This window comes from Serratia sp. BFP-2025 (genome assembly GCF_050880365.1).
GTDB classification, from domain to species: domain Bacteria; phylum Pseudomonadota; class Gammaproteobacteria; order Enterobacterales; family Enterobacteriaceae; genus Serratia; species Serratia surfactantfaciens.
In genome coordinates this window covers 680,044-795,386 of sequence record NZ_JBPAFV010000001.1, presented here as the reverse complement: position 1 = coordinate 795,386, position 115,343 = coordinate 680,044, and the positions used below count along the sequence as shown (strand labels likewise).

The window sequence follows — 115,343 nt, the reverse complement described above, 5'->3', positions numbered from 1 at the left end:
ATCAGCATTACGCCGCCGGCGCCGACCGAGCCGAAAGAGAGCGCCAGCGGCGGCTTCACGCCGAAGAAACTGGGCATCGGCCTGGTGTCGCTGAAGGTCGAAGCGGCCGACCCCGCTTCCTGATCCCCCTGCGCCGCGGGCGCGGTATTTTCTTTGCCGCGCCCGTCATTTCGACCAAGCTTTTACGCCTTTCTTCGGCTAACCTGTGACGGTGAAACGCCGCAGCCCCGCCACAGAGCCGGGACATCCAAGGAGAAAGTATGAGCTATGCCCCACCTCGCAGCGGCCTCAGCGCCGATCAGGCACTCGATCAACTGGAAGCCCTGTATGACGCCGCGGTAGACGCGCTGCGTCAGGCGGTCAGCGACTTTATCAGCCACGGCACGCTGCCGGATCCGCAGGCGCGCGCCGCCGGGCTGTTCGTGTACCCCGAGCTGCGCGTCAGCTGGGACGGGCAGCAATCCGGCCCGAGCAAAACCCGCGCCTTCGGCCGCTTTACCCATCCCGGCAGCTACAGCACAACCGTGACCCGGCCGCAGCTGTTCCGCCACTATCTGGCCGAGCAGCTGGCGATGCTGGAACACGATTACGCCGCCCATATCGAAGTGGCGCCGTCACAGCAGGAGATCCCGTTCCCTTATGTCATCGACGGCTCCAGCCTGGCACTCGACCGCTCAATGAGCGCCGGCATCGCCCAGCATTTCCCGACCACCGAGCTGGCGCAGATCGGTGACGAAACCGCCGACGGCCTGTACCACGCCACCGACAATCATTTCCCACTGTCGCATTTCGATGCGCTGCGCGCGGACTTCTCGCTGGCGCGCCTGCGGCACTACACCGGCACGCCGGTGGAGCATTTCCAGCCGTTCGTGCTGTTCACCAACTACACCCGCTATGTGGACGAGTTCGTGCGCTGGGCCTGCGCGCAGATCGCCGATCCGGCCAGCCCATATATCGCGCTCTCCAGCGCCGGCGGCGCCTACATCACGCCAGAAACCAGCGCGCCCGAGCAGACGGTGTCCGACCTGGCCTGGAAAAACAACCAGATGCCGGCCTATCACCTGATCTCACGCACCGGTCAGGGCATCACGCTGATCAACATCGGCGTCGGCCCGTCCAACGCCAAGACCATCTGCGATCACCTGGCGGTGCTGCGCCCGAGCGCCTGGCTAATGATCGGCCACTGCGGCGGCCTGCGCGAAAGCCAGGCGATCGGCGACTATGTGCTGGCCCACGCCTATCTGCGCGACGATCACGTGCTGGACGCGGTGCTACCGCCGGATATCCCGATCCCGAGCATCGCCGAAGTGCAGCGCGCCCTGTATGACGCCACCAAAATGGTCAGCGGCATGCCCGGCGAAGAGGTCAAACAGCGCCTGCGCACCGGTACCGTGGTCACCACCGACGACCGCAACTGGGAGTTGCGCTACTCCGCTTCGGCGCGCCGCTTCAACCTCAGCCGCGCGGTGGCGGTCGACATGGAGAGCGCCACTATCGCCGCCCAGGGCTACCGCTTCCGGGTGCCGTACGGCACGCTGCTGTGCGTCTCCGACAAACCGCTGCACGGCGAGATCAAACTGCCGGGCCAGGCCAACCGCTTCTACGAAGGGGCGATCTCCGAGCACCTGCAGATTGGCATCTGCGCCATCGATCTGCTGCGCGCCGAGGGCGATCGCCTGCATTCGCGCAAGCTGCGCACCTTCAACGAACCACCGTTCCGCTAACGGTGCACAGGCCCGCTGCGGCGGGCCGTTTTTTCCTCAACGCACCAGCGCCAGCGCGCGCTTCTCCTGGCTGCGGCCGCCGGCGATCGACAACAGCAGGTCTTTCACCAGCAATGCCGGGGCGGACAGCGCCTGTTGGCCCGACATGCACAGCGACAGCGGCACCGACATCGTCGGCGCATTGATGCGCGCCATCCAGGCCTTGGCCGGGCCGATCATCGCGCGCGCCACCGATTCCGGCAGCACGGTCGCCCCCAACCCGCTGGCGATCGCGGCGCTCAGCGCGCCCGAGGATTCAATCTCTCCCACCACGTTGATCGCCAGTTTGCGCAGCGCCATCGCCTCTTCCAGCTGGTTGCGCACCGCATCCCCCTCGCGCGGCAGAAACAGGTTCAGCCGCGCCACGTCCAGCAGCTCGACGCTGTTGCCGGGATGCGGCACCGCGCGCGTCGCCACCAGATAGAGATCTTCCCGCATCAGCGCGATAGCGTGCTGACCGGCGGGCATTTTGGCGCCGTAGATCATCGCCATATCCAGCGTCTGATTGGCTACCTGCCCGGCCAACGCCGCGCCGCTGTTTTCATGCAGGCTGAGCAGAATGCCCGGCTGTTGATCGCGCAGGGTCTGCAGCAGCGGTAGCGCCAGCTGCGCCGCAGTGCTGCCCGACGCCAGCCCGAGAGACACCTGGCCGCTCATCGCCTGCCCGGCGCTGTTGACCGCACTCTGCGCCTGTTCGCACTGGCGCAGAATGGTCTGCGCGTGGGCATAGAGAATATTGCCGGCCTCGGTCGGCTGCACACCGCGCTTGGTGCGGATCAGCAGCTGCTGCTTCAACTCCCCTTCCAACGTTGCCAATTGCTGGCTGAGCGCCGGCTGGGCGATGTGCAACACCTCCGCCGCCTGGGTCAGGCTGCCAATATCGACGATTTTCACGAAGTACTTCAGACGTCTGAAATTCATAGTGCCTCCAGCGAGCCGCTAAATTGAGAATGCCGAAATCCGGTTATTCAATCGCAGCAAGATCCGGGCCAGAGTCGGTAAATGCCCCGAGAAGCGGGATACGCGGCGGCAAACGGCCGTTCGCCGGGCAGCGCGCGCCACAACGCAGGGCATGCGTTGCACCATCGGTAGGCAACGGCCTTAAACAATGGGCAATCCGCCGGCACTGCGCACGGGATAAGCGACAAAAGCGAGAAAAAGCAGCAGGTTGGGCAATCTTGCAGCAAACGAACGCATCGGGCGTTTTCAGGCTTTACAAGCCGCAACCGCCCCGCTATTATTCGCCCCGTTCACACGATTCCTCTGTAGTTCAGTCGGTAGAACGGCGGACTGTTAATCCGTATGTCACTGGTTCGAGTCCAGTCAGAGGAGCCATATTTAGAGAAGCCCGCTCAGGGAAACCCGAGCGGGCTTTTTGCTGCCTTTCGATCCACATCCAGCGTAACTGGTGTTGTGAGTTGAGGTCATTTCAGTTCGATAATGGAATGGCCAGCCTACCTCTTTATCCAACGCGAAATTTTTCCGCGGCAGCATAAGACGGCCAGAATCAACAGCGGTGGGATGATTAATGCGGAAAAAACCGAACCCGATAGCCGGGTTCGGTCCATTCAAATATAAGGCTTGACCATCTATCACATAAGGTGCGCTCTAAGCATGACGCATCTTTTGGCCGTTGAAGATAGCCGGGGCCCATCAAAGTCCCCAACCTAATCATATAGCCAATTGTTTTTTCAGCTTATTTATTCTTCCGGTGGCATTTTTATAGGGTGATGCAGTATTAAATTGAATCATTCGTCCTCGCGTCCATTGATTATACCAAGGCTTACCGTAAAGTTCGTCGTTACTGAACTGCTCGATCAAAGTCACGAGTTGCTGTTTATTTTCCTTTAACCGTAACAATAAGGCGCCATATTCCGTGATGTCCCCATAGTCGCGGTAGAATTTCTGTGCCAAACGCCCTAACTCATTCCATTTATACCCCTCTTCAGGAAAAACGATGGTTTCCCCCTTTGCCTCCTGCTCATGCCAGTGCAGCACCAGATCTCCCCAACCAATCAGATAAGAAACCAGATTCGCCACGCTGATCGTAGTTCCCTTGACGTGCCCCTCCAACAGAGATTCAAAGGCAAGCTTGGGCGCAATAGACTCCAGCTTCTTATTTAATAACGAATAGTTACTATTAATAGCTTTAATTAACTCATCTTTTGATTCCGGCACAGCCATATACCATACTCCCTATATAGTTAAAAATCGGTTACACAGCTATTTCTAGTGATTCAAGGTCTGATTAACATAATCCACTACCTGTTCAAACTGTTTATCGACAAAAAAATGATCGGCACCAGGAAATATAATAGTCCGCGTCTCTTGCGTGGTGAATTTTTTCCACGCGGGTAATTCATCCTGCATGATCAGGCTGTCACCATCGCCGTGAAATAGCACGATCGGGCAGGTTAACGTACGTGCTTTGGTCTGAAAGGCATACTGTTCATAGAGCCGATAATCATTTTTGATAATGGGTGTGAAAATCGCCATCAACTCTTTATTGCGAAAGACATCAACCGGCGTTCCTCCGAGCTTGGCGATCTCTTCCATAAATGCCTGATCGGGCAAGGTATGCAGTATTGTCTCGTGAGAGACCCTATCGGGCGGGCGGCAGCCGGAAAAAAACAGCGCGCGTGGCATATCATGCCCATGTTCGAGAATATAATGCACCAATTCGAAAGCCATAATACTGCCCAGGCTATGTCCGAAAATAGCGTACTCCACACCCGTATCGTGCTTCGCAAATTGCTGATAGAGGTCAGCGACAGCGTCCGCCATCGTAGGGCATAGCGGCTGGCGTATTCTCGTACCCCGCCCCGCAGGCTCTAAAGGCCGCAAGGTGATATTGTCCGACAACACGCTACGCCATTTATAGTACATGGCGGCAGATCCGCCTGAATATGGCAAACAATACAAACTGATATTACTCATCACCCCGCTCCTTGCTGTGTAATAAAATTCGTTTAATTTGATGATTTAATGTCAAGACGAAAGCCAACAGAACAATACCGATTGGCAGCGCCAACACGCTCAATGGCCCCCATAGCAGGATAAAACGCCAGTCGAGTCCTGGAGAAAATACGCCCGGTGCGGCACAGAGCACGGCGGCCACGAACACGGGCACCGCCAAGGTGATGGCGTAGTCGCGCACGCGTAGGCGTAGGCGCCGCTGTTTTCCAGCGCTGCGGGCAGTTGCGCGATAAAGACGGTAAGCCACGCGCACCACCGCCGCCGCCACCAAGAAACACAGCAACAACGCGAGGTAGGTAAAGAGGGTGTCGCCGGCGGCAATCGCATCACCGGCACCGTCAGCGTACTTGTTAATGCGCAGATAATTATCGATATCCGCACAGAGTTGCAATATCAGGTTCGAATTCATATTTGCCAGCGCAACAATGCCAATCTGCTGCTCCGGCCGCAATGCAATACAGGAAGAAAAATTCGGATTCTGCCCTCCGTGGCTGATGTAAGGGCCTTGATTCTGGTCGATAAACCAGCCGCTGGCATATAATATCCGGTTATCTGCGGTGAAAGGGACATCGCTATTACCCCGCCAGCTGTTATCCATCGCGTCACGCAGCGTGGCTGGCACGGCATTTCTCCGCAACCATGCATCTATCCATATCTCCATATCCGGTAGCGTGCTATGAATATAGGCGGCAGGAACATGATTACGGGCAAGGGGGGCAGAGAACAGAACGGGTTTGCCGAATCCCAGTTTATAGCCGTTCGCCTTGTTGACGATGGTCACGTCGCCACTCGCCGCCACAGTGGAGGACATTCCCAGCGGCAGCGTGATGCGTTCTGCAATGGTCTCTGCAAACGTTTTTCCCGTCACTTTTTCAATGACCGCCCCCAACACGTCATAGTTAGCAGAGGCATAGTAAAACTGCGTACCTGGCGCAAACAGCAAATTCTCGTCGCGCAGTTGCTGCGCCACAGCGATCCCCTGCATAGGCGTTTCCAACCTGGCCAGTGTAGAAAAGGGCAAGCCCGACGTATGATAAAGGAAATCAGCCACGGTCAGGGTGATAGGTTTTCCCTGATAATTCAACCGCATATCAGGAAGATAAGTAGCGATGTCATCCTCCTGCCGGAGTTTGCCCTCCCGTATCAGCGATTGCAAAACCAGCCCGGTGAACGCCTTACTCATCGATCCCAGCTCATACACCTCGTCGAGCGCATTCGCTTTTTTGCCGGCCACGTCGGCAAAACCGTAGACAAATCGCTCACGCGCCCCCGCAATGGTCACACTCACGGAAAGCGCCGGAACCTTGGCCTCCAGCATCCGCTGGTGAATTAATGCCGCCAGGCGCTCATCTTGCGCACCGACGGGATCATGTTCTTGCGCCAGCGCGCCCATGGCAGAAATAAACAGCAGCACGCAGCACACGAGGCGATATAACGCTTTACGTTTAATGTGTCCCATCGTTGTCATCCTGTGAACGCCCTATAAAACATCATCAACACATTTGGAGATATATTCACTGTGCTCGCGGATACCGGGTCTGGCATAGATATCGGCGACTGACAGTCCGATTTTATAAATGTGGTTGCAGCTATTGACGAAAGAAATAATGTGCATTGAGGTAGCACCGTATTCGAAAATGACCGTTTGTTCGTCATAACGATCGATGCATAACAACGAACGCCAGGTTTTTTCCACAAAATCGCTGACTGATAAATAACTCACCGGCAACGTAGCGCTTTCTTCCGCTTCGCTGGCCTGAATTTCGTACCGGATGCGATCAAACGAATAACCGGGTAAACCGATAGTCTGCGCGGTATGCATTTCCGGTAAGCGAACCGTTGCACCTCGCTGCCACAGCGCCGCAAACAACGGCAAAACATCCTCAGGCGTATCCGTATCCAGCACGGGGAAAAACACCGTTTGCCCCACCCACTGCGCATGCTGGTGATACAACGCGGAAAACGTCCCCGCACGACCGATTTCCAGCATCAGCGTTCCCGCTGTCAGCGCCAGATTGGCCAATGTTTCGCGCAGGTCGCTGTTGTCGGCCAACATCTGTCCCGGTGTCGTCTCAGCCGCGATCACCTGCTGAACGACGTTATCCAGTGATAGGGTGCGCGCAACATACTGCGCCGCCGCTGCGCCCGTCTGGTAGCCGATGTGCTGCACCGGCGAGATCCCCTGTCCGATCAGCCATTCGCTAAGGCTCACCTGCTGGATAAACTGGCGCAACGCGGGTGTCCAATCTGCCGGCACGTAGATTTGCGCAACGTCGTGGGATAAGCGCTGGTGCCGTCGGCGCAAGTCAGGTTGACGTGCAAGCAGGTATGCCATGGTACTCTCCAGCGCATCGTCCCGGTCTGGATAGAGGAACACCACGGTGTTTTCCGCACTGATGGGCGTAAAAGGCATGTCGGCATGCCGACGCTCCGCCAGACTTGCGCACAACGCCGCCAGGCTGTGCGCTGCCAACGCGCAGCGATACGGAAAATGCGCCCGACGCTGCGAGAGCGTGTAGGCGACGCGATCCTTATCTTCCTCGGCATAGGTCGCCAGCGCATGGTGATGAACATCCAGCTGTTGTCTAAGTGCCGATGCCGTTTTGGCGCTAAAGAAAAACAGGCGGCGCTCATTACATTGCGCCACTTGTGCAGGCGTCTCACACCAGTTTTGCAAAATCAACTGTGCGTTGGTTCCCCCCAGCCCGAATGAACTGACGGCAGCATGAATCCATTTCGTTTGCGGTACAGATGTCACTAAATCACTGAGATAAAATGGCGAGCTCGGCTGCAACAACCTTTTATGCTTATGTACCAGGTTGATCTGCGAGGGAACTACGCCGGTATGCAGCGTCAGTGCGGTTTTCATTAAGCTGACGATACCGGAGGCGACCCCCAAATGCCCCAGGTTGGCTTTTACCGCACCCAGTTGAATGCTGTGCGGCGCGCATGCCGGTGCGAAAACCCGATACAGCGCTTCCAACTCAATCTCATCGCCCAACGGGGTGCCGGTACCGTGCGTTTCGATCAGTGCGATATCGGTCGGCGCGACTTCGGCGGCGGCAAGCGCCGTGTTGATCACCTCCACCTGCCCCTCAACGCTGGGGGCGACAAACCCCAATCGGCGCGCGCCGTCGTTATTCACCGCGCCCCCCTTGATCACCGCATACACCCTGTCCCGATCGCGCAGCGCATCCTCGAGACGTTTCAGCACCACCACGCCCGCACCACTGCTGTATACGGTGCCGGTCGCGTCGGCGCTAAAAGGGGCGCAGTGTCCGTCTTGCGACACCAGCTTATCGCCTTGCGGGCTGTAGCCATCCGCCTGTAAAAAGCCCAGGGTGACACCACCTGCCAACGCGACATCGGCTTGAAAAGCCAATAGTCCTTCACACGCCAGATGCGCCGCCACCAACGAGCTGGAACAAGCGGTCTGTACGCTCACCGCCGGTCCGGTAAACCCCAGCTTGTACGCAACCTGGGCGCACAGGTAATCCTTTTCGTTGCCAATCTGCGCCTGTAGATAGCGGCGATCTCCGCTCTTCTTCAGGTACGGATAGACGCGGTCGATAAAATAGTTATTGGCATAGGCCGCTCCATAGACGCCAACCCGCTTAAGCTGCGTGGGAATATAGCCCGCATGCTCGAGCGCGTTGTAACAGCACTCCAGAAACACCCGTTGCTGCGGATCCATCAACAGGGCTTCGCCGGGCGGAATATTGAAGAATGCCGCATCGAAGTCATAGGGATCGGCAATCATATTGCGCAACCTAATCCAAGGGTTCCCGTTGTCATCTGCAGTGTATGTCGGCTGGGTAAGCGCCTCGCCTGCCAACAGTTTGTCCCACCACTCCGGCACTGATTCCGCACCGGAAAAACGGCCGCTCATGCCAATAATGGCAACGTCCAACGGGCCGCAGGTAAATTCATCCTTTGCCATTGTTTGTTCCTTAAGGGTTGGCATCGCGTTCATAGCGCCCACAGCGTCGGTGTGCCCGTCGGCGTGGCGCAGTGTTGGCGTAACCAGGCATCCAGCGCAGTGAGGCTGTTCTTGTAACGCGTCAGCAGCAGTTGCACGTCATTTAACGCAATGCGCGCAGGATCGTAACGGCAGTGGAAGGAGAGGCCATCCGCCGCCGAGCGCGCAATATTCCATTCCAGCGCGCAGCCAAGTGCGTTCTCCGGCGCGGTATAGATGTCGCTATGCAAATGATCAATATGAAAATGGCGGAGCGGAGGTTGCGCCTGTACGCCGATGTAGTTCACTCGGACGCCTTGTGCATGAAGGCCCTCCGGCGCATGGCGCATTTGCAGCAGGCCATAATCTCCCCCGCCGTGCGTGCGTGTTGCCAAATCGGCAGCGATCGCAGGCAACAGTGTCGCCACATCGCTCTGCAGTGGGATCACCCAAGGATAAAACATGGTGAACCACCCAACCGTGTCCGCAACATCAGGCTCATCGGGCCAGCAACCGCGTCCCATCCCTTCCATCTCGATGCGGCAACACGCCTCATCGCTGTAGTGACGCAGCGCCAGCGCCAGCGCCGTCAGCACATAGGTTTCAGCGCTGTACGCGGTATCTCCACGGGATTCAAACAGCCTGCCGACGCAGGGGTGGCGAAAGTCTTCACGCCAGGCGCGCGTACGGGGCAATGCGTCATCCGCCGGTGACACGGACGGGAAATGCGGCGGCGGCGTTTGGCATACCGCGCGCCAGTTGTCGTGCGTGCCGACGTCTACCGTTTTGCTCGCCAGATAGTCGTTCCAGTGCAGGAGGCCGCTGTTGCTGGCGCCGTTGACGGTGTTGGCGGCATCCAGCGCGCTGAGGATCAGATACCAAGAGTGCATATCCACGCACAGGTGATGGGCACATAGCACCAATCGGCTGGACGCCGGCTGCGGGGCCCGCAACAGGGCAGCCGTGAAGACGCGGCCGCTTGTCACATCGAGCGCACTATTGCACTGAGCGATCACCGCCGCCAACGTCCACTGCCCCGCCGGGTATTCCGTTAGCGCCCCGTTGGGATAGCACGCATCAGGATCGCATACCCGCAACCGTCCATCAGCGTCGAGCGCACTGCGCAAGGCGGGCTGCTGCTGGATTAACGCATGCAGCCTGTCGTGTAACTGTTCAATCGGGCAGCCCGGCAACGCTTGCAGCACAATGACATGGTTATAAACATCAGGCACAGGCAACGCCAACTGCTCAAACCAACGCAACGCGGGCAGATCGATGCGGGTGTTGAGGTCATGCTGCGCGGATTGAGGTGCCGTTGCATGATTGGCGAGAAAGACGCAGATGGCGTTCACCGTGCCACACTCCATCACCTGTACCGCCGGCATCGTCCTGCCGTGGCGTCTGAGCTGCGCCGCAATCTGGATACTCTTGATGGAGTCCAATCCCAGGACATAGAGGTTTTCGTCATCCGCGAACGCGGTTTGTTCCAGCGCCCCCTCCACGCAGGCCCGCACCGCACGCCTTATCGCCGTGTCCCCTTGCGGCTCGCCACCCGGCGCAGGCGCGGCGCTTCGGGCCACGGCGGCTATCTGGCGTACGTCCACCTTGCCATTGAGTGACAGCGGCAGTTGGGCGATGGCGCAACACTGCCGGGGCTGCATGTAGGTAGGCAATTGTTGCCGCAGGTGTTGCATCACGGTCGCCACATCAACGGATGACGGCGTCACGCAGGCCAGCAACCCGCTGTGCAGCCCCTGCGCATCATCAATCACCGCCACCGCCACACTTTCCACCTGAGGCGCGCTCAACAGCGCTTGTTCGATTTCGCGCAGCTCAATGCGGTAACCGTTGATTTTGATCTGATCGTCATCACGCCCCTGATAAGCCAGCATATCGGGGGCCATGACGTAGCCGATATCGCCGCTGCGATAACCGATCGTCACCCCATTGGCATCATTAAGGTAGGCTGCGGCCGTTTGTTGCGGCGCGTCGATATATCCCTGCGTCACTGACGCGCCGTAAATCACCAATTCGCCAGCCTCGCCTTCCGGCACCGGGCAACCCCAGGGGGAGCAAATCGCCACCTGACAGCCGTCGATCGCCACACCGATGGGCAACGCAGACTCAGCTTCCTGCCCGGTGTAGCGATAGATCATGCAGCCGACCGTGGCTTCTGTCGGCCCATATTCGTTATAGATCGCGGCCTGAGGAAAGAGATCGGCCGCCTTACGCGCCAGATCCCGTTTGAAATCCTCCCCGCCTACCACCAGGGTACGAATCCGATCGCTGCCGATGCCAGCCACACACAACAGCTGCAGGTGCGCAGGTGTAAGCTTGATAGCCGAGTTGGGCTGTTCAGCCACGGCCATACGCAGCAGTGCTTCACTCTCAGCGTGACGACAAACGCTGATGCTCGCGCCCACACACAAGGGGGCGAACAGCGTGGTGATGGTCAAATCGAAGGACAACGAAGAGTAGAGCGCAGCCCGGTCCTGCGCTGTAAAGTAACGTTCGGCGGCGAAATGGAGATAGTTAGCCAGATTGCCATGAGAAACCTGCACTCCCTTAGGCTCGCCGGTCGATCCGGAGGTAAACAGCACATAGGCCAGATCCTGCGGCTCAATGACGGACCAAGGCTCGCTAGCAAGCACCGGGGTCGTTGAGGCCACGCTCAAACTGGTCGCGGGAAACGCCAATGCCTGCGCCAGTTCCTGCATCGCCGGATCGTAAAGGATATGCGCCACCTGCGCTTTACAGCACATGGCGTGCAGGCGCGCCGTTGGCAACCTGGGATTGAGTGGCAGAAACGCCGCGCCACAGCGCAAGACACCGTAAATGGCCATCACCGTTTGTGCGCTGTGTTCGGCTGCAATCCCCACCACCTGACCGCGCCCGATCCCGAGCTGGCGTAGATAATGCGCCACCTGCTCAACGCCTTCGTCCAGTTGCCGGTAGGTCAAAGACTGTTCATTATCGAACAACGCCGTGCGATCGCCGTTTTCCGCAACCTGTGCCGCAAACAGGGACGAAAACAAGGGCCGGGTTGCGCCGCCCGCCAACGCGATGCGCGGTGCAGGATAGACGCCGAGCTCGCCTAAACGGGCGTCGGGCTGTGCATCCAGTGCCGTGACCAAATCCAGCAGGCCATTTTTTATCGCGGTCAGTTGGCGCGGTGCGAAAGCGCTGCGCAGTGCCTCCAGACTTAACCTAAGGCTTTCTTTATGATTATTAACAGTTTGCAAAACAATCTGTAGTTTGTAGGACTGCGCGCCGCTGTAGTAACTCTCCACGTACTGCGCGGCTCCCGCAATGTGGCGTTCATAGGTAAAGTTATAATAGTTAACGCAATAATCAAATGCCCGCAGCTGTCCGCCACCGCGTTCCGCCAAATCCTGATTGAATAAGGTAATGGGGTATTTACTGTGTTTAAAACCGCGTTCCAGTTCGCGTTGGAAAAAGGCGACCAGTTCACTGAAGCGAACCGTACGCGTCAGTCGATAAGCCAGCGGCAGATGATTGGTAAACATGCCAAAGCAACGTCGCGCCTCGCGAGAATGCCGGTTGGCTAACGGCACGCCTAACACGCCTTTTTCTTCCCCCCATACTCTGGCGCGATAGAGGGCGAACAGCGCGATAAACAGTGTGTTAAGCGTACACCGATAACGATCGCACAGCCCGTAGAGGCGGTTAATCATGGCCGGTTCGAGCCAGGTGGAACAACTGATGCCCTCAGTAGCGACGATGGGGGAATTGTCCGGAAAGCAGTCGCGATATTCGTCGATATAACAACGCCACCAGTCGCGATCGACGGCGAAGCGCGACGACCTTTGATAAAACTGCTGCTGCGCCAAAAATGCACTATAGGCTGGCGGCGCATCATCCGCTGTGTCCGGCTGTTCATACGCTCTTTTGACGTGGTTTGACAACAGCGCCATTGACCAACCATCGGCAATGCCATGGTGGGCTTTAAAGAAATAGCCGCTGTGCTGCTCGCCGCACGTAAAGGTGACGAACTCAAACAGATCGTTCTCCAGCGGCGTAAACGGCTGGCTGAGCCATTTATCGACGAATGCCTCGCTCGCCGCCGAGCGTGAGCGCTGCTCAGCACTGTCCGGGGCAAAGGTCAAATGGCGGATATCACGCCAGCGATAAGGCTGCACCTGACTGACCACCTCACCGCCCTCACCCATGACAAACCACATGCGCAACGCATCAAATTGCCGAATGGCGGACTGGATGGCCGCGTGCAGCCGGGGCAGATCGACAATCCCCTCAATGGCGACCACACCGCCAATGGTGTTTACGCCGCTATGAGGATACAGTTGGTCAATGATGTGGCACTGTTGCTGTGGCCACAACAACGGGTTGCACAGCGTCATGGCGCCACCTCCATATCAGGGTGCTGGGCGCGTACTGTCTCCTGATTCCATCGCAGCAGGCGCGGTGAAATCCGCAGCAGACGCCATGCCAACAACGCAGCCACGAAAGTGCCGCTCATCGCCCCAAAATAGACGCCGGTAATACGCATATCCAACACAAACGCCAGCAGGTATACGGCGGGGACAGAAATAAACACGTGACGCATCAGCGTCAGCAACACCGAATACCATGGCTTGGCGATAGCCTGATAATACTCGCTGGCCAACATGCTGACAGCGATAAAGGGCAGCGCCAGCGCCATGATGCGAGTTTGCAGCACCGCGTAGTCACTGACGGCGCCAACGTGGGTAAACAGGGGATAGATCCAGGGTGCCAGCACAATATGCGCGACGGCCAGTACCAGTACGATCGAGAAGGCCAGCGCGACGGCGGCCCAATAGGCATCCAGCGTGCGGGTAACATTGCCGCGCCCCCAGTTCTGCCCCACCACGGTCAGCAGCGCGGCGGCGATCGCCAGCATCGGCGTCATGATGAAATAGTCGATACGACCAGTCAGCGTAAATGCCGCCATCGCGTTGACGTCCAACCTGACAATGAAAAAATTATAAATCACGATGCCGATCGAAATGATCAGTTGCATCAGCATCTGCGCCAAGCCGACGGAGAGAAACTCCCGGTAGGTTTGCCAGGAGAATGGCCGTAATGCAATGCGTACGCTCAGCCCGAGGCGCAGCCCCATCAATGCGTAGAGGAAATAGACGACCACACTCAGTTGCGCCAGCAACGACGCCAACGCCACCCCTTTCACGCCAAAATCGAACACAAAGATCATGATGGGATCGAGCACGATATTCACCAGCGCCCCCAGCAACGAGGCCTTCATGATGACCATGATCTTGCCCGCGCCCTGAAACAACCCCATCATGACGCCAATCAACATGATGCTGAACACGGTCGGCAGCGAGTAGTAATAGAAGTCCGCCGCGTAGCCGATGATGCTCTCCGTGGCCCCCAGCGCGCGCAGTAGCGGTTGCGCATAAACATAGCCGAGCACGGCGATCACGACCGCGAAAAATAGCGCGATGGTGATACCGACCGACAAAATCTGCTGCGCCCGATCCAACCGCTGCATGCCGATGGTGCGGGACAGCAACGATCCCATACCGATTTGAATGCCGTTGGCGATGGCAAATAACCCCATCCCCACGGGAAAAATCAGCCCCACGCCAGCAATGATGCCGCTGTTGGCGACATCAATGTGGCTCAGCCAAAAAATATCGGCAATGGCATAGGTCACCTGCGTCAACATACCGACAAACATCGGCAACGCCATGCGCAGGAGTAATCTGTACAGCGAGCCGTCAAACATCCCCGCCACCGCGAACCGCTCATCGTTCGGCGTGTCGCTGTCTGGCTCAAGCTTATTCACCGTCATACCTGCTCCTTATTCATTAAAAGCGCCGCACCTTTAGCGACGCAGTCACCGATATCTGCCTTTAATACCCATCCGGCGCCGTGAATCCGCCACTGATGCTTTCGCAGAACTCCGCAAAGTTAATCGTCACATCATCGTGAAAATGCCCGGAGATGATTTGTATGCCGCACGGCAGTTCATCCGTCGTTTTCGCCAATGGGTAGACGGTGGCAGGCAAACCAAAAACCGTTGCCAACATGTTCCAGAACAGATGTTCGTTGTAATCCTGCGGTTCGCCGTTGACGATAAGCTTGCGCTTACGCACCGGCTGCTGCATGTGCGCAAAGGCCAGCACCGGGCTGACGGGTGTCAACAACACGTCATAACGGGCGAAAAGGGTTTCTATCACCCGGCTGTATTCGCGGCGGAGTTTGTCTGTGTGCAGCTGTTCGTCACTGTCGTTCAGCATGCCCTGGTAATAGCTCGCCATCCCCTCAGGCACATCCGCCAGCTTGCCCACCAGCTTGAAGCCCAGCGCCGCCAGTCCGGCGGTCAGGCGCTGGCGTCCATTGAGCGCCGTGCCTACCAGTCGGCCGCTGAGTTTGACAGCCATATCAAACAGCGCGTCGGGATCGATGTCGGCGGGCATAGCGTCATCAACCTCCACGCCTGGCTGTGCGCGTAACCTGTCGATAAATGATTGAAAACGCTGTGCGACCTGTTGGTCTATCTCATGGTGGGGTGCGCCAAACCACGTGCACACACGGTAGTTTGCTTTGGCCTGATAACGGCTAAAATCGGGAATACGCGGCGGTTCCACCCAGAATGCGCTCAGCGCGCGCATCATCAGACGCAGATCCGCCGCGCTGCGCGCCATGGGCCCCGCCGTCGAGAGATCCGGCTCATTCGTTGCTTGCGGGCCACCGCCGGGCACATGTCCTCTGACCGACATCAACCCCAGGCTACAGCGATGGGCATAAACGCCGGTGTAGTGTGCGGGAATGCGCATTGAGCCAAACAAATCGCTGCCAAATTCCACGGGGGTGAAATCCGCCGCCAGCGCCACCGCTGCCCCTCCGGACGATCCGCCGGGTGAACGTTGCCTATCCCACAGGTTATGGGTGGTGCCGTACAGATCGTTATAGGTTTGCCAATCTGCGGTCATCATCGGCACATTGGTTTTTCCCATCAGGATCGCCCCGGCGGCGCGCAGGCGCGCGACAGAAGGAGCATCCTGCGTCGCCCGGTTATCTTTCAGATGGCGGGCACCGGATGTGGTTAACCACCCCTGTACATCAAACGATTCCTTAACGGTGCAGGGCAATCCGTGCAGCACGCCCGTCGCGCGCCCCTCCAGCCGCTCGCGATCGGCGCGCGCGGCGGCCTCCAGCGCCAACGCATGGTGCTGCTGCACCACCGCGTTCAACGGTTCGTTAAATTGCGCCATGCGAGCAAAATAGTGATTCACCAACGCCACGGAGGTTGTTTCCCCGGACGCCAACTGCGCCAACAGCGTCCCTGCACTACGGTAGCTCTGCTCACTCATCGCCCTTTCCTCCCTGTTGAGCGCGCTTACGCCGCCGCGCCAGATTCTCGCGCGCGGCACCGACCTGCGACGCCTCGGCCTGTGCCAGCACGACATCGCTGGCTTCGGGCAGGTTGTGCCGTTGGTCATTGAGATAACGCGCTACATCCGCAATGGTTGGCAGACGGAACAGGTCGACAATGGGGATCTCCTGCCCGATAAGTACCTCCAGCGCCTGCTGAATACGCACTAACTCGATAGAACTGCCCCCCAGCGAGAAGAAATCGTCCTCGACCGACACGTCGCTCACCCCGAGCACCTCCTGCCAGAGCGCCACCAGCCGCTGTTGCAGCGCGCCGTCCGCCTGAATAGGGGCCACGCCGTCGCGCTGGTGGGCGATTTGTTCGCCCTGAAGCTGCAACTTTTGCCGATCCAACTTGCCGTTGGCGGTCAAGGGAAAATCGGTCGCCAGCACCACGTTGCTCGGCAGCATATAGTCAGGCAGTTGCTGACGCAGGCTGTGAAGCATGGCGTCTTTGTAGCCCTGCATGTCCACCGGCGCGGCAGTTTCGCTCGGTTTCTCATAGGTGGAGAAATCGCGCATCAAGGCGGCGGCACTGCCCGCATCTTGCCCTAGCGCGCCGCCCACGGTGCAATGGACATAGCGATGGTGAGGCGATAGTTGGAAGTGCGATGCCACCGAGGAAAAGTCCGCCATCCCCAGTTGACACAGCCCCAATCCGTAAAGCGGCGCATCGTCCTCCAGTAAATGGCAAAGGGTGCCGGCTTCCATCACTGAGAAGTGCCAACCGGCCTCTTGTCCATAGAGCGGCGCGATCGCCGCCATATCGGCCACCATAAACAGCGTGAATGCCGCCCGATCGGCAATAGACTGATTGGGACCGGCGTGGAAAGCGCTGTTCAACACCACCTCTGGCGCCACCGGCATCAGACTGCCCTCACGCGGGTTGAAGTAGTAAATACCGGAAACCCCTTCTTCGATTTTTTCAGGATGCAGGTACACGTAGGTTTGCACCGGGTATAACCCCCCGGCGGACGCATAGGTATACTTGGCAAAAGGCAGGCCAGGCAGACGCATCTGCCCCAAGCCCGACAGCAGTTGCCCCAACTGTGCCAGCGTGGTTTTTTGTCCGCTGAAATGGCGATAACTGCGGCGTTTGATGTAACGTGCGCTATCCGCCGGTACCGTCAACGCAATGCCCGGACCATTCAGCACGCGAATATGCGATTCCTTGAGCTTAAACGCCAGGCGCTGCGCCGGATTCACAATAATGCCCTGCTCCAGCGCTGCGGCCTCGGCCTCCCTGGCGTGCAATGCCTGCGCTTTGTGGCGATCGTGCAGTTTGGCAAAAGCGACCAGCCGACGATGTTGCGCATTGCCCACCGCCACCACCACCGACTGCTCTACATCAGGATGGCGAGCAATGCAGCGCTCGATCTCACCTAATTCGACGCGGAAACCGTTCACCTTCACTTGGGTATCGTTGCGCCCCAAAAAGGCAATTTGCCCATCGGCAAAATAGCGCCCGCGATCCCCGGTGCGGTAAACCCGTTCGCCGCTCGCCGCTCGCCACACAAAGCTCGCCGCGGTTTTCTCCGCGTCGTTCAGGTAGCCTTGCGCCAGCCCCATCCCACCGATGCAGATCTCCCCTTCCACGCCGACCGGGCACTCTTCCAACTGCGCGTTCAACACGTACATTGGCTGGTTGCGCAGTCCACGGCCGTAGGGAATGCCGCTCCACGCCGGCTTCACCTCAGCTATCGGGTAGTACACCGACCAGATGGCGCATTCGGTCGCACCGCCCAGACTGATGATCGCCATCTTTTCATTGAGCCGCTCGCGCATCTGCCCCGGCAACGTCAGCGGGATCCAGTCGCCGCTCAGCAGCGCCAAACGCAACGTCGGATAGCACGCCCGATCGCCACTGTGGTATTCACACAGCATCTGCATCAGCGCAGGCACCGCGTTCCAGACGCTCACGCGGCCATGCGCCATCACCGCCTGCCAATGACGCGGATCTTTCTCTCGCCCCGCCTCCGGCAGCACCAGCGCCGCGCCCACCATAAAAGGTGCGAAGGCGTCGTACACCGACAGGTCAAAACTCAACGACGACAGCCCGAACAGCCGATCCTGCGCGTTGAGGCCAAAGCGTTCGTTGATGTCCTCCAGCGTGTTCATGGCGGCGCGGTGGTCGAGCATCACCCCTTTCGGCGTGCCGGTGGAGCCGGAAGTGAAAATGATATAGGCCAGATCCGTGGCCTCCGCCGCCACTGACGGCAGCGGCGCGGCGGGCGCGTCCAGCATCCCGTCGTCGATGGCCAGCGCGGGCAGCGACGGCGCCAGCGCGGCAAGGCCCGGCTGCGTCACCTGCACCCGCACCTCGCCCGCCGTCAGCAACAGCTGGCGACGCTGTGTCGGCAGCGCCGGGTCCACCGGCAGGTAGACGGCACCCAGTCGCAAGATGCCGTGCACGGCGGCGATCTGCTGCCAGCCTTTTTCCATCACCACCGCCACGCGATCGCCGTGCCGTACGCCCAGCGCGAACAGGGCGCCGGCCACATTATCCGCCGCCGTCGACAGTTGGCAGTAGGTCAGTTCGCGGGCAGGGCTGATGAGCGCAGTCGCCTGTGGCGTCAGTGCCGCCTGACGCAAAAGCCCGTGATGTAACAGCGCCGTCGGCGCGGGAGCCTGCGTGACCGGTGCGCAAACGGCGGGCAGCGCCAGCACGTCTTGCGTCTCTTGCCAGCATTGTGGTCGCTGCGCCAGTGTGTGCAGCAGTTGGCGATAACACTGGAACATCTGATCCATCAGCGCCGGTTCAAACAACTGCTCCACGACGTCCCAGTTGAAATGCAATTCTCCGTTGCGCTCCATCACCTGATGATCGAGCCACACCTGCGGCGTCTGCGAGACGCTGTACTGATTATCCTGCGACTGGCTGAACAGCGTATCGTCCGTTTCCCAGCGCGCCTCGTCCTGATTGAGCAGGCTGGTGAATACGATAGGAATCACCGATTTCGCCGGATCGCGATGGGTTTGCACCAGCAGGCGGGAGACCTGGATACCGCCAAACAAACGGTTATCCAAATCGCGCCACAGCTGAGCGTGGATCGCGTTGGCCCGTGCCTGCAAGGTTTCTCCCTGCGACAGGTCAATCTCCAGCTGCGTCAGTGCCGTAAAGTCACCCATCAGGTGATTGATATCCACATGCAGCGGCAAACGATTGAACAGCGTCAGGTTAAGGCTAAAGTGCGGCGAGGCGCTAAAGCGCGCCAGCACTTGAGCAAACCCCGTGAGCAGCAACGTAGTAGGCGTGATACCCATTTGGCCCGCCTGCGTTTTCAAGCGTTGCCAGATGGCTCGCGGCAGGCGATGGCTGCGGCGCACGAACGTGGGGTTATCCAGCTTCGCGGGATCGATGCGCAGCGGTAAGCGTGGCCCCGACGGCAGGGTCTCGACGCGGGCGCGCCAGTAGTCACGCGCCCGTTCAAACTGCGGCGTTTTCTCGTAGGATTTCAAGGTCAGCACATAGTCGCGGAAACTGTACGTCAGCGCAGGCAACGCCGCCTGCGGATGGCGATAGTGATACGCCAGTTCCCGGATAAACAGCTCCAGACTCCACGCATCGGCCACCAGCAGATCGATAGAGACATGCAACCGGGCTTTTTGCTGCGGATCGACCACGACTTCCATTTGAAACAGGGGCCAGCAACTGCAATCAATGATCTGATGCGAGAGGGTGTCACGCAGTGCGCGGCAACGCTGTTGAAACTCGTCCTCGCACGGAGTGGTATGGAAGGCAACGTGGTATTCCGGCACGTCTGGCAAGACCTGCTGCATACCGTCATCGCTGACAATAGCGCGTAACATACCGTGCCGCGCAATCACGGCATTGAGCGCACGGTTGAACGCCGTTTCATCCAGCCCTTGTAGTTCATATTCGACATAGATATGGGTCGAAATATTGCCCAGCCCCAGGGATTTGCGCCGCCCAACCCAATAAGCTTGCTGCACGTCCGTCAGCGGAAAAGGCAGATGCTGCTGGTCAGGAGCAAATACCGGGTCAGGCAACGCGGAAACCTCTACCTCACTGCCGTCTTGTTCGAGCAGATAACGGCTTAATCCCTCGATGGTGGGATCGGCAAAGAATGCGCTTAGCGTGCAGGTGGTGCCGTAATGTTGCTGAATATCATACAAAATGGTTGAAGCTAACAGCGAGTGCCCACCCAGTTCGAAGAAGCTGGCATGGGGATCGTCAATGCTGACGCCGAGCGTGCGTTCCCACATCGCCGTCACCGCAGCAAGAATCTCGGATTTTGTGGTGCGGGATACGGCGTTCGACGATGCCTGAAGAGACGTGGCAGGCCGCACGGCCTCGACCCAATAGCGCTGCGGCGCAAAGACCGTCCCCGGCAGGACGATTCGTTGACTGCCCCGCATACGCTCCGCCGCATCCACCCAGCGCCAATCCAGGCTAACGCCCGCCAACCATAGCTGCCCCAGCGCCTGTAACACTGCACGGTTGGCACCACCCGCCGCGTCGCCCAGCGTCAGAGACAAAACGCCGGGTTGCGCAGAGGGAACCGTCGGCCCATCGTCAGGCGGTTGGCCCGCATTCAACCCGCGCCATGCCTGCGCCAGCGTACAGTCACCACGCAGTACGGCAGCCGCATAGCAACCGTCGCCGACGCCGTGCGGCGCCGCATTCAACGTTTCCCGTTCTGCAATCAGCGCGATCAGCGCATATTGACTGATAAACGTCCGTTGCGCGGGCGTGAGATCGCGCAGGCGGGCCGCTTCGAGCGGAAAATGGTCCAACAGTTGTCCCACGATCCGGGACAACGCCTCAGAACACGCCAGCCAGTCACTGAGCGTATCGGGTTCGACAGAAAAACGGTGCCCCAACCGCCAGCTAATCGTGCTGCCGGAGGTTGCCGTCACCGCCGGTGCGTCGTGGAACTGTCGGGCTAACTGGGCGCAATCCTCCGCGATGACCCACTTGCGTACCGGGGCGGAGAGGCGCCCGTGACGCAAGGTGTAAGCCACGTCTTGTAAGCGCGTCTCCGGATGCGCGGCCAACTCCGCCAGCAAAGCGTTCTGCAGCTGTTCCAACGCGTCGGGGGTTTTTGCCGAGAGCGAGACGGCAACAGGCCCGGCCTGCTGCGCCAAAGTCTGCGGCATCGGCAATGGGGCTTGCACCACCAAATGCGCGTTGGTGCCGCCCAATCCGAACGCGCTCACGCCTGCTGTGCGTGGCGTGGCGCTTTCCGGCCAAGGCGTCAAACGGGAAACCACCTCAAACGGGCTGCGCTCCAGCTCCAGTTGCGGGTTGGCCCGTTGAAAATTCAGCGTGGGATAAAACACCCGGTTAGTGAGGCTCAGCACCGTTTTGATGAGTCCGGTGACGCCGGATGCCATTTCCACGTGGCCCACGTTGGGTTTCACCGCCCCCAGACGCCACGGCGTCGCGCTCGGCGCTGCCGCTCCAAATGCGCGTTTGATGGCCGCAAATTCGATAGCGTCGCCTAACGGGGTGCCACTGCCGTGAAGTTCCAGATACTGAATTTGCTGCGGCGTCACCCCTGCCAGGCTTTGCGCCTCAATCATCACCGCTTCCTGACCCTCAACGCCCGGCACGGTATAGCCGCTGCGCGCGCCGCCGTCGTTGTTGATGGCACTGCCCTTGATGACGGCAAGGATGTTATCCCCTTGCGCCTGCGCGTCCGTCGCCCGCTTGAGCAGCACCATGCCCAAACCGCTGCTGTACACTGTACCGCTAGCCTGCGCGTCGAAGGTGTGGATCAGGCCATCTTCCGCTTGCAGTCCATCGCCACGCGAGTCATAGCCGCGCTGATCCTCCATGCGGAACGTGACGCCCCCCGCCAGCGCCATATCGCACTGTCCGCTCAGCAGGCCCTCGCAGGCCAGATGAACGGCCACCAGCGAGGTGGCACAGCTGGCCTGAACCGTCACGCAAGGACCGGTGGTGTTCAGGCGGTAAGCCAGTTGGGACGTCAAATGGTCTTTGTCATTGCCGACCATGATCTGCAGACCGCCGAGTTGCGCGAGCTTGTCCGGGTTGCTCATCAGGTGGGTAAGCAAATAGAAGCTGGTGCTCACGCCCGCATAGAGGCCGACGCGCACGTCATGCTCCTGCGGGTGGTAACCGCTTTGTTCAAACATCTCCCAAGCGCAGGTCAGAAACACACGCTGCTGCGGATCCATGATTTCCGCTTCCGCGCGGCTGTAGCCGAAAAAGCCGGCATCGAACTCTGCCATACGCTCATACACATTGTTCAGCGTGATCTGATTGTAGCCGTCACACGGGGTCACTTTCGGCGCCAAAATGTTGCGTCCGGTACGCAGCACCGTTTCGAACTCAGCAACGCTGTGTACGCCGGGGTAGCGGCAGTTCATGCCGACGATGGCGATATCGCTTTCACTGTAAGTCATCAGTTTTTCCTTAACGTTGACGCTGGTGACGGCGTACAAGCCGCTGTTGGGCGCGGGATTGGGAGACGTCACGCTGCTGCGTCTGATTCACCATCTGTGCACCGTCCAGCGTAGCCTGCAAATAACCGGCGATTTTTTTCACGGTGGTTAAGCGAAACAGCTCGGCAATGGGTACCGTGACGTTGAAAATTTCCTCGATGCGGCGGTGCAACAGCACGATCTGAATCGAGCCGCCCCCCGCTTCAAAAAAGTTGTCGTTCAGTCCGATCCGCTCTCGTTGCAGTACCTCGCACCAGAGTGCGGCCACCTGCTGTTCACAGGACGAGGCGTGCGCGAGAGTTGCCGTCTCCTGTGGTGTAGATTGCGACATACGTTGGGTAACCTCGTGGGCCAGTGCCGCCTGGTCAATTTTGCCGTTGCCGGTCATCGGCAGCACGTTGAGAAGAAAGAGATGTTGGGGCAACAGGTAGTACGGCAGTTGCGCGGCTAACTGCACGCGGACGTGCGCCAACAGGTCGTCGACATCTTCATTTCCCGCGGCGGTGATAAAGGCGTGCAGTTGCCCTTGATGGCACACCACGGCTGCGCTCCCCACGCGGTCAAGCCGTTCAAGATGGCTTTTGACTTCACCCAGTTCGACGCGGAAACCGTTCACCTTCACTTGGGTATCGTTGCGCCCCAAAAAGGCAATTTGCCCATCGGCAAAATAGCGCCCGCGATCCCCGGTGCGGTAAACCCGTTCGCCGCTCGCCGCTCGCCACACAAAGCTCGCCGCGGTTTTCTCCGCGTCGTTCAGGTAGCCTTGCGCCAGCCCCATCCCACCGATGCAGATCTCCCCTTCCACGCCGACCGGGCACTCTTCCAACTGCGCGTTCAACACGTACATTGGCTGGTTGCGCAGTCCACGGCCGTAGGGAATGCCGCTCCACGCCGGCTTCACCTCAGCTATCGGGTAGTACACCGACCAGATGGCGCATTCGGTCGCACCGCCCAGACTGATGATCGCCATCTTTTCATTGAGCCGCTCGCGCATCTGCCCCGGCAACGTCAGCGGGATCCAGTCGCCGCTCAGCAGCGCCAAACGCAACGTCGGATAGCACGCCCGATCGCCACTGTGGTATTCACACAGCATCTGCATCAGCGCAGGCACCGCGTTCCAGACGCTCACGCGGCCATGCGCCATCACCGCCTGCCAATGACGCGGATCTTTCTCTCGCCCCGCCTCCGGCAGCACCAGCGCCGCGCCCACCATAAAAGGTGCGAAGGCGTCGTACACCGACAGGTCAAAACTCAACGACGACAGCCCGAACAGCCGATCCTGCGCGTTGAGGCCAAAGCGTTCGTTGATGTCCTCCAGCGTGTTCATGGCGGCGCGGTGGTCGAGCATCACCCCTTTCGGCGTGCCGGTGGAGCCGGAAGTGAAAATGATATAGGCCAGATCCGTGGCCTCCGCCGCCACTGACGGCAGCGGCGCGGCGGGCGCGTCCAGCATCCCGTCGTCGATGGCCAGCGCGGGCAGCGACGGCGCCAGCGCGGCAAGGCCCGGCTGCGTCACCTGCACCCGCACCTCGCCCGCCGTCAGCAACAGCTGGCGACGCTGTGTCGGCAGCGCCGGGTCCACCGGCAGGTAGACGGCACCCAGTCGCAAGATGCCGTGCACGGCGGCGATCTGCTGCCAGCCTTTTTCCATCACCACCGCCACGCGATCGCCGTGCCGTACGCCCAGCGCGAACAGGGCGCCGGCCACATTATCCGCCGCCGTCGACAGTTGGCAGTAGGTCAGTTCGCGGGCAGGGCTGATGAGCGCAGTCGCCTGTGGCGTCAGTGCCGCCTGACGCAAAAGCCCATGATGTAACAGCGCCGTCGGCGCAGGGGCCTGCGTGACCGGTGCGCAAACGGCGGGCAGCGCCAGCGAACTGTTCGGCACCCGCCAACCTTGCGGCGCAGTAACCAGCGCCTGTAGCGCATGGCAATAGGCGCCAAACATCTGATCCAGCAGCGAGGCATCAAACAGTTGTGCGACCGCATCCCAGTTGAAATGCAACTCCCCGGCCTGCTCCATCACCTGATGATCGAGCCACACCTGCGGCGTTTGGGTAATATTGGCATCCGGACACAGGGTAAAGCGGGTTGTGTCCTGCGCGGCCTGTGCAGGCGTCTCCTCGTGGGTATCCACCATACTGGTGAACACTACCGGCATCGGCGCGGGGAAACGGCCGCTGCGGATCAGCGCCTCGCTGGCGCGGATCCCACTGAAACGACGGTGTTCGAGATCTTCCCACAGTTGCGCCTGAATACGCTGGGCGTTGTGGGCATAAGCCTGCTGACTGTCGTAACAGACATTCAGTAGGCTGACAGCGGTAAAATCACCAATGACCGCCTCAGCGTTGGGGTAGCCCAGTGGGCGATTGAACAACGTCAGATTGAGCGTAAATGTCGGGCTAAGGCTCCAACGCGCCAATACCTGGCTAAAGACCGTCAGCAACAGCGCCGTCTTGGTGATGCGCGCGCGCTGGGCCAGCGCGCTCAACGCGCCCCAATCGTGGGCCGACAACCGATGATGACGGCGCACGAACCTGATTGCCGGCAACTGTGCCAGATCGCCCTGTACGGGCAGTGCTGGAGGGCCATACAGCTGCGGCAGCACCTGTTGCCAATAGGCCCGATCGCGCGCATAGGCTTCACCCGCCTGCTCTGCCAACAGCGCCTGCACGTAATCACGGAAAGAGAACGGCAGCAGCGGCAGCGACGCATGGGGATCGCGGTACAGCGTCATCAACTCCTGCTGTAGCGTACGCATACTCAGGGCATCGGCGATCAGCAGATCGAGACTGAAATGCAAGCGGCCCTGCCGCGCCGTGCAAGCCGAGTAGCTGAAATCAAACAGCGGCCAATGCTCCGCGGGATGCACGTGGTGCGATAGTCGATCGCGGATCGCCATCAAGGCATCATGATGCGCGCAGGGGGGCAAGGCACGCAGATCGCGCTGTTCGAGCTGATACGTCGGCACCTGCGCCAGAATCTGCTGAGTACCGTCGGGGAGTACCCGCGCACGCAGCATTTCATGGCGGGCGATCAGCGCATTCACCGCCTGGGTAAAACGCGCAACATCAAAGTGCTCGACGTCAAACTCATGGTAGACGTGGGTCGCGACCGAGGTGGCACCCGCCTGTCGTCCAAGCCAGTAAGCGCGCTGAACATCCGTCAACGGGAAAGGTTGATGACGATGCTCGGGATCGTGCGCCATCACCCAGCCATCCTGAGGCGCAGCTGCGTCTGTCGTAGATTGCTGTACGATACGCGCACTCAATGCCCGCAGCGTGGAGTAATGGAAAATGTCCTTAAGGGTCAAGGCACAGTGAAAGGTACGGTTGACCTCGGCCACCAGCGCCACCGCCAGCAAGGAGTGCCCCCCTAAACGGAAGAAATCGCACTCAGGTCCTGCGTTTGTTATCGGTAAATAGCGCCTCCACAGCGCCAACAACGCCTGTTCCGCGTCGCTCAGCGCTGGCGGCGGCGCGAGGGGCTCCTCGGCCACGAAATCTGCCGCCAACCGCTTACGATCGATTTTGCCATTGGCGGTGTTCGGGAAAGCGGTCACCCTCTGCCACAGCGTCGGCACCATGTAATCTGGCAGTTGCTGCCGGAGATCGTTTTTCAGTTGTTCGAACAGCGAGAGGGGCGCGTTGGTGACGATAAACGCCGCCAGTGCTTTGTGTAACGGCGCGCTTTCAATGCAGGCCACCACCGCACCGTCCACGTGCGGGTGTCGCGCCAGCGTCCGTTCGATCTCGCCTAACTCAATACGATAACCGCGCAGTTTGATCTGGCTATCTTTGCGCCCCACAAAACACAGCTGCCCCCGCACATCGCACCTGACCAGATCGCCGGTGCGGAACATCCTGCCGCCGGGATACCCCGGTTCTGACAAGAAGCGCTGTGCGCTCAGCTCAGGCTGTCCATCATAGCCGTGCGCCACCCCATCCCCGGCGATATAAAGCTCGCCGTCAACGCCTCGCGGCACCGGATGGCCCTCCTCGTCCAGAATGTACACACGGGTATTGGCGATGGGCGCGCCGAGGGTGATGTATTCGGCTTGGGTGATCTGCGCTTTCAGCGACCAAATGGTGGTTTCGGTGGGACCGTAGAGGTTCCACAGCGCGCCACAACCGCGCAGCAGTTCTTCCGCCACCTTCGTCGGCAGCGCTTCACCGCCCGCCAGCACACACAGTTGCGGGTCGCCACGCCACCCCGCCGTCAGCAGCCCGTGCCAGAATGAGGGCGTCGCCTGCATCAACGTTGGTTGATAGTCGGCAATCAACGAAATCATACGGAAGCTGTCCGCCGCGCGTTCAGCCTCCGTCAGATAGAGGCTCGCGCCGGAGATCAGCGGCAACAGATACTCCAGGAACGAAATATCAAACGTGGGCGTCGTCACAGAGAGCAGCCGATCGTTCGGGCCTACAGCAAAGGTACGTTGCATATCCAACAGCAGATTCAGCAATCCGCGGTGAACAACACGCACGCCTTTAGGTTCGCCGGTGCTACCGGAGGTAAACAACAGATAGGCCTGCATATCCGGCAACAGAGCGCAAGGTGCGGGAAGTAGGGCCACGTTCGGCGTGTCCTGCATCGATTCCGGCAACGACAGCTGTGCCGTTTCCCCCCATTCTCCCGATTGACGCACCACCAGACAGACCAGACGAGCGCGTTGCATGAGGCGTTGCAAACGCGCCGGGGGCTGACGGAGATCGAACGGCACGTAGCACGCCCCCACGTACCACGTCGCCAACAGGGTTGCAATGACATCGCTGTGGCGCGGCAACAGTACGCCGACCCGATCGCCCGGTTGTATGCCCTGCGCCTGAAAACGCGCCGCGATGGCCTGCACGCGCGCCCAGAGTGCGGCGTACGTCAGTGTGCCATTGTGCTGCTGTATAGCCAGTTGCGTTGGGTGTTGCACGCAGCGCTGTTCGATGATGCGCAGCACATCCTGCGGCGCGGGCCACAGGACGTCAGTGGCATTGAGCGGGTCGCGTTGGGGCGTTGCGGCCTCCGGTGCCTGCAGAGGGATCGCCGCGATCGGCACCTCCAGTGAGGAGGTCAGCGCCAAACAATGCTGGCGCAGCGCCTCGGCAATCTGCTGAACCACGTCGGCATCGTAGAGCCCCAGATTGAACTCAAAGGCGACGTCGAACGTGGCATCGTTTTGGAACACCTCGACCGTCATGTCGTACTTGACGGCCTGATTGTGATACGTCACCTGCTCCCAGTGCGCGCCGGCCAAGGGAAAAGCGCGTGGGGTCACGTGGTTATGATAGATATACAGGATCTGGAACAACGGCGAATGGGAAAGACTGCGCGGGAGATCCAGCGCATTCACCAAGCTTTCAAACGGCAGTTGCTGGCGTCCCAGCGTTTCTTTCACGCTGGCCTTCACGCGCTGGAGCGCGTCGCGCCCCACCTCAACCCCGCTAAAATCGGTGCAGATAACCGCGGTGCTGGCATAGTAGCCGATGCTGTTCTGCAACTCCGGGCGAATGCGTCCCGATACCGGCGTGCCCATCACCAGCCGTTGTTGCTGGGCGTAACGCATCAGCACCAGTTGGAAGGCGGTCAGCATCAGTACGAACGGCGTCGTTTCTTGCGCGCTGGCGACCCGTTTCAACGCGCGGCTTAATGCTGCATCCAGGGTGATGCTGAACCGGGCGCCATGCGCAGAGGGTTGCGCCGGGCGCGGATGCAGCGACGGGAAGGTCGACAGGAGAGGCGCATCCTGCAAACGCGCGCGCCAGTGGGCAAGTTCGGTCGCCAGCAGGGTGTCCTGGAACCATTCGCGCTGCCAGCAGGCATAATCGGCATATTGCAGCGGCAACGGCGGCAACGACGTCTCATCACCGGCGAGCAATCGTGCATACTGCTGCTGTAACTCATCAAACAATAGCCGCAGCGAGATACCGTCGATGACGATATGGTGCACGCAAAACACCAGATGACTATCCTGTCCGGGCTGAACGATCTGTGTTACCCCCCACAGCGGGCCATGCGCCAGATCGAACCGAGTGTTTGTCACCCGCTGGATCGCCGCGTCTCGCGCTGAATCCGGAGCCTGCGCTGCTAACGTGACCGTATCGAAGATCAGCGCAGGCGCATCATCGATCACCTGGCAAGGCCGATCGTTGCGCACCACTATACGGGTGCGCAGGATGGCGTGGCGCGCCTGCACACGGCGCAATGCCTGCGTGAGCCTCGGTATATCCACCACACCGTGCAAACGATACACCACATACAGGTTGTAGTTGATGGCGGCGTTGTCGTATTGCTGCAAAAACCATAACCGTTCCTGATTAAACGACAGCGGGATCGCCTGCGCCGGGTCCGCCTTGATGATGGGAATACGGCTAGGCGACACGCCGGATTGCGCCAACTGTCGTAGTAACTTCTCCTTTTTATCCGCCGGGAGCGTTCGCGCTAACGCGGCATGGTGTATCGTCATGACCGTCCTTTCCTTATCGCTGCGTTGAACATCATTGTCGACATCACTCGTTAACCATGTCGTTAACCAGCGCGGCAAGCGTGGACTCCCCATCGTCCAGCTGCTCTCGCTCGACCAACTGCGCTAAAGCGCGCACGCTGGCATCCTCCATCAGGTCGATAAAGGAAAGCGTGACGGCGAACCGTTCCTGCACCTGCGCCAGCAACATGCCCAGCATCAGCGAGTGCCCGCCGGCTTCGAAAAAGTTGTCGTCAATGCCCAAGCCGTCAATCCCCAGCAATGCTTCACAGATCGCCACCAAGCCGCGCTGCGTCTCGCTCTCTGGCGCCGCGTAAGGCACCGCAAACGCTGGACGCGGCTGACGGTGCGCCGGCTGTTCAGCAGAGGCGATATCCCCCGCGTCCGCCACCGGCGTTACGGTGAGCCCCTGCTCTTCCGGGCTGTCGACCCAGTAACGGGTTTTGTCGAAGGCGTAGGTCGGTAACGAGACACGGCGCGGTTGGTCGCCTGCAAACGCAGACCAGTCTATGTTGTGGCCTCGCACCCAGAGCGAAGCCACGGTATCTAAGATATGTTTGTGCTCCTCGCTGTTGTGGGCGCCTGCCGGCAGCGCGCTGACCGCGAGGCGATCGCCCAATTCATGACCGTTGGCCAGCCGGGTCAAGGTAGCCCCCGGCCCAATCTCCAGAAAGTCGACATCAAACGTCGCCTGGGCCAGCCGCAGTGCCGCGGAAAACTGCACCGGCATCAACATCTGTTCCGTCCAGTAGTCCGGCGTAGTGAGGGTATCAGCGCTGACGAGTTCGCCGGTTGCGGTAGAGATGATGGCGAGCGTCGGCGGGTTCAGACGCACGTTCTTAAATGCCTGACGTAGCGCCTGCGCCGCATCTTGCATCATGCTGGAATGGAAGGCGTGGGAGGTGTGCAACCGTTTGTTGATGATGTTCTGCTGCGTCAGTCGCTGGCTAACGGCGAGGATCGCCGCCTCAGGCCCGGCGATAACCGAATAGTTAGGGGCGTTAACCGCGGCGAGCGCCAGCGGGGCAGAAATCAGGGCGCTCATCTGCGCTTCCGGGAGCGCCACCATCAACATGGCACCGGTTGGCGCTTGATGCATCAGTTCAGCCCGACGCGCCACCAAGCGCAGCGCATCCTCCAAAGAGAACACGCCAGCCAACGTCGCCGCCACCCATTCACCCAGCGAATGGCCGATCATCACCGTCGGCGTGATGCCCCAACTGAGCCACAATTGCGCCAAGGCATACTCGACGCTGAACAGCAGCGGTTGCGTGAGGCGGGTTTGCGCCAGGCGTTCGCCCTGGGCTAACGAGATTTCTGCGCTGAACAGTTCATGGCGGATATCCAGTCGGTATTCACGCTCAAGTAACCCCGCGCAACGGTCAAAGGCCTCTGCGTAAACCGGCCAAGCCTGATAGAGCTGATGGCCCATGCGCTGATATTGGCTGCCCTGCCCGGAAAACAGCATCCCCAGCCCAGACTGCGTCTGTGCCACGCCACGGGCGAACGGTGCTGTCGCGGTCTGCTGCAACAGCGTCCCGGCAGCGTGCAGATCGTCCGTTACGAGCGCGGCGCGGTGTGTGAAGGTTTTGCGCCCCTGGGTGAGCGTCCAGGCCATGTCCCGCCGATCCGGCAGCGATTCACGTTGCAGAAAATCGGCAAAACGCGCCAGTCCCGAGGATAAGGCACTGTCGGTTTTGGCGGAGAACGGCAATATACTGTAGGCAGGTACAGGCGCTCGCGCTTGCAGCTCAACGGCGGGCGCTTGCTCCAGCACAACGTGGGCATTGGTGCCCCCCATGCCGAGCGAGGTGACGCCCGCGCGACGCATGCCGTTTTCCGGCTGCCACGGTTGACAGGTGGTATTGATGTAAAACGGGCTATTGGTCAGATCGATCTGTGCATTGGGCCGCTCAAAGTGCAACGTGGCGGGAATTTTGCCCTGCTGCACCGCCAGCGCAGTTTTTATCAAACCCGTGACGCCCGCCGCCGTATCCAGATGGCCGATATTGGTTTTTACCGACCCCAACGCACAGTACTGCTTTTGCGGCGCGCCCGCAAAGGCACGGCTCAGCGCGGAAAACTCAACCGGATCGCCCAGACGTGTCCCGGTACCGTGAGCTTCCACGTAAGTGATATCCTGCGGCGCCAACCCCGCCAACCGCTGTGCCTGAGCAATGGCGCGCGCCTGAGCGTCCACGCTCGGCGCGGTATAGCTGATCTTCTCCGAGCCGTCGTTGTTAACGGCAAACCCTTTGATGACCGCATAGATGTTATCGCCATCACGCAACGCTTCGTCGACGCGCTTCAACACCACCAGCCCTGCGCCGGTGCCGGGCACAAACCCGCTGCTGTTATCGGAAAACGCCCGACAGTGGCCATCGGCGGCGGTGATCCCGCCCTCCTGCGACAAGTAGCCGGTTTTTGCCGGCGGCCCCAGCGTCACACCGCCGGCAATCGCCATGTCGCACTGCCAAGTCAACAGGCTTTGACAGGCCACACACACCGCCACCAGGGATGTCGACGAGGAGGTCTGTACCGTGATCGCCGGGCCACGTAGATTGAGGTGATAGGCGATGGTGGTGGTAATACTGTCTTTGTCGTTGCCAATGGCCGCCTGCAAACTGCCGGAAGAAAAAACGCGTTTGAAGTGCGGCATCAAGTTCAGCATCAAGTAGGAATCCATACTTTTGCCGGCGAAAATGCCCACATCCCCCGGATAATCGGCGGCCACATAGCCCGCATCCTCGAAGGCTGCCCACGCGGTTTCCAACAGGACGCGGTGCTGAGGATCCATCAGCTCCGCCTCTCGGGGCGCGATACCGAAGAAGGCGGCATCAAATTTATCGATGTCCGCCACCTCCCCCTTGGCCTTGACGTAGTCAGGATGCTGAACAAATTCGGGGCTGATCCCCATCTTCAGCAGCTCCTCATCGCTGTAGAAGGAGATACACTCTCGGCTCGCCAGCAGATTTTCCCAAAACGCCTGTACGGTATCGGCTTGAGGGAAACGCCCCGCCATCCCAATGATGGCCACCCCAAAATTATTCTCTGCCATGTTGCTTTCCCCTGTATTCAGGTTTGTCACGCGTTCCATTCAGCGGGATCAGTGATGACTGTCGGTTGTGGCAGCCCAGCGCGCCCGACCAAAGGCCGAACGCTGTTGTGCCGCACGTTGCTGCGTCTGATCTCCCGTGGTCCCTTGCGCTGCGTCCGGGGCCAGCAGAAATTCCGCCAAGCGTTTGATGGTGGTAAAGCGCAACAGATCGACCAACGCCACGCGCTGGCCGCACTGCTGCCCAATGTGCTGCTGCATCTGTACCAGCAGAAGCGAGTGTCCGCCGAGATCGAAGAAATTGGTGGTGGTGCCGACACGCTCGATGCCAAGCAATTGCTGCCAGATCGCCGCCAGACGCTGTTCCAGTTCGGTCGCCGGAGGGACATACTCGCCCGGCCCTGCCACCTGTCGCAGGTCTACCTGCGGCAAACGGTGGGGATCGATTTTGCCGTTCACGCCAAGCGGCATGGCGCTCAGCGGCACGTAGAGCAACGGCAGCATATGCAACGGTAGCCGCAGGCTAAGCCACACGCGCAGTTGCTGCGCATCCAGCGCCACACCGTTGATACTGCAATAGAAGGCCACCAACAGCTGAGTCGCTGCCGCATTGCTGCGCACATCGACCCACGCATCGGCAATATCCGGATGCTGTTTCAGCAGGCTTTCGATGTCGCCCAGCTCCACCCGGTGCCCACGGATCTGCACTTGGCGATCCTGTCTGCCGAGATAGAACAACATCCCGTCTGTTGCCCAACGGGCACGATCGCCGGTTTTCAACACCCGCACGCCGGCATGTTCCGGCAACTCAACAAAACGCGCGGGATCCTGTTGTGCATTAAGGTAGCCGGGGGAGATACCCAGACCGGAGAAACAGAGTTCACCGCAGGCGCCCGGCGGTACCAGGCGGTTATCCGCATCCACCACATACGCTTGGGTATTCTGGATCGGGCGGCCAATAGGCAGTGGCCCCGTTTCTTGCGCCGTACGCTGTGCGACGGAATAGTAGGTCGAGCAGATACCGCTTTCGGTCAGGCCATAACCGTTAACTACCGTCATGTTCGGCAGCAACGGCGCAATCTGCGCATACTCCAGCGCCTCACCGCCGCACAGAAACAGACGCAGCGATCCCATCGCCTGAGCCAGAACGGAAAGGCTGGCGGAGAGCGACGGGGTCGTACTCAGGATCGTCACCCGCTGCGATGCCAGCAGCGCAATGAGCGCATCGCTGTCCAGACTCTGCGCTTTTGGCGCCAATATCAGGGTACCGCCGGCGGCGAGCAGCGGCAGCACCTCCCCGACAAAGCTGGCGGACGCGACAGAAGTAATGGGTAGCAGAACATCCTGGTGCATCACCTGATAGCTAGAGATAAAGGAAGCCACCAGGTTGACCAGATTACGTTGGCTGAGCCGGACACCTTTGGGTTGCCCAGTGGTGCCGGAGGTGAAGATCACCACCGCGTCACTCTCCAGCGTCGCTGGCGCAACGGTAACCGGCAAGCTCTGCATTTCTGCCAACAGGCTGCGCCAACCGGGCATCGTCGCCCAAGGTATCGTCAGTCCATGAGGTGCCTCTTGCGGTTGCGTCACCAGCAGCATGCGCGGTGTTGCCTGAGCCAAAATCAGGGCGTTGCGAGCTTCTGGCGCATCGCCATCCAGCGGCACATAACTCGCCCCCAGAGAGAGGATCGCCAATTGCGCGATTATCAATTCGAAGCAGAACGGTAACAGCAGCGCGACAGATTCTCCGCGTTGTATGCCCTGCGCGCTCAGCCAGGCACGCATCTGCATTGTGGCCTGTTGCAGTTCGCCATAGGTCATAGCGTTGTCACCGTGGCGCAACGCCACGTGAGTGGGGCGCTGCCGGCAGTGCGGCAGCACCAGCGCCAGCAGGTTATCCACGGGCGGCAGCGCAACTTCAGTGGCGTTGTGCCGCGCCAGCCAAGCGTGCTCCCGGGGGGTGACGCGGATCAGATCGCGGATTGACAGCGTGGGCTGGCGGTTTACTTCATCCAACAGTTCCTCCCACTGCGCCACCAAATGCCGAATACGCTCCGCGCTGTACAACCCGGCGTCGTATTCGAAGGTACCGGTGATGCGCCCATCGATATGCTGCATACTCAGCGAAATATCCACCTGAGATGCACCGGTATCCAACAGTAGCGGAGTGACGTTGACGCCGTTTAGCGTCGGGATCGCCAGCGGCATATTGTCGAGTTGGAACATGCATTGATACACCGGGAAATGTCCGGCGCTACGCTCCACATTCAATGCACGCGCGATGTCGGTGAATTCGAGGCGCTGGTGCCTGAAAGCGGCGAACAGAATACCTCTGACCGTCTGCACCCACGCGGAAAACGGTGCCGCCTCGTCAAGAGGCAAACGCAGCGGCAGCACGTTGACCAGCGGCGCGATCATCTGCTCCTGTTCTTGCGCCAGCCGCGCGGCAATCGGCATACCGACGATATATTCCTGCTGACGCGCATTACGATGCAACAGGAGCACAAAGGCGGCCAGCAGATAGTTATACAACGACACGCGCTGCGCACGCGCTGCCACCACCACCTGCTCGCAGGCGCTGTCAGGCAATGCAAAGGTGACAAATGCCCCTCGGTAGCGCGCCACCGTCTGACGCGGCTGATCGGTGGGGATATCGAGAATCGGCAGCGTGCCCGTCAGGGTGTCTTGCCAGTAGCGCATCGCGTCCTGATACGCGTCACTCTGGCGCCATTCCTCTTGTTGCGCCAGGTAATCGCTATACTCCAGCGGCGGTTCTTGCGCCGTGGACTCGCCGTTATACGCTGCCTGCAACTCGCGTAGTAGAACGCCTTTCGACCAGCCATCGCTGATGATGTGGTGCAAATGAATCAACAGCACGCTACGCGCGTTATCGATCGTCAACAGTTCAAACCGGCATAGCGGTGTGCCCGGCGTCAAGAGCATGGGTTGTGCCGCGCGCTGGTTAATCAACGCCTGTAACGCGTTATTATCGTCCACCGAAGGCAGCGGCACTATCGTCAGCAGCGCCGGCGACGAAACGGCCTGAGGCACCGCTAATACCGGTTGCCCATTGTGGGTTTCCGCCATGGCGCGCAACAGCGAATGCCGGCTCATCAGCTGACGGATCGCGCCGTCCATCCGCGTGCGATCCAATTCCCCTTCAAGCAGCAAGGCGGCGGGGTTATTGTACAGCGCGGTGTGCGGCGCCAACTGTTGCATAAACCACATAGACGCTTGCGCCGATGACAGCGGCAGGTAGCGTACTGCGGGTGTCTCACGCAGATCGACGCAACTGGCTGAGTGCGCGCGCGCCAAGCCGAGCAGCGTTTTACGACAGCACTTGCCATTGGCGGAGAGCGGTAACGCTGACAACGCCAACAGACGGTTCGGCAGCATGTAAGCCGGCAGGTTTTTGGCCAATGCATCCAGCAAGGCCTCCAAATTGAGCCGCGCGCTACTGACGACAAAGGCGTAAATCAGCTGATTGTCGGGATCGTCCTGGTCCGCCACCACTGCCGCCTGCCGCACCTCCGGCAAACGCATCGCATGGGCCTCGATTTCGCCCAACTCAACACGTAACCCTCTTATTTTAATCTGAAAATCATTGCGCCCGATGTAATAAACCTGTTGGCTTTGTCCGTCGCGCCACACCAGGTCGCCGGTTTTATACAGCCGCTCCGGCTGCCCTAAATGGCACAGGGTCGGATGCACGGTAAAATAGCGTTCGGTCAGCGCTGCATTGTTGAGATAACCCCGCGCCAGCCCGATACCGGCGAGATAAAGCTCTCCCTCTTCGCCGTCCGCCACCGGGTTGCCTTGCTCATCCAGCACGTAGAGTCGGCAACCGTCAATCGCCTGACCGATAGGGATGTCTTCGTAGTCGTACTCGCGCTGGCAGCGGTGATGGCTGACATCGATAGCCGCTTCAGTCGGGCCATAGAGATTAATCAGGTCGCCCTGTGCCACCGATTGATAAAAGCGCGCCACGCTGTGGACAGTGAGTTTCTCACCACTGGCGAACACCGATCGCAACGAGGCGATCAAGCGCGAATCCCGTTTTATCTCCAGATACTCGACAAACAGGTTCAACATCGAAGGGACAAAGTGTACAACCGACACGCGGTGACGCTGAATCAGCCGCACCAAAGTACGCGGATCGCTCTCCAATCCGGACGGTAACAGCACCACAGATGCGCCATACATCGCCCACCAGAACATTTCCCAGACGGAGACGTCAAAGGTGTACACCGTTTTCTGGAACAGCACGTCCCGCGACGTGATGGGATAGGCGCTCTGCATCCAGACAATGCGGTTAAGCAGCGCGGCATGTTCCGTCGCCACCCCTTTGGGGACGCCGGTGGAGCCGGAGGTGTAGATGATATACGCCAGTTGCCGCGCGTGCGGCCGGTAACGCAGATCCCTCGTCGGCATAGCACTGACCGCCGCGCTGTCGACCTCGACGCGAGGAATCGACCAGCGATCGCCATCGTCCGTACCAATCAGGCAAGCGGCTGCGCTGTTGCTCAGGATGTTTTCAATGCGGCTACGCGGCGCATTATGCGCCAGCGGTAAATAGGCGCCGCCGGCCTTTACAATGGCGAAAATGGCAATCAGCATTGCCATGCCGCGCGGCAGGTGGATCGCCACCACACTGTCTTCGCCGATCCCCTGCCCGCGCAAATAATGCGCCAGTTGGTTAGAGCGTGCATTGAGTTCGCGATAGGTCAGCGCCGCGTCGTCCATCAACACGGCGGACTTTTCCCCATATTCACCGGCGATACGATACAGATAGTCGACTATCGTTTGGTCGTCGGTGGTCGACTGCCCCGTTGTCCCTTGCTGTTCCATAACTCTGGCCTTCAAAGCGAGATAAGTGCGTAGGATGGCGTGACGGGTTATGCCAGTCCGCCGTTGTCGGCAGCCAACCGCGCTTGGCAGGCGTCGATTTCCGCCTGACTGCTGCCTTTGAGTTGAAATCCCTGTTCAAGAAGTTCATGCAGAAAAGCGATGTCCTCCTCGCTGGAGGTGCCGCGCTGTTCAATCTGCTGGATGCGCTCAAAAAAACGGCTGAGCAACGCCTTCAATTGCGCACTGGCGGCCGCATCGGCGGCGCGGTGGTGGCGTGTGGCCGTCAAGGCGTTGGTTAACAGCCTGATGCGCTGGCGGCGCACGGCTTGCGGATCGGTCTGCGCTGCCGTGCCGTCCCCCAGTTCCTGTGCCAGCCGCGCGCGATCCTGACGGTCGTCAAAAGCGTAAACCTGCGCTGGATAGCGATTCTCCAACAGCAGATTTTTCAGCACGCTTTGCGGACCGATCTCTATCGCGATCGGTACCGGTTGCCCTGTCAGGTAGGTGAGAGAACGCTGCCACTGCACGGGTTGGGACAGTTGTTGTTCCAGCCATTGCGTTGGCGTGGCCGTATCGGGATAGGGTTGAGCACTGACATTGGCGATCACTGGGCAGCACGGACGCCGCCAGTCGCAGCGTTCCAGCGCCTGGCGCAGCTGCTGCCCGTAAGGTTGCAATAGCGGGCTGTGGTAAGGAACACCGCCAATCAGCGGCACCACTTCGACCTGGCGATCATGATCCAGCAGGTATTGCTCGGCGGCGATAATGGCCGCGTTTTGCCCAGACAACATAAACTGTTGCGCCGAATTGAAACAGGCGATGCCTACCTGCTGTCGGGTTTCGCGCTCCGCCGCCTCGCACGCCGCCTCCACCAACGCCTGATTCCCCTGCTTGATGATGGTGGTACCCGCGTCCATCTCGCGGGCGATCTCACCGGCTAAACGGCTGCGCATCGCCACCAGGGCCAGCGCCTGGGAAAAGCTCAGCGCGCCGCTACAGGTCAGCGCAGCATATTCGCCCAAACTGTGACCCAACATATAACGAAGGTTGACATCAGTACCGGTTTGCGCCAAAAACTGCTGCCACGCGACGAAGTGGGCCACACTGGTGGTATAGATAGCGAGCGCCATCGCCGTCGGCTCGGCAAGTTGCACCAAGGTACCCGACAGGCACAGCGCCGCCATGTCCCGTTCCGCAATCTGGCTGGCTTCGTCAAACAACGTGCGCACCTGCGGATAGCGCTCATACAACCGCCGTGCCATGCCCACATATTGCGAACCGGAACCGGGGAACAGCAGCGCGACATCCTGCGTCATGCTTTACTCTCCATCATGTAATTCGTCGCAATTTGGATTTCATGGATTTGCGATGTCCCTTCGATAATCTCCATGATTTTGGCGTCGCGGTAGTAACGCTCGACGGCATAGTCGGCATGGCAGCCGTTCGCGCCCAGCAGTTGCACCGCATTCCCTGTCACGTCCACCGCCGCTTTAGAGGCGACATACTTAGCCATCAGCGTTTGGTTCATCATGGCCGTGTGCAGCGTTTCGCGGTATTCCGCCGCACTGAAACACATCAGTTGCGCGCTGCGTGTCTGGGTCAGCATGGAGGTAAACAGGTGCTGGACAATACCGTGGGAAAACAACCGCCGCTTGAACTGTTTACGTTGGCGGATGTAGCGCGCCGCCACGTCCACCGCGGCCTGACATAATCCCAGGCTGCCGCAAGCGGTAGTGAATCGCCCTTCATTGAGTGCAAAATTCACCGCCAGCGGCACCCCTGAGGTGAACGAGCCGAGCAACGCGTCGGCTTTCAGACGACAATCATTAAAATGCAGCTCCGCCAACATATTGCCGCGTAACCCCAACATATCGCTGAGCGGTGTGATGGTGAAACCGTCGGTGTCGCGATCGACAAGCACCGTCGCTAACTGATTGCCGCAACGGGTCAAAACGATAAAGAAATCCGCAATCTGCCCTAGCGTGATCCATTTCTTTTTGCCGCTCAGCCGCCAACCATCGCCGTCCTGCTGCAATTCCGTCTCCACGTTCATCAGGTCACTGCCGATATTTGGTTCAGTGAGGGCAATGGCGCCGATCAGTTCCCCCGTTGCAAGCTTTGGCAAGTAATAGGCCTTTTGCGCTGCGCTGCCCGCGCGTTGCAGCGGCGTGCTGACCATGCCGGTCACGGTAATGAGATTTTCTAACGAACCGTGTACCCCAGCCATCACTTCATGCAAGGCGCACAGTTGGTAAGAATCGTAATCTCGGCCGCCATATTTTTGGGAGATTGAGGCGCCTAAATACCCGGCCTGCGCCACGCACGAAATAATGTCGGGCACAATAAACTGCTGACGTTCAATATCCTGAGCAACCGTGGCAAGATGTTTTTCTGCGAACAGTGCGGCCTCGTGCCGGACAATCTCATAATTTTCAGTGGTCATAGATTACTCCAGGCAGGTTTGCCGCTGGATGAGTTCCACCATTTTATTTATGGTAGCAATCTGCTCTATTTTCAACTCACTCACTTCCAGCTCAACCTGAAAGGTTTTTTCGATAAAAAGAATGATTTGCACGGTAAATAACGAGTGCACGAGCCCAAGAGAAAAAATATCGTCATCGTCATTCAACGTATACCCACGCAATGAGCGGGAGAGAAATTGCCGAATGGCGGCCTTCATGTCTTGCGTTTCCATATTCATATCCTTATCAGATTAATTTGGAATAACTGCTAGTCGTGCGCCTGTTGGTAACGATAAAACCCCTGCCCCGATTTCGCGCCCAGACACCCGGCATCAACCATTTTCTTTAACAAGAAGCAGGGGCGATATTTGTCATCATTAAAACTTTCATACAGCACCTGCAACGATTGGAGAATCGTGTCCAGGCCAATCAAATCGGCGGTTTGCAGCGGTCCCATCTTGTGCCCGAAGCAGGTTTTAAACAGCGTGTCGATATCCTCGGCGCGAGCGACCTGCTCCTGTACCATAAATATGGCTTCGTTAACAAAAATCATCATGGCGCGATTAGTGACAAAACCCGGTGAATCATTGACCACAATGCCGGTTTTCCCCATCTGAGAAAATAAATGATGAAATATTTCCAGCGTGCGCTCAGAAGTATGCACGCCGCGGATTAATTCGACGGTATGCATCAGCGGAACAGGATTCATAAAGTGGACGCCGACCACACTCTCCGGATGCTGAATTAATTTTGACAACGCCGTGATAGAGATGGCGGAAGTATTAACACCGAACACTGTCGATTCGCCGCAGATGGTGTTCATCCTGGCGTACAGCGCGTTTTTTCTCTCAATATCCTCGGTGATATTCTCAATCACCAAGTCACATTCTGCAATATCATCCAACTCGGTGGTAAAACGGATATTCCCCATTATCTCCGCCGTACTGCGGGTGCTTTTTTTATGCTGCGGATGAAAATGATATAAGCGTAAATTTGCTTCAATCATCTGTCGGCATTTATCCAGTTGAGCCTGGGAAATATCCACAACGGTGGTTGATATGCCGTATTGCGCCATATTATGGGCGACGCCAGTTCCCATTATGCCTGCACCTATTACCGCCACATTCATCATTTCGCTCCTTTACTGACAGGCTGTTTCCAGGTTGTCTTCGCCCCCCAGTTGTGCCGCGATATGCGCGTAGATACTGCGCGGATTGGGGGTTTCCATCAGGGCCAAAAGATCGATATGTACATTGAAATCGCGTTCTAAGCGGGAGGTCAGCTGCGTCACCAGCAGCGAATGCCCGCCCAGTTCGAAAAAGTCGTCGTCCAACCCGACCGGCGCAATTTCCAGCAACTGCTCCATCAGCCCGATGATATGTTGCATGGCCGGCGACTGCGCAGCCACGAAAGGCACGCTTAACACGGGACGTGCCTGATAAGGGCGGCGCGTTTCGGGTCCCGCCACGGGCTGTGTCTCCTCGCTGGCCGTTGCCCGCGCGGGCAATGGGTAGTGGTTGCGTGCGAAGGGATACGCTGATGCGCTGCCGCGTTGCGGCAGCGACGCGCCGTACCACGTGGCCCAATCAACATCGATGCCCGCACACCACAGCTGCGCCACGTAGCGCAGTACTCCCCCGCGTTCGCCCGTTTCCGGCTGCAGCCTGACCCAGTTGGTACCGCGACAGCCCACACCCTGCTCTCGGGTATCCGCCAACAGCGCTTCGCTCCAAAACCCTCTGTCGTCACGCTGTGCATCGTTGATGGGATATCCCTGCCAGGCAAGCTTGTAGCCGGGGGTGGGCACATGGCGTTCAGGAAGCGTGAGATGAAGCGCCTTTTGCTCCATTTCCCACAGCAGACGCAACACCTCTTGCCTCGCCATCACGCCGCTGGCTGCGGCGGCAGGCAAGAGGCCTGCTCCGGCACCCGACAACAGCGTCAAGGCCGGCAGCAGAGCCATCCAGGTTTTCAGCGCGGCTATCGTCTGGCAACCTCTGATCAGCAGGCTATCCGCCTGCGCCGCCCACGCTTCAGGGTGGCGATAGGCGGGCGGAATGCTCATGTCGTTGAGTAACACCGTCAGGGCCGCCACTTCGCGTTGATAATGCGCCGAGTGCGCCAGCAAATGTGCATAGGCACCATCGCAGGTTGTACGCAGATCCGGGCAGTGCAGACCCCAGGGCGCGTCAGGCATCAGGGTATCCAGCGATTCCAGCACCGTCTGCGTGCCGTCGCTTTCCACTTGTATCACTCGGCGGCAGTCAAACGCAGGTCTCGCCACTTGTTGCATGTAGGCCAACGTTGCTGCATCGAGGGTAGCCGGCAACGGGGCAAGCTGTTGCGTCAGCGCATCCAACTGCTCGTGAGAAGGCGCGGAGAGCGGAACAAACACCCGCGCACGCACCTGGTCATCACGCACCGTGGGATTCAGCCCTTCCAAAATCACATGCACATTGGTGCCGCCAATGCCAAAAGAGCTGACGCCAGCGCGGGGCGGCGTCTCCGATACGGGCCAGTCCTGCGGCTGCGTCGGGATATAAAACGGTGAATGTGCCAGGTCCAGCTTCGGGTTAGGCGTTCGGTAGTTGGCGAGCGGCGGGATAGTCCGGTGATAAAGCGCCAGCGCCGTCTTTATTAGCCCAGCCACGCCCGCCGCCGCGTGGGTGTGGCCGATGTTCGCTTTCACCGCCCCCAGCGCGCAGTAGTGGCGGCGCGAGGTGTCGAACGCCTCCGTCAACGCGGCGAACTCGATAGGATCGCCAATACGGGTGCCGGTACCATGGGTTTCAACGTAGCCGATGCTTTCCGGGCTCACTTCTGCCAGATGACAGGCCGCGCGAATGACCGCCTTCTGCCCGTCATGGCCGGGCGCAGCAAAGCCGATTTTTTGTTTACCGTCGTTGTTGACCGCGCTGCCTCGGATCACGGCGTAGATGCGATCGCCCGCCGCCAGTGCATCCTCCAGGCGCCGAAGCACAACCACGCCCGCGCCGTCGCCAAACAAGGTGCCGGAAGCCTGACTGTCAAAAGGACAGCAGTGGCCGTCGGTGGCATGGATCATGCCCTGCTGACAGAAATAACCTGATTTCTGCGGTAAATCGATGGTAATTCCTCCCGCCAGCGCCAGATCGCATTCGCCGAACAGCAAGCTGCGGCAGGCGATGTGCGTTGCACTCAGGGAAGTGGAACAGCTGGTGTAGAGGCTATACACCGGGCCGTTGAGATTAAGGCTGTAGGCAATGAAATGGGCGATAAGATCTTTGTGGCCATAGATGCCGGACTCAAAGCGGTTCAGTGCATCGCCGTCAATCTGCGACAGCGAACGCCGAAGCCAATCCACATCCTCCGACGCCCCAAGGAAAACCCCGGTCAGCTGTTCGCCGGTGCGTTGGGCGTAGCCCGCATCTTCGAGCGCATGATAGGCAACTTCATGCAGCACGCGGGATTTCGGATCCAGCGCCTGCGCCTCTTTGTGACTGTATCCGAAAAATGCAGCATCGAAGTCGCATACGCCCTCAATATAGGGTTTGGCTCGCACATAGGCAGGGTTGTCCAGCGTCGACTGATCGACGCCCTCGGCCAGCAGCTCCTCCTGACTAAAGAAGGTGACGCACTCTTTACCCTGCACGATGTTTTGCCAGAATTCGTGCAACGTCCGGGACTGCGGAAAACGAACCGCCATGCCAATGATGGCGATTTCCATGCCGTTCATGTCGCTTGCGTATTCCATAAGCCTCATTACCTTTTTGCAGGGCGATGGCGCGCCCGGATTAATGCGAAGACGTGCGGTTGCTCGCAGTATTTTTCGCGATTTGCAAAGCGCGTTTAGCCGCCTGATTCGCGCGCGCTGTCGTCTGTGCAGCAGGCGGCGACGGGGGCGCACCCGGCTCGTCCTCCGGCGGCTGGCAAAACGCCGCCAGTTGGCGCACGGTGGCGTGGTTGTACAGCGACATCACGCTCACTTGCGGATAGTGACGCGCCATCTGCCCACTCAGTTGCACCATATCAAGTGACGTTGCCCCTAATTCGGCGTAGTTGTCGTCGAGGCCCACGCTGGCCAGTCCCAGATACTCTTCCAGGATCTGGCAGAGCACGCGTTCCACCTCGCGCGTCGCGGGGCTGTATGCCACGCCCATTTCTGGACGGGGCCGCTTTTTCACCGTCTGCAGAGCGATCGCATCGTCAGTGGCGGAAGATACGCCGCGGTCCACCCGGTTACCTCGCGCCAAGCGATCGATCGCCCGTGGCGAAAGCAGCACTTGCGCCCACGGGCTACGGGTGTGCAGCAACGGCCACAACTGGCGCATCGCCTCGGCGTTGCTCATGCTGAGCGCATAGCCACCGAGACGCCGTTCCGCCATCATGGCGTTCAGCCGGTCCATGCCCGCCGCAGTGCGGTGCATTACCACCACCTTGCCGATATGTTGCGGCGTAGTCAGGGTGGCGAAGGCGCGTGCAACCTCGGGCAGCGGTACGGATTTGCACGGCAGGAGCGGCAACGTGTTGTCGTCGATCCAGGCGACAATCTGTTGCAGGTAGCGGCTAAAAGCGCCCTGCGCCGCGTGGAAATTAATCGGAATAAAGGTGCCGCCTTGGGCGAAGAAACGCATCGGCAGAGCTCTGTCTTCCACGATGTCTTTGCTGCCCAGTTCAAGAAAACGGCCCAGTGGCGCCAGTAGAGCGAGGCTGGCGTCGAGCAGATGGCCAGTGAGGGAATTGAGGATCACATCCATCCCCTGCCCGTCCGATGCGGCCAGCAGACTGGCGGCGAACTGTTCGCTGTGCGAATCCGCCACGGCATGCACGCCCAACGAAAGCAGGTAATCGCGCTTCTGCGAGCTGCCTGCCGTGGCATAGATCTGTGCGCCACACTGTTTGGCAATATGGATCGCGGCCAAGCCAACGCCCCCCGCCGCGCTGTGGATCAACACCCGTTCTCCGGGTTGAAGGTTAGCGCGCACCACCAGCGCGTAATAGGCCGTGAGGTATGCGATGGGCAGCGCAGCCGCCTGTTCGATGCGGCAATGGGCCGGTTTTCTCACCACACAATCGCTTTCTACCCGCGCGTATTGCACAAAACCGCCGTTCAGCACCGCCATGACATCCTCACCCGGGGCGAATTCGGTGACATCTTTACCCACTCGGGTAATGCGTCCGGCGCATTCCAGTCCCAATTGCAGCGGCGCGTCCCCCGGCTGTTGCCGGAGCAGCCCCGTGTTGTACAGCACATCCTTAAAGTTCAGCCCGGTAGCCAGTACCTCAATCTCCACCTGTGAATCCCCCGGCGCCAGGCGCGGCGTCGGATACAGAGCCAGCTTACCTGCTCCCGACTCCTCAGAGGCCAGCCGCAATTGATAATTGTCGGCACTGGGCACGCGCAGTCGCGTGCCATCGTCGGCATCTTGCATGTGGATCTGTATCTTGCGCTTCACCAACGCCGCACAGCGGGCAATCAGCTTGCCTGCCGTGTCGTAGAGCGTGAAAGCGTAGCTGTCACCCTCCTCATCGTGCCGATTGACGGTCAGCGCCACGTGTAAGGTGGTCGGCAACGGGCGGTACAGGCGTAAATCTTGATAGAGGAAGGGCACCGAATCGGTGTGAAAATCGGGCAGTTGTTCGACAACGCTGCTGGCGATGTCCAACAATGCCGGGTGCAGCGCGAGCGCATCATCGGCGGCAACAGTGGGCAGGGACAACGTGGCGAAAACGTGAGTCTGTGCAGTGTTGCAGTACAGCTGTTGCACGCTGTGCCAGCGCGGCCCGTAGTGGAAGTGCGTGCTCGATAATCCCTGTGCCGGAGGCGTGATGGCGTGCATCTCGCGCATCAGACTCGTGAGATCGTACGCGCCGTTCTCATCCGCAGTCAGGCGCGTCGCCCTGCCTTTGGCATGGGTGGTCAGCGTACCGCTAAAGCGCTCTGTCATTGACTTCACCTCGACGCTCACCCCCTGCCCGTCAGGTAAAATGTCAACGAACACGTCAGCGCATCCGTCATCCATCACACTCAACGGGGCCAAAAAGACCAGTTCATCAATGCAGATTTGGTCTTGCGCAAGGTAGTGGCGCAGGGCTTCATACGCCAGCGCCAGATAGCCGGTCCCCGGCAGCGTGGCAACACCGGATATCCGGTGCTCTTCCAGCAGCCAATCGGATGCGGGGGACAAGCGCGTATAGTAGCTGGCGCCAGCACCTTGTCGTTTATAAGCCTGTAGCAGCGTTCCCGTCGTCAATGGACGCAGGCCTCGCAGGACGTCGTATTCACTGCCGTTTATGGCATCCAGCAACATGCCCTGTTCACGCAATGCATCCCACCCGATGCTGAGCGCATTCACTCCGTAGCGGGTACGCAGTTGCTGTGCCAGCGCATCCAGATAGGCGCTGGCGGCGGCATAGCCTGTCTGGCCAATCTCCGCATTCACGGCAGCCAGCGAGTTACAAAACAACAACAGCAGGCGCTCATCCAGCAAATTCCGTTGCGCTAACGCATGCAGCACGTTATCGGTGCCTTGTCCTTTTACCGCCAGCGTGTCGCGTAGCGCAGATTCGCTCAGTTGATGCAGTGTCAATGCGGTGGTGGCGTCGGCGGCAAAAATCACGCCATCCAAACGGCCATAACGTTCGAGTAGTGTCGCCAGACAAGCGTTAACCTCCTCCGCCTGCGTTACGTCACAGTGGATGACGTCTAATTCGGCCTGCCGTACCAGTTCGTGGCAATACCCGGCGCGACTGCTCAGCACCACGCGACTCCCCTCACGCCGTGCAAACGCTTCACCGATCACGCGACCAATGCCCTTTTCACCACCGATGATCCACAACACGCTGCCCGGCAGACATCCTGCCTGAGGAGGTAAATTCGCCAACAGCCGTGTCGGAGTAAAGCTCCGCAGGTAGGGCATGCCCTGCCTGAGCGCCATTACCGTCTCTTGCGGGGCCAAACGCCGACTGAGCCAGCTTAGGTTCTCGTCACTGCCCTGCGCATCAATGTCGATCAACCGCACTTCGGTTGGACGCAACTCTTGGGCCAGCACGTTTACGGCACCGGACAATGCCGCCAGCGCCGGGTCGGCGTTATCCTGTTCCAGTACGCGGAACGCACCCTGGGTCAGTACCGTCAGGGACGCCAGCAGCGGGGAGCCGTGCGCGCACCAGCGAGCAACGCGGTAGAGCCCCGCGAGCGACTGCGCCAGTGACGAATCTACCGCCGCACCGGGTGCATAGAGGCAATGCAATTGATGGTAAGTCTTGTTCGCCAAAAGCGCGCTGACGCCCTGGAAATGCGCAAGAATACGGTCTTTATCCCACACCTCATCCTCTGGTGACGTCGGCAGCGGCACGGTGATGCTGTCGATTCCATTGTTCGTCAGTTGCTGCTGTAGCTTGCCACCATCGGCGCTAATGATGAGCGTCAACGCGCCTGGCGCATAGAACGCATCGTGCGAGGGGGCGTCGTGTATCCGCCACAGCACGCGTTGGAGCCACTCATCTTTTGGTCGGCGCAGAGGATGGGGGTGCTGACGATAACCGGAGAGCGCAGCGCCATAACGATAGTAATACGCCTGTTCGAAGGGGTAATCCGGCAACGGAATGTGCTTGCCGAGCGCCGACTGGTTGAAGCGCCGCCAGTCGATATTCACGCCCTTGACCCATAGCGCGGCCAGCGCACGGTGCAGAACGTGTTCGTCATCGATCGCCGCATTGGCTTTACGTAGCGTTGGCAGGGTCGGCTGATCGCGATATTGGCCGTGTCCTTGAATAAAGGTAGAAAGCGATTTCCCCGGCCCACATTCGACAAACAGCGTGGGTTCCACCAGTAGCTGTGCCGCGCCTTCATTGAACAACACGGCGTTGCGCACCTGCTGCACCCAGTAGTCAGGCGAGGTGGCCTGCTCTACGGTGATCCAGGTGCCGCTTACGTTAGAGATAAAGCGTTTGTGCGGCGCGTGCAGCGGGATTTGGCGCAGCAGTTGAGCGAAATCGTGCAACATCGGCGTCATCATGGCCGAGTGAAATGCGTGAGAAGTTTTCAGGCGCGTGTGCTGTATCTCACCCTCGGCTAAGCGCGCGCTCAAGCTGGAAATGGCTACCTGCTCGCCCGCAACCACGCAAAAGTGCGCGCTGTTATTCGCCGCCAGCTCAATACCCGATTCCGTCCCCAGCCACGGGGTCAGTTGCTCGCGACTGAGATAGACCGCCAACATGCTGCCAGGACGCATGGACTGCATCAAGCTTCCGCGCACCTCAATGACGCGCAGCGCATCCTCGAGGGTAAACACACCGGCGATGCAGGCGGCGACATATTCGCCCAGGCTGTGGCCGATCATGCTGTCCGGCGTAATCCCCAGGTCAATCAACGTGTTCGCCAAGCTGTATTCAACACAGAACAGCGCCGGTTGCGTGAACTGCGTCTGATCAATATCCCGTGTGTCCGCATCGTCAAACAGCAGCGCCTTGAAATCGACCATTGAATAGCGCTGTAAAGCAGCAAAACAGCGATCCATGTGCCGGCGAAACAAAGGCTGATGGGCATAGAGACCTTTAGCCATGCCGCGATATTGGCTGCCTTGACCGGGAAACATGAAGCAGATCTCCGCCGCCGCGCGCCGGCCGCTGAACGTGTCCGCCTGCAATACCGTAGTGCAAGAGAGATCGATTTTTGATCCTCGACTCACCAAATAGGCCCGCCGATAGTCAAAGGCCGTGCGTCCAGTTTGCAATGTATAAGCGACATCCGGCAGACGCACGCCCACCCCGTGCTTGACATATTCCAGCGTTGAGACCGCGCGCGCGTCCAGCGCGGCAGGCGTTTTAGCGGAAAATAGCAACAGGTAGTCGTCGCGCACCCGCGCCGCTGAAGGGTCGCCCTCATGCTGATGCGCTTCCAGCGCGATGTTGGCATTAGTGCCGCCGATACCGAAGGCGCTCACCAATGCACGGCGCGGTCGCGTCGGCGGCCACGGTTGCGCTTGCGGGTTAACGTACAGTGCGGAACGCGACAGATCGATAGCGGGATTGAGTTGACGAAAGTGCGCCGTTGGCGGCAGCACCTGATGATGCAGGGCGAGCGTCGTTTTGATGACGCCCGCCACCCCCGCAGCCGAGTTGAGGTGACCGATGTTGCTTTTTAGCGCCGATACCGCACAAACCGGGGCCGATGCGGGGCCAAACACCTCATTGAGCGCCCGCAACTCAATAGGATCGCCCAGCATCGTGCCGGTGCCGTGCGCTTCCACCAATCCGATGCTGTCGCTATCAAAATCGGCACGGCGCAAGCTGGCGCGGATCACCGCCGTCTGCCCGGTCACGCTCGGCGCGGTATAGCCGATCTTGTTATTGCCATCATTGTTGACCGCCGAGCCTTTTATCACCCCATAGATACAGTCCCGATCCGCCAGCGCGTCATCCAGACGTTTCAGCAGCAGCATCCCCACGCCATCGCCGGTGACGGTGCCAGACGCTTGGCTATCGAAGGGACGACAGACGCCATCTCGCGCATTGATCATGCCTTCATGGTATTCATAGCCCCGGTAAGCCGGCATTTCGATGGAGACACCGCCCGCCAACGCCGCATCGCAATCCCGGTTACGCAGCGCGTTGCAGGCCTGATGGATTGCCACCGCCGAGGTGGAGCAGGCCGTGTCCAGCGTCACGGCGGGCCCCGTGAGGTTGAGCGCATGGGCAATCAACGCCGTGACGGCGTGGATATTCAGGATACTGGCCTTATACAGGGCGGTGGCGTCGGGGGTGTCTTGCATCACCGCATTGAGCCAGTGGGGCGATGTCAGCAACCCGGCATAAAGGCCAATCGCGCCAGCAAAAGTCACAGGATCGCACCCGGCGTGTTCCAGCGTTTGCCAGCAGCACTGATGCAATAGCCGAATTTGCGGATCCATACGCTCCGCGTCGTTGGGGGTATAGCCAAAGAAATCCGCGTCAAACCATTCGTGGTCGTCAATAACCCCTTTGGCCTTTATGTAATTCGCTTGCTTGAGCTTATCTGCCGCCAGGCCATGCGCACGCAATTCCTCATCGCTGAACAGGGTTAACCCTGATTCTCCGCCAGCGACCAGCGACCACAACGCCGCAATATTCGCCGCGCCGGGGAAGCGCCCCGCCATCCCGACAATCGCCACCGGCATATCGCTGTAGGCAACAACGTGCGTTGGCGCCGCGTCCTCCGGCGGCGGCACCGCAGTACTGAGAAAACGCGTGAGCGCCGCCAGAGTGGGATATTTAAAGAGATCGGTAATATCAATCTCTAGACCAAGTTGCCGCTTAACCTCCCCTTTCACCCTAATGGTATCCAGTGAGGTGCCGCCGAGCGCGAAAAAGGAGGCGTTGCCATCAATGTCTTGTCTATCGAGCACGCGTTGCCAGATGGCATGCAGCGCCCGTCCCACTTCGCCATGCGCCACTGAAGCCGTGGCAGGCGCTGCATGGCGCTGTGCGACGGGCAAGAGATGCCGCAACTGCGCCAGGTTGGCCTTACCGCTGTGACTTTTGGCAATCTCCGTCACCACCACCAATGATTCCGGGATGGCGAATGGCGGCAGTGTGTCAGCCAATTGTCCGCGTACTTCAGCCTCGTCATAGCCATCATTGACGCAGACCACCGCCGCAATATGCAGCGTATCGCGCACTCGGTGAGGAACCACCACCGCCTCGAGAATGTCGGCGCACTCCAGCAAGCGTTGCTCGATCTCTCCGGTTTCGATTCGTTGTCCGTTGATCTTGATTTGACCATCTTTGCGGCCAAAACAGTCAACACAGCCATCATCCAGCAACCGGGCATAATCGCCGGTTTTGTACATCATGCCGCCGGGAATGAAAGGATCGGGGATAAAGACCGCTGCGCTCAGTGCCGGATTGTTCTGATAGCCGAGAGCGACCCCCTCTCCCCCCGCCACCAGTTCGCCGAGGGCACCGATGGGCAACAAATGCCCGTGGAGATCGGTAATGTAGAGCGAGGTGCCCGGCACAGCATGGCCAATCGGCACTCGGGCGGGTTGCGGTCCGTTGAAGCGGTACGCAGTGGTAAAGATGGTGTTTTCCGTCGGCCCGTAGCCGTTCGTCACCGTCAGATGCGGGTATTTCTGCATCACGTCGTTGATGTGCCGCGCGGATACTGCCTCGCCGCCCACCGTTATACGTTGTAGCAGGCCGAAGAAATCGCCGCCTTCCGCCACATAGGTGTTAAACAAGGATGAGGTAAACCAGGCGCGCGTCACCTGTTCATGAGCGATCGTGCGGCGAATGCGATCAACATCGAGTAACGCCAATTTGCTGAGCAATACCAGCTTGCCGTGGTTGAGCAAGGTAGACCACATCTCAAACACCGAAACATCAAACTCGAACGGGCAGGTCAGCAGCGTTGTCTCGCCGGTCATCACCTTCAGCGGGCTGTCGCCTTGCATCAAGCGCAGCAAACTGCGGTGCGCCACCGCAATGCCCTTGGGTTTGCCCGTCGACCCCGATGAGTAAATCACATAAGCGCGAGAATCCGGCGTGATAGCCGGGAATTCCACTGGCGGCGCGGCGGGGAATGCATACAGATCACCCTGTGCAACCCGCAATGCGTCCAGTGATTTGCCATGCACCAGCAGCAGTGTCAAACCGCTGTCGTCAATAATTTCCTGCATCCGGCCCACAGGGTAGTCGGGACTCATGGGCACATAAGCGGCGCCGATCGTCATGATGGCGATGATGGCAACCACGGTGTTTACCCGGCGTTCGCTAATAACACCTACCGCATCGCCAGCCGTAATGCCCTGCTGTACCAAATAGGCCGCGAGCCGTTCGGCCCTTGCTGCCAACTCACGATAGGTCAACGCGCACTGCTCATCCACCACGGCGATCTGCTCTGGAGAGTCCGCAACAACCCGATGAAATTGTTCGATGACATGAGATTGGTTATCCCAATCCCGGCACGCCATGCGGTCCACATAGGGTTGAAGTGCCTGCGTCTGCTGGCGCGGGGTCAGGTTTACCAACGCGGCGATGGGCCGCAGCGGATCCTCCACCAGTTGTTCAAGCAGGTAACTCAGGTGCGCCAGCAACGCACGCGCCATGCCGTCGGTCAGGTAGCGGGTGGCGTAGGCGAGACTGAAACGGAATCCCTCCTGCTGGGTAACGGTCAAGGTCAGCGGATAGTGCGTTTGTTCCTGTACGCCAAGATGGCGAATCGCCACGGACGACGTACCTGACAGCAAGGCCGCATCGACCGGGTAATTCTCCAGTACCACCAAGGTATTAAAGAGGTCGCCGACCTGGCTCTCTTCCTGCGCCAGTCGCTGTATGTTGGCTAAGGCATCATGCTCACAGTCGTAGTGCGTCATTAATGTCTGATGCATACGCTGTACATGTTGCAACAGCGTTGCGCCATCATCGCGCAAGCGTAGCGGCAACGTGTTAATAAATAGCCCCAGCGTTTCTTCTATGCCATCAATCGGCACGTTTCGCCCCGATACCGTCGCGCCGAACACCACATCGTCAGCATAACACCAGCGTTGGAGCATTATGCCCCACGCCACATAGAAGAACGGTGCGGGGGTGATACGGTGCTCGCTGCACAGGGCCTGTATTTTCTGACACACATCCGCCGAGAGGGTGATCTCTGCTTGATGTTTTTGATTCAAATAAGGATTATTCTCGGCCTCAGTGTCGGTATGAGGTTGCGCCAGTCGCGCGATGCTGGTTGGCGTTCCCCCTTGAAGATATTTCGCCCAATAGTCCCGTTGAAAGGTGTGTCGTCGGGCTGCCAAAGCGTCTACAAGGGGCTTCAGGGATGAGGGGAAAATGACACTGTCATCCCTCACACCACTAGCCACGGCAACGCCATAGAGTTGGAGCAACTGTGTCATAAAAAGGGATAAGCTCCAGCCGTCCATCACTATGTGGTGGTAAGAGAGAATAAAGGCACTCTCTTTCGCTGACTGAATAAGATAGGCGCGGACCGGTATAGAATTTAAGGCGAAAGGATAACGTAAATCAGTCTGTAACAGTTGGGGGATTATGGCATCAATACCTTCATCCGGTGGGATCGAGATGATGCCTTCATTGAGTGGGCAACGTAATTCACCCTCCTCACCGTTTAACACATATATTTCCGGCAACACATCCGTGTTCACCACCTGACAGGGATGATCGTCCATATCCCAATGATATTCCGTGCGGAAACACTCATGCTTGCGAAATAACACTTCTAACGCCCACTGAAAGTGGGCACTTTCTACACACTGGGAAAAAATGCACGTAAATTGCTCATGATAGTTATGCTTCACCTCTTCGTTTAACGAATGGAATAAGAACCCTTGTTGACTAGGTGTTAACGGAAAGTGATTACGTATGACCTTGTCAGTACACAGAGAATATCCAGAGGTGTTATCCATAACTCACTACCTTATTTATAATTCAAATATTTCAAGTGAATAATAACTACTGGGATTTGTTACAACTAAACTTAACATAGCCTTTCCAATCGCATACCTACCCACAAGGATAGTTTTTTATCGTACAATAATATAATTTACCCACATTTAATCACTAATTAGAATAAGCATTAGCACGGCAATCCATCTCTCTAATATTAAAGGAATTTTCCATTTTAAGCGGTGTGGTTCATTGCCAGAGCCCCACACGAGTTCACGTGGGTAACCACATTTTCCCTTTCATGTTGCAGACAATATGAAACGCTAATAATAAGTGAGTAATTAACTCATAGACCGAACTATTCAGTCTGTATATAAGCCGCTAAACCAGGCGTCTTCCAGAGCACAACCACATGATTGGTGTGAAGGAATACAGACACTCCTTTACGACCTGGAAACATGATGTATATAACATTAATTATGTATGACACTTCCTTACATTAAGAAATGTTGTATCCTGCGTTTTTCTTTTTTTGAAAACCGCAAAACCTAACCATATTCATGACATGTTTTCAAACAACGGAATGTAGTATGAAAAAAGACCTGGAAAACAACACGTTGTCTCTGCGTGAAAGGCAAGTGTTGCGCATGCTAGCACAAGGCGATGAGTACACTGAAATATCACAAAATCTTAACATATCTGTAAACACGATAAAATTTCATGTGAAGAACATCAAGCATAAAATACAAGCCAAGAATATCAACCATGCAATACACATTGCTGATAAGGGTGAGATTATCTAAATTAGCGTAGCCCTGCTCGTTGGCCATACTGTTTTTTCCTTCGAAAGAATATGGATGGCCCTCTTGACTCTTTCCATGAAGAAAGATAAGTCGGGCTCAACAGCATTGCCTTGTTACAGGTACAGAAATATGTATTTTAAATCGCGCGCCAATCAATAAAACAACCAGCAGGATGATAACCTGATCGCTATTGCAATCATGGACATTTAGCACGGACGGATACAGTAGCAATAGCCATCAGTTCACACTATAAACTTGATGTCAACATCGAAAAAAGAGATGTTTGCCGATATATTACTGGGATATAGCGCTAGATATACTACAAACCACTATCGCGGCTGTCATTTGGGGTGTATTGATTGCAATTTGCATAGCGAACGCTATCACATCGTTCATTTTCTGCCGTCAGTACCAAGTCAAATAGCATACATTTGCTAACTCAAACCCAATGCTCGAAGCAAGCTGGCGTTATCGGGCTTGGTTCAATGAGTAAGCTCTATAATCTCTTGAAAAAATCAGTGCTGACACACTGCGCTCCGAGCGGGCTTTTTGCCTTTCAGCCGCCCTCAAAAGCTGCGTTTCGCCACCAGGTAGGCGCCCGCCACCAGTAACAAGGCGCCGAACAACGCCGGCAGATTCTCGCGCAGCGCCGCCGGACCGGCGCGATAGGCATCGGCCAACAGCCCCATGCACAGCTGGCTGGCGACCAGGATCGAGATGGTGGCCGCCGCCCCCAGCTTTTGGTAACCCAAAATGCCGGCGAACACGAACAGCGACCCCAACAGCCCCGGCAACAGCATCCACCACCTGGCGGCGCCGGTCACTTCAGCTACCGCGCCGAGACCGTTTTTGGCCAGCAGCAGCCCCATCAGCAGCAGCAAACCGACGCTGGAGTTGATCACCAGCGTGATAAGGATGGTCGAGACGCTTTCGGTAATGCGCACCATCAGCAGATTCTGCACCACCAGCCCCATTCCCGCCGCCACCAGTAGCAACAGCATATTCATCGCTCTGTCTCCCGGGATCAGCGCGCGGGCGGCGTGGCCCGCTCGTCCAGCTTCAGCTGCAGGAAGGTCAGATCCAGCCATTGGCCGAATTTGGCGCCCACCTGCTCCATACGCCCCACCTCATGGAATCCCTGCGCCAGATGCAGTTTGATGGAGGCCTGGTTGCCGGATTCAATGCCGGCCACCATCACGTGCTTGCCGATCTCCCGCGCCCGTGCGATCAGGGCGATCAACAGCGCTTTGCCAATCCCCTCTCCGCGATGCGCCTGATGGACATACACCGAATGTTCCACGGTATGCCGATAGCCGTCCCAGGCGCGCCAATCACCGAACGACGCATAGCCGAACGCCTCGTCCGCACCGTTCACCGCCACCAGCACCGGGTAGCCCGCCGCCTGGCGTTCGCCGATCCAGGTTGCGCGGTTGGCCGCATCCACGGTTTGTTCATTCCAGATGGCGGTGCTGTTCAACACCGCGTCGTTATAGATAGCGGCAATCGCCGCGCTGTCGTTGAGCGTCGCATTTCGTATAATCATGGTTTACCCCGGCCAATTGTCCACTATAATACTACGATATGAATATTAAATTAGACAATCTAAATCAGCTGATCGGCGCGCGCATTCGCATTGAACGCGAGGCGCGCCACTGGTCGCTGTCCGATCTGGCCGAACGGGCGGGCGTATCGCGGGCGATGGTTCATAAGATCGAACGCGGCGAGAGCAGCCCGACGGCGATGCTGCTGGGCAGACTGGCGGGCGCGTTCGGTCTCAGCATGTCCAAGCTGATCGCCCGGGCGGAAACGCAGGAAGGCCGACTGCTGCGCCGGGAAGAACAACCGGTGTGGGTCGATCCGGAGAGTGGCTACGTGCGGCGCCACGTTTCGCCGCGCACCGATCTGCCGCTCGATCTGGTGCGCATCGAACTGCCGGCCGGCGCGGCGATCCCGATGCCGGCTTCGGTGTATGCGTTCAAGCGTCAGCTAATTTGGGTGTTATCCGGTGAGCTGCTGTTTGTTGAGGGTGAGGCGCGCCACGAAATGGCCGAGGGAGACTGCCTGGAGCTCGGCCCACCGGCGGACTGCCGCTTTGAAAACCGTAGCGACCAACCGTGCGTGTATATGGTGGCGGTACTGAGCGCCGCCTGACGGCTTGCATGCGTTAACTTTGCATCGGTCGGTTATAGCCGGCGCGGAAAAACTTCTCCGCCAGCCGGTTATCGCCGCCAGAGAAGAACTCGCTCATCGGCTCGCTGCCGAGGCCATAGGCGCGGCTGAGCTGCCCGGCCTCAAACGCCGCCCGGTTCTCGTCGCCGCAGCGCTGCGCCAAATGGTGCGCATAGCCGAGCACGAAACCGCGCTTGTAGTCGGAGCAAAAGCGCGACAGCTCCGCCTCCGGCTGCAGATTCTCCGCCTTTAACCCCGCCAACAGCCCTTTGCCAAAATGATCCCCCACGGTTTCCTCCTCATCATGCAATCGCTATATAACGAAATATACAGCGAATAGGCGAGCGAGAATATACTCCCAAAGTTTTACTCGCCGCATAAAAAAGGCCCGCCAGGCGGGCCTCGGCGAGCGCAAGCGATCACAGCGTGAAGTTCAGCCCTTCGCTGACGGTCTTGCCGAGCGGCAGACGACCCGACGGCGTTTCTTTTTCCTGCAGAAAATCCGGCAGGCGAGCTTTGTCGCCCGGTTTGCCGATCGCCACCATGGCGTGCACCGCATAGTCGTCCGGCAGCTGCAGCGCCGCTTTGATCTTATCGTGGTGGATGCCGCTCATGCAGTGGGTCAGCCAGCCTTTCAGGTGCGCCTGATGCGCCAGGTTGGCCCAGGCGGCGCCGGTATCAAACGCATGAGTCGGATTGTCCACCAGCCGCTCGCCGTTCAGGCTGGTGGTTTTGGAGACGATCACCACCAGCGCCGAGGCGTGCTGCGCCCAGCCGCGGTTGAAGTCGATCAGAAACTCCAGATAGCTCTCCCAGCTGTCGGAACCGTGCTTGCTGTAGGCGAAGCGCCACGGCTGAATGTTGTAGGCCGAAGGCGACCAGCGCGCCGCTTCAAAGAAGCTGAGCAGCGTCTGATCGTCGATGGCGTCGTTGGCCATGGCACGCGGCGACCAGCGTTCAATAAATTGTGCATCAATCGGGTAATCGGAAGTTCTTGGCTGGCTCATGGTAGGTTCTCGCAGTGAAGTAAAAACAAAAGTTCGCTGATATTCCCACAGCTTAGGACGATAAAACTTTTATTTCGTGCCATTGCCCTGCGGCAGTTCCTGCTGCAGCCAGGCGAGGAATGCCCTGACCGGCGGATGCCGTTCGCGCCCCGGTGCGCACAACACGCTGTACGCGGCGCCCGGTACGCTCACCTCCGGCCGGTACGCCACCAACAGACCGTTGTCCACCATATCGGACACCATCACCGAACTGGCGAGCACCAGCCCCTGTCCGGCCACCGCCGCCTGCAGGGCGTAATGCTCCTCGTGATAGCTGCGCATCGCCGCATGGCGCTGCCACCAGTCTACGCCCGCGGCTCGGCACCAGTCATGCCAGCCGCTGTCGTACAGAGCAGAATCCCCCCACTTGACGGTGATCAGCACCGGATTTTCCGGCGGAGCGGCGGCCAGCCCCGGCGCGGCATAGACGCCAAAGTTTTCCTCCAGGCGCGCCGTCTGATGCAGCGCGGGATAATGCGCGCGGCTGTAGCGCACCGCCACGTCCACGCTGGCGTCCTGCTGCAGATCGATCACCTCGGCGCAGGCCTCCAGGCGCACCAGATAGTGCGGATGCGCCTGGTAGAAACGGCCCAGGCGCGGCACCAGCCACAGCGCCGCGAAAGAGTGCGTCACCGAGACGCACAGCGATCCGCTGCTGGGCTGCGGCCGCAGGCCCTCGAGCGTGGCGGCGACATCCAGCAGCGCGCCGTGCACTCCGGCAAACAGCGTTTCCCCTTTCGCCGTCAGCTGCACGCCGCGCGGCAGCCGCTGAAACAGCGCAAATCCCAGCTGCTGTTCCAGCGCTTTTATCTGGTGTGAAATCGCCGTTGGCGTTACCGCCAGCTCGGCCGCCGCCAGCTTGAAGCTGTGCAGACGAGCGGCGGATTCAAAAGTGCGCAGTGCGTTGACGGGCAGCGTGGCGAACATGGTGAAACCCCTACAGGTGAATTTAATTCATCCTGGCAGAAAAGCCGTCATTTGTCGTCTGCCAACGTTAGTTTCTAAAGTAAGGCTGAAATCGCTTAACAAAAAGGAATATGACATGAATACAACTCATCAACCCAAGCGTTTGGTGGTATTGGTCGGCAGCCCGCGCCGCGATGGCAACAGCGCCACGCTGGCGCAGGCGATCGTGGCGGGCGCCGCCGAAGCCGGCACGTCCGCCAGCCTGCATTTTCTCGATGATTACCTGAGCGGTTTTCTGAGCGACGAGCGGCATACGCCGGCGCCGGCCGATCGCTACGCCGAGCTGTTTCTGGAACACTTCCTGCCGGCCGACGGCGCGGTGTTTTGCACGCCGATTTACTGGTACGGCATGTCGGCACAAACCAAGGCCTTTTTCGATCGCTCGTTCAGTTTCTATTCCAACGCCTACCCTCAGGCGGCGGAGGTGCATCAACGCATGAGCGGCAAGCGCATCGGGCTGGCGGTGGCGTCGGAAGAGACCTACCCCGGCGCGGCGCTGGGTATCGTGCATCAACTCCAGGAGTTCAGCCGCTACACCCACTCTGAATTCGTCGGGCTGGTGCACGGCGCCGGCAACCAACGCGGCGAAATCGCCCGCGATCCGCGCAACCCGCTGCAGGCCGCCCGCGCGCTGGGGCGCGAGATCTTCACCCGCCCCTACTCGGATTATCAGATGGACAGCCCACGCAGCACGCAGGTCTGGGAGGAGTAGGCGCGGTGCAGCAATTGCAAGCATAACGTTAGCATCTGTCGCAATCTGTTGCGGGCCATTGGCCCGCCGTTGCCGCGCTTGTATGATACGACGCGGCGCCAGACGGTGGCCGCCTTTCTCAAACGGAAGCGAACTGCAATGTCGAAACAGTGGAAAATAGCGGCGGCCAACGCCGGTTTACGTCTCTATACCCGCATCGCGGGCAATTTCCGGCCAGCAGCGAGCTTCGATCCGCAGCACTCCTTTGAGCGCATCGTGATTTTCTCCACCAGCGCCCTCGGCGATCTGATGTTCAACACGCCCGCCATCCGAGCGCTGCATGAACGCTATCCCGGTGCGCAAATCACCTTAATCTCCAGCTACAAAAACCGGCAACTGGTCGAAGGCAGCCCCTGCTTTCATGACGTGATTTATTGGGATCACAAGGCCAAAGACATGCTGAGCGTGATCCGCCGGCTGCGAAAAAACCAGCCGCAGCTGGCGATCATCCTGCACTCGAAGGCGCCTTACGACGTGCTGGTCGCCATCGCCGCCGGCTGCCGCTATCTGTTTAAAGACCTTTACGGCAATAAGCCGAGCGGGATGGAGCGCTGGTTGACCGGCGTCAGCCGCAGCACCGGCGGCCATCTGATCCAACGCAAGCTGGATATGGTGGGGCAACTGGGCTGCCGCACCGATAACCCGGAGATGTTCATTCCCGTCGCTTTCCCGCCGCGCGCAAAACCGGCAGGCAAGATCCTGATCGGCTTTCAGATGGGCGCCTCCGAAACGCTGCGCCGCTGGCCGGTCGAACGTTTTGTTCAGCTGGCGCAACGGCTGCTGGCGCACTCCGCCGACTATCAGATCGAGCTGATTGGCAGCGCTGCGGAGCGCCACATCGAGCGGGAATTTATGGCGGGCCTGAGCGAGGAACAGCAACAGCGAGTGGTAAGCCATATCGGCACGACCACGCTGCCGCAACTGCTGGCGGTGATCGCCAATCTGCAGGTGCTGGTGACCGGCGATACCGGCCCGCTGCACCTCGCCGTGGCGTTGAAAACCGCCACCGTCAGCCTGTTCGTCACCGCCAATCCGCAGCATACCGGCCCCTATCAGGACCCGGAGCGGCACCAGGTGATGCATGTGCCGGTTGACAGCGCCGCGCTGGATGCCGCCCAGCGCCGCCAACCGCTCAGTATCATCGAGGCGGAACGGGTGCTGGAGAAGACGCTGGCGGCGCTGCCGCCCGCACCAGTCTGATCGGCGACCGCTTTGGCTGCGACAACAGCATCGCCAACGGCAGCCAGAACAGGTACCAAAACTCCGCCGGATTGGCGATCACAAACATCCCCTGTGAACTGTAGAATACCAGCATAAACAGAAACATGGCCGCCTCCCAACGCCGTCCTGCACGCCAGTGCGCAAAGGCAAGCCGCGCACCGTATGCCAGCAACGCAAACAGCAGCAGAAAACCCACGCCGCCGCCCTTCAGCAAGGCGCCGAGGTACAGGCTGTGCGTGGTATGGTTCAGCTCGCCGGTATAATTGAGAAAGTTAAGCTGCTTATCAAAGCCGTAGCCGAAGAACGGCGCCTGTTCGATCAGCCTCAGGCTATGGCGCCAAATGCTGATGCGCACGAAGCTCTGTTGGTACAGCTCGCCAAAGCGGGTGAGCAGCATCTCGCCGATCGCGCTGTAAACGACGGCGAAAACCACCGCCAGCACGCCGGGCAGCAGGATCCACAGCCACTTTCCCGGCCGTTGTCGATAAGGCATCGTCGCCACCAGCGCAAACACCAGCGCCATCAACGGACCGCGGCTTTGCGTCAGCACCATGAACGCCAGCAGCGGCGGGATAAAGCACAGCGCCGCCTTCTGCCCGGTGTCGCGGAAAATCATCAGGCTCAGCAAAATGGCTATGGCGGCGTAACCGGCCAGATCGATCACGTTGCTCGGCCCCGGATTGCGGGGGGTGGTTTCTCGCAGATGATAAATCGACGGGGCGTCGACCAGCGTCAAATACAGGCACAGCGCCGCAATGCCGGCCAACATCACCCACTGCAACTGATGGCGTCGCTCACCGTCAAGCAGTGTCACCAGCCAGGCGAGATACAGCAGGATATAGGCGCTGTGGGTCAGGGCCGACGGTAAGTCGCCCGGCGTCTCGCTCCACAGGGCGCTGAGGGAATAATAAAGCAGAAACATCAGCGCCAATCCGCCGCCCCACAGTGCCCTGCGGTTGCTCAGCAACTGCCGCCGCAGCGGCGGCCAGGTAAACACCGCGGCCAGCCACAGCAGCGCCGCCAGGTGAAACAGATTGTTGACGCGGGTTTGGCCGCAAAATATCGCGCTGAAAAACGCAAAGGCTAAAAACAACGCGCTGCCGAGGCGATAAAATTGCTCAGGCTTGCTGAAAGTAAACATTGCCGTCCACCTTCTCGAAGATATCGCTGTCGATAGCGCTGTGCAGAGAAAGGTTTTTTATCGCGATCTGCTGCTTTTTCATGATCGCGCCGGCGTGCCGGAAAGCGGGGATCACCAGCGACTCCACCTTGTCTGCCAGGAATGTCGGCAACCGATCTTGCTCGGTCTCGTAAAAACGCGGCTGGTGGAAGTTGTTCATGTCCAGCCCGGCGATAAACAGCTGCTTGAAACCGAGATAGGCGATGATTTGCAGCGCCCAGTAGGCCACGGTGCCGGCATCGAAAACGCCGCAGCGAATATCCTGACTGAAGCCGAGCGTGCGGCACGCGGCGGCAAAAACCACGCCGCTTTCCCGGCAGTAGTGATCCCACAGCGCACCGCTGTCGATCCGGGGATGGTAAATCTTGCAGGACGCATCTTCGACAATCGCCAAACGGCAACCGATCGCCGCCTGGCCAAATCGATCGAGAATGCGGGCTACGCCGTGCACGGTGGTGAATAACGTCAGCTCCCGCCGTTGAATGACGTCGCGCACGATCTCCGGGCGGCTATCGATAAAGCCCATGTCCACAATGACGTAGAAGCGAAAATCCACCTGCCGATGCAGAAAATAGGCGCCGTTGACCCCGATGGCGGGCATGGCGGGAATATTTTCGAAGCGCAGCTGCTTCACCGACGGGCCGGTGGCCGTCAACAACGCCTCTCCCCGGCAGCTGTTGCGCAGTTCGCTCAACGGGACGATCGGCACCGACCGGTGCTTATACCACAAGGCGGTGATTTCCCCTCCTTCGCCGCGCGCGATCTTCACATAGGGCCAAAGATTTTCGTTATGCCGATAAGGGCGCGCGTGGGAATAGCGATAGACCTGCTTAAAAAAAGAGCCCATGGTGGCGATGTCCTATCCAGAGTGCGTGACGATACCTACAGGGGCATCTTTCTGTATGCTCAGAATTTAATAACGTGTCAGCGCTGGCCAGGCCGTACAGCGAGTATCTAAATATTCGTTTAATGAGGCAATTTTTGTAATTTGAATTATTCGTCAACGCATCGCCAAGAGATATGTCCAGATGTTAACTAGATAAATAAATGTTTCAGTGCGTAAATATAAAATCAAAGCTCACCGTTATCCTGTCGCTTAGGCGGCAGTTTACGCCATTATCCTGCGGCTGTTTCGGCAGATTCACAGAGGACGGATAGCATATCGATTAATAACTTATCTGAACAAGAGCGCCAGACCAGGAGGCGCGATAAACACATTTTTAGGTAAAATAGGCAGCCACCGACAGTGCTAGGATTAACTCGCTATCATTTTATGTGCACTTTCAACCAACGTTACCCTGTTATTTCGCATTCGCCGATCGTAAAGATCGGCTTTTTTATTTCTCCCGCCTGATCCGCCACCATAAATACCGTTTTTTGGTAAGAAAATGCCGAAGCGATAAGGTTAGATACGCAGTGCATGCCCTTATTTTCCGTGTGTAGGTCATGCATCCCAGAGAGATTATCGATGTTTCATTCGCCGGCGTTATCGCCGGCTTTTTTTATTCCAACATCACCTTGCCAGACCTCAGCACTATCTCCAGCGGAGCCGAATTAGCACGTTTTACCTATTTATTGATAACAGAGAACACTTTTCGGTAAAGAGAAAATGGCAACGCGCGCTACTATTTCACCCGTAGTTTGTCATACCTATTGAATACCCCATGCTTACCGACCCTCGCGGTCGGTTTTTTTTCGCTCTCCCCACCGCAGCCTGAGCACCAGGCTACGCGCATGCCATCCCAATAGGGCATTGGGAGGCCTGAAAAAAATTGTCAATGATATCAAGGCAAAAATCAGACAGCGCGCTTCGGCCCGAGCAACAAGCCCGGATCATTTAATCGGTATGAAATACCACATGCTGATGTCATCCTTTTCACCCGGGCAATGATCGTGGATTTTAAACATGACGCTCTCGGTAATGGAGATATCCAATGAAGCCAGAACACCTTCATAGGCCGACAGGATGAACTCGCTTTCACTCATCTTGTGCTCATTACGCCGGATTGCAAGGTACCTTGCCGATGAGTTGTACAGATCACAGGTTATTGGGTCCTTGTAGCTTATCTTCATCTGTCCCCGGATCATGACCGGAGACAACAGTTGCACCTGCCTTTTTTTCTCGTAATACTCGTGCAAATTCAAGTGCACGATACTGCTGGGAAAGGGCTCTTTGTCGAAAGCAATAATCGGTTGATAATTGATAAAAGGCCAGTGGCTCATGGTTCTAAATGTTCGCGGCGGACAACCGAATTGATTTGAAAAGGCGCGGCTAAATGATTGTTGAGAACTAAATCCAGACAGTAAGGCAATTTCATAGATCTTCATATCCGTACGTTTCAACAGCAACGTCGAGCGGCTCAGCCTGCGTTTTCTGATGTAAGTTCCTATCTTCATCCCTTGATACAAATAGAACATCCGCTGCAAATGCCCAATGGAATATCCTGACTTGATGGATAACGCTCTAATTGAAACATGGCTCTGAGTATCTATCGCCTTTTCAATGATGCAGATTATTTCGTCTAAAATATTGCGCCTGAACTCGTTAGAACAATCCATAGTAAAGCCTGTCATCTTGCTATATTTATTATTGAATGCATTTCTCTTTTTTTAGCATCAGAAAACCGTTAAGTTTGCTTCCTATTGAAAAATGACATCCCCATACTTGTTCAAATATATCCATGCGTCAGACGGCGCGAACAACCTGTCCATGACCATAGGATGGCCATTCACCTTTCGCGCAAGTTGAAGTTCTCAGGCAAGTCGCATCTAATAACGCCAATAATGGCATCAAGACAGAAACACGTTATGGAATTACCCCCGTGATACCCAATTTGGATTAGACATTATTTTGCAGCACAGCCTTAGGCCTATTTACCCCTTAACCACTCACCCTTAAACATAGCATAGTTAATTATTTCGATTCTAAAAGATGTTACTGTCAATAAATTGGCAGACATATAGAGTTTTTATCTATCAATGAATAAAAAGTGCGCTTCCGCTCCCCGTGCCCTATCCTGTCCCGATCGGATAGTACGACAAAAAAACAAATAAAAATCAATCTATTACAAAATTACGCTGTCTAAGTCACGCCTTCTTGCCGCCTCTCGTCCTACCCAGTTAGTTGCCAAATGACACTTTTGAGTACATTTTCCTCAATTTGCCGCGTTAATATTGCGTGCGCTCTATACTCAGGATATTGCCTAAAACAGCGAATGAATCAGGCCGCTGTCGCTGATTACCGATAAAGCGTTATTTTACCTGACGCAACCATTAGGCAGATAACTAAAAGGAAGCTCCCGTATGTTTATAACCAAAGTCATTGAGGAGCTGCTCGCCTGGGTCGAGGAAAGTGGGTTCAATGAGAAACTCACTGTTGAGATGCTTTCAGAAAAAAGCGGATATTCACGTGGGCATATCCAGAAAGCCTTTAAAGATGAAACGGGAATGACTTTCGGCAACTATGTGAGGGGTAGAAAACTCATTCGCGCCGCATTTATGCTGAAAGCGACAAACCTCTCCATTTCCCATATCGTTAATGAGTTGAAATTTCAGTCATATCAATCATTTGGCCGAGCGTTTCGCAAGCAGTTCAGAACGTCGCCGATGCAGTACCGCAAGAGTAAATCCTGGGACGTTTCCTCCGCCATCCCCTTGCTGTTTCTCGATGGCATACCCGAACATCGCTATGTCCACCTGCCAAAAATTTTCGATGAATCAGGGGATTGTATCGATGCTGAGATCTATCACTTCCACCCCGCGGTTTCGGCGCTGCGATTGGCGGCAATCGATAAAATGCAAGCAACAGACGGCGGCATGATTAATTTTTTTAACTTCGGCGCAAGCGCCAACAAAGAGAACCACGTTAGCATCTATTTGAAGACGACCTATGTTCCTGAAGGCGCTGATATCAGTAGCGTTCTTGCCTCGCTGGCCGAGGTTCAGGGAAAAAAGGATATGCAACTGTTTGCCGAATTCACTTTTAAAGGCGCGAGCGATGAAGCGCAACAGTTCACGCAAAGCATTTACACCAAATCATTCCCGATAAATAAAGTGGGCATGGTCGATCGCTTCCTCATCGAAATCCTTAGCCCAATAGGCAATGGCGAAATAGCGATGAAGACCTATATCCCTATTTTATTCCCTGCCAGGAAAAGAGAAATAAATGGAACGAAAATGCCAGAATAGCCGGCACGTCAATGTCGACCTCAGGCTTTACTAATGCAATCTATATCAATCAGTAAAAATCATATTGAGCTTGCGAGCGGCATCACGCGCGCACGTTAAAATAGAGCAAATTTTAAGACTTATCCAATTGGAAAGTCCATCAACATCATTTCGCAAAGCGAGTCCGGTCTCTATCTTGTGGCCATGGTAATGGTTGAACGTTTATCTGCGGATAAATCACTGCAATGTGACTAACATACCAATACCTTATATATCAATGAGTTATGTTAATTTACCTTTCGTGCGGGCTGAGTTATAACTTATTGTTTTAATTTGGTTTATTGAAAAACCCCGATCGCGTCATACCGCCTGACGTTCGCTTTACCCCGCTCCCCCCTCTTGTAGACATCCCTAAACAGGGAAGATATTTTATTTCCACGATGCCTGTATTCACCGGTGCTATTAACATGCCTTAAACAAGAGTAAACCCCGTCAGGAAAATAGAATTATGAGCACTCACGCATGGTCCAAAAATTTAAAAAAACACTACCCCGATGTTAATGTGGAAAAAGTGACTATCGGCGACCGCGGGAAAGGTTATATTGTCTATGTCGATGGCGAGAGAATGGCGTTGAATCATTTTTTTCGCCGTTTTTATCGACACCGGCTTGATAAAGAATGAAGCTTTACACTGAATTTATCGGGTTGTGAAAATCGGTAAAAGCCTGTTATTTAAAATAGCACTGTATTACGCATCACTCTAAATAATTAGCCCAAAGAGGCCCTTTCATCAGGCGCACATATCGTCTAACAGAGTATTAAATTCGCCGTAATACTGAAAGCCGCGCCGTTCAGCAACGGTTTTCAACCCGGTATTAAATGATGCGATAAGCCATACGTTAATCACGTACGCGCCCTCATTGCTCAATAAAACCTTTATCTCGCTCGGGCGGCGGTTCCAGGCCGCCATTCTGCGCCATGAAATGGAAAGCGAAACAAGACCTTAGCAGCCATAAAGCGTTAGTGAACCGTCTCAAGGCGATGAAAGTGCCTTTCATGCCGGCGTTTTCGCGTATTGAGAGCGATGGAATGATGATCCCAATGGGATTGACAGGTCAAAGGAAAACATATGATTAGAACATCGGTTGTAAAGAGAGCTTTAATAATCACGTTCTTTTGCTTGCTGGTTTTTTCGGGCGTTGCGTTAACCGTGGGCGGCGTTTGGCTCATTGCCCTCGGCGGCTCGTTTTACTATGCCATCGCAGGGATAGGTTATGCCGCAGCCGCGATACTGGTGTTTAAACGCAACAAACAGGGTTATCACTTAACCATTGCGCTGTTCTTCATCACGACGCTGTGGGCGCTTTGGGAATCCGGGCTCAACTACTGGGCACTGTTCCCTCGTCTGCTGGTTCCCGCGGGCCTTTCTATCATCGCCGCGTTTTTACTTCCCTCGCATCTGTACAGCGCTAAGGGGAAAAAACAGGCTTACATTGCCGGTACGGTTTTGTCCGTTGCATTCGTTGCTTTCTTTAGCGGCGCCTTTTTTCCCCATGGAGCGATAACGCCTGCTGATAACGCAACCTTTATCGAGAGCAAAAGCGATAATGCCCCTGCGGATTGGAGCGCCTATGGCCGCACGACGGAAGGAACGCGCTATGCGCCGTTTAATCAAGTTAACCGTTCCACAGTCAAAGATCTCAAGCTCGCCTGGGTTTACCGGACCGGCGATTTCAGGCCGGGCGTCGATCAGAACACCCCGCTGGCCATTGATGATTTGGTCTATAACTGCACGCCCAACGGGCTGATTACCGCCATAGATGCCGATACGGGCAAAGCGCGTTGGAAGTTTGACTCGCATTCAACATCCCCGGTCTGGCAGCGCTGTCGCGGGCTGGGTTACTACCAGAATGAGGATGCGGCGCCAGGCTCTGTGTGCGAAAAAACGATCATTCATACCACAATCGACGCCCGCATCATTGCGCTGGATGCCAAAACGGGCCAGAAATGCCCCTCATTCGGTCAAAACGGCGAGGTTAACCTCGGCCAGCATATGGGGAAAATCGAACCTGGATTTTACTTCCAGACGTCAGCGCCAACTATCGCCCGGGGGAAAATTATCGTCGGCGGTTGGGTCATCGATAATGTGATGAAAGGGGAGCCTTCCGGCGTCATCAGAGCGTTTGACGCCAAAACCGGCGAGTTGGACTGGGCGTGGGACTTAGGCAATCCGGCGATCGCCAAAACGCCGCCGCCCGGAAGCACCTATACCCGCGGCACCCCGAATATGTGGACCACCGCCGCCTATGATGACAAATTGGGTTTGTTGTACGCACCGCTCGGCAACGCGACACCCGACTATTACGGCATGAACCGCCCTAAAAACTCGGACGACTACAACTCATCCATTGTCGCCATCGATATTGAAACGGGCCGCGAGCGCTGGAAATTCCAAACGACCCACCACGATATCTGGGATTACGATCTCGCCTCCCAGCCCGCCCTGGTGGACGGCTTCGACGATCGGCATAATCCGGTGCCCGCCCTCCTGTTGGGCACTAAACGCGGGCAGATTTTCTACCTGAACCGTGAGACAGGCCAGCCGCTGGCACGGGTTGAAGAGCAAGCCGTACCGACCCGGGGCGCCGCTCCGGAAGAAAAACTCTCACCAACCCAGCCGTTTTCTGTCGGCATGCCGACCATCGGCGCGGAACACCTTACCGAAGAGAAAATGTGGGGCACCACCCTGTTTGATCAAATGGCATGCCGCATCTTGTTCAAACGGATGAATTATCAGGGGGCCATGACCCCAATCAGCACGCGGCCCACGCTCGAGCAGCCCGGCAATATAGGCGGTCTCAACTGGGGCAGCATGTCGATTGATCCGGTGAACCACATGGCTTACATGAACGATGTGCGGATCCCGAATGTGTTCTGGTTAGTGGCGCGCGATAACTATGAGCGCGTCGCGAAACAGTATCCGCAAAAAGTGATCGACGGCCATGGGCCATCGCCCATGATCGGCACGCCATACGGCATGATCACGCTGATGTGGATGTCGCCGCTCGAGGTGCCTTGTAACCAGCCCCCTTACGGCACCATCACCGCCGTCGATTACAAAAACAAGAAGATTGCCTGGCAGATCCCTGCCGGCACCGCCGAAAAAATGGGGCCGTTGGGCATCAGGTCACACCTGCCAATGCCCGTCGGCATGCCCACCTATGCGGGTACCATGACGACAGCCGGCGGCCTGGTCTTCTTCGCCGGCTTCCAGGACTACTATCTGCGGGCCTACAACAGCAGCACCGGTAAGGAGGTCTGGAAGTACGCGCTGCCGGTCGGCGCGAGCGCCACGCCGATGAGCTATGTTTCGCCGAAAACCGGCCGGCAATACATCGTGATTGTGGTCGGCGGCGCGGCGCACTCGCAAGAAACCGGCGATTACGTCATGGCGTTTGCGCTTCCTGAATCCTGACCTCGTTACCCCGGCCGATCGAATCTGCCGGGGGGACACTACACGATACTCTGACGGCCGCTATGTATGGCCGCCCTGGAGCCATACATAGCTTATCCGCCTGCAGAAGGACGAGCCTGCCGGGGCGGCAGACATCAAGCAGGCAGCGCCTGAAAACGGCGAGAAAAATTAACCAACCAAAGGTTCACGATGGAAACATTCTTCACCATATTAATCTTATTACTCACCGTCTCGTTGTCCGGCATCGTGACGAGAATATTTCCATTCCAAATCCCCTTGCCGCTGGTGCAAATCATCGTCGGCGCCGTTTTGGCCTGGCCGCAATTTGGCCTGCACATCGACTTCAACCCCGAACTTTTCTTGATGCTGTTTATCCCTCCTCTGCTGTTTGCCGACGGATGGAAAACGCCAGCGCAAGAGTTTATTCATTACGGCAGAGAAATACTGAGCCTGGCTTTGATGCTGGTGATCATCACGGTGGTGGGGGTGGGCTATCTGATTCACTTGCTGCTTCCGTCTATCCCTCTCGCGGCCGCGTTTGCCCTGGCTGCCGTCCTGTCGCCTACCGATGCCGTCGCGCTTTCCGGCATCGTCGGCAAAGGGCGCATGCCCAAGCCGGTCATGCGCGTGATCGAAGGCGAGGCGCTCATGAACGACGCTTCCGGTTTGGTTTCCCTTAACTTTTCCATCGCCGTTGCGCTCGGCGCATTAGCCTTCACCTGGGAAAGCGCCTTTCTGACCTTTTTGCAGGTCTCTATTGGCGGGGTGCTCTGCGGCATTGTTATCGTCGTTTTATATAATCAAATGGTTAAATTCATCCACAGATGGATGTACAACGACTCGGCCACGCAGATTGTCTTCTCTTTGCTGCTCCCCTTTTCTTGTTACCTGATAGCGGAAAAGATCGGCGTCTCCGGCATTCTGGCTGCCGTCAGCGCCGGCATGATGATTGGCCAATCCAAAGTGAATCACAATATGCCGCTGGTGCGTTTGCGCACCAATAACATATGGGAAATGCTCGAGTTTATCTTTAACGGCATGGTGTTTATTTTGCTCGGGCTGCAGCTGCCGGGCATCCTGAACTTCACCCTGGCGCAAACCGATATGGATCATTCCGTCAGTCTGGAGAAACTGCTGGGTTACGTGGCCATCATCTATTTCAGTTTGATCGCGGTACGTTTTATCTGGCTGTGGTTGATGAAATTAGGCAGCGCGAAGCTGATGCGCAAAGATCCGCTGTTATTTTCGAAATTCAGCACGCGCGATCTGTTCGTGGCGTCCTTCGCCGGGGTTCGTGGGGCCGTCACGTTGGCGGGCGTGTTGTCGATCCCGTTGTTCTTGCTCGACGGTTCGCCATTCCCGGGGCGCTATCAGCTGGTGTTTATCGCTTCTGGCGTCATCTTGCTGTCGATCGTCGTCGGCATACTCACCTTGCCTTTGCTATTGCGCGGCAACCCGCCGCCTGAAGAGGATCAGGAAGAAGCGTTTTCAGTCTCAGAGGCGCTGGCGAGTGCCGCCATCAAAGCGGTTAATGAAACGAAGGAAAAGCTGATCGATACTCCACCGGACGACGCAACGCCAGAGTTGATTGAAGAAACGACGCGCCGGATGTTGGACGTGCTGCAGCGAAAAATCCTGACCAAGGACGATATTAAAAACATCGTGGCGCTGAAACGGCTCGAAAGGCAGCTGTACCTGGCTTCTTTGCACGCAGAAAGGGAAGAACTGTATCGATTGCGCCGCATGAAAAAAATCAGCCATGAAAAGCTGAGAAAGCTGCTGCATCGAATTGATATTACCGAAGTGCTGATCTCTGAAGACAGTGTCTGAACCGATGAGCCTCGGTCTGGCGGCAATCACGACCCTGCGGGGTACGATTGCCGCCGAAAAACCGCCGTTGTGCAACAAAAAAGCCGGCGATATGACGCCGTTTTCCTCTCCCGGCGCAGGCGACGGCGCCCTGTCCTCTCTTCGTTACCTTGTTTCCGGGTGCCGCTTGGCAGGGCATTTATTCTGTTATAATGTATCAGAAATTAACGAAGGGAAGACGACGATGAAAATCCAGCTGTCGCTGCTGTTTCTCAGCCTGTTGGCCGGCAAGGCCGCGGCGTTTCAGTCGAAGGTGCCCGAGCCGCGTCCCGAGCAGGCCCGCGCGGCGGAGCAAAACATCGAAAATCTGTTTTACGGCTTTCACGCCATGGACGCCCAGGCGGTGAACATCGGCAGCTGCGCGGCAGTGCCGGTGGCGGGATGCCAATGCGCGTTCTGCACCCAGCTGCGGCAGGCCGGGCGCTGAAGCCCCCTTATTCAACCCAGCTCATACTGCACGATCAGCTGCCCTTTCTTCATTTTGACGCCGGTGACGATCACCGCCCCTATCTCGGCCAGCGTGGCGACATGGGTGCCACCGCAGCCGTAAGCGGGCAGCTCGCCGAAACCCACCTGGCGCATGCCGTCCACCGCCTGTTGGCGACGCGGCAGATCGGCGGCGATCAGATGCGCCAGCTCCGCTTGTAAAACATCCGCCTCGATCGTCTGCGCGTCTGCCCCCGGAGTAAACGTGATGCGGCCTTCCCCCGGCCAATGATGCGCCTTGACTGGCCGCCACCCCCGGCCTTCGCCCAGCCAGCCGATCAGATGTCCGCCGGAGTGCCAGCGGGCATGCAGCCGGCGTTGCGCTTCATCGATGCGCATCGTAACCGGCCCGATCGGCAGCGGCGCGGCGGTAAAGTGCACCACCTTATCCCCCTGCTGCTGCACCCGCACGACGGCGACGTTGTCCAACGTTCCCACGTCGGAGGGCTGGCCGCCGCCCTGCGGGTGAAATAGCGTGGCGTCGAGCTCTACGGCGTAAGCGCCCGCCTCGGCCGGCGCGCAGCTCAACACCTGTGCCTGGCCCTGTAACTCGTCGCTGTAGTAATAACGTCGTTCGGTCATCATTTTTCTCCTCGATTCAGGGAGCCATTATATTCATGTCATAATCAGAGGATAATCCGTCGTCATCACAATGGACCTTTGCGTCATGAGCACAAATCTTTCTTACGCCCTGTTGGCCGAAATGGCCGTTTTCGTCCAGGTGGTGGAGAGCGGCAGCTTTTCCGCCGCCGCCCGCAAGCTGGGTGCTTCGCCTTCCGCCGTCAGCCGCAGCGTGGCGAAACTCGAGCAGGCGCTGGCGCTGCAGCTGTTGCACCGCACCACCCGCAAGCTGCGGCTTAGCGAAAGCGGCGAAGAGGTGTTTCAACACTGCCGCGCCATGCTGGCGGCGGCCGAGGCGGCGATGGCGATCGGCGGGCGCGGCGCCGCGGAGCCCGAAGGGTTGGTCAGCATCAGCGTCCCCAAGGCGGTGGGTCGTTTCGTGCTACATCCGCACATGCCGGCGTTTCTGCGGCGCTACCCGAAGGTAGACGTCAGGCTGCGGCTGGAAGATCGCTATATGGATCTGATCGACGATCGGGTCGATCTGGCGCTGCGCATTACCGATCGCCCGTCGCCCGGTTTGATCGGCCGCCAGTTGATGAGAGTAGACCATCTGATATGCGCCACACCGGATTATCTGGCGCAGTACGGCACGCCGCAGCACCCGCACGATCTGGCGGCGCACAGCTGCATCTATCTGGGAGAGACGCCGAGCGATGCGCAATGGAAATTCCGCCGCAGCGGCAAAACGGTGACGGTCAACGTGCGCGGCCGCTACGCCGCCAACCACACCGGCGTGCGGCTGGACGCAGTGAAACAGCATATCGGCATCGGCAGCCTGCCGTACTTTACCGCCCGCCAGGCGCTCGAAGACGGCGAGATCGTGCAAGTGTTGCCGGAATGGGATTTTCTCAGCAGCTATCACGGCGGCCTGTGGTTGCTCTACGTGCCCAACCAGCATTTGCCGCCCAAACTGCGGGTATTCATCGACTATCTCGTCGCCTGCCTGGCGCAGGAACCGCAGCTACAGCGCCTTGCGTAGCGTAATGTTGATGCGGTGCGGCCCCACCAGCGAGTGGTAGCCTTCTTTGACCGGCAGGATGCCGTGGAAGCAGAGCCGCGCCGGGCCGCCCCATACCACCACGTCGCCGTGCGCCAACGGGATGCGCCGCGCCCGGTCGCTGCGCTGCAGGCCGCCGAACTGAAATACCGCCGGCAGCCCGAGCGAAACCGAGACGATCGGCGCCCCGAAGTCGTGTTCGTCCTTATCCTGATGCAGCGACAGCTTGCTGCCCGGATCGTAACGGTTCATCAGGCAAGAGTCCGGCACGAAGGGGCCAAAGCCCGCCTGCTGTGCGGCCTCATCCGCCAACGCCATCAAGATTGGGGGAATGGCCGGCCAGCGTTTGCCGCTGCGTGCGTCGCGTTCCGAATAGCGATAGCCGCGGCTGTCGCTGGTCCAGCCGTTGCCGCACCAGCTCATCGCCACCGACATCACATGCCCGCCGGGGGTGGTCAAATGCCGCCATGGCACCTGAGCCACCACGCCCTGCACCGCCGCCAGCAGTTCCGGCCCGTGATCGCGCACGAAGCCGTGCATCACCACCGCGCCGGGAGCGATCTCTTCCCGCCACGGCGGCGGCAGTGCGTCTTCAAAAAGATCGATTGTCATCGTCAAAGCCTGTATGAATACACAGTATTAATTGTAACCCGCTGCTGTCGATTGTCCAGCGCCCGGCAACGCCATTGTCGTTGGCGGCAAATTTCTCTACAGTAGCCGCCATAAAATCAATCACTCACCAGGAATGCGTGTGATTAAGGGCATCACTCTTTCGGTCGTCGCCTCCATCTTGTTCGGCGCGATGTATTACTTCACCTCTACCCTCACCCCGCTGAACGGCGAACAGGTTTACGGCTGGCGCACGCTGCTGACGCTGCCGTTCCTGACGCTGTTCATGGCGTTGTCCGGCGATTGGCGCAAGGTGGCCGACACGCTGGGCTGGATCGGCCAACGGCCGCTGCGGCTGCTGGGCCTGCTGCTCACCTCGGCGCTGCTGGGGGTGCAGCTGTGGCTGTTCCTGTGGGCGCCGCTGCACGGCAAGGCGCTAGACGTGTCGCTCGGCTATTTTCTGCTGCCGCTGACCATGGTGCTGGCGGGGCGCCTGATCTATCGCGATCGGCTGTCGCTGCTGCAAAAACTGGCGGTGGCGTGCGCTATGGTGGGGGTAGGCAATGAGCTGTATCAGGCGGGCGGCGTCTCATGGCCGACGCTGGTGGTGGCGCTGGGCTATCCGCTCTACTTTATTTTGCGGCGCCGCTTCGCCACCGACAACCTCGGCGGACTGTGGTGCGAGCTGGCGCTGATGCTGCCGGCGGCGGCCTGGTTCGCTTTCGGCGACCACGGCGCGGCGGCACTGCAGGTCAATGCCGAGCTGTATTGGCGCATTCCGTTGCTCGGCGTCATCAGCGCCGTGGCGCTGGTGTGTTACATCCTCGCCAGCCGCCTGCTGCCGTTCAGTCTGTTCGGCCTGCTGAGCTATGTGGAACCGGTGCTGCTGGTGATCGTCGCGCTGCTGCTCGGCGAGAGCATCAGCCAAAGCGAATGGCCGACCTATCTGGCGATCTGGCTGGCGGTGCTGCTGCTGGCGGCGGAAGGCGCGCAGCACCTGCTGCGCCGCCAGCGGGTCTGACTCAGGCGGCCAGCGTGGCGCCGCCGTCGATCACGATATCCTGCATGGTGATGTGGCTGGCCAAGTCGGAGGCCAGGAACAACACCGCGTTGGCGATCTCGTCCGGGCGGGCGATTTTACCCAGCGGGATCCCCAGTTTGAACATCTCGGGGAAGCCGGCAATGGTGCGCTGCTGCGCATCGTCGGTCTGCCACATGCCGCGCTGCATCGGCGTGTCGGTCGAGCCCGGCGACACCAGATTGCAGCGCACGCCGAACGGCGCCATCTCCAGCCCCACGCAGTGGTTCAGGCTGGTCAGCGCCGCCTTGGAGGCGCAGTAGGCCGCCATCTGCGCGCGCGGCACGTGCGCGGCGTTGGAGCCGACGCTGACGATCGCCCCGCTGCGCTGCACCTTGAAGTGCGGCAGCAGCGCGCGGAACAGGTAAAACGCCCCCGAGGCGTTGACGTTGATGCACTGATGCCAGTCATCCACGCTCAGATCTTCGGTATTGCCCATGCGCAAAATGCCGGCGGCGTTGACCAACACGTCCAGTCGCGGGTTCTCCCCCAGCTGTTGGCGGCACACCGCCTCCACCTGTTCCGGCCGGCTGATGTCCAGCGTCACGCAAGGGTAAGGCAGATCCGGGTTGGCGAATTCGCGGTCAAATCCCACCACCTCAGCACCCTGAGCCAAAAAGTGCCGGGCGATCTGCTCGCCAATGCCGCGCGCCGCGCCGGTCACCCACACCCGTTTGCCGGTGAAATCCATCTGAATGCTCATGCGCACACCGCCATCCGGGCGCACAGCCGGGTCATGTTGTTGTTCATCGTTGTCTCCTGCGAAAGCGTATGGCGCGGCGCACACTGCGCCGCAAAGAGGCCCTACAGCGCGCCGCTGTTCAGGCCGAAAGCGTTGAGCATGGTGCCCAGTTTGGCGGCGGTTTCCATCCACTCGGACTGCGGCGTCGAAGCGGCGACGATGCCCGCGCCGGCGAACAGCCGCACCCGGTTACCGTGCAGCAGACCGCTGCGGATGACGATCGCCCACTCGCCGTCGCCGTTGGCGTCACACCAGCCGACGATGCCGCTGAACAGGCCACGATCGTGCGGCTCCAAATCGGCGATCAGCTGGCGGGCGCTCTCGGTCGGGAAGCCGCACAGCGCCGGTGTCGGATGCAGCAGGCAAGCCAGCTGCATCACGTTGAGCGTCGGGTTCAGCAACTCCCCGCGAATGCGGGTGGACAGGTGCCACATGGTGCCGGTGCTGAGCAGCGACGGGCCGCTGGGCACGCTCAGGCTGGCGCACAGCGGCGCCAGATGCCGGCGAATATCCTCTATCACCAGCTTGTGTTCATATTTGTCTTTGGTCGAGCGCATCAGGCGCTCGCTACCGAGGCGATCCTGCTGCGCATCGTCCTGACGGCGCGCCGAGCCCGCCAGCGGATTGGTGTGGATCTCGCCGCCCTGCTTGCGGATCAGCAGTTCCGGGCTGGCGCCGATCAGCACGCCGCCATCGGCCAACGGCAGGGAAAAGTGGTAACCAGTCGGGTTCTGCACCATCAGGTTATTGAAGATCTGGTGGCCCGCCACCGGCTGTTCCAGCTCGATGTCGAGGATGCGCGACAGCACCGCCTTGTCCAGTTTGCCTTGTTTAAAGCGGCTGACCGCTTCCGCCACCGCATGCTTGAAGCGCGGTTCGTCGGGAATGCTGGTGCAGGCGGCAAGACGATGCGGCTGTTGCAGCATCGGGCGCGCGGCGCGGGTAAAGCTGTCGTTGGCGACAAACTGGCAATTTTCAGGCACGTACAGGCTGGAAGGCCGGCGCGTATCGAACGGAATGGCGCCCACCACCACCGGCGCCGCCTGACCGGCGGCTTTGGCGCGCGCCAGCGCCTGGCGGATGTGCTGAGTCAGCGCGCCGCCTTCCTGTTCGCCTTCGCCGCCGAACGCCGGCGTCTCAATGCGCTCGAACACGCCGTCGGCGGAAAGTGAACGGAATTCGGACCGGTACAAAAAGGTCGATTGCTCGGCGTACACAAACCCGGGGAAGGTTTGGTTATCTGTCGTCAGTGTCGCCACAAGACCACTCCTTTGTTGCGCCTCACCAATGATAATGTTTATGCGAATAATTATCATTAGCCATAAAAAGGATGGTAAATTACACCGGATCCCCACCGTGGGTCAATCACCGGTGAATGAATCTTTCGGCGCGCCGCGGCAAATCCGCGTTACGGCACAGAAATAAATAACACACTGTTATTATTGTGTTTTAGCAAAAAATAAAGGTCGTGACGTCGTCACCTTCACGCCAAAAACGCCCGCTGAACCGGCGCCCGGCGGGGCAATGCGGCGTCAATGTCTTAAGCAGCTCTAATACGAACGTCTGCCGCTGCACATCCACGGCCGTCATGCGCGCATCAAGAAAGTCAAAGTAACAGCGCACCTGCGGATAAAGCGTCTTGAACAGGCTCTCTTTGGCGGAAAACGTCAGCGTCAGCAGCGCGTTGAACGGCAGCGCCTCGCGCAGCAACGCCTCGCGCTCCGTCGGCGAAACGATCGCCCCCCACAGCTCCTCCGCCCGCTCGTCAGACAGCAGCGTCTCCACATCCAGCCCAACGCCGCCCAGCCCGCTCTCGCGGTGCACGGCGCACAGCGCGGTATTCGAATTATGGCTCAGCGCACCGGCGATGCCAGCCGGCCACTGCGGCGCGCGATCTTCGCCGCGCGCCAGAGTGAAATCGGCGAAACCGAGCGGCGCCAACAGCTGCCGCGCCAGAACGCGTCCGGCCAGATACTCCGCACGGCGCTTCGGCACCGCGCGCGCCAGATGATCCGGCAGCGTAAAGCCCAATGCAGAAAAACTGTCGTCGTGATACTCCGCCAACGCAAACTGGCAGCGCGCCACCTGGCCCGGATAACCGTCCGGCGTGAAAAAGTCGATATTGCGGATAAAAGTGGGCAACGGCAGTATCCATGATAAGCAGGCAGGCTGATGATGTTAGCCCCCGAAACGGCCTGCAACAATGACTCTGGGCAAAATAAATGGCGTTAAGGCCGGCACGGCGGCGCGTTAGCCGGGATGAGAAGAGACCTCTCCCCCGCGGTCGGGAGAGAGGCTGGGCATTACAGGATACCCTTCATGGTCTTTTCGAAATCGCTCCAGGCGCAGAAACCGTCCTTGTCGATCGGGCAACCTTTCAGCGCCAGCGTTACGCGCTGCGGCGGGGTTTGCAGCGTCAGCGGCGTCGCCTTGCGCAGCTGTTCGGTGGACTGATAGACGTACTCGATCTTCAGCAATTCACGGTCGTTCTGCGCGTCGCGCCAGCGTTGGAACACCAGCTTGCCGCCGATCGGCGTTTTCTCATACTGCTGCGGCAGCTGATACGGCTGGAACTGCATGGCCGACAGCAGCGAAGCGATATTGGAGTCGTGGCCGACCAGCACCGTCAGCTTCGGCGCGTCCGGTTTGCGCTCGCCGAGCAGCGCGTTGTTGATATAGGTCAGCAGCGGTTTGGCGACGTTTTGCGCCACCACCGGCGAGGTGAACAGCGAATCCTGATAGCCGTCTTTCAGCTGCGCCAGCTGTTTCCACTGATGCGGGGTGGCGATTTTGCCCCAGGCCACCTCTTTCATCGGGAAACCTTCGTAGTACTGCAGCATAAAGGCGTCTACCAGCGAGTTGCCCACCCGCAGCGGGCCGGAGACGCCCGGCTCTTTGCCCGGCACCGCGCTCATCACGCTGGCTTCTTTGGTCAGATCGCAGTGTTTGTCGGTCTTGCAGGCGGCGGAATCCTTGTAATCGATGATCTTCGCCAGCTGTTGGTAAGAGGCGTCCAGCTTCAGCGATCCCAGCGCGGCGTTCATCGCCGCCAGCGCCTGCTGATTGAAGGCTTCGCTAGTGTCGGTGATGATCGGGTTGAAGGTCGGATCCATCTCACCCATCTTGTCCTGATGGTGCACGCTGACGTCGCAGCCCGGGAACGCGCCGTTGCTGAAGAACTGCGCGGTGGCCACCGTGCGCTGCAGGCTGTTGGCGTAGACATACACGCTGCCGGCGGTCGGGCAGCCCTCTTGCGGCAACAGGCCGGTCTGCTTCAGCCAGGCATTGAAGTAGTGCCCCATGTACACTTCCAGCACCCCGCCCTTGGTGGTCAGCTGGCCGCCCGGCGTTTCCCAGGCCGGCCAGGCCTTCGGCGTAGACTGCGCCAGCACGCTGCCGTTATTGGCCAGCGGCGCACGCAGGTTATGGCGGCTCATCACCAGCACCTGTTCCAGTTGATAACCGCCGGCTTCCGCCAGCGCGTTCCCGGTGAATAACAAAGGCAGGCACAGCAATAACGTTTTTTTTCTCATCCGCAGAGGCTCCCGGAAAATGATTATTTTTAAGGTGTTAGCGTTTGCCTGAGTATGATGGCGGGGTTAGTGTGACAAGTGTGTGACAGGGTTCACGGGAAAAGATCGTACCAGCGGCCACCGGGCGGCGGCCGCTGTAGTCCAACTCAGTACCACAGGCTCATGATCGGCCAGCCGATCAGCAGCAGCGCGGCGATGTACACCACGCCGAGAATGCCGCCCAGGCGCCAGTAGTCTTTCGATTTCACGTAGCCGCAGCCGTAGATGATAACCCCCGGCCCGGTGGCGTACGGCGTCAGCACGCCCATGATGCCGATCGACAGCACCAGCAGCATCGACAGCTGCTCCATCGGCACGCCCGGCAGCCCTTTCCCGACCGCCAGGATCACCGGCAGCATGGTGGCGGTGTGCGCCGACAGGCTGGCGAACAGATAGTGGGCGAAGTAGAACACCAGCACCAGCGCCACCACCGTCATGTTCGGCGAGAAGCCGTCCAGATGGGTGCTCATGGTCTGGGCGAACCAGTCGATAAAGCCGGAGCGCGTCAGGCCGTTGGCCATCACCACCAGCGTCGCCAGGTTAACCAGCGTGTTCCAGGCGCTGGAATATTTGGTGATCTCTTTCCACGACACCACGTGCAGCGCCAGCATCAGCGACACCGCCAGCAGACACACCGCGGTGGCGTCCAGCATTTTGCCGCCAAACACCCACAGGCACAGGCTGAGCAGCACCAGGCCGATCAGGGTGTATTCCTTGCGCGTCAGCTTGCCCATTTCCCCCAGCGCGGTATCCGCCCAGGCGGCCACTTCGCTGCTGTGGGTCACGCCCGGTTTGTACAGGTAATAGGAAATCAGCGGCGCGATGATCAGCAACAGCAGACCGACCGGCAGGAACGCCAGGAACCACTGCATCCAGCTGATGTGCACCCCGGCGATCTTGCCGACGAACTCGATGCCCAGCACGTTCGGCGCAGCGCCAGTGACGAACATCGAGGAGCTGATGCTGGTACCGACCACCATCATCCACATCAGGTAACCACCGATGCGGCGCGAGGAGGGATCGTTAGGGAAAGAGTCGAACAGCGGCGGCAGGTTTTTCACCACCGGGAACACGGTGCCGCCGGTGCGCGCAGTGTTGGACGGCGTGAACGGCGCCAGCAGGATATCGATGATCACCACCGCATAGCCCAGCGTCAGCGTGCGCTTGCCCATGAACTTCACCAGGAACAGTGCGATGCGCCGCCCCAGCCCGGTGGCCTCGTAGCCCAGCGCGAAGATAAAGGCGCCGAACACCAGCCAGACGGTGGTGCTGGAGAAGCCCGCCAGCCCCCATTTCAGCGCCTCTTTGCCGGCCTTGAAGCCCGGCTCCGCCAGTTCCTGCGCGCCGAACAGCACCCAGTTGGCGCTGAGCACGCTGACGGTCACGGCGATAAAGCTGATGGCGGTGGCCGGGATCGGCTCCAGAATCATGCCGACGATCATCGCCACGAAGATGGCGAAGTAGTGCCACGCCTGCGGCGGCATGCCGTCGGGCACCGGTATCAATAACAGGATCGCGAGCACCGCCAGCGGCGCTATCGCTTTCCAGATCTTTTCCTGGGTTTGGGACATGGGGACTCTCCTGAAGGCTTGGTTATTATTCTTGGGCACCCAGCTGCGCCAGCAGCCAGGTCACTATCAACAAGTCGGCGCTGCCGCCGGGACTGAGGTTGCGGGCAATGCAGTCGGCATCGAAGCGCCGCAGGCGCGCCAGGCCCGCCTCCCCGGCCGAGCCGCCCTGCGCCAGCAGCAACGCCGCCCGGCGCCGTAGCCAGCGCAGTCCGTGCATGCCGCCGCGCGAGGCGACGTTGGTGTCACCGTTGTGGGCTATCAGCCACAGCAGACTGTCCAGCAGCGCCCGCTGTTCGTCGCCGTCAGCGGCCAACCGTTGCCGATACAGCGGCAGCGCGCCGTCCAGCACCAGCCGAAAACCGGCTTCCGCCTCGCCGCGCGCGCCGCTGAGGCCGTAGGCAACGAACAGCCGCTGGCCGGCGGTCTGCCCGGCGTTGTTGCGCCGCAGCTCGCGGTCCACCAGCCCCCGACACATCGCCGCCGTTTCGGCGCACAGCGCCGCTGCGCCGATGGCGCGCCCCTGTTGCTGCAGGCGGCCGAAGGCGGCGCACAGCAACCCGAGCGAGAACACGCTGCCTTTGTGGGTGTTAATGCCGCCGGTGGCGCGAAACATCTGGTTTTCGCAAGCCAGGCCCAGCGGCCGCAGCCGCGCCAGCTGCTGCTCTGCCGGCAGAGCCGCGTCTTCGCGCCCGCGTTGGATAAAGCGCGGCAGCCACACGCCGATGGCGCGGGCGCTGCGGTAAAAATGCCCGAGATCCATGTCGCGGTGGGCGCCGGTGTTATGGCGATCCACCAGCCCCGGCTTGGGCGTGAGATTGACTTCCACCAGCAGCGCGCGAAAGGCGGCGCGGGCGAAGTCGCAGGCCGGTTCGGCACGGCGGGCGGGCAGATTAATCGGCAGAGATCGCATCGTTGAACATCCTTTCCATTTCATGCAGCAGTTGCTCGCTGCTGTGCCGCCGCTGGCGGGCGCAGATCTTGGCCGGTTGGCCGCACAGCAAACAGCGCCGTTCCGGCAGGCCGATATCGCGGCGCGACAAAATGCGCCCCTGCGTATCCAACACGTCGATGTCCCACAGCCGGCCGATCGGGCGGCTCACCTCCAGCTGCATGGCGCAGTCCTTCACCCGCTGGGCATCGGCGCGCAGCGCGACAAACCCTTCGCAGCCGGTGGAGAGCGCCAGCGCTTCGGCCTGCGGGCTGGGCCAGCCCTGTTCGGCGCACAGCCGCAGCAGCGCCGCCCACCCCAGGTTGAAGATGCCGCGCGTCAGCGCGCTGTCCTTCACCGGGCCGGGTACCACCAGCGTCAGCACCAGCAGCGTGCACTCGTGCTGCGCCAGCCACGCTTGCTGGCGCGCCTGGCGGCATTCGCGGCTGGTGAGCAGCTCCGGCAGGCTGACCGCGCGTTCGGCGGCCAGTTGGGGATCGACGGCGGCCATCGGTTACTCCGCCACCTGATGCACCACGTCGATCACCGAGCCGTCGCGGTAGCGCACTACCGCCACCACCTTGTCGGTAAAGGCGATCGGCTGCGGTTCGCCGGTCAGCTGCAGCGCGCGGGCGCGCAGCCAGTCGATGCTCACCACCTCGAGCCCAGCCTCCCGCAGGCGCTGCGCCAGCTCCGGCCGCGCCGGGTTGACGGCGATGCCGTGGTCGGTCACCAGAATGTCGATGCTGGAGCCCGGCGTGACGCAGGTGGTCACCTGCTCCACCAGCGTCGGAATGCGCCCGCGCACCAGCGGCGCGACGATGATCGCCAGCCGCGCGGCGGCGGCGGTGTCGCAGTGGCCGCCGGACGCGCCGCGCAGCACGCCGTCGGAGCCGGTCAGCACGTTAACGTTGAAACCGGTATCGATCTCGAGCGCGCTCAGCACCACCACGTCGAGCCGATCGACCGACGCCCCCTTGGAGCTGAAGTTGGCGTACTGGTTGGCGCTGATTTCGATATGGCGCGGGTTGCGCGCCAGCGAGGTCGCCGCCGCCCGATCGAAGCTCTGCACGTCCAGCAGCTTGCCGATCAGCCCTTTCTCGTGCAGATCCACCATGGTCGAGGTGATGCCGCCGAGGGCGAACGCGGCGCGAATGCCGCGGGCGCGCATCTTGTCCTCCAGGAACCGGGTCACCGCCAGCGAGGCGCCGCCGGTGCCGGTTTGCAGCGAGAAGCCTTCGGTGAAGTAGCCGGAGCCGGCGATCACCTCGGCGGCGCGGCGGGCGATCAATAGCTCACGCGGGTTCGAGGTCATGCGCGTGGCGTCGGCGCCGATCTTGTCGGCGTCCCCCACCCGCTCCAGCTGCACGATCAGGTCCACCCGATCCTGCGCCAGGCTGGCGGGATGATGCGGATACGGCACCAGTTGCTCGGTCAACAGCACCACGGTGCCCGCCGCCTCGGCGTCCACCCGCGCATAGCCGAGCGAGCCGCAGCAGGCTTCACCGCTGTAGCCGTTGGCGTTACCGAACTCATCGCAGGCCGGCACGCCGAGGAAGGCCACGTCTATCTTCAGCTCGCCGGATTCGATCAGGTTGACCCGGCCGCCGTGCGAATGAATTTGCACCGGCTCCGCCAGCAGCCCGCGTGAAACGGCGTCCGCCAGCGGGCCGCGCAACCCGGAAGTGTAAATGCGGCTCACCACGCCGTGGCGAATGTGTTCAACCAACGGCGCGTGGCAATCGGTCAGCGAACTGGAGGCCAGCGTCAGGTTGCGGAACCCCATCGCCGCCAGCGTCTCCATCACCTGGTTGAGGGTCAAATCGCCGCCGCGAAACGCATGGTGGAAAGAGATGGTCATGCCGTCCTGCAATCCGCTGCGGCGCACCGCCTCTTGCAAGGAATCGCACAGCTTGAGATCGCGCGGTTTGCGCGCCTGCAGATTGGCCTTGGAGACGTCCTGATAGCCCGGCAGATCCGCCGGGTTGGCGAAGGTCATCAATCGTTGTTGGCGGTTCATCATGCTTCCTCTCCGTGCTGCGCCGGTTCTTCCCGTAAGCCGGACAGCGCGGCGCGCTCCAGCACCAGCCGGGCGCGTTCAATCACCGGGCTGTCGACCATTTTTCCGTTGAGCGACACCACGCCGCGTCCTTCCCGCTCCGCCGCTTCGGCGGCATCCACCACCCGCTGCGCGTGCGCCACCTCTTTGGCGGTCGGCGCGTACAGGTTGTGCAGCAGCTCAATCTGGCGCGGGTTGATCAGCGATTTGCCGTCGAAGCCGAGCTGTTTGATCAGCGCCGCCTCATGCAGGAAACCGGCCTCGTTATTGGCGTCGGAGTAGACGGTGTCGAACGCCTGAATGCCGGCGGCGCGCGCCGCCTGCAGCAGCGAGCAACGGGCGAACAGCAGCTCGATGCCTTCCGGCGAGCGTTCGGTGCGCAGATTGCGTACATAGTCTTCCGCCCCCAGCGCGATGCCGATAAGACGCGGCGAAGCGTGCGCGATCGCCACCGCGTTGGTGATGCCCTGCGCCGATTCGATCGCCGCCAACAGCCCGGTGCTGCCGACCGGCCGGCCGCAGGCCGCTTCGATGGCGGCAATCTCGCGCTCCATGTCGATAACGTCCTGCGCGCTGTCGGTCTTCGGCAGGCGCACGATGTCTGCGCCGCCGCGCACCACCGCCTGCAGGTCCGCCAGGCCGTAGGCGGAGTCGAGCGCATTGACGCGCACGATGGTTTCCACTTCCTGGTACAGCGGGTGCTGCAGCGCGTGGTACACCAGCCGGCGCGCCGCGTCTTTTTCACGCAGGATCACCGAGTCTTCCAGATCGAACATCAGCGCGTCGGCCTGATAGATAAAGGCGTTGCTGACCATCGCCGCGTTGGCGCCGGGAACGAACAGCATGCTGCGGCGCAGCCGGGTTTTATTCAGCGTTTTCATCTTTCGCCTCCCACGGCAGTTGGCCGCCCTCGCAGGCGCGCATCAGCGCGGTTTCCAGCCGGGCGCGCAGCACGCAGTCTAGCGCGCCTTTGTCGTCGACGATCACCTGCACCGGCTCCACCTCATAACGCTGCAGCACTTCCAGCAAGGTGTGGCGGATAGCCGCGCCGAACTGTTTTTCCACGCTGCTGGCGATCAGCAGATCGTGCTGCGGCCCCTCGGCGGGCGCGATGCGCACCATGACATCGCTGGATTCCAGCGTGCCGGCCATTGCTTCTCGGATAATTTTCATCATTCACCTGATTGTGCGGACTCAAAAGGATGCGGGGCCGCCTTGGCCCGGCGCTGCGTTTGCAGATCCTGCAGGTAGTACAGGGTGTCCGGCGGCACCAGCGGCGCGGCGGCGTGGAAGTCCCCCGCCGCCAGCAGCTTGCGCACCCAGGAGGCGGAGATCGCCGTGCCCTGATATTGCAAACGCTCGATTTCCACCAGCGCGATCGGCGGGCTGGGCAGCGCCGGCGTTTCCAGCCAGTAGCGCATGTCGCGGTTGTATTTCGCGGTCACCGCACAGAACGGCTCGTTGCCGACGAAGCGGTGCGTAATGCCCAGCGCGGGTGCCAGATACTGGCGGAAGATCTTCAGATCGATTTCGGTGTAACAGTCGTCGGCCACGCCCTGGTCCTTGATGAAGTAACAGGGGAAGGTGGCGCGCGAGATCACGTACTGCGAGCCTTCGTGTACCGTGAGGTTGGGGATATCGGCGGTGCCGGCCAGCACCAGCCGGCGCCGGTCTTCATAGCTGAAGCGCGAGGTGTTTTCCTTCACCAGAAACAGGTGCAGCCAGTCGCAGCGCTTGGCCGCCTGACGCACCAGATACTGATGCCCGCGGGTGAAGGGGTTGGCGTTCATCACGATGCTGCCGATGGTGTCGCCCGGCCGGCGCTGGCTCGCCAGTTGGGCGGCATAGCGCTTCAGGCGGCACGGGCTGTTTTCCATCAGCACCACGATGCCCGGCACGGTGGCGATCGGGTAGAAACCGCACTGGCGGAACAGCGGCTCGTTCTGCACCTTGGTGTAGATAAACAGCTGGGTATGGTGCCGCTCGTAGGCCAGGTTCACCAGCTCGGTCGCCAGCGCCAGCGCCAACCCTTCGCCGCGCATCAGCGGACTGATGGCGACGCATTTGATAATATTGTCGGCGATGCCGCCGCAGGCGACCAATTTGTCGTGCTGGGTAACGGTAATAAATATTTCAACCGTAGTGTCGATATTCAGATCGTTACTGCGCAAGAAGGCGCTTATTTCCGAAATCGCTTTATGATCCGATCGCTTTACCCGATTAAATACGGCATCGCCTAACATAACACGCTCTCTGGGTTAACTGACAAACAACAAGTTAAATACAAAAAGGCTTTTTAATTAACATTGACAAGGTTAATTAAAACCTTAAAAACCATGAAGATAAACACGACATCGCACTCGATAAACCAATGGTAAACAGAAAAAAAACGCGGATTATTGACCTATTTCACAAACCGTCCCCGGTTAATAAGTTATTTAATGTTCTTTATTTGCTTAATTAATCTTATGGTGTTTATTATTGAGATAATCTTTATTTGACGCCGCAATTTACTTACATTCATTTAGCATCTTGATTGCAATAGTAGGTTTCATTATGGAATGGCTGAACATCCTGATCGTTGAAGACGAAACGCCGCTGGCGGAGATGCATGCGGAGTTTATCCGCCAGAACGGCGGCTGCCGCCAGATTTGGCTGGCCGGTACGCTGGCGCAGGCCCGCGCCATGACCGAACGCTTCAAGCCGGACCTGATCCTGCTGGACAACTTTCTGCCCGACGGCCAGGGCATCACCCTGCTGCGCGAACTGACGCTGAGCGGCTATCGCGGCGGCATCGTGTTCATTACCGCCGCCAGCGACATGGCCACCGTGGCCGAGGCTTTGCGTTACGGCGTGTTCGACTACCTGATCAAACCGCTGGCCTATGACCGGCTGAGCCAGACCCTTCAGCGCTTCAGCCAACGCCGCGAAGCGCTGAAGGACAAGGCGCGCCTCAACCAACGCCGCATTGACGAGATGTTCAACACCTACGCCCGCGGCGAACAGCAGGCGGCGCTGCCCGCCGGCATCGACGAGCTGACGCTGGGTAAGATCCGCGCGCTGTTCGCCGAACCCGCCGCGCGCCACACCGCTGAAAGCGTTGCGCAAAAAATGGGGCTCAGCCGCACCACCGCGCGCCGTTATCTGGAATTTTGCACCGCCGCGCAGCAGCTGCGCGCCGAGATCATTTACGGCAAGGTGGGCCGCCCACAGCGGATCTATCGCGCCGGCGAGCCGCATTAACGGTTATTTGATCGCCCTTGCAAGGTTGCGTGTAACCGCTTTACTTTTTATGCGCCGGTCAGCATCTTGGTGAGCATCACCTAGCCAACTGGACGATCGCCGATGCCTGCTGCGCCCCTTGCTTCCCTGACCGAGATCCTCGCCCGCCGTGACTGGCAAAACCCGGCCTGCACCCACTACCGCCGGCTGGACGCCCACCCGCCGTTCGCCAGCTGGCGCACGGTGGAGGACGCGCGCGACGATGCCCCCAGCGCCAGCCGCAAGTCGCTGAACGGCGAATGGCGCTTCAGCTATTTCCCGTGCCCGCAGGCGGCACCGGAAGGCTGGCTGCAGCAGGATCTGCCGGACGCCGCCCCGCTGGCGGTGCCGGGCAACTGGCAGCTCGCCGGCTACGACGCGCCGATCTACACCAACGTGCGCTATCCATTCCCGGTCGATCCGCCACGCGTGCCGGAAGACAACCCCACCGGCTGCTACTCGCGCACCTTCAGCGTCGATCCGGCCTGGCTGGTCGCCGGCCAGACGCGCATCATCTTCGACGGCGTCAACTCGGCGTTCTATTTATGGTGCAACGGCCACTGGGTCGGCTATTCGCAGGACAGCCGCCTGCCGGCGGAGTTCGATCTCAGCCCGTGGCTGCAGCCGGGTGAAAACCGGCTGGCGGTGATGGTGCTGCGCTGGTGCGACGGCAGCTACCTGGAAGATCAGGATATGTGGCGCATGAGCGGCATCTTCCGCGACGTCAGCCTGCTGCACAAACCCGCCGCGCACCTGAGCGATATCCGCCTCACCACCCCGCTGCATGACAGCTTTACCCGCGGCGAACTGGTGGTAACGGCGCGTGCCAACCGGCCCGGCCCACTGCAAGTACAGGTGCAGCTGTGGCGCGACGGCGCCCAGGTGGCCGAACGCACCCAGCCACTCGGCGGCGAGATGGTGGACGAACGCGGCGCCTATGACGACCGCGTCACGCTGCGCCTGCCGGTGGAGCACCCCGCGCTGTGGAGCGCCGAAACGCCCGCGCTGTATCGCGCCACCGTCGCCCTGCTCTCCCCCGAGGGGGAGATTATCGAAGTGGAAGCCTATGACATCGGCTTCCGCCAGGTGGAAATCAGCGGCGGGCTGTTGAAGCTTAACGGGCAGCCGCTGCTGATCCGCGGCGTTAACCGCCACGAGCATCATCCGCGCCACGGCCAGGTGATGGACGAAGCGACGATGCGCCACGACATCCTGCTGATGAAGCAGCACAACTTCAACGCGGTGCGCTGCTCGCATTATCCCAACCACCCGCTGTGGTATCGGCTTTGCGACCGCTACGGGCTGTACGTGGTGGACGAAGCCAATATCGAGACCCACGGCATGCGGCCGATGAACCGGCTGGCTGACGATCCGCTGTGGCTGCCGGCGATGAGCGAGCGCGTCACCCGCATGGTGCAGCGCGATCGCAACCACCCTTGCATCATTATCTGGTCGCTGGGCAACGAGTCCGGCCACGGCGTGAACCACGACGCGCTGTACCGCTGGGTGAAAAGCCAGGATCCGACCCGCCCGGTGCAATATGAAGGCGGCGGCGCCGACACCGCCGCCACCGACATCATCTGCCCGATGTATGCGCGGGTGGATCAGGATCAGCCGTTCCCGGCGGTGCCCAAATGGGCAATCGGTAAGTGGATCGGTCTGCCGGAGGAACAGCGGCCGCTGATCCTGTGCGAATACGCCCATGCGATGGGCAACAGCTTCGGCGGCTTTGAGCGCTACTGGCGCGCGTTCCACCACTATCCGCGCCTGCAGGGCGGCTTTGTCTGGGACTGGGTCGATCAGGCGCTGATCAGGCGCGACGCCCAAGGCGAAGAGTACTGGGCCTACGGCGGCGACTTCGGCGATACCCCCAACGATCGCCAGTTCTGCCTGAACGGGCTGGTGTTCGCGGATCGCACCCCGCACCCGGCGCTGTTCGAAGCGCAGCGGGCGCAGCAGCTGTTCCACTTCGCCTTCGACGCCGCCTCGCTGACGCTGACCGTCACCAGCGATTACCTGTTCCGCCACACCGACAACGAACAGCTCAACTGGCGGCTGGAGCTGGACGGCGTGGAGCGCGCCAGCGGCAGCTTCGATCTGGCGCTGGCGCCGCAGGGCAGCGCTAGCTTCACCCTGCTCGATCGCCTGCCGATGCTGCATCAGCCCGGCGAGCTGTGGCTGAACGTGGAGGTGGTACAACCGCAGGCCACCGACTGGTCTGAAGCGCACCACCGCTGCGCCTGGGATCAGTGGCGGGTGCCGCGTGCGCTGCATCCCGCGCCACCGCCCGCACAGGGCGTGCCGCCGACGCTGATTGAAGACGATCAGGGGCTGACCCTCACCCACGGCGACCAGCGCTGGCGCTTCGATCGCAGCAGCGGCCACCTGACGCAGTGGTGGCAAAACGAACAGCCGCAGCTGCTGACGCCGCTGCGCGACGGCTTTGCGCGCGCGCCGATCGACAACGACATCGGCGTCAGCGAGGCGGATCATATCGATCCCAACGCCTGGGTCGAACGCTGGAAGCTGGCGGGCCTGTACCGGCTGGAGGAGCGCTGCTCGCGGCTGCAGGCCGATGCGCTGCAAAACGGCGTGCAGGTGGTGAGCGAACACCAGTTCGGCGTGGACGGGCAGATTCTGCTGATCAGCCGCAAACAATGGCTGTTCGATGCGCTGGGCGCAGTGAGCGTGAACGTGGAGGTCGAGGTGGCCGATACTCTGCCGCCCCCGGCGCGCATCGGCCTGCACTGCCAACTGGCGACGGTGCAGCCGCACGCCGAGTGGCTGGGCCTGGGCCCGCACGAGAACTACCCGGATCGCCGCCTGGCCGCGCAGCATGGGCGCTGGCGCCTGCCGCTGGCGGATCTGCACACGCCGTATATTTTCCCCGGCGAGAACGGCCTGCGCTGCGACACCCGCAGCCTGCGCTACGGCGGCTGGCGCATCGACGGCCGCTTCCATTTCTCGCTCAGCCGCTACGGCCTGCAACAGCTGATGGCCTGCAGCCACCAGCATCTGCTGCAGCCGGAAGCAGGCACCTGGCTGCATCTGGACGGCTTCCACATGGGGGTGGGCGGCGACGACTCCTGGAGCCCGAGCGTGCACCGGGATTACCTGCTCACCGCCGGCGTTTACCGCTATCAGCTGCGCCTGCAGCGGGCGATCGAGGGCTAAATCTGCCAAAAAACTCAACGGGTTGCGCATTCTGTAAGCAAACAGTCACAGAATGTGTAATCCGCCTTTGACATGCCTGCGGCGCCTCGCTATTATTCGCCCCGTTCACACGATTCCTCTGTAGTTCAGTCGGTAGAACGGCGGACTGTTAATCCGTATGTCACTGGTTCGAGTCCAGTCAGAGGAGCCATATTTAGAGAAGCCCGCTCAGGGAAACCTGAGCGGGCTTTTTGCTGTTGGGCGGTTATACTCAATTATCCCCTGCACTCTCGCTACCCGACACCGTTCAGCCATCCGTTGAACGGGTGAGTTTCTCCCATTGTTCAATTTCCTGACCTAACGCCTCGAGCTTTTGCCGCACCAAACTTAATGCGTCACTGCCTAACAACAGATGTGTGGGTGGGTTCCCGCTCTCGATCAATGCCAGCATGGCGTGAGCCGCCTTAACCGGATCGCCGAGTTGCTTGCCGCTTTTTTCCTGACGCGCCTGACGAACAGGTTCAAATAACGCGTCATAGTCAGGGAGACGGCGAGGGCTGCGTACCATTGAACGCCCGGCCCAGTCCGTTCGAAACGAGCCGGGCGCCACTGCGGTCACGTGTAGGTTGAACGGGGCAAGCTCTTTACTTAACGTTTCTGATATTCCTTCCAGTGCAAATTTGCTGCCGCAGTAATAGCTGATACCGGGCAAGGTAATGAAACTGCCCATTGAGGTGATATTGATAATGTGGCCCCGACGGCGCTGGCGCATGCCCGGTAGCACGGCTTTGATCATCGCCACCGCGCCAAACACATTGACGTCAAACTGGCGGCGCAGCTCTGCAAGCGGGGATTCTTCCAGAATGCCTTCATGGCCGTAACCGGCATTGTTCACCAGCACATCTATCGGACCGACGGCGGACTCTATCTCTCCAACCACCTCATCAATACGTTCATCGTCCGTGACATCAAGCAGATAGCCAAAAGCCCGCTGCGTATCGAGCGCACCGAAAGCCTGCAGCGCTTCGCTGTTGCGCACCGTCCCTATAACCCGATGCCCCACGGCGAGGGCTTCCCGCGCCAGCGCCTGACCAAAGCCACTGCTGACGCCGGTAATTAAAATCGTTTTTGCAGATGCCATAAAAAGAACTCCCATGAACCATGAAGGTTGCATGGTATTCTCTGCTCTGCCGCATTTTTAGGCCGTATTTTCTCTTTTTCTTGCCTGATTTTATGAGGTGGTGGAATGTCCGACATGATTTCCCTGATGAATAGACTTGCGGTGCAAGAGGGATACAACCTCACTGCCCTACCTGATGTGCGAATTTTGCGTTCCGATCGCCCTCTTGCCAGGACGCCGGTGCTTTACGATCCGGGGATCGTGATCGTCTGCCAGGGCAGCAAACGCGGCTATTTCGGTCAACAGACCTATTTATATGATGAGCAGCACTACCTGGCGGTTTCGGTGCCGGTACCGTTTGTGATGGAAACCGACGCGTCGGCAGCACATCCGCTGCTGGCGATTTATATGCATCTGGATTTTCAGCTTGCCGCGGAACTGATGTTGCAGATTGAACAGCATGGCGCCCCGCATCCTCCCGTCGCGCCGCAAAGCATGATGTCGAGCCCCATGGACGGCGCGGTAAAAATGGCCGTACTTCGCTTACTTGAAGTCCTGGCTAACCCGCTTGAGGCAGCGATCCTCGGCCCGGCGCGGGTGCGTGAGCTTTATTTCCGCGTACTGACAGGCGCACAGGGCAACGCAATGCGTGCCGCATTGGCCTTGCAGGGCCAGTTTGGCAAAATCGGTAAAGCGTTGCAGCACATCCATGCCGCTTACGCGGAGCCGTTAACGCTGACGCAGCTGGCGATGATGGTCGGCATGAGCGTGCCGACCTTTCATAGCCATTTCAAAGCGATAACGCAGATGCCGCCAATGCAGTATGTGAAATCGGTACGCCTGCACCAGGCACGGATGCTGATGGTACGCCAACAAATCACCGCCGCCGCCGCGAGTTACGCCGTTGGCTATGAAAGCCCATCGCAATTTAACCGCGAATTCAAGCGTCTGTTTGGCCTGCCACCAGCAGAGGAGATAAAACGCATGCAGCGTCACTTCGCCATTCCGCCCGCGCAGCCTGCGTCGGTATTTGTTTCATCGCACTGAGGCTTATTTGGTCAGGCGAACGATAGTCCGCTATGAGCGAAATGCTGACTTCGGCGTCAGCAAAATTACGTTCAGTTGACAAAGCTATATGATATAATTTTATCATGCTGAATCGGCGGATAATTCGGTAGAGTAGTACTAAGTATGCGTTACGTTGCTATTAAGAATGAGACAGTAAATTGAAAACAAAACAGTCAAAAATCCCCAAATCAATTTATAGGCCCATGCATGACAACGAGTTTGACCTCTGGGGGGACCTCTCTTTAAATGACTATGTTGAAGACCTGATGGCAAATCATCGGTACAGTCGTAAAAAAGCCCAGATAGAGGCGTCGAAATCATTTAAAACAGCCTTGCCAGCGGGAATCAATACTCAAAATAACCATTTTAGAACTTATGAACATGACAGTCAGGCTGCGGGATATCTGTGGTTCAGCCTGGAAGATAACTCAGCCTTTTTGTCAGATATAATGCTTCTCCCAGAATTTCAGGGTAAGGGAATGGGTCGGGATTTTATCCGTGCATTCCTGAATGAGCTGACTCAACAGGGCGCATATGAGGTGGAACTCAGAGTGTCACCGGACAATCAAAGGGCTTTAAAATTATATAAAGAGTTTGGTTTTCGGATAACTGGTTTTGATATGAGTCTTTTGCTAGGATCCGACTGATCAGCAATCCGTTAATCATAATTTTCGGAGACAATCTCGGGTAATATCAACTATCGATAGGCAATCTACCACTATATATCTTCACATCATCAATGTCCGCTTCTGGCACACAGCCGACCGTCAGATTACCCACTCCAGCATTTCCCCACCCCATTCCACGCCCCAGCAGCGCCAGAGCCCTCCTGCGTTGCCGTCGGTGTAAATCCGCAAAGCGGTAACCACAACCACCGCCATAACGCCAACGTTTGGCCAACCCCCACCAGCGAAACCCACTCTTTTATCTAAGAAGATTCCTAACTCAGCTGACGGATATTCCTTTCTGATGCCAATACGCGGGTTAACCCGCCGATTTACAGCAATAATCCTGTAAAAACAATCGATAAGCGAATTTTTCGCGCTCGGCAAGTTGCGTCTATCCTTTCGCTATGGGTGCCTGCTGCCCATCGTTCGCTGCGGCTCGCGGCATGCGCGTTTCTGGCTGTACGGGTTTCGGTTTATTCCATCGCGCACCTCCATTCATCATGTTGAATTTCTAAGCAATCTCTCAGCAACAAGGAGTGTTTATATGGCTTACGTCATTACCGACCGAGAAAAACTGCAAGCGATTTGGGAGGCTGCCAAAGCCGGCGACTGGCCGGCCGTGTATGCCGCATCCGTCGATGCGCTCACCGATCCCAACCATGCCAACCAGCCTATTCAGGGCGTGGATATCGCGGTCTATACCTGGATTAAAGGCGCCTATGGCGTGAACTCGAATCAGGGGGCGTTTGCCCATTACATTCGCGACCAAACCAAGCTGCAGTATGAGCTGCGCACCGGGCATGTCCCCGATGACTGGGAGACGCGCATTCAGAACGCCTCCGACAACATCGCCAAAAACTTCGCCAAAACGCTGTTTGGCGTCGATCTGAGCAGCGATCCTAACGCGCCGCTGCCGGATGCCCCGCCCACCAGCGCCAAAGTGCCGGATATTCACGAGGTTGGCCTGATCGACGCCGGTGCGGCGGCATCCGAAGTGTTCACCGACGCCTCCTCGACCGGTGCCCCCAACTATTCCCCCTGGGCCGGCACCACGCTGTTCTCCTATTTAGGCGACACTTCGTTCTTTACCGAATGGGTGGCGACCAACGACACCTCGGCCTTTAAGGTGGAAGGCGGCACCTACGATCTGATTGCGGCGGCGCAGGTCTCCATGCAGATGAAAAACCTCAGTTACGTGGTTGAAACGCTGCTGGCGGGCGAAGTGCCCACCTATTTGACCACCCTGGGCATTGGCCACGAGACCATCCGCCTGGCCGCCGAGGCGGCGCGTGATTTCTACACCGAATCCTACGGCAGCAGCGTGACCGGCGGCGGCAGCATCATTCCCGGCAAGCTGGATATCGGCTCGGCGATTTTCAACGACATTGCCGACGTGCTGTCCACGCCGAATCTGTACCGCGTCGGTACGCTGTATGACGATGATTTCACGTTGGCGTTCGGCAATATCGCCGTTAACACCGGCAGCGGCGACGACACCATCAGCGTGCCGCGCGGCTGGCAAAACAACGCCGGCAACTACGGCTGGACGGTCATCGACGGCGGCAGCGGCCATGATACGGTCGATTATTCCAGCCTGTCGCACGGGGTAAACCTGAAGTTTGACGCTCAGGGCAGCTACGGCGGGCGCGGGGTGATCGAGAAAAACGGCATCGGGCTGTATGGCTTCAAGGACGGGCTGTACAACATCGAGGCGGTGAAGCTGACGGACTTTAAGGATAACGTCACCTTTAACGATCGGGTGCTGACGCCGGCCAACGGTCTGGAGGTCAACCTGGGCAAAGGCTCCAGCGAGATTCGCTTCGAGCACGGCTATACCACTGCGCCGGGTGGGAGCGCGCCGCAGGATTATCTCGGCGTGAACCTGAGCATGCTGTCCAACGATGTGCCCTTCCCTAACAGCCTGCTGAATATTCCCGTAAAGCAGACTCACAATATCTACATCGACGACAGCTTCGAGCTGGGCTTTTTACAGGCCTCTTCCCTGTCTATCGATAATCACCTGCTGGCCTTCGGCGCCGAAGGCTCAAACAGCAGCTTCTCACTGAACTACAACGCGCAAACCCATACGCAGGATCTGTCGATATTCATGCAGGGTGAAAGCGCGCTCAATCAACACGTCGTCAATATCTACAATTGGGCGCAAGGCGACTTCGGCATCACGCTAGAGCAGCCGGCCATACAGCTTGTCGGTTTGCAAAACGTTACGCCGCAAGAGCTGGCGGCCGCCTAAATAAAGCCCGCCCGTTTCCCCGGGCGGGCTATTTACCTTCAGCGCGGCGACTCACTCCCTGTCTCGCTCCGCAATCCGCGCCATCAGCGCCCCCAGCAACGCCAAATCGACCAGCAACGCCAGCGCGAAACAGGCTCCCTTTATCTCCGGCGCGGCATAGGTCTGCACCAGCAAAACGGCAACCACCACCGCCGCGGTGGTCATCACCGTCGTCAGCCTGCACGCCACGGCGAACGCCGCTTTCTCCCCCACCGCCGTGCGGTAGGCTACGCCCTGGCCCAGGCCGCCGAGGGCGATGCCCGGCAGCAGGGCCAGCCAGTCATGGCCACCGAACAGCATCAGCAGCGTGAATAACCACCCCGCCGCCGCCAGCAAAAAGCCATAGCGGAGAACGATCAACGCCGGGCCATTGCGCAGCGCCCGCCGGCGGGCCAGCGCGCCGCCGCCAAGAAACGCCAGCGCCAAGGCCGTTAGCAGCGTCAGGGTGGCGCCGGTGCCCAACAGGCTTTCCGTCTCCAGCAGCAAGGCGCCCGCTGCCACCGGCACGCTGAGCGCCAAGGCGCTCGCCGCCGTTCCCGTATGTTCCATGGCGCCCAGGGCGCCGTTGTTGATATAGAGGCTCATCGCTCACTCCCGACAAGATGAAAATGATGAAATAAATTCATTTCCCTGTTCACATGTCGGTAGCCTATCTCTTGTATACTCGGTCAGACAAACTCATAGTTTTCAGCCTTAGATGAGAATAACTCAGCCATGAGAAAAACCCGTTTGCCGCCGCTGGGCGCGCTGCGCGCCTTCCACGCCGTGGCCGGCTGTCTCAGCTTCAAGCTGGCCGCCGAGGAGCTGGGCGTCAGCGCGACGGCGGTCAGCCATCAGATCAAGCTGCTGGAGTCGGTGCTGGCATGCCGGGTGTGCGAGCGCAGCGCGCAGGGCGTCAGCCTGACCGAGACCGGCGAGATCCTGTATGCCGGCACCCAGCGCGCCTTCGCCGCGCTGGAGCAGTCCGTCGCTCAAATCACCCGCGCCCAGCAGCCGCCGGCGCTGACCGTCACTACCACCTCCAATTTTCTCACCCACTGGCTGGTGCCGCGTCTGGCGGATTTCAAGGCGGAGTTTCCCACCATCGATCTGCGCCTGCACACCAGCGTCGAGCGCGTCGATCTCAGCCAGCGCACCGTGGACGTCGCCATTCGCTACCGCGAAACGCCGGAAAGCGATCTGCACTGCACCTTGCTGCATGAGGATCGTTTTATCGTGGTGGCCAGCCCGGCGCTGGCGCTGGAGCGCATCGAAGATTTGCAGCGGGTAACGCTGTTTCACGTGGAACATCGGCAGGTGCCCGCCGACGCGCCGACCTGGGAAAACTGGCGACGGCGCTACGGGCCGGAAGGGTTGAACGTGGAAGCCGGGCTGACCTTCAGCGACGAAACCCATGCGCTGCAGGCGGCGGTGGCGGGCCAGGGGGTGGTGATCGCCAGCCGGCTGCTGGCGCGCGATTTGTTGCAGCGCGGCGTGCTGGCCGCGCCGTTCGAGATGGCGTTACCCGGCGCCAACTACTATCTGGTGGCCACCGAAGAAACTGCGCAGCGCCCCGATATCATTGCGCTGCGCGAGTGGCTGCTGCGGCAAATGGCGGCGGGCTAACGGCTCTCGGGGGCGATCTCCCCCAGGCGGATCGCCACGCTGATCGCCTGCGCGGTGGTGGCGGCGCCGAGGCGTTGGCGAATGCGGCGTAGGTGGTTTTCCACCGTGCGTTCAGACAGGCCGAGCATCGCAGCGATATCCGCCTGCCGCCGGCCGATGGCGGTCCAGCTCAGCACCTCGCGCTCGCGCGCCGACAGCCGGCCCTCTCCCTCGCCAGCCGCCGGTTCAAACAACCGCCGCGCCGCCAGAAAGGCCGCCGTGCCCACCAGCGACAGCGCCAGCCGCACCGGCGGCGAGGCATCGATGCGCTCGCCCCCCAGGCTGACGGCCCCCTCCAAACCGGCCGGGCCAAATACCGGGATCTGCACGCCGTGCAGGCCGACGCCGCGCGGCGTGCGCACAATCCGGTAGCGCTCGCCCTGCTGCGCCCGGGTTTTAGTCCAGAAGAACGGCTCGCTGGCCCGCAGCATGTGCCGGGTCACCGGGCAGTGCCGCACGTAGGTCAACGCATCGACCGCCTCGCCGTCGCCGAACCAATCGCCCTCGACCCAGTAGATATGCTCGATCCCCGCCTCCGCCGTGGCGGAAGCGGAAAACAGCACAAAGCGATCGAAACCGAACGGCGCGGCGAAGGCGCGAACCCGCGCCTGAATGGCGGACAGGGTTCGCTCGTGGTCCATCGCCAGCGCCGTCTGGAAAGCGCGCTGCGCGATCTCGTCGCTCATCGCGTGGCGACGTCGGCCAGCAGCGTCTCTGCCGCCAGTTTGCCGAGGTTGTTGGAAGCCAGCGGGCTGTCGCCGGTCAGCAGGCGCCGATCTTTATGCACCTTGCCGGTGATGTCGGCGTTGACGATCTTAACGCCCCGCTCGCGCAGGCGTTCGCCCACCAGCCAAGGCATCGGGCCGGGGATATAGCCGATGTCGATGTTGGCGCCGGTATCGAGCGAGTCCGGGAACACGCACATCTCATAGCCGCGATAGAGGAAATCCTCTTTGCTCTCGCCAATGCCCGCCGCCAGCAAACCGGCCGGCCCGTGGCACAGCGAAATCACATAGCGATCGTTGTCATGCGCCCAGTGCAGGGTCTTTTTCACCTCTTCGCTGAACGGGATATCATTGAGCACGCCGTGGCCGCCGGGGATGAAAACGCCGAGGTAGTTGCCGCCATCCAGATCCTTCACCACTTCCGTCAACTTTTTCGGCTGCTTGAGCTGGCTGCGGTACTTCTCGTAGGTGGCCTTGACTGCTTCATCTTCATGCGGGAACGCCCACATCTCCAGCTTCACCGGATCGCCGGACGGCGTGGCGATGTCGATCTCGAAACCGGCCAGATCCAGGTGATACATCGGCAACAGCATCTCGACCGGGTGGTTGCCGGTAGAGAAGAACTTGCCGTTTTGCATCAGCAGGTAGCGCTCTTGCGAGGCGATCATCAGCACCTTCCACTTACCGCCGCGATAGGCGTTCGGGTAGCTGGCGCCCGTGAAGTCGGTTTTGGACGAGGTGTACTGGCTGAGGGAGTAAGGCGATGGGAAGAACGCGTTGTCTTCCGCCACGTCCGGGGTGGGTTTACGATCGTTGGACACTGAATCAGTCATGATTATCTCCATATTCACCGTTACATTGCCCTTTCAGCTTAAATAACCGCCGGCGGGGCCGCAATGAGGGATATCCCTCAATCACCCTCGCGACGTCGGCACTCAAGCATGATGCCGTAGCGCGACAATGAACGTTTCTTCGCTGACGCCGGCATATTCATACCGGCACTTTCTCACCGGCACCTGGAAATAACGCTCCAGGATGTCCTCTTGCAGCAGTGCATTTTTATCGCCAAACATGCACTGCCGCTGGTTCATCAGCAGGCACTTGTCAGAGATGCGATCGGCGTAGTGCAGAAAATGCGTATTCAGCACGATCGTCATCTGCCGCTCTTTCGCGAGGCGCCAAAGCATCTCGATCATTTTAGCCTGATTGTAAAAATCCAGATTCGATTCCGGTTCGTCGAGGATCATGACGTCGGGATCCGCCGCCAGGGCCTTGGCGAAATAACACATCTGCAGTTCTCCACCGCTGATCTGGTTGATATTTTTCTGCGCCAGCGGTGCGATCTCCAGCGCATGCAACACCGCCTGCGCCCTGGCGACATCTTGCCGCCGCGGCCTGGCGAACCATCCCGCCTGGCGAGCACAGCCGAAAGTGACAAAATCGAGTACCCCATAAGCGAAATGCGGCGTTTTCGCCTGCGGCACATAGGCCAACCGGGCGGGCCGATTGTCGACCAGGCCGATCTTGCACCCGCCAGACAGGGGCCGGCACAGGCCCGCGATGTGTCTCAGCAACGTGGTTTTACCGGCGCCGTTCGGCCCGAGCACGCTGAGGATCTCGCCCCGCGCCAGATGAAAACTGACGTTGTCAAGAAGGGGTTCTCGCCCCTTGAAACCCAGGGTCAGCTGGTTAACTGTGATCATGTTTGCTGCTCATAATAAAAAGGAGAGCGAAAAGCGGCGCGCCGATCAGTGCGGTCAGGATGCCGATCGGGATTTCAGCATAGGTGGCACCTCTGGCGATATTGTCGATCGCCAGCAAAAACAGCGCCCCGCTCAGCGCCGAAGCCGGGATCAGGCGGCCGTGGTTATATCCCAGCACGCTTCTCACCAAATGCGGGATCACCAAGCCGACCCACCCCACCACGCCGGCCAAGCTCACCGAGGCGGAAACCAGCAGGGAGGCGGCGATCAGCAGCAGGATCTTCAGCCGGGGTGGATTCAGGCCGGCGATGCGCGCCTCGTCGTCCCCCAGCGAGAGAATGTTCATGTTCCACCTGAGCCGGTAGATAGTCAGGTAACACGCCGCAAACAGCGGGATCAGCCAATAAACCTGCGCTTTCGCCACCGAAGCGAAGCTGCCCATTAGCCAGAAGACGATCGTCGGCAAGGTATCCTGCGGATCGGCGACATATTTTATGACCGAGACAAACGCGATAAACAGCGACGCGATAATCATGCCGGACAAAATCGTGGTGAGCGCATCCTGCCGGCGTTTGAGGCGGCAAATGCCCAGCACCAGCAACAAACTCACCACGCCGAAAAGAAACGACAGCAGGGAACTCAGGGCAAAGGGCAAACTCAAGAGAATGCCCAGCGCCGCGCCAAAGGCGGAGGCGGAAGAGGTGCCCAGCACGTCCGGACTGGCCAACGCGTTTTTCAGCACCGCCTGAAAGGTCGCGCCGGCGACCGCCAACCCGCCGCCCACCAGCATCACCGCCACCACCCGCGGCGCGCGCAGGTTAAAAATCACCGAATAGCGGGCCTGGTTTTCCCCCGACATGTTCCCCTGCCATAAAATCTGCACCACATCGTGGGCCGACAAGGCATAGCGGCCGGCAAACAGTGATGCGAAGGCGACCACACAGAGCGAAATAAACAATCCCGCCATGATCGCCACATATTTTCCTCTGCCCGGCATCTCCAAGCTCCTCCAACGAACTCACGCTATTTAACCGTGGCACTAGCGCTGTGCCAGCACCTCATCCAGCAACCGGTCCGGGATCGCATAAGAGAACATCGTCTGATAATAGCGGCGCGTCTCCTCCCGCAGCGTTTTGTCGCTAATGTCTTCAGGGGCATACCGGTTGATCATAAACAGCGGCAGCAGTGATGTTTCCGCCGACAGGCCCCCCCAGTTATGAATGCCCACCGGCGTCGAGAAAACCTTGCCGTTTTTTACCGCCCTGAGCGTCTCCCACGCCTGGCCGGGGATCCCCCCGTGCAGCAGCGCTTTGGCGCTGCCGAACACCACGAAAATCACATCCGGGTCCCAGGCCATGATCTGCTCCATCGAAACGTTGATGTACCTGCCGGCATCCCCCTTCACCGGCAAATCCCCGGCGACGTTGTCCATGCCGGCCATTTTCAGGTAGGTGTCGCCGTAGGTATGCGGGCCGCTCACCTTCAGCTGCCTGCCGTCGCTTTCTTCGAGATACAACGCCCTGACGTGCTGCGCGCGGATGGCGGCGGCATAGGGGCGGATCTGCTTCAGGGTCTTTTCCCAGGCGTCTTTGAATTTATGCGTGCGCGGCAGGCCGAGGGTGTCGGCGAAAGTATTTTCCCAATACACCTGGGTGACCATCGGCTGGTATTTGGTCTTCCCGCCGGCATCCAGATCGACGGTCATCACGCCCGCCCTTTCCAGCCGATCGTCCTGGCTTTTGCCGTAGTAATAAATGATGTCGGGCCGGAGATTCATTAACGACTCCATGTTGACCCGATAGTCCTTATTGATGAAATCGGACGTGATCCTGCCGATATCCGGCTTCATGTCCTTCAACACATGCCTATCGGCATGCATGAACGCCCAGGGCCCCACGCCGACGACATGCCGATAGGCCGCCTCGTTCGCCAGGATCACGCCGAAGGGGCAGTTGCCGGTGATGACGATCCGCGGGTAGCTGCCGGGCAGCGTTTGCGTCGCCGCGCTTTGCAACGGCTCGGCCGCCGCCGGCAGGCTGGCGCCGGCGCAAGGCACCGTCGGCAAGGCAAATAGGGCCAGCAGCGCGGTGGCGATAAATTTCACTGTTACGCACATGGTGCCTCCTGCGCGCACGCTCGGCGGCGCGCGTCGATGGGCTGTATTAGGCCGACGCGGCGATGCCCGCTGCCATAATGGTTATCCCGGCCACAAAGACGATTGCCGTGGTGGCGACCGCGCCGCCACCAACCAACGCGGCGGTTTTTCCCGTGGAAAGGTCTTTTCGTTGCAGGAAAGAAAGCTCTGCCAGGGGAATGATTTTTCCGCTGTCGGCGACGATGTCTTTAGGTTCAACCTTCGCCACCGTCAGCTCGCCGCCGCTGCCGTCCTTCAGGCCATATTTCAACTGGTCGCCGACATAGACCGGCGGCTGCAGCAGGTAATACGGGCTATTGAGCCCCGCCTCTTTTTGTTGCAACGCCACGTCGTGGTAGGTCGTGCAGCCGGCAAGGGAAAACGCCGCCATCCCGATAACTAACGGCACTAATGGGATAAATCGCATGGGAAACCTCGTGCTTCTATTTGCTGGTTTTTAACGTAACGGCGGACTTGAAGCGCATATAGCTCACGACCAGAGAAAGGAACGAGAATGCCGCCCCCGCCATTAAACTGATATTCGTCGCTTGCGCGCCGCGCATATTGAAGAAAATCGCCACTAACGCCGAACCGACGATTTGCCCGATCAATCGGGAGCTGCCCAACAGGCCGCTGGCGATGCTGCTGTTTTCATGGGACACAGAGGTCATGATCAGCAGGTTGTTCGGTGATTGAAAAAGGCCGAAACCGATGCCGCACAGCGCCACGCGCCATACGATCGCCCCATTCGACGGATCGCTGGGCAAATTGGCCATCAGCAGCATGCCTGCCAGCAGACAGGCGAGGCCCGAGAGGGCAACAAGATTGGGATCGTATTTCTTGGCCAAATCGCCGGAAATCAGCGAAGACGCCATGGTGGCCAGCGGCCAGGCGGTCAGCAGCAGACCGATGTCCACCACGTTTCTTTGCAGGACATTGTGGAAATAGAAAGGCAGCGATACAAAAGCCAAAAGCTGGGTGCTGTAAGACAGCATCGACATCAGCAAAGACAATGACAGCGTCGGGTTATGCAGCATCGCGACCGGGATCAGCGCGGCGTTGGCCTTTCTTTTCTGATTGATATACAGCAACCCGGCCAGCCCGGCGAATACCGCAAAGCTGAGCGCCGCCGCCGGCAGATGGTGGGTGGTCATGCTCATCGTGCTGAGCGAAAAAGCAATGAACAGCACAAACACCAACAGAGCCCCGCCGCTGTCGAATCCAACGCTGCGCCGCTCACGGGAGGCCAGGAAGATCACGCTCAGCAGCAGCGACAGGCAGGCGATGGGAACATTGATGGTAAACAGCCAGTTCCAGCTCGTCTGAGAAAGTATCGCCGAGGCGATGGACGGCCCGGCGGCGGCGGAAACCGACACCACCATCACATTAATCCCCAGGCCGCGCCCCAGCAGCCTTTCCGGGTATATCTCCTTGATCAGCGCCGCATTGACGCTGAGCACCGCCGCCGCACCGAAGCCCTGTATCACCCTGAATGCCGTCAGCATCGACAGCGTCGTGGACAGCGCGCAGCCCAAGGATGAAAAAGCGAACAGCACCACCCCGGCTATAAAGATCTTTTTATTGCCCACCGCGCGGCCCAGCGCCGCGAAGGGCATCAAAGAGGCGACGACGGCAAACTGGTAGGCATTAATAATCATGATGGAGGCCGATTCGGAAACGCCGAAATCTTTGGCGATCACCGGCAGCGCCACGTTGGCGATAGTACTGTCGAGCATGGCGATGACCGTGCTTAACGAGACGGCGAGAACGGCGAATACATTAAGCGTCTCTTTTTGCTGGTGTTTAAAAGTCATGTTAACTCTCCAAAAACGTGAGTCGTTTCATGCCGGCGGCAAAGACCCCGTTTTTTATCCGTTTTAATAATTACGTTATAACATATCAATTAAAGATGGTAATAAATCTCATTTGAAATATTGGATTACATAGTGTGTCAAAATAAGAATTAACAAATACAAAACAAATAAAAAGCAATACAAACATTCAATAAACAAAATAAATGCAGTATAAAAACCCAGTCAATTTAAGGAATGACATTAAAAGTAACAGCCGCTAACAGACAACCCTGCCGGTGAGTGAAATTGTTATGTTATAACAACACCCTTCCCCTTTATGCTGGTTAACCTTATGGCTAAGACGGACCTTTTGAACACCCGGTTATCTCGCCGCAGAATGATGTTGGCAGGGCTGGCGGCCCTGGCGCTGAACGGCGCCGTTTCCCCGCTGGCTCACGCGCATGGCCTGCCACGTCCCAAAAAACAGAACGGCCCTCACGGGGCGCGAAAAAGATTCCTGGTCATGTTGGATCCCGGTCATGGCGGCATCGACTCCGGCGCCATTGGCCACACCGGTTCGCTGGAAAAACATGTCGTTCTGGAGATCGCCAGAAATGTGCGTGCACAGCTTGATCGACACGGCATCGATGCCCGCCTGACGCGCGACAGCGACGTTTTTATCCCGCTTTACGATCGGGTGGAGATCGCGCACCGGCATGGCGCGGATCTTTTCATGTCCATCCACGCCGACGGTTTTACCTGCCCCAGCGCCTGCGGCGCATCGGTCTTTGCGCTTTCCAATAAAGGTGCCAGCAGCGCGATGGCGAAATACTTATCGAACAGTGAAAACGCGGCGGACGATCTCGCCGGCCCCAACGTCATCAAGAAAGACCACTATTTGCAGAAGATACTGTTTGATTTGGAGCAGACGGAAACGATCAAAGAGAGCCTGGCGCTGGGCTCGCACCTGATTCAGCATATTGCGCCCATCCATCACTTGCATGCCAAAAATACCGAACAGGCGGCCTTCGTGGTCTTGAAGTCCCCGTATATTCCTTCCGTCTTGGTGGAAACCTCTTTCATCACCAACCCTGAGGAAGAAAGGCTGCTCGGCACCCCCGCCTTCCGAAATAAAATTGCCACGGCGATCGCTCAGGGGATCGTCAGTTACTTTAAACGCGAAACGTACGCTTAAGCTTCGCCAGGGCGGCAAGCTCACGGGCTTGCCGCGCACAGGGATGGTGCCATCATGATAAAACGCAATCCTCGTTATTTTTCGGCGGGCATGCTTTTCCCTCTGCTGGCTCTGTTGCCGCGCGGCGCCTTCGCCGTGTCGTTGACGGGATCGCAGCAAAACAGCCTGAATTTCTACGGCACGATTATCGCCAGACGCTACAGCGGCCAAAACGAACGCGACGACGGCGACCGCAGCTACCTCTATTTCGGCCTGATAGGCAAAAAAAAGATCGCGCCGCGCTGGCAGGCCTACGCCCACTGGGAATATACCGTCAGCTTCGCCGACGCGACTCGCAACAGCACCCGGCTCGCCTATATCGGCGTGCAAAACGCCACCCTGGGCAGCCTCGATATCGGCCGCAACTGGGGCGTGCTTTATGATGTGACCGCCCTGACCGATCGCTCCCCGCTGTTTAGGGAAATGGCGTACAACTACATCGATAACTTTATGCGCGGCCGGGCGCATAACCTGCTCACTTACCGCCAAACTTTCAGCCTGTTTCAGCGGCGCGCCGCCCTCGCGTTGCAATATCAGTTCAAAGACGGCGACGATCGGCAAGCGCCGGGCAAACAAAACGGCAACGGCTTCGGCGCCTCGTTCCGTTATGCGCTGACGCCGACGCTCAGCCTCATCGCCGCCGCCTCGGCGTCTCAAACCACGCAGCGGCAGCAACACGCCGCCGGCTATCGCCGACGCATCGATACGCTGGCCGAAGGGGTTCTCTATACGTCGAAAAAAATCTATCTTGCGGCCGTGTTCACCCAAAGCGACAACGCCATCAGCCCGCAACAAACCGCTAACCGCGGCTCGGCGTCAAGTTATGAAGCGCTCGCCAAATACCGGCTGACGGACCATATTCAGCCCAACATCGGCTATACCCGTTTGATACAGGCCCGGGCAGGCCGCAACACCGACTTATTGAACTACGAGGAGCTGGGGGTGACCTGGTTGCTCAATAGCAACATGCAGGTGTTTATTAACTATGAATTCAATAACCTTTCCCAGCACGCGGCCGGCGTCGATGCGTCGGACAAGCTCGATATGGGCATCAGCTATCACTGGTGATCCGCTTTCCCGCAGCCAATAAAAAGCCCCGCCCGGTGAGGGGCGAGGCTCGCTTAATGGCTCGAGTGGGCCTGCAGCCCAGCGTAACGCGCTATGGCTAGCCCTGGCGCGGCGGGCATCTTAACGCCGCGCTTGCGCGTTCTTCCACTCCCGCCAAATCGTTTCCAGCCCGGCGCGATACGTCGTGACGGCGAAGTCGGGAAAGCGCTGCTTGAACCTGGTCGAGTCGAACAGGTTGTCGTGCTCGTAGCGCGGCAGCAGCTCGCGCATCTCACGCGCGCCGGATGAAACCAGCCCTGCGGCGATCAACGCCCATTTGCCGATGACGGAATATGAAATGTCCTTCCCAAACACCTCGCAGGCCAAGGCGGCGAACTGCGCATAGGTGAGCCGTTCGTCGCAGCACGGCAAATGCCACGTCTGGCCGAACGCGTCGGGCGTATTGCCAAGCCGGGCTAACCCACGGCTGGCGTCGGGCGTCCAGATCAGCGTGCGCAGCCTGTCATCGCGAACCGGCACGCGCGGTTTTTCCCCCGCTTTCAACCTGTCGACGATCAGCGCATTGGTGAAGCTCTGCGTTTTTCCCGGCCCATAAAACTCGGGCGCACGGCCGATCAGCACGGGGATCTGCTTGCGCTTCATCTCGTCGAGTACCTTATCGGCCATCAGGGCGCGTACCCGTCCCTTGCGCCCCTGCGGCGCGAACGGCGTCGATTCCGTCTGCGGTTCGCCGTTCTGCGGATACATGTACGTATTGTCGAAATAGACGAAGGGCACGCCTGCGGTACGGCTGGCGTCCAGCGCATTCTGCAGCATGGTCGGAAATTGCCGCTCCCACAGCGCCGAATCCGGCGGCAGGCCGGCGGCGAAATACACCACGTCGCTGCCCTTCACCGCCGCCAGGGTCTGCTGCGCGTCGAGCAGGTTGGCCGCAACCAGCGTATCGCTGTCGTTGACCTTCTTCGGGTTGCGGCTGACCAATCTTAAATCATCGGTGTACGCGCGCTTCAGTTCACGCGCCAGCTCTTGGGCGATCTGGCCACTGGCGCCCAGGATCGTTTGCATTTCCGTTCCTCATCGTAATCAAAAGAGACCCCGCCCAACCGGGCGGAGCCAGCACCTATTTCTCGCGCTTAGCTGTTCAAGAACGCCAGCAGATCGGCGTTGACCTGATCGGCATGGGTGGTCGGGATGCCGTGCGGCGCGCCCTTATAGGTATGGAGCGTGCCGTTTTGCACCAGCTTGGCCGATAGCACGCCGGAGTCCTGATAAGGCACCACCTGATCGTCGTCGCCGTGGATCACCAGCACTGGAATGGCGATTTTCTTGAGATCCTCGGTGAAATCGGTCTGCGAGAAGGCAACGATACCGTCGTAGTGCGCCTTGGCGCCGCCCATCATGCCCTGGCGCCACCAGTTCCAGATAATCGCCTCAGAGGGTTTGGCGCCCGGGCGGTTATAGCCATAGAACGGGCCGGCCGGCACGTCGTAATAGAACTGCGCCCGATTGGCGGCCAGCTGCGCCTGGAAATCATCGAACACCGCTTTGGGCGTGCCCTGCGGATTGGCGTCGGTTTTCACCATCAGCGGCGGCACCGCGCTGATCAGCACGGCCTTGGACACCTTATCCTCGCCGTGACGCACGATATAGCGCACCACTTCGCCGCCGCCCGTCGAGTGGCCCACGTGCATGGCGCCCTGTACGCCGAGATGTTTCACCACCGCAGCGACGTCATCGGCGTAGTGATCCATGTCGTGCCCTTCCCACACCTGGCTGGAGCGGCCGTGGCCGCGGCGATCGTGCGCAACCACGCGGAACCCTTGGTTCACGAAGAACAGCATCTGGGCATCCCAGTCATCGCTGGACAGCGGCCAGCCGTGGTGGAAGTAGATGACCTTGCCGTTTTTGGGGCCCCAATCCTTGTAGAAAATCTCGACGCCATCGCTGGTCGTTACGTAACCCATGTCGTTTCTCCCATTTACACATTGTCAGAAAATAAGACGGATAGTGCTCACGACGCCGGTATGGCAAGCTCCCTCATCCCGGTTGGCCGGCGATCTTGCGTTGATCGCTTAACGAGTATAGGTTTAAACCTTACTTTAAGGTCAAATGCAGTTCTGCAGACGGTGTGCCCCCACCCAACAAGCTCGATATCAGGAGTATTCAAGTGCCAGGAGATGACGCCGCCATGACGATGGAGCAACGGCTTGCCGCCCAACGCCGCGCCTTCCTGCGCGACGGCGCGCCGACGTTCGCTCAACGCAAGGCCGCCCTGCGCCGCCTGCGCAGCGCCATTTTGGCCCAGCGCAGCGCATTGACGGCGGCCGTCAGCGCGGATTTCGGCCACCGCTCGCCTTACGAAACCGACATTCTGGAAATTCTGGTCACCGTGCAGGCGATCGATTATCTGCTGCGCAACCTGAAGCGCTTTATGCAGCCGGAGCGCCGCCACGTCGCCCTGCCATACCAGGCCGGGCGCGCCTATGTGCAATACCAACCCAAGGGCGTGGTCGGCGTCATGGCACCGTGGAACTACCCGTTATCCTTGACGCTCATCCCGCTGGCCACCGCCCTGGCCGCCGGCAATCGCGCGATGCTGAAACCTTCGGAACTCACGCCGCACACCAGCCAACTCATCGAGACGATGCTGGCGGCGCAGTTTCCCGCCGACAAGGTCGCCGTGGTGACCGGCGGGCCAGAGATCGGGGCCAGGTTCAGCGAACTGGCGTTCGATCACCTGGTGTTCACCGGCAGCACGGCGATCGGCCGTCAGGTCATGCAGGCAGCCGCTAAAAATCTGGTGCCGCTGACGCTCGAGTTGGGCGGCAAGAGCCCTGCGGTCATGGCGCGCGATGCGCTCACCGCCAGAGACGTCAACAGCCTGGCATTCGGCAAGCTGTCGAACGCGGGCCAAACCTGCATCGCGCCCGATTACCTGCTGATCCATCAGAACGATGTGGAGAACTTCATTGCGCTCTACGACGCGGCGGTCAAAGCGTTTTACCCCACAGGGCCGACGGGCAGCGACTACGGCGCCATCATCAGCGACAGGCACTATCAGCGTTTGCAAGACCTGCTGGCCGACGCGCAAGCGCGGGGCGCGCGGATCGTTCCGGTGGGCCATCGCCCTGAATCTGCGTCTGAACGGGCAAAAACCCTGGCCCCCACGCTGATCGTCGGCGCGCCCGACGACAGCCGGATCATGCAAGAGGAGATCTTCGGGCCGCTGCTGCCGGTACGCACCTACGCTGCTATTGATGAGGCGATCGAGCTTATCAACGCCGGGCCGCGCCCGCTGGCGCTGTACTACTTCGGGCCGGCCGGCGCAGAGCGGGAACGGCTGCTGGCGCGCACCACCTCCGGCAACGTCAGCGTCAACACCACCCTGCTGCACTTCGCCCAGGACGATCTGCCGTTCGGCGGCATCGGCCCCAGCGGCATGGGAGCCTGTCACGGCATCGAAGGGTTCCGGGCGCTGAGCCACGCCAAAGGCGTCTTCATCCAGAGCCGCTGGCACTTTACCGATCTGCTGCGCGCCCCGTTCGGCAAACTGGCGGACGCGGTGCTCAAGATCATGCTGCGGCGTCGATAAGGCGCCGCGTTGCCTATCAACGGCAAGGCCTTGAATCGCTGAAAGCTATCACAGTATTCAATCATTCCTATTTTATCTCTCCGCCGCCGCTGACTAAGCTTAGCCATGAGTCGCCCTTTGCCCGTTAGCGGCCGGGGCGATGTGGATCGATTGAGTTCAGTTATTTAGCGCAACACCCGACGCAAGCCTTACCCGCATGTCTTGTTAACCGCTCCACGCCTGGAGCCCAATACGGAAGCAGAGAGCGCATTATGACAACTGAAAGCAAATGCCCGTTTTCGGGCGGCAAACAGCCCGCACCGCAGGACGGCACCACCAATCAGGATTGGTGGCCTAATCAGCTCAGCCTGAAACCGCTGCATCAACACTCCCCCCTGTCCGATCCGATGGATAAAGACTTCAACTACGCCGACGCCTTCAACAGCCTCGATCTGGCGGCGGTCAAACAGGATCTGCACGCCCTGATGACCGACTCACAGGAATGGTGGCCGGCGGACTTCGGCCACTACGGCGGCCTGTTCATCCGCATGGCCTGGCACAGCGCCGGCACCTACCGTATCGGCGACGGCCGCGGCGGCGCGGGCGAAGGCCAGCAGCGCTTCGCTCCGCTCAACAGCTGGCCGGACAACGTCAGCCTCGACAAGGCGCGCCGCCTGCTGTGGCCGATCAAACAAAAATACGGCCGCAACATCTCCTGGGCCGACCTGCTGATCCTGACCGGCAACGTGGCGCTCGAATCGATGGGCTTCAAAACCTTCGGCTACGCCGGCGGCCGCGCCGACACCTGGGAGCCGGACGACGTCTACTGGGGATCTGAGAAGATCTGGCTGGAGTTAAGCGGCGGGCCGAACAGCCGCTACTCGGGCGACCGCGACCTGGAAGACCCGCTGGCGGCGGTGCAGATGGGCCTGATCTACGTCAACCCGGAAGGGCCGGACGGCAACCCCGATCCGGTGGCCGCCGCGCGCGACATCCGTGAAACCTTCGCCCGCATGGCGATGAATGACGAAGAGACCGTGGCGCTGATCGCCGGCGGCCACACCTTCGGCAAAACCCACGGCGCCGGCCCGGCGTCTAACGTCGGCGCCGATCCGGAAGCCGCCGGGCTGGAACAGCAAGGCCTCGGCTGGCACAGCACCTTCGGCACCGGCGTCGGCAAAGACGCCATCACCAGCGGGCTGGAAGTCACCTGGACCACCACCCCGACCCAGTGGAACCACGACTTCTTCCGCCACCTGTTCGAATACGAATGGGAGCTGAGCCAAAGCCCGGCCGGCGCGCACCAGTGGGTGGCGAAAGACATCGGCGAAACCATCCCCGACGCCTTCGACCCGAACAAGAAACGCCGTCCGACCATGCTGACCACCGACCTGTCGCTGCGTTTCGATCCGGCCTACGAGAAAATTTCGCGCCGCTTCTATGAACACCCGGAAGAGCTGGCCGACGCCTTCGCCCGCGCCTGGTTCAAGCTGACCCACCGCGACATGGGGCCGCGCGCGCGCTACCTCGGCCCGGAAGTGCCGCAGGAAGAACTGATCTGGCAAGATCCGGTTCCGGCGGTCGATCATCCGCTGATCGACGAGCAGGACGTCGCCGCGTTGAAAAGCAAGGTGCTGGCTTCCGGCCTGCCGGTCTCAACACTGGTTTCCACCGCCTGGGCGTCGGCCTCGAGCTTCCGCGGTTCCGACAAGCGCGGCGGCGCCAACGGCGCGCGCATTCGCCTGGCGCCGCAGAAGGACTGGGCGGTCAACCAGCCTGCGCAGCTCGCCGCGACGCTGGCCACGCTGGAAGGCATCCAGCGCGCCTTCAACGATGCGCAAACCGGCGGCAAGCGCGTCTCACTGGCGGATCTGATCGTGCTGGCCGGCGCGGCGGGCGTGGAACAGGCGGCGAAGAACGCCGGCTTGACCCTGACGGTGCCGTTCGCACCGGGCCGCACCGACGCTTCGCAGGAACAGACCGACGTGGACTCTTTCGAGGCGATGGAGCCGCTCGCCGACGGCTTCCGCAACTTCCTGAAGGGCAAATACCGCGTGCCGGCCGAAGCGTTGTTGGTCGATAAGGCGCAGCTGCTGACCCTGACCGCGCCGGAAATGACGGTGCTGGTCGGCGGGCTGCGGGTGCTCGGCGCCAACGTCGGCGGCGCGCAGCATGGCGTATTCACCCAGCGGCCGCAGGCGCTGACCAACGACTTCTTCGTCAACCTGCTCGATATGGGCACCACCTGGCACCCGGTGGGCGAGGACGGCCTGTTCGAAGGCCGCGATCGCCGCAGCGGCGCGGTCAAGTGGACCGGCACCCGCGTCGATCTGGTGTTCGGTTCGCACGCGCAGCTGCGCGCGCTGGCCGAAGTCTACGGCAGCGCCGACGCGCAAGAGAAGTTCGCCCATGACTTCGTCGCCGCCTGGAACAAAGTGATGAACCTCGATCGTTTCGATCTGGCGTAAACTCCCCGCAACGGCCTGCTTCGGCAGGCCGTTTTTTTCCCGAGATCAACACTGCCTCCGCTCAGCGCCCGTCGTTATATTTCATCTCCTCGCTTATTCGTATTTACTCAACAAGTCATATAAAAATTTGATGGGCGGCAATTCTCTTAATGCTGTATTTATATTTAGAGGGCAATGAAGAACGTAAATTCAGCGTGCCAATACGATATATCCCAGCAAGGAGAAGACCGTTATGGATTATCCTCGATTCACTTCAACACGCGACGAGGCGGGCCGCATTATCAGCGCCGTCCCTTAGCGACAGCGGGCCTGCTGGCCGGGCGCCTCACCGTTTACGCCAATAAGAATAAATGTTCTGCACCTGCGCCATATTCGCCGGGGCGTCAGAACCTCGCCCCTACTTAGCGTTTCATCACGCACGTTGCGTTTTTGGTTTTTTATTTTCAGCCGACGGGAAAGCCCATAGGAAATTACGCTGCACTCAGGAAAATAACCGCAACCTGGAGGTCATCATGCAACACATTATCGGTATTTCTTCTCGTCGGCTGAGGATATCAGCCCTTGCGCTGCTGCTCCCGGCAATGTCATGGGCGGCCGATACGGCATCTGTCGCCGTGGGGCCGCAATACGACACCACGCATGTCTATGTGGAACGCGGCAAAATGGATGCCTTTGTCGACAGCATCCTGAAAACCTTCGGCGGCACCAGCACCGAACGCGTGCTGGTCAACGTCACGCCCACGCCGAGCGAAACCTATTCCCAGCTGATACTGACGCCGGCCGGCAGCTTCTCGGTGTTCGATTTCAAAACGCCGATCCCGCACCCGTTCGGCACCGAGCGCAACGGTTTTCTGGTCAGGGATATGGATGCCGCCATTCAACAAGCCAAGGCCGCCGGCGCCGATGTGCAGGTTGAGCCTTTCGACGATCCGATCGGCCGCGACGCGGTGATCCAATGGCCCGGCGGCGTCAATATGCAGCTCTATTGGCACACCAAAGCGCCCAACTACCGGCCGCTGCTGAGCGTGCCGGAAAACCGCCTGTATCTCTCCGCCTACCGCGTCGATGACTTCCTGAAAAGCTATCAGGCGTTCTCGCACGGTAAGGTCGTGCGCGACGAGCAGGTCAGCGATGCGGCGATCGGCCGCAACGATAACGGCAAGATCCGCCAAATCGAACTGGATTCGCGCTTTGGCAAAACGCGCATTTTCGTCACCGACGGGCACCTGCCTTATCCGTTCGGCCATGAGCGCACCGGCTATGGCGTCGAGGATCTGCAGGCCACGCTGGCCAAAGCGACGGCCAGCGGCGCGCAGGTGCTGTGGCGTTCAACGGCGGCGGAAAGCCGCGCTTCGGCGCTGGTGCGTTTCCCCGGCGGCTACATCGCCGAAATTCACCAGACGGCTAAATAAACCCAAGGCGCGCTGCGGCGCGCTTTTTTCTTCGGATATCCATGATGAAACGCACGCTTCCCGCACTTTTGCTGCTCTCCGCGCTGCCCGCTCTGGCGGCGGAGCCCACTGCGGCGCCCTGGAAAAACATCCCGTTGGGCGATGCGGCCACCTTGTCTTTCGACGGTTCACTGCGCGAGCGCTATGAATGGACGGATCAACGCGATCTGAGCGGCGGGCGCGACGACACCTTGATGCAACGCCTGCTGATCGGCGCACGCCTCGACTACGGCGACTATTTTGGCGCCTACGTCCAGTTGGGATCTTCGCTGGCGACGATGCGCGACCATGGGCGCAAGCCAACCGATGAAGATCGCGCCTATCTCGGCCAGGGCTATGTGGATATGAAATTGCCCACCGCCTACGGCCTCGGCACCCTGCGGGTCGGCCGCCAGGAGATTGCGCTGGGTTCGCTGCACCTGATGGGCACCCGCGACGGCCCCAACGTGCGCCGTTCTTTCGACGCCATCCGCGCCAGCTGGGCCAAGGATAAAAACCGCCTCGACGCCTTTATCGGCCATCCCGTCACCCTTAAAACCGGCAGTTTCGACGACGATACCGACAACAGCCAAAAAGTTTGGGGGCTCTACGGCACCACGCCGCTGACGCCGCTGGCTTCTTCGCTCGATCTCTACACCTTTGGCTTTGAAGATAACGACGCCCATTACGCGCAGCTCAACGGGCAAGAGCGGCGCTATACCGTCGGCGCGCGCATTTTCGGCACGGCACAGGGGTTCGACTGGGACAATGAGGCCGCCTGGCAGTTCGGCAGCGCAGAACAGCGCGACATCCGCGCCTGGTCGGCGTCGGCGCACGCCGGCTATACGGTGAGCGACTGGCGCTGGCAGCCGCGCTTCGGCGGCAAGATTGGCATCGCCAGCGGCGATAAAAACGGCCATGACGGGCAGCTCAATACCTTCAACGCCATGTACCCCAAGCTGCCCTATCTGACCGAGAACGGGCTGGTGGCGCCGGCTAACCTGATCGCCATCCACCCTTCGGTCACCATCACGCCGTGGCAAACCCTGGCCATCGACTTCAGCTGGGACGCGTTATGGCGGCAACGCCGCGAGGACGCCTTCTATCTCGGGCCGGTGCGCCCGGTGAAAGGCAGCGAGCAGGGCTCGCGCTTTATCGGTAATCAGTATCAGGTCGAAACCACCTGGACGCCGAGAAGCGATCTCCAGTTCAAGGTGGCCTATGTCTACTTCGACGTCGGCCACAGCCTGCAGCAACATGCCGGACTGAAAGACATGAACTTCGTTCTGGCGCAGGGCACCTACAGTTTCTGACGTCAATAAAAAGGGCGCCGAACCAGGCGCCCCGTCTGTCTTACAGCGCAGCCAGCTCCGCCGCCAGGGTGGCGACCAGCTGCGCCGCCGGCATCGGCCGCGCCAGGCCTACGCCCTGCCCGGCCCACAGCGACATGAACTCCCCGCGCCCGGCCTTGGCCGCCGCCTGGCGGATATCGCCGGTGAGCGCGTTCTGCACCGGATAAGGCAGGATCTGCCCCTCCTCCGCGCGCATCTGGCGCATGAAATCATTGACGATGCCGCGCGCCGGGCGGCCGCTGAAAGCGCGCGTCAGGCGCGTGCTGTCATCGCCGGCGTTGCGCAATGCCGCTCGCCAGGCGTCGGCGATGCCCGATTCCGGGCTGCACAGAAACGCGGTGCCGAGCTGCGCCGCCTGCGCGCCCAGCAATTGCGCCGCCGCGATGCCGCGACCGTTCATGATGCCGCCTGCGGCGATCACCGGGATCTTCACCGCCGCCACCACCTGCGGCAACAGGGCCATCAGGCCGACGCAGGATTGCTCGATATCGCCGAGGAAGGTCGGACGATGACCGCCCGCCTCCGCGCCCGAAACGCAGACAAAGTCGGCGCCCGCCTCTTCCCAGGCGCGGGCTTCCGCCACCGTGGTGGCGGTGCCTATCACCCGCGAGCCGGCCTGCTTGAACTGCGTGACCGTCGCGCGCGGCAGCACACCGAAGGTGAAGCTGGCCACCGGCGGCGCGGCCTCCAGCAAGGCCGCGATCTGGTCGCGGTTGTTTTCGGCGAATTTGGCGGGGATCGGCGGCTCGCTCAGCCCCAGCGCTTCGCGGAACGGCCGCAGCAGGTGCTGGGCGCGTTTCAGCTCGGCGAGATCCGGGTGCTGTTCATCGAGCAGAAACAGGTTGATGTTAAACGGCGCGGCGGTCTGCGCGCGGATCTGCTGCACGCGCTCGAGGATCACTTCCGGCGAGAACAGCGCCGCCGCGCACGATCCCAGCGCCCCGGCGTTGCTCACCGCCACCGCCAACGCCGGCGGCGACGCGCCGTTCATCGGCCCCTGAACGATCGGATAGCGCAACCCAAGCTCACGGGCAAAAGCAGAAGGTGCCGTCATCAATGTGTCTCCCTGTGTGGACTACATTCGTCTTACGGCGGCCGCGCCGCCGAACCGACCAAAAGCATAGCACCTTCTCACCGCCTGGCCGTGCAGTTAATGCTTCACCTGACGCCGGTCCAGCGACAGGAAGTGGTGCACCACCGGCTTGTCCGGGCCGATATGGAAGCTCAGCGCCTCCTGCTGCAGATCGGCGTCGGCGTGCGACACCCGCTGATGCTGGCGCAGATGCTCCGCCCAGGACTCCACCAGGAACCACTCCATGATGCATTCCGGATCGCCGGTATGCTCGGTGATGCCCCAGGCGTAAGCGCCGTCGCGACGGCGCGCCCGCTCCAGCATCAGCAAAGTGCGCAAGAACTGCGGGCGATCCTGTTCGCGGATGCGGTATTCCACCTGAATCATCACCGGCCCGCGATCGTTCTCGACCGGCGTGTTGACCAACGGCTCCGGCCAATGGTTCGACGGCTGCAGATCGGCTTCGCCGGTCGGCAGACGCAGACGGTGGAACAGCAGCCCCGCCGCCAACAGGCCGACGCCACCGACCAACAGCGTG

General features: G+C 59.4%; 77 protein-coding genes and 2 tRNA genes (2 of these 79 only partly in view). 27 read left to right on the top strand and 52 right to left on the bottom strand.

The window, feature by feature from the left end; all coding sequences use genetic code 11:
* Together opgB and ACRAWE_RS03630 are read left to right on the top strand one after the other, a co-directional pair.
* Positions 1-123: the 3' end of a phosphatidylglycerol--membrane-oligosaccharide glycerophosphotransferase gene (gene opgB / locus ACRAWE_RS03635; RefSeq protein ID WP_432524862.1), read on the top strand. It extends 2,181 nt beyond the left edge of the window; the window shows 123 of its 2,304 coding nt (coding positions 2,182-2,304); the start codon falls outside the window, past its left edge; the stop codon is at positions 121-123.
* 137 nt (positions 124-260) lie between these two features.
* Positions 261-1,724, top strand: coding sequence for an AMP nucleosidase (locus tag ACRAWE_RS03630; protein WP_019452498.1), 1,464 nt, complete (start codon positions 261-263; stop codon positions 1,722-1,724).
* A gap of 36 nt (positions 1,725-1,760) precedes the next feature.
* Here the strand turns inward: ACRAWE_RS03630 and nac are convergent, their stop codons facing one another.
* Positions 1,761-2,684 carry a nitrogen assimilation transcriptional regulator NAC gene (nac, locus tag ACRAWE_RS03625; RefSeq protein ID WP_019452497.1) on the bottom strand — a complete coding sequence of 308 codons (924 nt, stop codon included), beginning with the start codon at positions 2,682-2,684 and terminating at the stop codon, positions 1,761-1,763.
* Between the two features lie 338 nt (positions 2,685-3,022).
* Here nac and ACRAWE_RS03620 point away from each other — a divergent pair.
* A tRNA-Asn gene (locus ACRAWE_RS03620) sits at positions 3,023-3,098 on the top strand.
* 336 nt (positions 3,099-3,434) lie between these two features.
* Here ACRAWE_RS03620 and clbS read toward each other — a convergent pair.
* The 17 genes from clbS to clbB all read right to left on the bottom strand — a co-directional run bounded on the left by clbS (position 3,435) and on the right by clbB (position 52,758).
* A complete protein-coding gene (gene clbS / locus ACRAWE_RS03615) occupies positions 3,435-3,947 on the bottom strand; it encodes a colibactin self-protection protein ClbS (protein ID WP_432524860.1) in 513 nt (170 codons plus the stop codon).
* Positions 3,948-3,992: 45 nt separating this feature from the next.
* A complete protein-coding gene (clbQ, locus tag ACRAWE_RS03610; protein ID WP_073532143.1) occupies positions 3,993-4,700 on the bottom strand; it encodes a colibactin biosynthesis thioesterase ClbQ in 708 nt (235 codons plus the stop codon).
* A complete protein-coding gene (gene clbP, locus ACRAWE_RS03605; protein WP_432524857.1) occupies positions 4,693-6,207 on the bottom strand; it encodes a precolibactin peptidase ClbP in 1,515 nt (504 codons plus the stop codon). The genes clbQ and clbP overlap by 8 nt, the downstream gene beginning before the upstream one ends.
* A gap of 12 nt (positions 6,208-6,219) precedes the next feature.
* Positions 6,220-8,679, bottom strand: coding sequence for a colibactin polyketide synthase ClbO (clbO, locus tag ACRAWE_RS03600; RefSeq protein WP_432525563.1), 2,460 nt, complete (start codon positions 8,677-8,679; stop codon positions 6,220-6,222).
* A 29-nt stretch (positions 8,680-8,708) separates the two neighbouring features.
* Entirely contained in the window at positions 8,709-13,076 is a 4,368-nt protein-coding gene (clbN, locus tag ACRAWE_RS03595) for a colibactin non-ribosomal peptide synthetase ClbN (protein ID WP_432524855.1), read from the bottom strand.
* Positions 13,073-14,512 (bottom strand): precolibactin export MATE transporter ClbM, encoded by a 1,440-nt coding sequence (gene clbM, locus ACRAWE_RS03590; RefSeq protein WP_432524853.1) that lies wholly within the window; start codon positions 14,510-14,512, stop codon positions 13,073-13,075. Before clbM ends, clbN begins: the two co-directional genes overlap by 4 nt.
* A gap of 61 nt (positions 14,513-14,573) precedes the next feature.
* On the bottom strand, positions 14,574-16,037 hold the full coding sequence (gene clbL, locus ACRAWE_RS03585; protein WP_432524851.1) for a colibactin biosynthesis amidase ClbL: 1,464 nt from the start codon (positions 16,035-16,037) through the stop codon (positions 14,574-14,576).
* Positions 16,030-22,491 carry a colibactin hybrid non-ribosomal peptide synthetase/type I polyketide synthase ClbK gene (gene clbK, locus ACRAWE_RS03580; protein ID WP_432524849.1) on the bottom strand — a complete coding sequence of 2,154 codons (6,462 nt, stop codon included), beginning with the start codon at positions 22,489-22,491 and terminating at the stop codon, positions 16,030-16,032. The genes clbL and clbK overlap by 8 nt, the downstream gene beginning before the upstream one ends.
* 10 nt (positions 22,492-22,501) lie before the next feature.
* On the bottom strand, positions 22,502-28,987 hold the full coding sequence (gene clbJ / locus ACRAWE_RS03575) for a colibactin non-ribosomal peptide synthetase ClbJ (protein ID WP_432524847.1): 6,486 nt from the start codon (positions 28,985-28,987) through the stop codon (positions 22,502-22,504).
* Positions 28,988-29,030: 43 nt separating this feature from the next.
* Positions 29,031-32,063 (bottom strand): colibactin polyketide synthase ClbI, encoded by a 3,033-nt coding sequence (clbI, locus tag ACRAWE_RS03570; protein WP_432524843.1) that lies wholly within the window; start codon positions 32,061-32,063, stop codon positions 29,031-29,033.
* A gap of 48 nt (positions 32,064-32,111) precedes the next feature.
* Entirely contained in the window at positions 32,112-36,908 is a 4,797-nt protein-coding gene (gene clbH, locus ACRAWE_RS03565) for a colibactin non-ribosomal peptide synthetase ClbH (protein ID WP_432524841.1), read from the bottom strand.
* A 47-nt stretch (positions 36,909-36,955) separates the two neighbouring features.
* The gene (clbG, locus tag ACRAWE_RS03560) at positions 36,956-38,224 is read right to left on the bottom strand and encodes a colibactin biosynthesis acyltransferase ClbG (RefSeq protein ID WP_432524839.1); all 1,269 of its coding nucleotides are present in this window, start codon (positions 38,222-38,224) and stop codon (positions 36,956-36,958) included.
* Entirely contained in the window at positions 38,221-39,351 is a 1,131-nt protein-coding gene (gene clbF / locus ACRAWE_RS03555; protein ID WP_432524837.1) for a colibactin biosynthesis dehydrogenase ClbF, read from the bottom strand. Before clbF ends, clbG begins: the two co-directional genes overlap by 4 nt.
* A 3-nt stretch (positions 39,352-39,354) precedes the next feature.
* Positions 39,355-39,603, bottom strand: a complete 249-nt coding sequence (gene clbE, locus ACRAWE_RS03550) for a colibactin biosynthesis aminomalonyl-acyl carrier protein ClbE (protein WP_253328594.1) — start codon at positions 39,601-39,603, stop codon at positions 39,355-39,357.
* 35 nt (positions 39,604-39,638) lie between these two features.
* Positions 39,639-40,502, bottom strand: a complete 864-nt coding sequence (gene clbD, locus ACRAWE_RS03545; RefSeq protein WP_432524834.1) for a colibactin biosynthesis dehydrogenase ClbD — start codon at positions 40,500-40,502, stop codon at positions 39,639-39,641.
* 9 nt (positions 40,503-40,511) lie between these two features.
* Positions 40,512-43,103: a colibactin polyketide synthase ClbC gene (clbC, locus tag ACRAWE_RS03540; protein WP_432524832.1), complete on the bottom strand. Its 2,592-nt coding sequence runs from the start codon at positions 43,101-43,103 to the stop codon at positions 40,512-40,514.
* A gap of 40 nt (positions 43,104-43,143) precedes the next feature.
* The gene (gene clbB / locus ACRAWE_RS03535; protein WP_432524830.1) at positions 43,144-52,758 is read right to left on the bottom strand and encodes a colibactin hybrid non-ribosomal peptide synthetase/type I polyketide synthase ClbB; all 9,615 of its coding nucleotides are present in this window, start codon (positions 52,756-52,758) and stop codon (positions 43,144-43,146) included.
* A gap of 570 nt (positions 52,759-53,328) precedes the next feature.
* Here clbB and ACRAWE_RS03530 point away from each other — a divergent pair.
* A complete protein-coding gene (locus tag ACRAWE_RS03530) occupies positions 53,329-53,541 on the top strand; it encodes a helix-turn-helix domain-containing protein (RefSeq protein ID WP_432524828.1) in 213 nt (70 codons plus the stop codon).
* 566 nt (positions 53,542-54,107) lie between these two features.
* On the opposite strand, the gene ACRAWE_RS03525 is transcribed toward ACRAWE_RS03530, so the two are convergent.
* Both ACRAWE_RS03525 and ACRAWE_RS03520 read right to left on the bottom strand, forming a co-directional pair.
* Positions 54,108-54,548, bottom strand: a complete 441-nt coding sequence (locus ACRAWE_RS03525; RefSeq protein WP_019452494.1) for a DMT family transporter — start codon at positions 54,546-54,548, stop codon at positions 54,108-54,110.
* Positions 54,549-54,565: 17 nt separating this feature from the next.
* Positions 54,566-55,084 carry a GNAT family N-acetyltransferase gene (locus ACRAWE_RS03520; RefSeq protein ID WP_432524825.1) on the bottom strand — a complete coding sequence of 173 codons (519 nt, stop codon included), beginning with the start codon at positions 55,082-55,084 and terminating at the stop codon, positions 54,566-54,568.
* A gap of 38 nt (positions 55,085-55,122) precedes the next feature.
* On the opposite strand from ACRAWE_RS03520, the gene ACRAWE_RS03515 reads away from it, so the two are divergent.
* Positions 55,123-55,692, top strand: coding sequence for an XRE family transcriptional regulator (locus tag ACRAWE_RS03515; RefSeq protein WP_019452492.1), 570 nt, complete (start codon positions 55,123-55,125; stop codon positions 55,690-55,692).
* A gap of 13 nt (positions 55,693-55,705) precedes the next feature.
* Here the strand turns inward: ACRAWE_RS03515 and ACRAWE_RS03510 are convergent, their stop codons facing one another.
* From ACRAWE_RS03510 to ACRAWE_RS03500, 3 genes are all read right to left on the bottom strand, one after another.
* Positions 55,706-55,999 (bottom strand): DUF2623 family protein, encoded by a 294-nt coding sequence (locus ACRAWE_RS03510; RefSeq protein WP_063917902.1) that lies wholly within the window; start codon positions 55,997-55,999, stop codon positions 55,706-55,708.
* A 130-nt stretch (positions 56,000-56,129) separates the two neighbouring features.
* Positions 56,130-56,717, bottom strand: a complete 588-nt coding sequence (locus ACRAWE_RS03505; protein WP_211130273.1) for a nitroreductase family protein — start codon at positions 56,715-56,717, stop codon at positions 56,130-56,132.
* Between the two features lie 69 nt (positions 56,718-56,786).
* Positions 56,787-57,683: a LysR substrate-binding domain-containing protein gene (locus ACRAWE_RS03500; protein WP_154746480.1), complete on the bottom strand. Its 897-nt coding sequence runs from the start codon at positions 57,681-57,683 to the stop codon at positions 56,787-56,789.
* 115 nt (positions 57,684-57,798) lie between these two features.
* Here ACRAWE_RS03500 and ACRAWE_RS03495 point away from each other — a divergent pair, with 115 nt between their 5' ends.
* A complete protein-coding gene (locus ACRAWE_RS03495) occupies positions 57,799-58,434 on the top strand; it encodes a flavodoxin family protein (protein ID WP_019452488.1) in 636 nt (211 codons plus the stop codon).
* Positions 58,435-58,572: 138 nt separating this feature from the next.
* On the top strand, positions 58,573-59,673 hold the full coding sequence (locus ACRAWE_RS03490; protein ID WP_432524821.1) for a glycosyltransferase family 9 protein: 1,101 nt from the start codon (positions 58,573-58,575) through the stop codon (positions 59,671-59,673).
* On the opposite strand, the gene ACRAWE_RS03485 is transcribed toward ACRAWE_RS03490, so the two are convergent.
* The 3 genes from ACRAWE_RS03485 to ACRAWE_RS03475 form a co-directional block, all read right to left on the bottom strand.
* The gene (locus ACRAWE_RS03485; protein ID WP_432524819.1) at positions 59,612-60,835 is read right to left on the bottom strand and encodes an O-antigen ligase family protein; all 1,224 of its coding nucleotides are present in this window, start codon (positions 60,833-60,835) and stop codon (positions 59,612-59,614) included. The two genes, ACRAWE_RS03490 and ACRAWE_RS03485, sit on opposite strands and share 62 nt — an antisense overlap.
* Positions 60,813-61,721: a sugar glycosyltransferase gene (locus ACRAWE_RS03480; protein ID WP_211130270.1), complete on the bottom strand. Its 909-nt coding sequence runs from the start codon at positions 61,719-61,721 to the stop codon at positions 60,813-60,815. The genes ACRAWE_RS03485 and ACRAWE_RS03480 overlap by 23 nt, the downstream gene beginning before the upstream one ends.
* Before the next feature lie 986 nt (positions 61,722-62,707).
* Positions 62,708-63,433, bottom strand: coding sequence for a helix-turn-helix domain-containing protein (locus ACRAWE_RS03475; RefSeq protein WP_432524817.1), 726 nt, complete (start codon positions 63,431-63,433; stop codon positions 62,708-62,710).
* 744 nt (positions 63,434-64,177) lie between these two features.
* Here ACRAWE_RS03475 and ACRAWE_RS03470 point away from each other — a divergent pair.
* The 5 genes from ACRAWE_RS03470 to ACRAWE_RS03450 all read left to right on the top strand — a co-directional run bounded on the left by ACRAWE_RS03470 (position 64,178) and on the right by ACRAWE_RS03450 (position 70,812).
* A complete protein-coding gene (locus tag ACRAWE_RS03470; RefSeq protein ID WP_432524815.1) occupies positions 64,178-65,062 on the top strand; it encodes a helix-turn-helix domain-containing protein in 885 nt (294 codons plus the stop codon).
* A 487-nt stretch (positions 65,063-65,549) separates the two neighbouring features.
* On the top strand, positions 65,550-65,723 hold the full coding sequence (locus tag ACRAWE_RS03465) for a hypothetical protein (protein WP_154746484.1): 174 nt from the start codon (positions 65,550-65,552) through the stop codon (positions 65,721-65,723).
* Between the two features lie 447 nt (positions 65,724-66,170).
* A complete protein-coding gene (locus ACRAWE_RS03460) occupies positions 66,171-68,516 on the top strand; it encodes a membrane-bound PQQ-dependent dehydrogenase, glucose/quinate/shikimate family (RefSeq protein WP_154746485.1) in 2,346 nt (781 codons plus the stop codon).
* Positions 68,517-68,705: 189 nt separating this feature from the next.
* Positions 68,706-70,346 (top strand): Na+/H+ antiporter, encoded by a 1,641-nt coding sequence (locus tag ACRAWE_RS03455; protein WP_432524812.1) that lies wholly within the window; start codon positions 68,706-68,708, stop codon positions 70,344-70,346.
* Positions 70,347-70,569: 223 nt separating this feature from the next.
* A complete protein-coding gene (locus ACRAWE_RS03450; protein WP_019452477.1) occupies positions 70,570-70,812 on the top strand; it encodes a hypothetical protein in 243 nt (80 codons plus the stop codon).
* A gap of 11 nt (positions 70,813-70,823) precedes the next feature.
* Here ACRAWE_RS03450 and ACRAWE_RS03445 read toward each other — a convergent pair whose 3' ends face one another.
* Positions 70,824-71,453 carry a hypothetical protein gene (locus ACRAWE_RS03445; RefSeq protein ID WP_063917890.1) on the bottom strand — a complete coding sequence of 210 codons (630 nt, stop codon included), beginning with the start codon at positions 71,451-71,453 and terminating at the stop codon, positions 70,824-70,826.
* Positions 71,454-71,538: 85 nt separating this feature from the next.
* On the opposite strand from ACRAWE_RS03445, the gene ACRAWE_RS03440 reads away from it, so the two are divergent.
* On the top strand, positions 71,539-72,474 hold the full coding sequence (locus ACRAWE_RS03440; RefSeq protein ID WP_432524810.1) for a LysR family transcriptional regulator: 936 nt from the start codon (positions 71,539-71,541) through the stop codon (positions 72,472-72,474).
* On the opposite strand, the gene alkB is transcribed toward ACRAWE_RS03440, so the two are convergent.
* The gene (gene alkB, locus ACRAWE_RS03435; protein WP_019452474.1) at positions 72,457-73,104 is read right to left on the bottom strand and encodes a DNA oxidative demethylase AlkB; all 648 of its coding nucleotides are present in this window, start codon (positions 73,102-73,104) and stop codon (positions 72,457-72,459) included. The genes ACRAWE_RS03440 and alkB overlap by 18 nt on opposite strands.
* A 139-nt stretch (positions 73,105-73,243) precedes the next feature.
* Here alkB and rarD point away from each other — a divergent pair, with 139 nt between their 5' ends.
* Positions 73,244-74,122 carry an EamA family transporter RarD gene (gene rarD / locus ACRAWE_RS03430; RefSeq protein ID WP_211130268.1) on the top strand — a complete coding sequence of 293 codons (879 nt, stop codon included), beginning with the start codon at positions 73,244-73,246 and terminating at the stop codon, positions 74,120-74,122.
* Between the two features lies 1 nt (position 74,123).
* Here rarD and dhbA read toward each other — a convergent pair whose 3' ends face one another.
* The 11 genes from dhbA to citC all read right to left on the bottom strand — a co-directional run bounded on the left by dhbA (position 74,124) and on the right by citC (position 85,294).
* Positions 74,124-74,882, bottom strand: coding sequence for a 2,3-dihydro-2,3-dihydroxybenzoate dehydrogenase (gene dhbA / locus ACRAWE_RS03425; RefSeq protein WP_019452472.1), 759 nt, complete (start codon positions 74,880-74,882; stop codon positions 74,124-74,126).
* Positions 74,883-74,983: 101 nt separating this feature from the next.
* Positions 74,984-76,180 carry an isochorismate synthase gene (locus tag ACRAWE_RS03420; protein WP_432524807.1) on the bottom strand — a complete coding sequence of 399 codons (1,197 nt, stop codon included), beginning with the start codon at positions 76,178-76,180 and terminating at the stop codon, positions 74,984-74,986.
* Positions 76,181-76,370: 190 nt separating this feature from the next.
* Positions 76,371-77,063 (bottom strand): 4'-phosphopantetheinyl transferase family protein, encoded by a 693-nt coding sequence (locus ACRAWE_RS03415; protein WP_432524805.1) that lies wholly within the window; start codon positions 77,061-77,063, stop codon positions 76,371-76,373.
* Positions 77,064-77,224: 161 nt separating this feature from the next.
* Positions 77,225-78,454 carry a bifunctional glucose-1-phosphatase/inositol phosphatase gene (gene agp, locus ACRAWE_RS03410; RefSeq protein ID WP_019452469.1) on the bottom strand — a complete coding sequence of 410 codons (1,230 nt, stop codon included), beginning with the start codon at positions 78,452-78,454 and terminating at the stop codon, positions 77,225-77,227.
* A gap of 146 nt (positions 78,455-78,600) precedes the next feature.
* The gene (locus ACRAWE_RS03405) at positions 78,601-80,064 is read right to left on the bottom strand and encodes an anion permease (RefSeq protein WP_004940821.1); all 1,464 of its coding nucleotides are present in this window, start codon (positions 80,062-80,064) and stop codon (positions 78,601-78,603) included.
* Between the two features lie 25 nt (positions 80,065-80,089).
* A complete protein-coding gene (gene citG, locus ACRAWE_RS03400; RefSeq protein WP_432524803.1) occupies positions 80,090-80,974 on the bottom strand; it encodes a triphosphoribosyl-dephospho-CoA synthase CitG in 885 nt (294 codons plus the stop codon).
* Positions 80,955-81,503: a citrate lyase holo-[acyl-carrier protein] synthase gene (gene citX / locus ACRAWE_RS03395; RefSeq protein WP_033654921.1), complete on the bottom strand. Its 549-nt coding sequence runs from the start codon at positions 81,501-81,503 to the stop codon at positions 80,955-80,957. The genes citG and citX overlap by 20 nt, the downstream gene beginning before the upstream one ends.
* A 3-nt stretch (positions 81,504-81,506) precedes the next feature.
* Positions 81,507-83,012, bottom strand: a complete 1,506-nt coding sequence (gene citF, locus ACRAWE_RS03390; RefSeq protein WP_004940815.1) for a citrate lyase subunit alpha — start codon at positions 83,010-83,012, stop codon at positions 81,507-81,509.
* A complete protein-coding gene (citE, locus tag ACRAWE_RS03385; protein ID WP_154746494.1) occupies positions 83,012-83,932 on the bottom strand; it encodes a citrate (pro-3S)-lyase subunit beta in 921 nt (306 codons plus the stop codon). Before citE ends, citF begins: the two co-directional genes overlap by 1 nt.
* Positions 83,916-84,224: a citrate lyase acyl carrier protein gene (gene citD, locus ACRAWE_RS03380; RefSeq protein ID WP_019452464.1), complete on the bottom strand. Its 309-nt coding sequence runs from the start codon at positions 84,222-84,224 to the stop codon at positions 83,916-83,918. The genes citE and citD overlap by 17 nt, the downstream gene beginning before the upstream one ends.
* Positions 84,224-85,294 carry a [citrate (pro-3S)-lyase] ligase gene (citC, locus tag ACRAWE_RS03375; RefSeq protein WP_004940809.1) on the bottom strand — a complete coding sequence of 357 codons (1,071 nt, stop codon included), beginning with the start codon at positions 85,292-85,294 and terminating at the stop codon, positions 84,224-84,226. Before citC ends, citD begins: the two co-directional genes overlap by 1 nt.
* A gap of 313 nt (positions 85,295-85,607) precedes the next feature.
* On the opposite strand from citC, the gene dpiA reads away from it, so the two are divergent.
* The 3 genes from dpiA to ACRAWE_RS03360 all read left to right on the top strand — a co-directional run bounded on the left by dpiA (position 85,608) and on the right by ACRAWE_RS03360 (position 89,676).
* The gene (dpiA, locus tag ACRAWE_RS03370; protein ID WP_004940807.1) at positions 85,608-86,294 is read left to right on the top strand and encodes a two-component response regulator DpiA; all 687 of its coding nucleotides are present in this window, start codon (positions 85,608-85,610) and stop codon (positions 86,292-86,294) included.
* A gap of 102 nt (positions 86,295-86,396) precedes the next feature.
* The gene (locus tag ACRAWE_RS03365) at positions 86,397-89,486 is read left to right on the top strand and encodes a beta-galactosidase (RefSeq protein ID WP_432524799.1); all 3,090 of its coding nucleotides are present in this window, start codon (positions 86,397-86,399) and stop codon (positions 89,484-89,486) included.
* Between the two features lie 114 nt (positions 89,487-89,600).
* Positions 89,601-89,676: transfer RNA gene (locus ACRAWE_RS03360), tRNA-Asn, on the top strand.
* Positions 89,677-89,772: 96 nt separating this feature from the next.
* Here ACRAWE_RS03360 and ACRAWE_RS03355 read toward each other — a convergent pair.
* Positions 89,773-90,606, bottom strand: coding sequence for an oxidoreductase (locus ACRAWE_RS03355; protein ID WP_432525561.1), 834 nt, complete (start codon positions 90,604-90,606; stop codon positions 89,773-89,775).
* Positions 90,607-90,711: 105 nt separating this feature from the next.
* Between ACRAWE_RS03355 and ACRAWE_RS03350 the strand changes: the two genes are divergently transcribed.
* The 3 genes from ACRAWE_RS03350 to ACRAWE_RS03340 all read left to right on the top strand — a co-directional run bounded on the left by ACRAWE_RS03350 (position 90,712) and on the right by ACRAWE_RS03340 (position 94,572).
* Positions 90,712-91,632, top strand: coding sequence for an AraC family transcriptional regulator (locus ACRAWE_RS03350; protein WP_432524797.1), 921 nt, complete (start codon positions 90,712-90,714; stop codon positions 91,630-91,632).
* A 179-nt stretch (positions 91,633-91,811) separates the two neighbouring features.
* A complete protein-coding gene (locus ACRAWE_RS03345) occupies positions 91,812-92,300 on the top strand; it encodes a GNAT family N-acetyltransferase (protein WP_197667768.1) in 489 nt (162 codons plus the stop codon).
* Between the two features lie 565 nt (positions 92,301-92,865).
* A complete protein-coding gene (locus ACRAWE_RS03340; protein ID WP_432524795.1) occupies positions 92,866-94,572 on the top strand; it encodes a hemolysin in 1,707 nt (568 codons plus the stop codon).
* Positions 94,573-94,623: 51 nt separating this feature from the next.
* On the opposite strand, the gene ACRAWE_RS03335 is transcribed toward ACRAWE_RS03340, so the two are convergent.
* On the bottom strand, positions 94,624-95,196 hold the full coding sequence (locus tag ACRAWE_RS03335; protein WP_432524793.1) for a hypothetical protein: 573 nt from the start codon (positions 95,194-95,196) through the stop codon (positions 94,624-94,626).
* 129 nt (positions 95,197-95,325) lie between these two features.
* Between ACRAWE_RS03335 and ACRAWE_RS03330 the strand changes: the two genes are divergently transcribed.
* Positions 95,326-96,216 carry a LysR substrate-binding domain-containing protein gene (locus ACRAWE_RS03330; protein ID WP_432524791.1) on the top strand — a complete coding sequence of 297 codons (891 nt, stop codon included), beginning with the start codon at positions 95,326-95,328 and terminating at the stop codon, positions 96,214-96,216.
* On the opposite strand, the gene ACRAWE_RS03325 is transcribed toward ACRAWE_RS03330, so the two are convergent.
* From ACRAWE_RS03325 to ACRAWE_RS03295, 7 genes are all read right to left on the bottom strand, one after another.
* A complete protein-coding gene (locus ACRAWE_RS03325; RefSeq protein WP_432524789.1) occupies positions 96,213-96,941 on the bottom strand; it encodes a PA1136 family autoinducer-binding transcriptional regulator in 729 nt (242 codons plus the stop codon). The genes ACRAWE_RS03330 and ACRAWE_RS03325 overlap by 4 nt on opposite strands.
* Positions 96,938-97,813, bottom strand: coding sequence for a glyoxalase III HchA (gene hchA / locus ACRAWE_RS03320; protein WP_211130156.1), 876 nt, complete (start codon positions 97,811-97,813; stop codon positions 96,938-96,940). Before hchA ends, ACRAWE_RS03325 begins: the two co-directional genes overlap by 4 nt.
* A gap of 102 nt (positions 97,814-97,915) precedes the next feature.
* On the bottom strand, positions 97,916-98,683 hold the full coding sequence (locus ACRAWE_RS03315; RefSeq protein WP_141967811.1) for an ABC transporter ATP-binding protein: 768 nt from the start codon (positions 98,681-98,683) through the stop codon (positions 97,916-97,918).
* The gene (locus tag ACRAWE_RS03310) at positions 98,670-99,680 is read right to left on the bottom strand and encodes a FecCD family ABC transporter permease (protein ID WP_432524786.1); all 1,011 of its coding nucleotides are present in this window, start codon (positions 99,678-99,680) and stop codon (positions 98,670-98,672) included. Before ACRAWE_RS03310 ends, ACRAWE_RS03315 begins: the two co-directional genes overlap by 14 nt.
* Before the next feature lie 42 nt (positions 99,681-99,722).
* The gene (locus tag ACRAWE_RS03305) at positions 99,723-100,799 is read right to left on the bottom strand and encodes an ABC transporter substrate-binding protein (protein ID WP_025303468.1); all 1,077 of its coding nucleotides are present in this window, start codon (positions 100,797-100,799) and stop codon (positions 99,723-99,725) included.
* A gap of 46 nt (positions 100,800-100,845) precedes the next feature.
* Positions 100,846-101,244, bottom strand: a complete 399-nt coding sequence (locus ACRAWE_RS03300; RefSeq protein ID WP_025303469.1) for a hypothetical protein — start codon at positions 101,242-101,244, stop codon at positions 100,846-100,848.
* Positions 101,245-101,260: 16 nt separating this feature from the next.
* Complete coding sequence (locus ACRAWE_RS03295; protein ID WP_211130155.1) at positions 101,261-102,631, bottom strand: MFS transporter; 1,371 nt, start codon at positions 102,629-102,631, stop codon at positions 101,261-101,263.
* A gap of 331 nt (positions 102,632-102,962) precedes the next feature.
* Between ACRAWE_RS03295 and amiA the strand changes: the two genes are divergently transcribed.
* Positions 102,963-103,805, top strand: coding sequence for an N-acetylmuramoyl-L-alanine amidase AmiA (gene amiA, locus ACRAWE_RS03290; RefSeq protein WP_211130154.1), 843 nt, complete (start codon positions 102,963-102,965; stop codon positions 103,803-103,805).
* Positions 103,806-103,859: 54 nt separating this feature from the next.
* Positions 103,860-104,912, top strand: coding sequence for a porin (locus ACRAWE_RS03285; protein ID WP_211130153.1), 1,053 nt, complete (start codon positions 103,860-103,862; stop codon positions 104,910-104,912).
* Positions 104,913-105,032: 120 nt separating this feature from the next.
* Here ACRAWE_RS03285 and ACRAWE_RS03280 read toward each other — a convergent pair whose 3' ends face one another.
* Both ACRAWE_RS03280 and ACRAWE_RS03275 read right to left on the bottom strand, forming a co-directional pair.
* Positions 105,033-105,977: an NAD-dependent epimerase/dehydratase family protein gene (locus tag ACRAWE_RS03280; protein WP_202669820.1), complete on the bottom strand. Its 945-nt coding sequence runs from the start codon at positions 105,975-105,977 to the stop codon at positions 105,033-105,035.
* A 68-nt stretch (positions 105,978-106,045) separates the two neighbouring features.
* On the bottom strand, positions 106,046-106,876 hold the full coding sequence (locus ACRAWE_RS03275) for an alpha/beta fold hydrolase (RefSeq protein ID WP_211130152.1): 831 nt from the start codon (positions 106,874-106,876) through the stop codon (positions 106,046-106,048).
* A 203-nt stretch (positions 106,877-107,079) separates the two neighbouring features.
* Between ACRAWE_RS03275 and ACRAWE_RS03270 the strand changes: the two genes are divergently transcribed.
* The 4 genes from ACRAWE_RS03270 (at position 107,080) to ACRAWE_RS03255 (ending at position 113,694) form a co-directional block, all read left to right on the top strand.
* On the top strand, positions 107,080-108,504 hold the full coding sequence (locus ACRAWE_RS03270) for a coniferyl aldehyde dehydrogenase (protein ID WP_432524781.1): 1,425 nt from the start codon (positions 107,080-107,082) through the stop codon (positions 108,502-108,504).
* Between the two features lie 251 nt (positions 108,505-108,755).
* Positions 108,756-110,951, top strand: a complete 2,196-nt coding sequence (katG, locus tag ACRAWE_RS03265) for a catalase/peroxidase HPI (RefSeq protein ID WP_019452452.1) — start codon at positions 108,756-108,758, stop codon at positions 110,949-110,951.
* Between the two features lie 512 nt (positions 110,952-111,463).
* On the top strand, positions 111,464-112,363 hold the full coding sequence (locus tag ACRAWE_RS03260; protein WP_025160326.1) for a glyoxalase/bleomycin resistance/dioxygenase family protein: 900 nt from the start codon (positions 111,464-111,466) through the stop codon (positions 112,361-112,363).
* Between the two features lie 41 nt (positions 112,364-112,404).
* Positions 112,405-113,694, top strand: a complete 1,290-nt coding sequence (locus tag ACRAWE_RS03255; RefSeq protein ID WP_432524778.1) for an alginate export family protein — start codon at positions 112,405-112,407, stop codon at positions 113,692-113,694.
* A gap of 40 nt (positions 113,695-113,734) precedes the next feature.
* On the opposite strand, the gene ACRAWE_RS03250 is transcribed toward ACRAWE_RS03255, so the two are convergent.
* Both ACRAWE_RS03250 and ACRAWE_RS03245 read right to left on the bottom strand, forming a co-directional pair.
* Positions 113,735-114,787, bottom strand: a complete 1,053-nt coding sequence (locus ACRAWE_RS03250; protein ID WP_025160327.1) for an NAD(P)H-dependent flavin oxidoreductase — start codon at positions 114,785-114,787, stop codon at positions 113,735-113,737.
* 96 nt (positions 114,788-114,883) lie between these two features.
* Positions 114,884-115,343, bottom strand: the end of a protein-coding gene (locus tag ACRAWE_RS03245; protein WP_432524776.1) for an MFS transporter. Its footprint extends 1,151 nt past the window's final position; 460 of the gene's 1,611 nt are visible here — the last part of the coding sequence; its start codon lies off the right edge, out of view; its stop codon occupies positions 114,884-114,886.

Coding starts and splice junctions, on each gene's coding strand:
- clbK (WP_432524849.1), bottom strand. CDS start 22,491: ATGACTTACAGTGAAAGCGATATCGCCATCGTCGGCATGAACTGCCGC.
- clbJ (WP_432524847.1), bottom strand. CDS start 28,987: ATGACGATACACCATGCCGCGTTAGCGCGAACGCTCCCGGCGGATAAA.
- clbP (WP_432524857.1), bottom strand. CDS start 6,207: ATGACAACGATGGGACACATTAAACGTAAAGCGTTATATCGCCTCGTG.
- dpiA (WP_004940807.1), top strand. CDS start 85,608: ATGGAATGGCTGAACATCCTGATCGTTGAAGACGAAACGCCGCTGGCG.
- citE (WP_154746494.1), bottom strand. CDS start 83,932: ATGAAAACGCTGAATAAAACCCGGCTGCGCCGCAGCATGCTGTTCGTT.
- clbC (WP_432524832.1), bottom strand. CDS start 43,103: ATGGAATACGCAAGCGACATGAACGGCATGGAAATCGCCATCATTGGC.
- ACRAWE_RS03365 (WP_432524799.1), top strand. CDS start 86,397: ATGCCTGCTGCGCCCCTTGCTTCCCTGACCGAGATCCTCGCCCGCCGT.
- ACRAWE_RS03300 (WP_025303469.1), bottom strand. CDS start 101,244: ATGCGATTTATCCCATTAGTGCCGTTAGTTATCGGGATGGCGGCGTTT.
- hchA (WP_211130156.1), bottom strand. CDS start 97,813: ATGACTGATTCAGTGTCCAACGATCGTAAACCCACCCCGGACGTGGCG.
- ACRAWE_RS03530 (WP_432524828.1), top strand. CDS start 53,329: ATGAAAAAAGACCTGGAAAACAACACGTTGTCTCTGCGTGAAAGGCAA.
- ACRAWE_RS03315 (WP_141967811.1), bottom strand. CDS start 98,683: ATGATCACAGTTAACCAGCTGACCCTGGGTTTCAAGGGGCGAGAACCC.
- ACRAWE_RS03355 (WP_432525561.1), bottom strand. CDS start 90,606: ATGGCATCTGCAAAAACGATTTTAATTACCGGCGTCAGCAGTGGCTTT.
- clbM (WP_432524853.1), bottom strand. CDS start 14,512: ATGACGGTGAATAAGCTTGAGCCAGACAGCGACACGCCGAACGATGAG.
- alkB (WP_019452474.1), bottom strand. CDS start 73,104: ATGACAATCGATCTTTTTGAAGACGCACTGCCGCCGCCGTGGCGGGAA.
- clbE (WP_253328594.1), bottom strand. CDS start 39,603: ATGGAAACGCAAGACATGAAGGCCGCCATTCGGCAATTTCTCTCCCGC.
- ACRAWE_RS03475 (WP_432524817.1), bottom strand. CDS start 63,433: ATGGATTGTTCTAACGAGTTCAGGCGCAATATTTTAGACGAAATAATC.
- dhbA (WP_019452472.1), bottom strand. CDS start 74,882: ATGAGCATTCAGATGGATTTCACCGGCAAACGGGTGTGGGTGACCGGC.
- ACRAWE_RS03260 (WP_025160326.1), top strand. CDS start 111,464: ATGCAACACATTATCGGTATTTCTTCTCGTCGGCTGAGGATATCAGCC.
- clbD (WP_432524834.1), bottom strand. CDS start 40,502: ATGATGAATGTGGCGGTAATAGGTGCAGGCATAATGGGAACTGGCGTC.
- ACRAWE_RS03250 (WP_025160327.1), bottom strand. CDS start 114,787: ATGACGGCACCTTCTGCTTTTGCCCGTGAGCTTGGGTTGCGCTATCCG.
- citC (WP_004940809.1), bottom strand. CDS start 85,294: ATGTTAGGCGATGCCGTATTTAATCGGGTAAAGCGATCGGATCATAAA.
- ACRAWE_RS03330 (WP_432524791.1), top strand. CDS start 95,326: ATGAGAAAAACCCGTTTGCCGCCGCTGGGCGCGCTGCGCGCCTTCCAC.
- citG (WP_432524803.1), bottom strand. CDS start 80,974: ATGCGATCTCTGCCGATTAATCTGCCCGCCCGCCGTGCCGAACCGGCC.
- citF (WP_004940815.1), bottom strand. CDS start 83,012: ATGAACCGCCAACAACGATTGATGACCTTCGCCAACCCGGCGGATCTG.
- ACRAWE_RS03340 (WP_432524795.1), top strand. CDS start 92,866: ATGGCTTACGTCATTACCGACCGAGAAAAACTGCAAGCGATTTGGGAG.
- clbL (WP_432524851.1), bottom strand. CDS start 16,037: ATGAGTGAGCAGAGCTACCGTAGTGCAGGGACGCTGTTGGCGCAGTTG.
- ACRAWE_RS03500 (WP_154746480.1), bottom strand. CDS start 57,683: ATGTTCGCCACGCTGCCCGTCAACGCACTGCGCACTTTTGAATCCGCC.
- citX (WP_033654921.1), bottom strand. CDS start 81,503: ATGGCCGCCGTCGATCCCCAACTGGCCGCCGAACGCGCGGTCAGCCTG.
- clbQ (WP_073532143.1), bottom strand. CDS start 4,700: ATGAGTAATATCAGTTTGTATTGTTTGCCATATTCAGGCGGATCTGCC.
- ACRAWE_RS03460 (WP_154746485.1), top strand. CDS start 66,171: ATGATTAGAACATCGGTTGTAAAGAGAGCTTTAATAATCACGTTCTTT.
- ACRAWE_RS03275 (WP_211130152.1), bottom strand. CDS start 106,876: ATGGGTTACGTAACGACCAGCGATGGCGTCGAGATTTTCTACAAGGAT.
- ACRAWE_RS03455 (WP_432524812.1), top strand. CDS start 68,706: ATGGAAACATTCTTCACCATATTAATCTTATTACTCACCGTCTCGTTG.
- ACRAWE_RS03280 (WP_202669820.1), bottom strand. CDS start 105,977: ATGCAAACGATCCTGGGCGCCAGTGGCCAGATCGCCCAAGAGCTGGCG.
- clbF (WP_432524837.1), bottom strand. CDS start 39,351: ATGACCACTGAAAATTATGAGATTGTCCGGCACGAGGCCGCACTGTTC.
- ACRAWE_RS03325 (WP_432524789.1), bottom strand. CDS start 96,941: ATGAGCGACGAGATCGCGCAGCGCGCTTTCCAGACGGCGCTGGCGATG.
- citD (WP_019452464.1), bottom strand. CDS start 84,224: ATGAAAATTATCCGAGAAGCAATGGCCGGCACGCTGGAATCCAGCGAT.
- clbN (WP_432524855.1), bottom strand. CDS start 13,076: ATGACGCTGTGCAACCCGTTGTTGTGGCCACAGCAACAGTGCCACATC.
- clbB (WP_432524830.1), bottom strand. CDS start 52,758: ATGGATAACACCTCTGGATATTCTCTGTGTACTGACAAGGTCATACGT.
- ACRAWE_RS03495 (WP_019452488.1), top strand. CDS start 57,799: ATGAATACAACTCATCAACCCAAGCGTTTGGTGGTATTGGTCGGCAGC.
- clbH (WP_432524841.1), bottom strand. CDS start 36,908: ATGGAACAGCAAGGGACAACGGGGCAGTCGACCACCGACGACCAAACG.
- ACRAWE_RS03525 (WP_019452494.1), bottom strand. CDS start 54,548: ATGAATATGCTGTTGCTACTGGTGGCGGCGGGAATGGGGCTGGTGGTG.
- nac (WP_019452497.1), bottom strand. CDS start 2,684: ATGAATTTCAGACGTCTGAAGTACTTCGTGAAAATCGTCGATATTGGC.
- clbI (WP_432524843.1), bottom strand. CDS start 32,063: ATGGCAGAGAATAATTTTGGGGTGGCCATCATTGGGATGGCGGGGCGT.
- ACRAWE_RS03405 (WP_004940821.1), bottom strand. CDS start 80,064: ATGTCCCAAACCCAGGAAAAGATCTGGAAAGCGATAGCGCCGCTGGCG.
- ACRAWE_RS03520 (WP_432524825.1), bottom strand. CDS start 55,084: ATGATTATACGAAATGCGACGCTCAACGACAGCGCGGCGATTGCCGCT.
- ACRAWE_RS03255 (WP_432524778.1), top strand. CDS start 112,405: ATGATGAAACGCACGCTTCCCGCACTTTTGCTGCTCTCCGCGCTGCCC.
- clbS (WP_432524860.1), bottom strand. CDS start 3,947: ATGGCTGTGCCGGAATCAAAAGATGAGTTAATTAAAGCTATTAATAGT.
- ACRAWE_RS03440 (WP_432524810.1), top strand. CDS start 71,539: ATGAGCACAAATCTTTCTTACGCCCTGTTGGCCGAAATGGCCGTTTTC.
- ACRAWE_RS03285 (WP_211130153.1), top strand. CDS start 103,860: ATGATAAAACGCAATCCTCGTTATTTTTCGGCGGGCATGCTTTTCCCT.
- ACRAWE_RS03515 (WP_019452492.1), top strand. CDS start 55,123: ATGAATATTAAATTAGACAATCTAAATCAGCTGATCGGCGCGCGCATT.
- clbG (WP_432524839.1), bottom strand. CDS start 38,224: ATGACGCAGGATGTCGCGCTGCTGTTCCCCGGTTCCGGTTCGCAATAT.
- ACRAWE_RS03470 (WP_432524815.1), top strand. CDS start 64,178: ATGTTTATAACCAAAGTCATTGAGGAGCTGCTCGCCTGGGTCGAGGAA.
- ACRAWE_RS03295 (WP_211130155.1), bottom strand. CDS start 102,631: ATGACTTTTAAACACCAGCAAAAAGAGACGCTTAATGTATTCGCCGTT.
- clbO (WP_432525563.1), bottom strand. CDS start 8,679: ATGGCAAAGGATGAATTTACCTGCGGCCCGTTGGACGTTGCCATTATT.
- ACRAWE_RS03480 (WP_211130270.1), bottom strand. CDS start 61,721: ATGGGCTCTTTTTTTAAGCAGGTCTATCGCTATTCCCACGCGCGCCCT.
- ACRAWE_RS03450 (WP_019452477.1), top strand. CDS start 70,570: ATGAAAATCCAGCTGTCGCTGCTGTTTCTCAGCCTGTTGGCCGGCAAG.
- amiA (WP_211130154.1), top strand. CDS start 102,963: ATGGCTAAGACGGACCTTTTGAACACCCGGTTATCTCGCCGCAGAATG.
- agp (WP_019452469.1), bottom strand. CDS start 78,454: ATGAGAAAAAAAACGTTATTGCTGTGCCTGCCTTTGTTATTCACCGGG.
- ACRAWE_RS03630 (WP_019452498.1), top strand. CDS start 261: ATGAGCTATGCCCCACCTCGCAGCGGCCTCAGCGCCGATCAGGCACTC.
- ACRAWE_RS03465 (WP_154746484.1), top strand. CDS start 65,550: ATGAGCACTCACGCATGGTCCAAAAATTTAAAAAAACACTACCCCGAT.
- ACRAWE_RS03505 (WP_211130273.1), bottom strand. CDS start 56,717: ATGAGCCAGCCAAGAACTTCCGATTACCCGATTGATGCACAATTTATT.
- ACRAWE_RS03335 (WP_432524793.1), bottom strand. CDS start 95,196: ATGAGCCTCTATATCAACAACGGCGCCCTGGGCGCCATGGAACATACG.
- ACRAWE_RS03310 (WP_432524786.1), bottom strand. CDS start 99,680: ATGCCGGGCAGAGGAAAATATGTGGCGATCATGGCGGGATTGTTTATT.
- ACRAWE_RS03485 (WP_432524819.1), bottom strand. CDS start 60,835: ATGTTTACTTTCAGCAAGCCTGAGCAATTTTATCGCCTCGGCAGCGCG.
- ACRAWE_RS03350 (WP_432524797.1), top strand. CDS start 90,712: ATGTCCGACATGATTTCCCTGATGAATAGACTTGCGGTGCAAGAGGGA.
- ACRAWE_RS03445 (WP_063917890.1), bottom strand. CDS start 71,453: ATGACCGAACGACGTTATTACTACAGCGACGAGTTACAGGGCCAGGCA.
- ACRAWE_RS03305 (WP_025303468.1), bottom strand. CDS start 100,799: ATGTGCGTAACAGTGAAATTTATCGCCACCGCGCTGCTGGCCCTATTT.
- katG (WP_019452452.1), top strand. CDS start 108,756: ATGACAACTGAAAGCAAATGCCCGTTTTCGGGCGGCAAACAGCCCGCA.
- ACRAWE_RS03490 (WP_432524821.1), top strand. CDS start 58,573: ATGTCGAAACAGTGGAAAATAGCGGCGGCCAACGCCGGTTTACGTCTC.